Source organism: Pseudomonas sp. (assembly GCF_035497915.1).
In the GTDB taxonomy this organism is placed as follows: domain Bacteria; phylum Pseudomonadota; class Gammaproteobacteria; order Pseudomonadales; family Pseudomonadaceae; genus Serpens.
The window spans coordinates 1-113,303 of sequence record NZ_DATJCS010000025.1; the positions used below are offsets into that span (position 1 = coordinate 1).

Below are 113,303 nucleotides of genomic sequence, written 5' to 3' on the forward strand. Positions count from 1 at the left end.
CAGGTTTCCTGGCTGCACGGTGCCCGGTGGGGCCGGCTTGATGCCGGCCGGCGGTGTTGCGGACGCCGCCCGGGTTTTCGTCCCCACCTCCCTCGGCCGGGATAAACCCGGCCCTACAGGTTTCCTGGCTGCACGGTGCCCGGTGGGGCCGGCTTGATGCCGGCCGGCGGTGTTGCGGACGCCGCCCGGGTTTCGTCCCCACACCTCCCTCGGCCGGGATAGACCCGGCCCTACAGGTTCCTGGCTGCACGGCGCCCTGTGGGGCTGGCTTGATGCCGGCCGACGGCGTTGCGGTCATTGCCCGGGTTTTCGTCCCCACACCTCCCTCGGCCGGGATAAACCCGGCCCTACAGGTTTCCTGGCTGCACGGCGCCCTGTGGGGCCGGCTTGAGGCCGGCCAGCGGTGTTGCGGACGCCGCCCGGGTTGGCGCGAATGGCGGCTGCCGGCGGTCACCGAACTGTCACATCCGGCGTGACAGAATTCACAAAATCCTGCCGCGCCGTTGCGAGAAGAATGCGTCGTAAATCATCCGTCATGCCGGGGCTGATGCCGTGGGGCACCCTGGTGCTGGGCACACTGATCCTCGTGTTCATCTGGACCCTGCATCATCACCAGTACGACCGTGCCCGTGACGACGTACTGGCCACCAATGCCGCCGAACACCTCAACCTGGCCACCATCCTGGCGGAGAATTTCCGGCAGATCACCGACCGCGCCCAGGCGGTGGTCGGGCAGGCGGTCGCCGGGTTGGACGAACCGGATGGTCCCTGGAAGCTGGCCCGCTGGCTGGCCAGCGACCCGCTGTTCAGTCGTATGGGCCTCTACGATGCCGAGGGCCGCGCGCTGTTCTCCAGCCATGCACCGCTGGACGACGCACTGGCCGCCGAGACCCTGGACGCCCTGCACGCCCACGCCCAGCACTTCGGTTTCGTGCCGTATCTTGCGGCAGGCGACCCTGCGGCCGGCGATCCGGCGGCAGGCGACCCTGCGGCAGGCGATCCTGCGACCGGCGCGACCGCGCAGCCGCCCGCCTGGCGCCTGCCGCTGCTGGTGCCGCTACCGGACGAGGCGCGCCAGTCGGTCGCGCGCATCGTGCGTATCGACCTGGACATCGGCTACCTGGCGCGGCTCTACCAGCACATCGACTTCGGCTCCAGCGGCTTCGTGCAGCTGCTGGATGCCAGCGGCCGCGAGCGGCTGCGCGCCAACGGCGACGGTGTCATCCACGGTGGCACGCCGCTCACCGCCAGCCACACGCCGAGCCCGGAGTTGCGCGCCGGCCGCTACACCTCGGTGGCCGACGGGCTCGCCTACCAGAGCCTGTTCCGCCATCTGCCGGAGCTGGGCGTGAGCCTGGTGGTCAGCCAGCAGTACCGGGACATCACCGCCGCCATCAACGACCGCGAGTCCGGTCATGTGCTGCTCAACCTGATCATGAGCGGCGTGGTGGTGCTCGGCTTCCTCTCGGTGATCCACATGCTGCGCCGCCAGCAGGAGGCGCTGTTCGCCCTGCGCCAGTCCGAGCAGGAGAACCGCCAGCTGATCAGCCGCCTGGAAACCGAGCACGCGCGCAGCCGCCAGGCCGCCTCCACCGATCACCTCAGCGGTCTGTACAACCGCCGGCAGTTCATCGAGGTGGCCACCCGCACCCTGGCCGAGCAGCGCGGCCGGCGGCGCCTGGCGGCGGTGCTGTTCATCGACCTGGACCGCTTCAAGTCCATCAACGACAGCCTCGGCCACCGCATCGGCGACCTGCTGCTGCAGGCGGTGGCCGGGCGCATCCAGACCCTGCTGGAGCCCGGCGACGAGGCGGCGCGCTTTGGCGGTGACGAATTCGTGGTGCTGCTGGCCGGCAACCGCAGCGAGCAGCAGATCGACGCCTGGGCGGCGCGCCTGGCCGAGCACCTGTCCGCGCGCTACCAGCTGGACGGCACCGAGCTGAACACCAGCCCGAGCATTGGTATCGCCATCGCCCCGCGCGACGCCCAGGAAGTCGACACCCTGATCCGTTACGCCGACGGCGCCATGTACTCGGCCAAGCGCGCCGGACGTGGCCAGTACCGCTTCTTCGATCCGTCGCTCAACCGCGTCAATATCCAGGAATTCCAGTTCGAGCAGCGCTTCGGCGAGGCGCTGCGCCAGCATCAGTTCGTGCTGCACTACCAGCCGCAGATCTGCGTGGACACCCTGGAGGTGTGCGGTTACGAGGCGCTGGTGCGCTGGCAGCACCCCGAGTTCGGGCTGGTCTACCCGGACCGCTTCATCGGCGTGGCCGAGCGCAGCGGCTTCATCGTGCCGCTGGGCATGGAGGTGCTGCGCCTGGCCTGCCGGCAACTGGCCGCGTGGCGCGCCGAAGGCCTGGACACCGGCGTGGCGGTGAACGTCTCGGCGCTGCAGCTGTTCCAGCCGGACTTCAGCGCGCAGGTGCTGCGGGTCATCGCCGAGACCGGCATCGAACCGCGCCGCCTGGAGCTGGAGATCACCGAGACGGCGGTGCTCGACCGCGAGGACGTGGCCATCGCCAACCTCGAAGCGCTGCGCGACGCCGGCCTGGGCATCAGCCTGGACGACTTCGGCAAGGGCTACGCCGGTTTCGCACACCTGTATTCGTTGCCGATCACCAAGCTGAAGATCGACCGCAGCCTGATCGCCCAGCTGTCCAACCAGCACGACGACAGCCTGATCGTCGCCTCGACCATCACCCTGGCCAAGCGCCTGTCGCTGCGGGTGGTCGCCGAAGGCGTGGAGACCCGCGATCAGTTGATCTGCCTGAAGCTGGGCGGCTGCGATGTCGCCCAGGGCTACCACTTCAGTCGCCCGCTGCCCGCCGAGCAGGTGCACGACTTCCACGATTCCTTCACCACCACACCCGTTGCATGAAAACGCTCCGCCTCCTTGTCTGCCTGCTGATGCTGTTGCCGGCGCTGCCCGCCTGGTCGCAGGCGCAATGCACCCACAGCCTGCGCCTGGCCTCGATTCCCGACAAACGTCTCGATCTCCAGCAGCGCGACTTTGCGCCGCTGATCCGCCTGTTGGCCGAGGGCCTGGGCCTGCCGGTGCAGCTGGTGCCGACCAGTTCCTATGCCGGCGCCATCGACGCGGTGGTGTCCGGCGGCGTGGACCTGGCCATGCTCGGGCCGGCGTCCTACCTGCAGGCCCGCCAGCGCGACCCGGGCATCGAGGCGTTCGCCACGCCGACCCTGGCACAGGGGCACTTCACCACTGCCGGGCCGTACTACCAGGCGCTGCTGGTGGTGCGCGCCGACCGGGAGTTCCAGACGCTGGACGACCTGCGCGGTACCCGGGTGGCGCTGAGCGACCCGTCCAGCACCTCGGGCAGCGTCATTCCGCAGCGGGAGTTTCCCGCCGCCGTCGGCCGGCCGTTGGGCGAGTTCTTCGCCGGGCAGCTGTACGTCGGCAGCCATGACCGGGCGCTGGATGCCCTGCTCGACGGCAAGGTGGCAGCGGCGTTCGTCTCCAGCCAGCGCGCCGACGACTACCTGCGGCGCGGCCTGATCAACACCCGCAGCCTGCGGGTGCTGTGGCGCTCGCAGCCGATCCCCAACGACGCGCTGGTGTTCAGCAGTTCGCTGTGCCAGCCGCTGCGCCAGCGCATCCGCGCGCTGCTGCTGGAGGACTCGCCGCTGCTCGCCGCGTTTCTCCAGGCGCAGCAGGCCAGCGCGCTGGCGCCGGTGGACCCGGCCGCCTACCAGGCGCTGGAACGGGCCTTGCTGCCCTGACGCTCTGCGTGGCCGTCGCAGGGCGACGCGGGCTTTTTTTCGCCCGCACGCGCGGCAAAGTCCGCCGAAACGGTCAGCATCCGTTACACTTCCGGCGCTTTTTGGCCCGGCGGGGAGCTGCCGCGACGCCGGCGTCCGGCGCGGCGGCGGGCGATCCGCCGGAATCCCTTTGCGCCCCTTTTCAGGTTCCCGATCGTTTTCCCATGACTCATCGCATCGTTATCGTCGGCGGCGGCGCCGGCGGGCTGGAGCTCGCCACCCGTCTGGGCCGCACCCTGGGCAAGCGTGGCAAGGCCCACATCACCCTGGTTGACGCCAATCTCACCCACCTGTGGAAACCCCTGCTGCACGAAGTGGCCGCCGGCTCGCTGAACGCGGCCGAGAACGAGCTCAACTACGTGGCCCAGGCCAAGTGGAACCACTTCGAGTTCCAGATCGGCCGCCTGGAGAGCCTGGACCGCGCCGCCAAGCGCATCGGCCTGGCCGCGACCCTCGACCAGGACGGCCGCGAGCTGGTGCCGGCGCGCGGCCTGGACTACGACACCCTGGTGATCGCCATCGGCAGCCGCACCAACGACTTCGGCACCCCCGGCGTGGCCGAGCACTGCATCCTGCTCGACACCACCGCCCAGGCCAAGCGCTTCCACCGCCAGTTGCTCAGCCATTACCTGAGCGCCCACGCGCGCGGCCACGACGACGGCAAGGTCAGCGTGGCCATCGTCGGCGCCGGCGCCACCGGCGTCGAGCTGGCCGCCGAGCTGCACAACGCCGCGCTGGGGCTGTCCGCCTACGGGCTGAAGGGCATCCAGCCGCAGAACATGAAGATCACCCTGATCGAGGCCGGGCCCCGCGTGCTGCCGGCGCTGCCGGAGCGCATCAGCGTGCCGGTGCACAAGACTCTGGAAAAGCTCGGCGTGACCGTGCTGACCAGCGCGCCGGTGCAGCAGGCCGACGCCGACGGCATGACCCTGGCCACCGGTGAGGTGATCCCGGCGAGCCTCAAGGTCTGGGCCGCCGGGGTGAAGGCGCCGGAGTTCCTCAAGGGCCTCGACGGCCTGGAGAGCAACCGCATCAACCAGCTGCTGGTGCGCCCGACCCTGCAGACCACCCTGGACGACGACATCTTCGCCCTCGGCGATTGCGCCGCCTGCCCGCTGAACGACGGCAGCGAGCGCAACGTGCCGCCGCGCGCCCAGGCCGCCCATCAGCAGGCCAGTCTGCTGGCCCGCTCGCTGAAGCTGCGCCTGGCCGGCCAGCCGCTGCCGACCTTCCGCTACCGCGATTACGGCTCGCTGGTCTCGCTGTCGCGCTTCAGCGCGGTCGGCAACCTGATGGGCAACCTGATGGGCAGCGTGCAGCTCGAAGGCTGGCTGGCGCGCATGTTCTACATCTCGCTGTACCGCATGCACCAGATGGCGCTCTACGGCGTGGTGCGCACCGGGCTGATGATGCTCGGCGACCGCATCGGCCGCAGCACCGAACCGCGCCTGAAGCTGCACTGAGGCTTCGTGCGAGGCCATTGGTGGACAAGGAAAGCGTTGTCCACCCTACAGGCTGAGGCTCCAGTTGTAGGGTGGATCGCGCTTCATCGATCCACCCTGCGCGCCGTGCCGGCGCGTTGGGACCAAGAAAAGCGTTGACCACCTACGGGCGGTCGGCGCCTTTCCGGCCGCCGTCAGATGTCGTAGCTGTAATCCGACGGGATATGCGACTGCCCAAGCCAGCCGCGCTCGCGGCAGCGGCGGTCGAACTGGTCCACCGGCAGCGCCGGGGAGAACAGGAAGCCCTGGGCCTGGTCGCAGCCCATTTCCTCCAGCGTGGCCAGCTGTTCGGCGGTTTCCACGCCTTCGGCGATGGTATGCAGGTTCAGGCCGCGGGCGATGCCCAGCACGGCCTGGACGATGCGTTGCGCGCTGGCGTCGTGCAGGTCGTGGACGAAGCTGCGATCCACCTTGAGGGTGTGCACGTCCAGCTGCTTGAGGTGGGCGAGCGAGGAATAGCCGGTGCCGAAATCGTCCAGCGACAGGCGCACGCCCAGCGCGCTGAGGCGCTGCACCTCGCGCACCACGCTGTCCGGGTCGTGCATGGTCAGGCTCTCGGTCAGCTCCAGCTCCAGGCTGGCCGGGGCCAGGCGGTACTCGTCGAGCAGCTCGGCGATCCGCTCGCACAGCCCCGGCGTGCGGAACTGCGCCATGGACAGGTTGACCGCCATGCGCAGATCCGCCCCGTAGCCCTGATCCAGCCAGCGACGCAGCTGGGCGGCCGCGCTGGCCAGCACCCAGTCGCCGATGGCGAGGATCTGACCGCTGCTCTCGGCCACCGGAATGAATTCGGCCGGACTGACCATGCCCAGCTCGGGATGGTGCCAGCGCAGCAGGGCCTCGGCGCCGACCAGGCGGCGCGCGCGGATGTCCAGCAGCGGCTGGTAGTGCAGGCTCAGTTCACCGCGCTCCAGCGCGCCGCGCAGGGCCTGCTCCAGGGTGCGGGCGCGACTCAGGCGCGCCTGCAGGTCGGCGGTGAAGAAGGCGTAGCCGCCGTTGTTGTGCTGCTTGGCCTGGTACATGGCGGTGTCGGCGTTGCGCACCAGGGTTTCGCGGTCCACGCCATCGCTCGGGAACACGGCGATGCCCACCGAGGCGCTGATGTGCAGGGTGTGGTTGTAGACCTCGAAGGGCTGGCGCAGCGCTGCGCAGATGCGCTCGGCCACCCGGGCGGCCTCCTCGCCGCCGCTGCCGGGCAGCGCGCAGGTGAATTCATCGCCACCCTGGCGCGCCAGGGTGTCCTCGCTGCGCAGCAGGGTGGACAGGCGCTGGGCCACGGCGCGCAGCAGCGCGTCGCCGACCCGATGGCCAAGGCTGTCGTTGATGACCTTGAAACGATCCAGATCCATGAACAGCAGCGCCAGCGGCCGCTGCTGGCGGCCGCAGATTTCCAGCGCCAGGTCGACGCGGGCGGCGAACAGGGTGCGGTTGGGCAGGTCGGTCAGCACGTCGTAATGGGCCAGGCGCTCGATACGCCGCTGATCGCCCAGCCGCTCGGTGATGTCGCGGGCCAGCAGCACGTAGCGGGTTTCGCCCTGCTGGCGCAGCGGCGACACGGACAGTTCGAAACTGCGGGTCTGTCCATCCCACTCCAGATGCAGCTGCCGGCCGGTGCTGGTGCCCTGGCTGCGGGCTTCCTCCAGCGCCAGGCGGCAGACCTGGGCGGCGGCCTCCGGCAGCAGCGTGTCGATGCTGCGTCCGGCGACCAGGTTCGCCTGGGCCGGCAGGCCATGGACATTGGCCGCGCGCGGGTTGTACAGGCGCAGCAGGCGGGCCTGGCCGTCCAGTTCCAGCAGCAGGTCGGGGATCGCCTCGACCATCGCCTGGATCTCCCGTCGGCTGGCGCTGAGCGCCCGGTAGGGGGCGGCCACCGTCTCCACGAACATCGACCAGTAGAGCAGCAGGTAGGCCAGCACCTTGTAGGCATGCCCGGCCAGGTTGTACAGGTCGGTGACCTGGAAGTAGTGGGCGAACATCAGCTCGCTGAACACCGTCAGGCCCAGGGCAGCCATCAGCAGCGGCACGTTGAACTGCGCGCGCCGGCGCAGACGCCTGGCTAGCAGGGCCAGGGCCACCAGACTGAGCAGGATGACGCCGAACTCGGCGGCGAGCTTGATGGGTGTCAGGCCCTGGCCGGCGATGAAGGTGCGCGGCAGCCAGTCGGGGTGCGCGAGGACCACCCAGTGGGCGATGCCGACCAGCAGCAGGGTGCCCGTCAGGCACAGGGCGCGCAGGCTGATCAGCGTGCGCTGGTCGTGGGCGGCCTCGCTCAGCGGTCGCCAGGGCAGCAGGGCCACCAGCAGCAGCGCCACGGCGGCCAGGTAGCGCGCCAGCAGCCAGAAATGGATGGCCTTTTCCGGGTCGCTGGGCGTGAAGTAATCGGGCATGCCCTGAAAGGAGAGCATGTGCGAGAAATCGGCGATGGCCACGCCGAGAAACGCGCAGGACACCACCAGGATGTTGCTCTGCCGGTGCTGTCGGTAGGTGTTCCAGCCGATGGCGAAGATCAGCCCGGCGATGACGATGGACAGGGTTTCCAGCAGCAGGTGCCAGGTCAGGAAGTTCGCGACAGGCGGAATGTGGCGCGCCACGAACGGCAGGGCCAGCAGGCTGCAGAAGGCCAGGCCGAGCAGCAGCAGCGTCAGGCGCAGGGAGTGGTGGTGCTGGGGATGGATGGACTGCAGTAGGACGGCCAAACGCGGGTTCCTTTCCCCGGGCCGGCGGCCTGTACGACGTTCCGCGCGGATGAACCGGCCATGCGGCTCCCTTGCCAGGCGCACCGCTGCCGGTGCGCAGTACAGATCACCAGCGTGGAGCTGGATTCAGGTGCTGGCAATTTGACTAGGCAGTCAGGGTTCGTCAAGCCGACCATGGTGAAAATCTTTGGCGTCGCTTCAGCCGTAGCGCTTGAACGCTTCGATGGCCAGGCCGCTGCCGATGCCGCCGAAGTGGTCGCCCTCCAGGGTGCGCGCCTGGGGCAGCAGCCGGGCGACGCTGGCGCGCAGCGCCGGCACCGCGCTGGAGCCGCCGGTGAAGTACAGGGTGTCCACCTGGTCGCCGGCGATGCCGGCGCGCGTCAGCAGCTCGGCGATGCTGGCGCCGATGCGTTCCAACTGCCCGGCGATGGCCGTCTCGAACAGCTCGCGCGGCAGCTCGGCGGCCAGGCCGGCTTCGATGCGGGTCAGGTCGATGTGCCGCTCGGGCGCGTGGGTCAGTTCGATCTTGCTGTCCTCCACCTGCATCGCCAGCCAGTGTCCGGCGCGCTGCTCGATCAGGCGGAACAGGCGGTCGATGCCGGTGGGGTCGAGGATGTCGTAGCGCATGTTCTTCAGCGCCAGCTGGTGCTTCTGCGCGTACACCGCATTGATGGTGTGCCAGGTGGCCAGGTTCAGGTGCGTGCTGGTGGGCATCGGCGCGTCGCTCTTCATGCGGCTGCCGTAGCCGAACAGCGGCATCACTCCGGCCAGCGACAACTGCTTGTCGAAATCGGTGCCGCCGATATGCACGCCGCCGGTGGCCAGGATGTCGTCCTGGCGCTCGGCCAGGGCGCGGCGTTGCGGCGACAGGCGCACCAGCGAGAAGTCCGAGGTGCCGCCGCCGATATCGACGATCAGCACCAGCTGCTCGCGGTCCAGCGTGGCCTCGTAGTCGAAGGCGGCGGCGATGGGTTCGTACTGGAAGGAAATATCCGTGAAGCCCAGGCCGGCGGCGACCGCCCGCAGGGTCTCGGCGGCCTCGCGGTCGGCGGCCGGGTCGTCATCCACGAAGAACACCGGGCGACCCAGTACCACCTGCTCGAAGGAACGCCCGGCGGCGGCTTCGGCGCGCTTCTTCAGCTCGCCGAGGAACAGGCCGAGGATCTGCTTGAACGGCACCGCGCTGCCCAGCACCGTGGTGTCGCTCTTCAGCAGCGAAGAGCCCAGCAGACTTTTCAGCGAGCGCATCAGGCGGCCTTCGTAGCCGTCCAGGTATTCGGCCAGGGCCTGGCGTCCGAAGGCCGGGCGGCGTTCCTCCTGGTTGAAGAACACCACCGAGGGCAGGGTGATCCTGCCGTCTTCCAGGGGAATCAGGGGCGGCAGGCCGGGACGCAGCCAGCCGACGGTGGAATTGGAGGTGCCGAAATCGATGCCGCAGGCGCGGGCGGGTACAGCGAGGGACATGGGCGGAGCACGGTCGGTCAAAAAAGGCCGCGCAGTTTAGCAGGCCGTCAGGCAACCGCCTGCGTTGTCCATCGATTCACTCGTGCGGTTCGTGGCGGGCCGCCCACTGCCGGTACTCGAAGGTGAGCACCACCAGTAGCGACAGGGCGAAGGGCAGCAGCAGGTAGAAACCGCGGAACACGATCAGCGCGGCCAGCAGATCGGTGGTGGCGATCTCCGGCAGGGCGGCGATGAAGGTCATTTCCAGCACGCCCAGGCCGCCCGGCGCGTGGGACAGCAGCGCCAGGGAGAAGGAGGCGAGGAACACGCCGAGCACCACCAGGTAGCCGGGGTTGGTCTCGGTGGGCAGCGCGAAGTAGATGATCGCCGCGGCGCACAGCAGCTCCAGTGGGCCGGCGATCAGCTGGTCGCGCACCACCGACAGGCGCGGGTACTCGATCTTCAGCTTGCCGAACTCGCGGGGCTTGAACTGCAGCCAGGAGCCGAGCACGTAGAGCGCGACGAAGGTCAGCATGGCGCTGCCGATCAGCACCGAGACCAGCGGCGAGACATCCGCCAGGCGGTGGATCAGTTCGGGCTGGATGACCAGCACCACGCCGCCGGCGAAGATGGCGCCGAGGCTGAAGGTGAAGGAACAGAACACGATCAGCAGGCCGATTTCCTGCGGCGTCAGCCCCTTGGTGCGGTAGGCGCGGTAGCGCACCAGCGCGCCGGAGAACACCGAGGCGCCGATGTTGTGGGCCAGGGCGTAGGTGGTGAACGAGCAGAGGGTGATGAACCACAGCGAGATCTTCTTGCCCAGATGCTTCAGGGCGATGCGATCGTAGCCGGCCAGCGCCGCGTAGGCGCCGCCGGTGGCCAGCGCGGCCAGCAGCCACTGGTGATGGGAAATGGCCAGCAGGCTGCCGGTCAGGTCGTCCAGCGAAATGTCACGGATCTCGTGATAGAGCAGAAAGCAGGAAAAGATGACAGCGCCAATGCCAACGAGGCTCCAGACGACATCGCTCCTCTTCATTGGCTCGGCTCCAGGGCGTGTTGGTGTACGGACAGTCAGGCTGTCAGATGAGGGTAGGCAACGAGACGGTCTCTTTCGAAGAAAAAGAGGCGGCGCGCAGTATCACCAAGCCGGCGGCGTGGCTCAACCGCTGATGTGGGTCGGGACGTAACCATGTGTTTCGCAAGGGAATCGCTCATTGCAGCGGGCACACCATGTAGGTGGCGGGTACCTGATAGCTGTGCAGGTGCGCGGCATGCTCCGGGTCCGGCTGGTGTTCGGCGTAGCCCATGCGGTTCCAGAAGGCCTGGGAATCCTGCACGGAAACCAGCGCGGAAAAGCGCAGCTGTTGCTGGCGTGCCTGGCCGAGGGCCTCGCGCACCAGCGCCGGACCGATGCGCCGGCCGGCCGCGCGGCGTGCCACCGCCAGGTCGTGCAGGTACAGGCAATCCGGCTGGGCGGGGCTGCGGAATTCGCCATCCAGCGGGGTCACCTTGCCGAGACGCGAGTGGTAGGCGAACAGGTAGGCACACACGCCCTGGTCATCCTCGGCCACCCAGGCATGCCGGGGGGCGCTGGCGCGGCGGGCGCGAATGACCGCTTCGGACTCCAGCAAGTCGCTGGCATAGACCTGGGCCTGGATGTCGAGGACGGCGGGAATGTCCGGGTCGTGCATCAAGCGGATGGAAAACATTGAAAAGAAACTCGGCGATACGTCGGCTGGACCGGCGACTGCTTTCGGGGGCGGCATTCTATCGCCGCCGGCAGTCGTTTGTCGCATGGTGCGACAATGGGGTCGGTATATACTTAGCAAGCTAACTAACTTTGCCGTGCCTTCCCATGACGCCCAACCCCCTGATCGGCATTGCCCTGATCCTGCTGTCCGGCTTCCTGCTGGCCAGCCATGACGCCCTGTCCAAGCAGCTGGCGCTGCTCTATTCGGTCTTTCTGATCGTCTGGGCGCGCAACCTGACGCAACTGCTGGTGATGACCATCGGCTTCGCCCCGCGCATGGGCCTCGACCTGCTGCGCACCCGGCGCCCGCTGCTGCAACTCACCCGGGCGCTGAGTCAGGTGGGCATCAGCGTGTTCCTGCTGGTGGGCCTGCGCTACATCCCGCTGGGCGAGGCCACGGCGGTGATGTTCCTCTCGCCGCTGTTCGTCACCCTGCTGTCGGTGCTGCTGCTCAAGGAGCGCGTCAGCCTGGGGCAGTGGGCGTCGGTGCTGCTTGGCTTCGCCGGGGTGCTGGTGATCGTGCGGCCCGGCGGCGAGCTGTTCACCCCGGCCATCCTCTGGCCGCTGGCCGCCTCGCTGTGCCTGAGTGTCTACATGCTGCTGACCCGGCGCCTGAACGGTACCGATCACCCGGTCACCACCAACTACCTGAGCGGCCTGATCGCCACGCTGCTGTTCAGCCTGGCGGTGCCCTTTGTGTGGGAAGTGCCGGAAGGGAAGCATCTGCTGATGATGGTGGGCATGGGCGTGCTCGGCATGTCGGGGCACCTGCTGCTGACCCGTGCCTATGCCTACGGCAGCGCGGCGACGCTGGCGCCGTTCACCTATGGGCAGATCTTCTTCGCGACCCTGCTGGGCGGGGTGATCTTTGGCCACATGCCCGACGCCCTCGGCCTGCTGGGTATGGCCGTACTGATCACCAGCGGCGGCCTGTCGGTATTGCTGCAGCGCCTTGCCGCTCGGCTCTGAGCCGCTTGCATGCGGCCGACGCCGGGTGCATACCTGTACCCGGTGAATCCCCCGGAGGAGGTGCGACATGGCCGGTGGCTGGACCAGCGACGGCGCGGTACAGGAGCAGATCGACAGCAGCATCGACGATGCCATCGCGCGCGCCCGCAGCGAATTGCCCACGGGCGAAAGCCTGAGCCATTGCGAGGAGTGCGATGCGCCGATCCCCGAGGCGCGCCGCGCGGCGCTGCCCGGTGTGCGTTTGTGCGTGATCTGCCAGGCGGCGCGCGACAAGGCCGGCGGCGCCTTCAGCGGTTACAACCGGCGCGGCAGCAAGGACAGCCAGCTGCGCTGACGCGCGCCGGACTCAGTCCAGACTGCCGAGCACCTCGTCATAGATGGCCAGCGCCTGGCGGACTTCCTCGGCGCTGACGATGCACGGCGGCAGCACGTGGATGCGGTTTTCCATGATGAACGGCAGCAGCCCGCGCTCCAGCAGCGCGGCCTTGATGCGCGCCATCCGCGCCGGGGCCAGCGGTGTCCTGCGCTGGCGATCCTCGACCAGCTCCAGCGCCCAGAACAGGCCGATGCCGCGTGCCTCGCCGATCACCGGGTGCTTGTCGGCCAGCGCCTTGAGGCCCGGGCCGAGCACGTCCTCGCCGATCCGCCGGGCATTCTCCACCACCCCTTCCTCCTGCATGGCATCCAGCGTGGCGACGATGGCGGCCATGGCCAGCGGGTGTCCGGAATAGGTCAGGCCGCCCGGGAAGTAGCGGGTGTCGAAGAAGTCGCAGAGCCGGCTGGAGATCATCACCCCGCCGGCCGGCACGTAGCCGGAATTCACCCCCTTGGCGAAGGTGATCAGGTCCGGCACCACCCCGAAGCGCTCCAGCGCCAGCCAGCTGCCGCAGCGGCCGAAGCCGGCCATCACCTCGTCGAGGATGAGTAGCAGACCGAACTCGTCGGCCAGCGCCCGCACGCCCTGCAGATAGCCCGCCGGCGGCACCAGGATGCCGACGCTGCCCGGCACGGTTTCCAGCAGGACGGCGGCGATGCTCGACGGGCCTTCGCTTTCGATCACCCGACGCAGGTGGCGCAGGGCGCGTTCGCATTCCTCCGCTTCGCTGCTGGCGTGGAATTCGCTGCGATAGAGATACGGGCCGAAGAAGTGCACATGGCCGGTGGCGTATTCGTTGGACAGCCGCCGCCCTTCACCGGTGGCGACGATCGCCGCGCCGGTATTGCCGTGGTAGGAGCGATAGGCGGAAAGAATCTTCGGCCGCCCGGTGAACAGCCGCGCCATGCGCATGGCGTTCTCGTTGGCGTCCGCCCCGCCGTTGGTGAAGAACACCTTGGCGAAGCCGGCCGGTGCGCGCTCGATGATGCGTCTGGCCGCTTCGCCACGCATGAGGGTGGCGGTGGCCGGGGCGATGGTGGCCAGGCTGGCGGCCTGCGCCTGGATGGCGGCGACCACTTTCGGATGCTGGTGACCGAGATTGGTGAAAACCAGCTGGCTGCTGAAATCCAGGTATTCGCGGCCGTCGTGGTCCCACAGCCGGCAGCCCTGGCCGCCGGCGATCACCAGCGGGTCGAGGGCGCCCTGGGTGGACCAGGAGTGGAAAACGAACTGGCGGTCCAGATCGCGGACGTACTGGTTGCTGATGGGCTGCGGCATGGAAACCTCATGTGGGAAAACAGGCGCAGTTGAAGATAGGTTCACAATGCCGTTTGTGCCTGCGATCCCACAAGGACGGTCGGCCATCACCCTGTGGGGCCGGCTTTATGCCGGCCGACGGTGGTAGGAACCCCATCGCGGTGCGGTCATCCACTCCGCTGGCCGGCGTAAAGCCGGCCCCACAAGGTTGCGCCCTCAGCGCATGCCGTCGATGCGATGCCGCAGCGGCGCCCTGCGCAGCCAGCGGCGGATGGCGGTGTCGACTACCTCCTCGCGGCTCGGCGCCTGCCCGGCGTGGCTGCGGTAGGCCTCCAGCAGGCGGTCGGCATGCGGCGGGAGGCGGAAGAAACTGTCCGGCAGCGCCGGGTTCGGATCCGTCTGGATGATGAACGAGGACAGGATGCGCGCCAGCTCCCGGCACACCAGCGCGGGCGGCGGCGGGCCGGCGAACAGTTGCACGCCGTCGAGGTCCCAGACGCCGAGCCGCTCGTCCAGCCGGTACAGGTTGGTGAATTTCATGTCGCCGTGATAGACGCCGGCCGCATGCAACCTGGCGGCGAGAACACCTGCCTCGGCCAGCAGCGCCGGCGCCGGATCGGCGTCGAGCAGGCTTTCCAGGGACACCGTGCCGGTGAGCGCCTCGGTGACCAGGTAGCAGCATTTCAGGTAACGGCCTCGGCGCCGCTCCCCGGCGCCATAGACCCGGGGCGTATGGACCCCGGCCGCCAGAATGGCCTGGGCGGCGGCCGCCGCCCGGAAGGTGCGGGCCGGGCGGAACAGGTAACGCAGGCTGTACTGCAGCCCCTTGTTGTTGTTGCGCTTGATGAACAGCGGACCGCCCTCGGCGCGCACGATGCCGGCGTTGGTGTTGCGGGTGTTCTTCTTCAGGTCCGAGGCGAGCAGGGCACTGTCGATGTGCCCGAGCAGGGCGATCACCGCCTCGCGGCGCTGCGAAGGCGGCAAATAGAAATCCAGGTCGTCGCGCTGGATGCGCAGCAGGTCCGGGCTGTCGAACCAGGCGCGCAGGGCGTTGGGCATGGTGGCGTCCTGTCCGTGAAAGGCCTCGCTGTCGACCAGCGGTTGCCTGTCGGATAGGCATAGACCATCCCGTTGGCTCTGTCGTTCGTCAGATGGCCACCAGCCCGCGCACCCCTTCACGTTCCATGTCTTCTCCGCGTCCGCGCTGGACGATCTCGCCCCGGCTCATCACCAGGTACTGGTCGGCCAGCTCGGCGGCGAAGTCGTAGAACTGCTCGACCAGCAGGATGGCCATGTCGCCCCGCGCGGCGAGCTTCTTGATCACCGCGCCGATCTCCTTGATCACCGAGGGCTGAATGCCTTCGGTGGGCTCATCGAGGATCAGCAGGCGCGGGCGGCTGGCCAGGGCGCGGCCGATGGCCAGCTGTTGCTGCTGGCCGCCGGACAGGTCGCCGCCGCGACGGTGCCGCATTTCCTGCAGCACCGGGAACAGCTCGTAGATGAACGCCGGCACTTCCTTGGCCTCGCCGGCGCTGAAGCGCGACAGGCCCATCCGCAGGTTTTCCTCCACGGTCAGGCGCGGAAAGATCTCCCGGCCCTGGGGCACATAGGCGATGCCGGCCCGCACACGCTGGTGGGGCTTGAAGACGGTGATCGGCTTTTCTTCCCAGAGCACTTGCCCGTCCTTGGCGGGAATCAGGCCCATCAGGCATTTGAGCAGCGTGGTCTTGCCGACGCCGTTGCGGCCCAGCAGGCAGGTGACCTCGCCGATGCGCGCCTCGAACGACAGCCCGCGCAGGATGTGGCTGCCGCCGTAGTACTGGTGAAGCGATTGGACTTGCAACATGTCGATGGCCTTCATTCGTCATGTAGGAGCGGCTTTAGCCGCGATGCTGTTGCGCTTTAAAAGCTCGCGGCTGAAGCCGCTCCCACGGATAGGGTTAACGCCCCAGATACACCTCGATCACCCGCTCGTCGTTCTGCACCTGCTCCAACGAGCCCTCGGCCAGCACCTGGCCCTGGTGCAGCACGGTGACCTGGTCGGCGATGCTGCCGACGAAGCCCATGTCGTGCTCGACCACCATCAGCGAGTGCTTGCGGGCCAGCGACTTGAACAGTTCGGCGGTGAACTCGGTTTCCGCGTCGGTCATGCCGGCCACCGGTTCGTCGAGCAACAGCAGTTGCGGGTTCTGCACCAGCAGCATGCCGATCTCCAGGAACTGCTTCTGACCGTGGGACAGCAGGCCGGCCGGGCGCTGGCGCTCGTGGCCGAGGCGAATGGTGGTCAGCACCTCGTCGATGCGCTCGCGCTGCTCGCCGGAAAGCGTGGCGCGCAGGCTGGCCCACACCGACTTGTCGGTCTTCTGCGCCAGTTCCAGGTTCTCGAACACCGACAGCGCCTCGAACACCGTGGGCTTCTGGAACTTGCGGCCGATGCCGGCCTGGGCGATCTGCACCTCGCTCATGCGCGTCAGGTCCAGGGTTTCGCCGAACCAGGCGCTGCCGGAGTCCGGGCGGGTCTTGCCGGTGATCACGTCCATCAGGGTGGTCTTGCCGGCTCCGTTGGGGCCGATGATGCAGCGCAGCTCGCCGACGCCGATGTACAGCGTCAGGTCGGTGAGGGCCTTGAAGCCGTCGAAGCTGACGCAGAGGTCTTCCAGCGACAGGATGGTGCCGTGGCGGGTGTTCAGCCCCTGGCCGGCCACCTGGCCGAGGCCGATGGCGTCGCGGGCCAGGCCCGCGTCGATGCCGGTGCTCATTGCTCACCTCGCTTGATCAGCCCGTAGATACCCTTGGGCAGGTACAGGGTTACCAGAATGAACAGCGCGCCGAGGAAGAACAGCCAGTACTCGGGCAACGCCACGGTGAAGAAGCTCTTCATGCCGTTGACCAGACCGGCGCCGAGCAACGGCCCGATCAGGCTGCCGCGCCCGCCGAGGGCCACCCACACGGCGGCCTCGATGGAGTTGGTCGGCGACATCTCCGAGGGGTTGATGATGCCCACCTGCGGCACGTACAGCGCCCCGGCCAGGCCGCACAGCACCGCGCTGAGCACCCAGATGAACAGCTTGTAGCCGCGCGGGTCGTAGCCGCAGAACATCAGGCGGTTCTCGGCGTCGCGCACGGCGGTCAGCACCCGGCCGAACTTGCTGCGCGCCAGGCGGAAACCCAGGTACAGGCTGCCCAGCAACAGCAGCACGCTGGCCAGGAACAGCACGGCGCGGGTGCCCGGCGCGGTGATGTCGAAGCCGAGGATGCGCTTGAAGTCGGTGAAGCCGTTGTTGCCGCCGAAACCGGTTTCGTTGCGGAAGAACAGCAGCATGCCGGCGAAGGTCAGCGCCTGGGTCATGATCGAGAAATACACGCCCTTGATGCGCGAGCGGAAGGCGAAGTAGCCGAACACGAAGGCCAGCAGTCCCGGCACTAGCACCACCAGGCACAGCGCCCAGAGGAAATGCTGAGTGCCGACCCAGTACCAGGGCAGTTCGCTCCACGACAGGAACGCCATGAACGCCGGCAGGCCGTCGCCCGCGCTCTGGCGCATCAGGTACATGCCCATGGCGTAGCCGCCGAGGGCGAAGAACAGCCCGTGCCCCAGCGACAGCAGGCCGGCGTAGCCCCACACCAGGTCCAAAGCCAGGGCGACCACGGCGTAGCAGAGAATCTTGCCGACCAGCGTCAGGGTGTAGGAGGACACATGCAGGGCGTGCTCGCCCGGCAGCAGGTGCAGCAGCGGCAGGGCCAGCAGCACGGCCAGCACGATCAGGCCGATGGCCAGGCTGACGCGCAGGCCGACCTTGGCGCTGGCGCGCAGCAGCAGCGTCTGGTTCATGGTGTTCAATCGATGACCCTCCCCTTGAGGGCGAACAGGCCCTGCGGACGTTTCTGGATGAACAGGATGATCAGCGCGAGGATGAGGATCTTGCCCAGCACGGCGCCGATCTGCGGCTCGAGGATCTTGTTCAGTACGCCCAGGCCGAAGGCGGCGGAAATGCTGCCGGCCAGCTGGCCGACGCCGCCGAGCACCACCACCAGGAACGAGTCGATGATGTAGCCCTGGCCGAGGTCCGGGCCGACGTTGCCGATCTGGCTCAGCGCCACGCCGCCCAGCCCGGCAATGCCCGAGCCGAGGCCGAAGGCCAGCATGTCCACCTGGCCGGTGGGTACGCCGCAGCAGGCGGCCATGTTGCGGTTCTGGGTTACCGCGCGCACGTTCAGGCCCAGGCGCGTCCTGTTGAGCAGCAGCCAGGTCAGCGCCACCACGAACAGCGCGAAGCCGATGATGACGATGCGGTTCCAGGGCAGCACCAGGTTGGGCAGCACCTGCCAGCCGCCGGACAGCCAGGCCGGGTTGGCCACTTCCACGTTCTGCGCGCCGAAGACCACTCGCACCAGCTGGATGAGGATCAGGCTGATGCCCCAGGTGGCCAGCAGGGTTTCCAGCGGCCGGCCGTACAGGTGGCGGATCACCGTGCGCTCCAGGGCCATGCCGATCCCGGCGGTGACCAGGAAGGCCACCGGCAGCGCGGCCAGCGGGTAGAGCGCCAGGTAGTCGGGCGCCAGCTTCTGGAAGCCGATCTGCACCAGGTAGGTGGAGTAGGCGCCGAGCATCAGCATTTCGCCGTGGGCCATGTTGATCACGCCCAGCAGGCCGAAGGTGATGGCCAGGCCCAGGGCGGCGAGCAGCAGGATCGAGCCCAGCGACAGGCCGCTAAACGCCTGGCCGAGCAGTTCGCCAAAGAACAGCTTGCGCTCCACCTGCGCCAGGCTGGTCTGCGCCGCCTTGCGCACCGCCGGGTCGGCTTCGTCGCCGTCCAGCAGGCTCTGCAGACGGGTCTTGGCCAGCGGCTCGCCGGTCTCGCCGAGCAGGCGCACCGCCTTCAGGCGGGTGGCGGCCTCCGGGCTGGCCAGTTGCAGATTGGCCAGCGCCAACGCCAGGGCGTCGTGCACGGCGCCGTCGTCTTCCAGGGCGAAACGCTGTTCCAGCAGCGGCAGCAGCGCCGACGGGGCGTTGCGTTGCAGCGTGCGGGCGGCGTCCAGGCGCACGGCCGCGTCCTCGTCGCCCAGCGCATGGCTGGCCAGCGCGGTGTTCAGCAGGCCGCGCAGCCGGTTGTTCAGGCGCAGCACGCGTGGGGTGTCCTGCGCGGTACTTTCGGCTTCCAGGGGCTGCCACTGGCCGGCCTGCTGGACGTAGGGGTTCTTGTCCTTGTCGGTGCCGACCCGGCCCTGCCGCAGGGCGTCGAGAAAGGCGCGGCGTTCGGCCGTGGGGCTGGCGCTCCAGTGTTCCAGCAGGCGCACCTGCTCGCTGGCGCCGGCGCGGGTGAATTCCAGGGCATCGCCGGCCTGGGCGCCCAGCGGCAGCAGCAGGGCCAGCGACAGCAGCAATCGGTACAAGGCAGTGGGCATGGTGAAGCCCCTTATGAATAAGCGAATGGGGTAATGCGCTGAGTCTGTAGGAGCGGCTTCAGCCGCGATTGCGCCTGCGAACACCGCTGATCGCCGCTGAAGCCGCTCCTACAAGGGCAATGCGCCGTGCGGGTTGCCGCACGGCTCGCCGGGCTTAGTTACCCACCACCGCGTAATCCGGCTTCTTGTCGTTGCCGGGGATATACGGGCTCCACGGCTGGGCGCGCAGCGGGCCTTCGGTCTGCCAGACCACCGAGAACTGACCGTCTTCCTGGACTTCGCCGATCATCACCGGCTTGTGCAGGTGGTGGTTCTTTTCCATGGTCAGGGTGTAACCGCTCGGCGCGGCGAAGGTCTGGCCGTAGAGGGCCTGGCGCACCTTGTCCACGTCGGTGGTGCCGGCCTTCTCGACCGCCTGCGCCCACATGTGCAGGCCCACGTAGGTGGCTTCCATCGGGTCGTTGGTCACCGCCTTGTCGGCGTTCGGCAGGCCCTTGGCCTTGGCGTAGGCCTTCCACTTCTTCACGAAGGCGGCGTTGACCGGGTTTTCCACCGACTGGAAGTAGTTCCAGGCGGCCAGGTGGCCGACCAGCGGCTTGGTGTCGATGCCGCGCAGCTCTTCCTCGCCCACCGAGAAGGCCACCACCGGCACGTCGGTGGCTTCCAGGCCCTGGTTGGCCAGTTCCTTGTAGAAGGGCACGTTGGAGTCGCCGTTGATGGTGGAGACCACCGCGGTCTTGCCGCCGGCGGAGAACTTCTTGATGTTGGCGACGATGGTCTGGTAATCGCTGTGGCCGAACGGGGTGTAGACCTCTTCGATGTCCTTCTCGGCCACGCCCTTGGAAATCAGGAAGGCGCGCAGGATCTTGTTGGTGGTGCGCGGGTAGACGTAGTCGGTGCCCAGCAGGAAGAAGCGCTTGGCCGCGCCGCCGTCCTCGCTCAGCAGGTATTCCACCGCCGGGATGGCCTGCTGGTTCGGCGCCGCGCCGGTGTAGAACACGTTGGCCGACAGCTCCTCGCCTTCGTATTGCACCGGGTAGAACAGCAGGCCGTTGAGTTCCTCGTAGACCGGCAGCACCGACTTGCGCGACACGCTGGTCCAGCAGCCGAAGGTCACCGCCACCTTGTCCTGGGTCAGCAACTGGCGACCACGCTCGGCGAACAGCGGCCAGTTGGAGGCCGGATCGACCACCACCGGCTCGAGCTGCTTGCCGAGCACGCCACCCTTGGCGTTGATCTCATCGATGGTCATCAACGCCATGTCTTTCAGCGAGGTCTCGGAAATGGCCATGGTGCCGGACAGCGAGTGCAGGATGCCGACCTTGATGGTCTCGGCGGCCTGGATGCTCCAGCTCATGCCCATGGTGACCAGCGAGGCGGACAGGGTGAGCGCCTTGAGCATTTGACGACGTTTCATTGTGCGATCTCCATTCATGGAAGGCGTGTCGTAAACAGTGGGTTGGCAGTCTTCAGGCGGTGAATCCCGTCACCCTTGCTCCGTCGCCAGCGCCCGCTGGCGGGCGTTGTGCAGCATGTGCAGGGTGATCTTGCGCACTTCGGCCTTGCTCAGTTCGATGTGGGTCCTGAGCAGGCGCTGTGCTTCTTCTGTCCGGCGCGACAGGATCGCGCCGAGAATCCGGGCATGTTCCTCATAGGTGGCGGTGATGCGGGTGCCCTGGGTGAAATCCAGGCGGCGGATGATGCGCAGCCGTTCGCTGATGTCGCGGTGCAGGCGAGCCATTTCGCGGTTGCCGGTGGCTTCCACCAGCTGGCAGTGGAAACGCTCGTCCAGCCGCGACACCTCACGGCCGTCCGGCAGGCGTTGCTCCAGGGCCACCAGCCAGGTGGCACGCAATTGCTCCAGCTCGACCGGCAACTCGCCGGCCGGGCGCTCGCACAGCCGCCGTACGGCTTCCAGTTCGAGGACGATGCGCACGTCGTAGAGCTCCTCGAAGTAGTGGAAGTCGAACGGCGTGACCTGCCAGCCGCTGCGAAACGACACGGCGACAAAGCCCTCGCGCTCCAGCTGGTACAGCGCCTGGCGCACCGGCGTACGGCTGACCGCCATGCGCTCGGCGACTTCGCCTTCGCTGAAACGGTCGCCGGGCAGCAGGCGGAACTCGAAGATGTCGTCCTTGAGCTGCTGGTAGATGCGCTCGGCGAGGTTCTCCGGGCGTTCCTTGCCGCGCCGTTCCGGGCTGTGCAATTGCATGTCAGGCGGCCTCGTGGGGTTCGAGCAGCAGCAGGGCGTCGCCGGGCGTGACCGCCTTGCCGGGCTGGCAGCGCACCGACTTGACGATGCCGGCCACCGGGGCGATGACCGCCAGCTCCATCTTCATGGCCTCCACCACCAGCAGTGGCGTGCCGGCCTCGACGCGCTGACCGGGCTGCACCAGCACCTTCCAGACGCTGCCGCTCATCTCCGCGCTGACCAGGTGGCCGTCCAGGTCGCCGTCATCATCGCTGGCGCCGGCCAGCGGCTGGGCGGCGGCGGGATCATCGTCGCGCCACAGCTGGACTTCGGCGTCGAAGGCGGCCTTCTGGCGCTGCTGGAAGGCGGCGATGCTCTCCGCGTTGGCGGCCAGGAAGCGCTGGTATTCGGCGAAGTCGAATTCGCCCTGCTCGATGCGGATCTGCGCGCGGCCCTCGCGGAAGGCTTCGCGGAAGGCGGTCAGCTCGGCCTCGCTGACTTCGTAGAAACGCACCTGGTCGAAGAACTTCAGCAGCCAGGGTTCGCCGTGCTCGAACTGGGCGTTCTTCAGGTACTTGTTCCAGATCGGCAGGGTGCGGCCGACCAGCTGGTAGCCGCCGGGCGAGTCCATGCCGTAGATGCACATGTACATGCCGCCGATGCCCACCGTGCCTTCGGCGGTGTAGGTGCGCGCCGGGTTGTACTTGGAGCTGAGCAGGCGGTGGCGCGGGTCCAGCGGCACGGCGCAGGGCGCGTCCAGGTAGACGTCGCCCAGGCCGAGGATCAGGTAGCTGGCGTCGAACAGGATGTCCCTGACCTGCTCGCGGCGGTCCAGGCCGTTGATGCGCTGCAGGAAGTCGACGTTGTTGGGCAGCCAGGGCGCCTCGGCGCGCACGGTTTCCCGGTAGCGGGTCACCGCGCCGAGGGTGGCGCTGTCCTCGAAGGCCATCGGCAGGTGCACGATGCGGGTCGGCACCCTGAGGTCGGCGACATCGCCCAGTTGGTCTTCCAGACGCAGCAGGTGCGCGAGCAGCGTCTGCTGGTGCAGCACGCGGCTGTTGTAGCGCAGCTGCAGGGAGCGCACGCCCGGCGCCAGTTCCTCCAGCCCCTCGATCTTCGCCGCCTTCAGCGCCTCCATCAGCAGGTGCACGCGCAGGCGCAGGGCCAGGTCCAGCACGTTGTCGCCATATTCCATGAGCAGGTAGGCGTCGCCGGCCTGGCGATAGACCACCCGCGGGCGGTCGGCGCTGGCCGGCAGTTCGGCCAGCACGGTGGCGGACACGGTGTTGCCCGGCTGCAGCGACGGCGCCGGCAGGCCGACCGCGCTGATCGCGGCCAGCGCCTCGATGCTGCCCAGCTGCGCCTGCTCCAGGGCCTGGGCCTGCTGGAAACTGATGGGGTGGAAGCGCAGCCGGTCGCCGGGCTTCACCTGGCCAACCTTCCACAACTCGGCCTTGGCGATGGTCACCGGGCAGACGAAGCCGCCGAGGCTCGGGCCGTCCTGGGTGAGGATCACCGGGAAGTCGCCGGTGAAGTTGATCGAGCCGATGGCGTACTCGCAGTCGTGCACGTTGGACGGGTGCAGGCCGGCTTCGCCGCCGTCGGCGCGCGCCCAGCTCGGCTTCGGCCCGGACAGGCGCACGCCGAGGCGGTTGGAGTTGTAATGCACTTCCCACTCGGCGGCGAAGAATGCCTCGATGGCCTCCGGGGTGAAAAAGTCCGGCGCGCCGTGCGGGCCATAGAGCACGCCGATGTCCCAGGTGGTCCCATAACTGGGAACCAGGCTGGCATGGGCGGCCTGCGGCGGGGCGATGGGCGCCGGCGTGGTGCAGGCCGGCAGCGCGGGTTGCGAGACGGCCAGCATGTCGGCCGGACGCAGGGTGCGACCGGCATGGCCGCCGAACTGGCCGAGGGCGAAGGTGGAACGGCTGCCCAGGTACAGCGGCACATCCAGGCCGTTGCGCACGGCCAGGTAGGTGCGGCAGCCGCTGGCCGCGCGGCCCAGTTTCAGCACCTGGCCGGCGCGCACGGCGACCGGCTCCCAGTAGGTCACCGGCTCGCCGTCCAGGCTGGCCGGGCAGTCGGCGCCGGTCAGCGCGATCAGCGCGTCGCAATGGAACTTCAGCGTCGGGCCCTGCAGGGTGAACTCCAGGCCGGCGGCGCTGGCGTGGTTGCCGACGATGCGGTTGGCCAGGCGGAAGGCGTAGTCGTCCATCGGCCCGGACGGCGGCACGCCGATGTCCCAGTAGCCGAGGCGGCCGGGGAAATCCTGCACGCTGGAATAGGTACCCGGTTCCAGCACCTCGATGACGCTGGCCTGGTAGTCGAAGCTGTCCAGCAGGCGGGTCCACACCCGGCCTTGGGCGAAGCGCTCGTCGGCCACCACCTGGCGCAGGTAGTCCAGGTTGCCGGCGATGCCGTGCAGGCGGGTTTCGGCCAGGGCGGCGCGCAGCTTGTGCAGCGCCTCCTCGCGGCTGGCGCCGTGCACGATCAGCTTGGCGATCATCGGGTCGTAGAAGGCCGACACCTCGCTGCCGGTGCTGACCCAGCCGTCCACGCGCACGCCGTCGGGGAAATGCACGTCGGTGAGCACGCCCGGGCTGGGCTGGAAGTTCTTCAGCGGGTCTTCGGCATACAGGCGCACTTCCATGGCCACGCCCTGCGGCGCGCGGCTCAGCGCCTGCCAGTCCAGCGTGTCGCCGGCGGCCACGCGCAGCATGCATTCGATCAGGTCCAGGCCGGTGACCATCTCGGTGACCGGGTGCTCCACCTGCAGGCGGGTGTTCACTTCCAGGAAGTAGAAGTCGTCGCGGGCGGCGTCGTAGATGAACTCCACGGTGCCGGCGCTGCGATAGTTCACCGACGCGCCCAGCTGCACGGCGGCGGCGTGCAGGCGCTCACGGGTGGCCTGCGGCAGATTGGGCGCCGGGGTTTCCTCGACCACCTTCTGGTTACGGCGCTGCAGGGAACAGTCGCGTTCGCCGAGGGCGACCACGCGGCCCTGGCCGTCGCCGAAGATCTGCACCTCCACGTGGCGCGCCTGGTCGACGAAGCGTTCGAGGAACACGCCGGCGTCGCTGAAGAACTGCTCGCCCATGCGCTTGACGCTGTCGTAGGCGCTGGCCAGCGCCGCGGCGTCGGCGCAGCGGGTCAGGCCGATGCCGCCGCCGCCGGCGGTGGTCTTGAGCATCACCGGGTAGCCGATTCGTTCGGCGGCGGCCAGCGCCTCATCCAGGCTGTGCAGCAGGCCGGTGCCCGGCGCCATCGGCACCTGGGCCTCGGCGGCCAGTTCACGGGCGCGGTGCTTGAGGCCGAACGCGCGGATCTGCGCAGGCGTCGGGCCGATAAAGACGATGCCGGCGGCCGCGCAGGCCTCGGCGAACTCGGCGCTTTCCGAGAGGAAACCGTAGCCGGGGTAGATGGCCTGGGCGCCGGTTTCTTGCGCGGCGGCGAGGATCTTGTCGACGCGCAGGTAGCTGTCGGCCGGCTTGTCGCCGCCCAGGGCGATGGCCAGGTCGGCATCCCGGACGTGCTGGGCGTTGCGGTCGGCGTCGGAATACACCGCCACGCTCTTCACACCCAGGCGCTTGAGGGTGCGGATGGCGCGGACGGCGATCTCGCCACGGTTGGCGATCAGGACGGTATCAAACATGGGTGGCCTCCGTGGCGAGATCGCCGTGGCGGGCTACGCCCACCCGGCAATTGGACTTCGTCGCTGCGCCGCTTCGCGGCTGGTCACCCCGGTTGGCTATCAGTACGGTCTGGAACATGGCGCTCTCCTTAGGCCTTGGCCGGGGTGGCGTTCTGGGCGGCGATAAAGGCGCGCCAGCCACCGAAGGGGGTAATGTCGCGGGCGCCTTGCAGGGCGTAGGGCTCGCAGATGAAACCCTTCACCCAGCGGCCGTCGGCCAGTTGCACGTTGCCGATGCCCAGCGGCGGCGGGGTCTCCGCGACGAATTCACCGAAGCGCGCCTGCGGCACGTCCCACAGCTCGACGATGATCGGCGCACCTCCCTCGGCGCGGGCCAGGCCGGGCTTGGGCGGCACGGTGCCGGGCAGGGCGTACAGGCGGTAATCGGCGCTCGTGATGGTCTGCTCGACCAGCACCGCGTCGCGGCTGGTGAGCTGGAAATTCAGCGGCATGCCGGTCAGATGGGCGCCGACCACCGCCACGCGCACGCTGCCGGCTGCCTGGGGCAGTGGCGCATGCTCCGGCAGCGCTCGTCCGGTGGCGCCCAGCGGTAGTCCCAGCGCCTGTTGCCAGCGCTGGCCAAGGACGGCCAGGGCCTGGTCGCGCCAGGCCGGGGCGATGAAGGTGATGCCGGCCGGCAAGCCGTCGGCGCGCAAGCCGGCCGGCACCGCCAGGGCGCACAGGTCGGCCAGGTTGGTGAAGTTGGTGTAGGTGCCGAACTGGCTGTTGAACAGCACCGGCTCCTGCTCCATTTCGGCCAGGGTGCGCATCGTCGGCGAGGTCGGCACCACCAGCGCATCGAAGGGCGCCAGGGCCTCGTGGATGCGGCGGGCCAGTTCGGCGCGCAGGTATTCGGCCCGGTAGGCATCGCAGGCGCTGTACCGGTGACCCTTGTCGACGATGCCGCGCACCACCGGGTGGATGTGTTCCGGCTCGACCTTTTCCAGGGCTACGCTGCGCTCGGCGACCCACGGGCCGTAATACAGCTGCTCGGCCAGCGCCTGGAACGGGCTGAAGTCAATCGGGGTCAGCTCGAAGCCCAAGGCGCGCAGCTCGCCCAGCGCCTGGACGAAGACTATTTGGCTGGCTTCGTCGCCAAAGAATTGCGGGTCCGCCGGGTAGGCCAGCTTTGCGGCGGTCGGCACGCCCACCTTGGCGCTGTGCGGGTTGCCGCGGCTGTAGTCGTCGCTGGGATCGTAGCCACCGGCCAGGGTGGCCACCGCCAGCGCGTCGCCGACGGTCAGCGCGAATACCGAGATGCAGTCCAGGGTGCGGCAGGCCGGCACCAGTCCGCTGGTGGACAGCCAGCCCTTGGTCGGCTTGAGGCCGACGATGTTGTTGAAGCCGGCCGGTACGCGACCGGAGCCGGCGGTGTCGGTGCCCAGCGCAAAGGGCACCAGGCCGCGCGCCACCACGCTGGCCGAGCCGGAGCTGGAGCCGCCGCTGACATAGTCGGGATTGAAGCTGTTGGGCACCGCGCCGTAGGGCGAGCGGGTGCCGACCAGCCCGGTGGCGAACTGGTCGAGGTTGGTCTTGCCGATCAGGATGGCGCCGGCGGCGCGCAGGCGGGCGACCACGTGGGCGTCGTCGCTGGCCCGGTAGGCAAAGGCGGGGCAGGCGGCGGTGGTCGGCCAGCCGGCGGCGTCGAGGTTGTCCTTGATGGCGAAGGGCACGCCGTACAGCGGCAGGGCCTCGCGCTGGCCGCCGGCGGCGTCGAGCAGGCGATCGAGTGCGCCGAGCTGTTCATCCAACTGGCTGCGGCTGGCCAGGGTGATCCAGGCTGGATCGTCCGGGTTCAACTGATCGCGCAGGGCGTGGATCAGCTCGGCGGGGCTGATCCGGTTGCGGTAGGCCGCTTGCCAGTCGGCAAGGGTGAAGCCGAGGGGGGCGTTGGGCATGCTCTGAGGTTCCATCTTGTATCCAAGCGATGGAACGGACAGAGCAAGGCTGATGCCAGGTTCGGAAAGTCCTGAATTTTCAGGACGTTGCGCTCATTTTCGACAGCTTTTCGCGCGCGATGCGTGGCGCGAGCGCACCGGGGCGGGGCGTGGGTGCGTGGTTGTGGTGCGAATGTAGGGCGCCGCCGGCGCGGATTGCACCGATGCCCCGCCCGGTGGCCAACGCCGTGAGCAGCGGAGGCGTCGCGTTACGGAATCAGGTAGCCCTGGATGCCGGTGAAGATGATCTGTGCGGCCAGGGCGCAGACGAACAGGCCCATCAGGCGGCTGACGATCTGCAGGCCCTGCTCGCCGAGCAGTCTCTCGAACTGGTTGGACAGGTAGAGCACCGCGCCGACGGTTAGCGCCGCCAGGCCCAGGGCGGCCAGGGTCACCAGCTTCTGGTCCCACTGGGTGTCCGCCACGCCCATCACCAGCAGGGCACCGATGGTGCCGGGGCCGACGGTCAGCGGGATGGTCAGCGGCACGATGGTCACGTCCTGGTGCACGTTGTCGCTCTGCGCCACGGCCTTGCCCTGGGCCATGCCCAGCGCGGAGATGAACAGCACGCTGCCGGCGCCGATGCGGAACGCATCGATGGTGATGCCGAACAGGTCGAAGATGTAGCGACCGAACAGGTAGAGCAGCAGGCTGGCGATCAGCACGCCGGTGGCCACGCGCCAGGCCAGGTGCTTGCGTTCCCTCGGCGCGTAGCCGCGGGTCATGCTGATGAAGCAGGAGAGCACGAAGAAGGGACTGTAAAGCACCAGCATCCGCAGATAGATACTGAACAGCTCGGCGATCATGGCGGGGGTGTCTCGAAAAACGATGGGTTGAGCGGCGCGATTCTAGCCGAGCCGCGCGCCAAAAGCGCGGTTGGCGTGACCCGTCAGTCGCTCAGCGCATGGCGGTGCAGGTCCCGTTCCAGCACCCACTGACCGAGCAGTTCGCGCAGTTGCGACAGTTCCACCGGCTTGGCGATGTGGCCGTCCATGCCGCACAGTCGCGCGCGGTCCTTGTGTTCGCCGAGGATGTGCGCGGTGAGCGCCACCACCGGGGTGCGCGGGCGCTGCTCACGGGCTTCCCACTCGCGCAGTTCGCGGGTGGCGGTGAAACCGTCCATCACCGGCATCTCGCAGTCCATCAGCACCAGGTCGTAGTCCTTCTCGCGCAGCGCCAGCAGGGCCTCGACGCCGTTGCTGACGGTGTCCGGCTCCAGGTTGAGCTTGCGCAGCATGCCGCGAATCACCTTGGTGGAAATGCTGTTGTCCTCGGCCACCAGGATGCGGAAGTCGGCGGGCAGCGGCGGCGGCTCGGGCGCCGGCGCCGGGTGGCTCGCCGACTGCGGCAGGCGGCCCAGCTCCTCGGCCAGGGTGGCCTTGAGGGTGTAGCCGGCCACCGGCTTGGCGAGGATGCGGCGGATGCCGGCGTTGCGGGCGATCACCTTGCTGGGCGCGTTGTTCACCCCGGTGAGCATGATCAGCAGGATGTCGCGGTTGAGCTGCGGGTCTTCCTTGATGCGCGCGGCCAGCTGCAGGCCGGTCATGCCTGGCATGTCATGGTCGAGCAGCACCAGGTCGAAATCGCTCTGCAGGTGCGCGCGGGTGCGCAACATGGCCAGCGCCTCGCGGCCGGAGGCCACCGCGACGGCCTGCATGCCCCAGGCGGCGCACTGCTGCACCAGTACCTTGCGGCAGATCTCGTTGTCGTCGACCACCAGCACCCGCGCGTCGTGCAGCGGGTCATCCAGGTCGGCGAGCGGCTGCTTGAGCAGTTCGGCGTCCAGCGGCAGGCTCAGCGACAGGGTGTTGCCGCGCCGTTCGCCGGCCTGCACGTCGAACTGGCCCTGCATCAGCAGGGTCAGCTGACGGGCGATGATCAGGCCCAGGCGCCCCCCGTCGCGACTGGCCGACAGCAGGTCGGGGCTGTGCAGCGCCGCGTTGAGCAGCGCCTGGCGTTCGCTGTCCGGCAGCGGCGCGCCGCTGTCCTGCACGGTGATGCGCAGGCGCTCGCCGTCGAGCGCGGCGGCCAGCAGGATCTCGCCGTCCAGGGTCTGGCGGAAGGCGTTGTCCAGCAGGCTGACCAGCACCTGGCGCAGGCGGGTCGGGTCGCCACCGATCACGCGGGGCAACTGCGGCTGCACGAAACCGATCAGCTCGATCTTCTGCTGCTCGGCGCGGGCGCGGAACATCTCCAGGCAGTCCTCGATCAGCGCACCGAGGTCGAAGGCCACGTCATCCAGTTCGATCTGGCCGGATTCCAGGCGGGAAATGTCGAGGATCTCGTTGATCAGGATGAGCAGCTCGTTGCCGGCGCTGTGGATGGTCTGCACATAGTCGCGCTGCTTGCCGGACAGCTGGGTGCCGAGCAGCAGCTCGCTCATGCCCAGTACGCCGTTCATCGGGGTGCGGATCTCGTGGCTGATCTTGGCCAGGAAATCCGCCTTGGTGCGCAGTTCGGCACGGGTCACCGCGTCGGCGGTGCGCGCCTGGGCCAGCGCCGCGGCGATCTGGTGCTGGCGCTCGCGCAGCGCCAGGCACAGCAGCACGCCGGCCACCGCGGAAACCGAGTAGATGCCGACGGTAATCGGGATGTAGTGCAGCTGGAGATAGCCGAGCATGGCCGGCATGAACGTCAGGAAGGCGCAGAACTGCATCAGCATGGCCAGGCCGACCAGGCGTGCCCAGGTCCGTCCGGCGCGGAGCTGCTGCGCGGCCAGGGAACCCAGCAGCGCGAAGATGCCCAGCAGCGCCAGATAGAACAGCGGGCCGAGCCAGTGCGACCAAGGGCTCGGTATCAGCAGCAGGACCGGCAACAGGATCAGGCCATGACCGACTCGCAGCAGGCGCCGCTCCTGGGGTGAGTCGCCGTCGAACAGGTGACGGGCGAACATCAGCAGGCTGCACAGGGCCAGCAGGGCGAACAGGTCGCCGATCAGCGTCTGCGAAATCGCCAGCTGCCTCGACAGTTCGGTGAGCAGGCCCAGATTGCCCATGGAGCAGATCAGCAGGGCGGCATGCATCACGCTGAGCCAGGCGAAGCCTTGGCTGCGCGTGGCCACCGCATAGATCAGGCAATAGATCAGCAGGGCGACGAGCGCGCCAACCAGCGTGCCGAACAGATAGTTGGGTTGGCTGTGGCGGATCAGCGCCTGCTCATCGAGCAGCTGCATCCAGCCGCGCAGCGCGTGGTGGCTGCTCAGGCGCAGATAGACCTCACGGGCCTGGCCGTCGTCCGGCAGGCGGAAGTAGTAGGCCTGTCCGGCACGCTTGACCTGCGCTTCTCGGGGATGGCGGTCGCCGGAGGTAAGGTGACGGATCGGCTGGTCGCCTTCGAGCAGGTAGAAGTCCACCTCCTGCGCCTTGGGGGCGAACAGCCAGAGCCAGTGCGAGGTTGCGAAGGCAGGCAGCGACGTGTGTAGCCAGAGCGTGCCGGGCGTCGCCGGCCGCGCGAAATCGGCGGACTCCAGGGGCGTGAAATCCGCACTCCCCAGTTCGTCCAGCTGCAGACGGTTGGCGGGATCTTCCAACAGGCTCCAGGGCAGCGCGGGCTCGGCCTGTGGCGTGGCCAGTCCGGCGCCGAGTACCAGGCTGAGCATCAGGCTGACGAGTACCGCAATCACTCTCCTTGACTGCTCCACGACTACTCTCGATCCGTGAAAAAAGTGCGCCGATTATTAGACATCGGGCCCCGGGAGGAAACAAAAAAAGACGGATATAAATCCGTCTTTTTCGAGGCTTGCGGAGCTGTCGCCGTCAGCGCTTCTGCTCGCGGGCAATGGCGCGATAGCCAATGTCCTTGCGATAGAACATGCCGTTCCAGCGGATCTTCTCCGCCAGGCGGTAGGCCTGCTGCTGGGCGTCGGCCACGCTCTTGCCGATGGCGGTGGCGCACAGCACGCGGCCGCCGGCGGTGACCACCTGGCCCTCGGCGTTCAGCGCGGTGCCGGCATGGAACACCTTGCCGTCCAGCTGCGCGGCGTCGGCCAGGCCTTCGATCACGTCACCCTTGGCGTAGTCGCCCGGGTAGCCGCCGGCGGCCAGCACCACGCCCACGGTGGGACGCGGGTCCCAGGTGGCTTCGACCTTGTTCAGCGCCTTGGCCAGCGCGGCCTCGACCAGCAGCACCAGCGAGGACTCCAGGCGCACCATGATCGGCTGGGTTTCCGGGTCGCCGAAGCGGCAGTTGAACTCGATGACCTTCGGCGCGCCGCTCTGGTCGATCATCAGGCCGGCGTACAGGAAGCCGGTGTAGACGTTGCCTTCGCTGGCCATGCCACGCACGGTCGGGTAGATGACTTCGTCCATCACGCGCCGGTGCACGGCGTCGGTGACCACCGGCGCCGGGGAGTAGGCGCCCATGCCGCCGGTGTTCGGGCCGCTGTCGCCGTCGCCGACGCGCTTGTGGTCCTGGCTGGTGGCCATGGGCAGCACGTTCTCGCCGTCGACCATGACGATGAAGCTGGCTTCCTCGCCGTCGAGGAATTCCTCGATGACCACGCGCGAACCGGCGTCGCCGAAGGCGTTGCCGGAGAGCATGTCGCGCACGGCGTCCTCGGCTTCTTCGAGGGTCATGGCGACGATCACGCCCTTGCCGGCGGCCAGGCCGTCGGCCTTGATGACGATCGGCGCGCCCTTTTCGCGCAGGTAGGCCAGCGCCGGCTCGACTTCGGTGAAGTTCTGGTAATCGGCGGTGGGGATCTTGTGGCGGGCCAGGAAGTCCTTGGTGAACGCCTTGGAGCCTTCCAGCTGCGCGGCGGCGGCGGTCGGGCCGAAGATGTCCAGGCCGCGCGAGCGGAACAGGTCGACCACGCCCTTCACCAGCGGCGCCTCGGGGCCGACGATGGTCAGCTGCACGTTCTTCGCCGCGAAGTCGGCCAGGGCCTCGATGTTCAGCACGTCGATGGCGACGTTCTCGCACTTGGCTTCGGTGGCGGTGCCGGCGTTGCCGGGCGCGACGAAGACCTTCGCGACGCGCTTGTCCTGCGCGACCTTCCAGGCCAGGGCGTGCTCACGACCGCCGCTGCCGATGATCAGTACGTTCATTTCTCTCTCCCATGGGGGGCGGGCCTGCGGCCCGCTCGGTGGATTAACAAAGCGTTATCCACCCTACAAAAACAGGCGACTCGGTATGAGGTCGCAATGGGGCCGGTAGATGCTAGGCGCCCCGGGCTCCGACAAGCGCAGTTGCCTGTTGGCAATGAGCATTGGCGGAGTCCGGGGCAACGACGCAGATGCCGGTTCCAGTGCGGCCGGGTTTAGTGCCTAAAGTGGCGCATGCCGGTGAAGACCATGGCGATGCCCGCCTCATTGGCCGCATCGATCACTTCCTGGTCGCGCATCGAACCGCCCGGCTGGATCACGGCGGTGATGCCGGCCTTGGCGGCGTTGTCGATGCCGTCGCGGAACGGGAAGAAGGCGTCGGAGGCCATGACGGCGCCCTGCACCTGCAGGCCGGCGTGCTCGGCCTTGATGGCGGCGATGCGCGCGGAGTTGACGCGGCTCATCTGGCCGGCGCCGACGCCGACGGTCTGGCGGTTCTTCGCGTAGACGATGGCGTTGGACTTGACGAACTTGGCCACCTTCCAGGCAAACACCAGGTCGTGGATTTCCTGCTCGCTCGGCGCGCGCTGGGTCACCACCTTGAGGTCATCGGCGGTGATCATGCCGATGTCGCGGCTCTGCACCAGCAGCCCGCCGTTGACGCGCTTGAAGTCCCAGCCGGCGGCCCGTTCGGCCGGCCATTCGCCGCATTCCAGCAGGCGCACGTTGGCCTTGGCGGCCACCACGGCGCGGGCGTCGGCGGACACCTTCGGTGCGATGATGACTTCGACGAACTGGCGCTCGACGATGGCCTTGGCGGTTTCGCCATCCAGCTCGCGGTTGAAGGCGATGATGCCGCCGAAGGCGGATTCGCTGTCGGTGGCGTAGGCCAGGTCGTAGGCCTTGCGGATGCCGCCTTCGTTCTCCGGCACCACGGCCACGCCGCACGGGTTGGCGTGCTTGACGATCACACAGGCCGGCTTGACGAAGCTCTTCACGCATTCCAGCGCGGCGTCGGTGTCGGCCACGTTGTTGTAGGAGAGTTCCTTGCCCTGCAGCTGCACGGCGGTGGCGACGCTGGCCTCGCCCTTCTGCGGTTCGACATAGAAGGCGGCGATCTGGTGCGGGTTCTCGCCGTAGCGCATTTCCTGCGCCTTGATGAACTGGCTGTTGAAGGTACGCGGGAACTGGCCGCGGCCTTCGGTGCTCAGGGTCTCGGCGGCCTGGTCGACGGTGCCCAGGTAGTTGGCGATCATGCCGTCGTAGGAGGCGGTGTGCTCGAAGGCCTTGAGGGCCAGGTCGAAGCGCTGCGCGTAGGTCAGGCCGCCGGCCTTCAGGGACTCGACGATGCCGGCGTAATCACCGGCGTTGACCACGATGGCGACGTCCTTGTGGTTCTTGACGGCGCTGCGGACCATGGTCGGGCCGCCGATATCGATGTTCTCGATGGCGTCCGGCAGGGTGCAGCCCGGCTTGGCCACGGTGGCGGCGAACGGGTAGAGGTTGACCGCCACCAGGTCGATCGGATTGATGCCGTGCTCGGCCATCACCGCGCCGTCCAGGTCGCGACGACCGAGGATGCCGCCGTGGATCTTCGGGTGCAGGGTCTTCACCCGGCCATCCATCATTTCCGGGAAGCCGGTGTAGTCGGCCACTTCCACGGCGGCGACGCCGTTGTCCTTGAGCAGCTTGTAGGTGCCGCCGGTGGAGAGGATTTCCACGCCGAGGGCGGCGAGCCCGCGGGCGAAGTCGACGATGCCGGTCTTGTCGGAAACGCTGATCAGGGCGCGGCGGACGGGGAGGCGGGTGGTCTGGTGAGTCATTGGAAAGCCATCATGCAATTGAAAGTGGGGAGAACTCGGTAAGGCTCAGAGCAGGTCGTACTGCTTGAGCTTCTTGCGCAGGGTGCCGCGATTGAGGCCCAGCAGCTCGGAAGCCTTGGTCTGGTTGCCCTTCACATAATTCATCACGGTTTCCAGCAGGGGTGCTTCGACTTCAGCCAGCACCATGTTGTACACGTCCGTGGCAGGAGCGCCTTCCAGATGGGCGAAATAGTTGTTCAGCGCCTGTTCCACGCTGCCACGCAGGGTCTGCTGGCCGGGCGCGTTCAGGTGCTGCTTCAGATTGGCTTGCTCACTCACGGGGGATGTTCCAGTTTCAAATGTCTCGGTCATGGTCATGCGGCCACCTCTTCCTCTGCATTCCGCGCGGCGAAGAATTCACGAACATCGGCGCACTGCGCGTGCGTACTGTCCAGACGATTGAATTGGGCGCGAAACTCCCTGGCGCCCGGCAGCGTTGCCAGATACCAGCCGACATGCTTGCGGGCGATGCGAACGCCCATCTCGTCGCCGTAAAAGGCGTGCAGTGCCGACAGATGATCCAGCAGTATTCGTTCCACTTCTTGCAGTCCCGGCTCGGGCAGGTGTTCCCCGGTTTCCAGGAAATGGTTGATCTCCCGGAAGATCCAGGGGCGTCCCTGCGCCGCGCGGCCGATCAGCAGTGCGTCGGCGCCGGTGTGCGCCAGCACCTGGCGGGCCTTTTCCGGTGAGGTGATATCGCCGTTGGCGAACACCGGAATGGAAACGGCCTGCTTGATGGTGGCGATGGTGTCGTACTCCGCTTCCCCGGTGTACAGGTCGGCTCGTGTGCGGCCATGCACGGCGAGCGCGGCAATGCCTTCCTGTTCGGCAATCCGTGCCACGGTCAGCCCGTTCTTGTTGTCGTGGTCCCAGCCGGTGCGGATCTTCAGGGTGATCGGCACGTCCACCGCGCCAACCACCGCCGCAAGAATCTCCGTCACCAGCCGTTCATCCTTCATCAGCGCCGAACCGGCGGCCTTGTTGCAGACCTTCTTCGCCGGGCAGCCCATGTTGATGTCAATGATCTGTGCACCCAGTTCCACATTGGCGCGCGCCGCTTCGGCGAGCATCCGCGGATCGCCGCCGGCGATCTGCACCGAGCGCGGCTCCGCATCGTCGGCATGCAGCATGCGCAGGCGCGACTTGCGGCTGTGCCACAGGCGCACGTCGCTGGTGAGCATTTCCGCCACCACGAGCCCGGCACCGAGCCGCCGGCATAGCTGGCGGAACGGCCTGTCCGTCACGCCCGCCATGGGCGCGAGGATCAGTCGATTGGGCAATTCGTAGGGGCCGATACGTACCGCTGACATAGGACTTCCCTGCTCTGGGGCCTGCTGGCTCAGGTCGATCGGGGGCTGCAAAAAAGGGTGGGCATGATACCCGCTCTCGAAGTCCGGTTAAAGTTGGTTTTGAACAAATTCTGAACAGTCGAGGCGTTATCGCCGCATGGAATCAGGCGGCCGACGAGGCGCGCGTGCCCCACGATCCCGGCTATTCAGGAGAGTGGAAGGCGAGGCTGTAGTTCACCGCCTTGCTGCCCGGATCGAGGATTTCCAGGGAGATGTGGATGGGCGTCTGCGAGGGCATGTCCTTCTGCCCGGCCAGTTCGCCGCTCAGGTATTCGCTGGGCTTGAAGCGCCGGCTGGCGATCGGCTGGCCGCCGATGTCGGCGAAGCGCAACTCCAGCAGCGGGAAGGGCTGGGTGAAGCTGGCGCGGTTGTAGAGGATGGCGTCCACCACCAGCGCGCCCCGGTAGGACGGGTGGCTACGTACTACCAGATTGCTGCTGCGGATCTGTTCGATGTCGACCCTCGACGGCAGGCTGCAGCCGAGGGTCGGGCAGAGCCGTTCGAACCAGGCGCGGTACTGGTCCTGGCGGGCCAGGTCCTGGAAATTGTGGTGGACGTACTGGGCGGCCAGCGCGGCCAGCGCCAGCAGGATCAGGAAAGCCCAGAGCAGCCAGCGGCCCCACGGCTTCTTCGGCTTCTGCCATTCCAGCTGCAGCGGCGCCTCGGCCAGTTCGTGCAGGGCGACCCCGGGGGCTTCGTCGTTGTCATGGTCCGCGCGCAGCGGTTCGACAGGCGTTGCCGGCAGCTTGTCCGTGGCTGGCTGGGCCGGCCCGAGGGCTTCGGGCTGCGGCTCGCGGGCCTCGTCACGTTCGGCGCTGAGCGCCTCGTCGCGCAACAGTGCCTCGGCCCAGGCGTCGTCGTCGGCTTCCGGTTTGGCGGCCGGGCCGAGCAGGCGTTCGGCGGTGCCGGGCGCGCCCTTGAGGGTCTTGAACTGCGCGGAGAGCTGCTGCTGTTCGGTGCGGTCGAGGCGTTCCAGTTCCTCATCCAGGTCCAGGTCGCCCAGGTCCAGGTCGTCGTGGATGCGCAACTCGTCATCGTGCAGGGTCGGTTTGGGCTTGTCTGCCGGCGGGGATTTCGCCATTTCGGGCTTGGCGGGCGTGACCGCCGCAGGTGCAGGGGGAGCAGTGGGCGCCGGCGTCGGCTTGGCGGGCGCCGCTACAGGCGGGCTGGCCGGCTTGGCAGCGGCGGGTGCTGCGCTGCGGGCGGCGTCGGCAATCTGCCGGGCGGCATTGAACACGTGCAGGCAGGCGCCGCAGCGCACCGCGCCCTGGGCCGCGCCGAGCTGGGCGCGGCTGACCCGGAAGCGGGTGCGGCAGTTGGGGCACTGGGCGACGTAGTTCTCTGACATTGCGCGTATCCGCAGGGAATCGGGCGGGGGCCGGTTAGTCTAACGCAAGCCGTGCTCAGCGGCGTACGCCGCTGATGCGCACCCAGCCGTCCTGCTCGGCGGTGGGGTCGAGGACGAAGGCGTCGGCGTAGGCGGCGCGCACCTCGTCGGCCTGTTCGGCAAGTACACCCGACAGCGCCAGGCGGCCGCCCGGCTTCACCAGGGCGGTGATCTGCGGCGCCAGTTGCACCAGCGGGCCGGCCAGGATGTTGGCGACCACCACGTCGGCCTGCTCGGCGGGCAGATCCTGCGGCAGGTAGACCGGGAACTGCGCCGGGTCGATGCCGTTGCGGTTGGCGTTGTCGCGGGAGGCTTCCAGGGCCTGGGGGTCGATGTCGGTGCCGACCGCCCGTTCGGCGCCCAGCAGCAGGGCGGCGATGGCCAGGATGCCCGAGCCGCAACCGAAATCCAGCACCGAGCAACCCTGCAGCGGCTGGGCGTCCAGCCATTGCAGGCACAGCGCGGTGGTCGGATGGGTGCCGGTGCCGAAGGCCAGGCCCGGGTCGAGCAGCAGGTTGACCGCGTCCGGCTCGGGTGCGGCGTGCCAGCTCGGCACGATCCACAGGCGGCGGCCGAAGCGCATGGGCTGGAAGTTGTCCATCCAGCTGCGTTCCCAGTCCTGGTCCTCGATGCGCTCGACCTGGTGTTCCGGCAGCTCATCACCGGTCAGCAGGCGCAGGTGGGCGAGCACCTGCTCGGCGTCGGCGTCGCCCTCGAACAGCGCCAGCAGGTGGGTGTGCGTCCACAGCGGCGTGGTGCCCAGGTCCGGTTCGAAGATCGGCTGGTCTTCGGCGTCCATGAAGGTGACCGACACGGCACCGACGTCCAGCAGGGCGTCCTCGTAGAAGGCGGCCTGTTCGGGGGTGATGGCGAGGCGGACTTGCAACCAGGGCATGGGGCGTACCTGTAGACGAGTGGGGCGGCATGGGGCGCGCATGATAGCGCGTTGGCCAGAAACGCCAAGGGCCGCCCGCAGGCAGCCCTTGGTGTACACGTCAGCCGGAGCTTAGTGCTTGTCCATACCCAGTTTCTTTTCCAGGTAATGGATGTTCACGCCACCGTTGCAGAAACCCGCGTCGCGGGTCAGGTCGCGGTGCAGCGGCACGTTGGTCTTGATGCCGTCGACCACGATCTCGTCCAGGGCGTTGCGCATGCGCGCCATGGCTTCGTCACGGCTGTTGCCGTAGGCGATGACCTTGCCGATCAGCGAGTCGTAGTTCGGCGGTACCGCGTAGCCGCTGTACAAGTGGGAATCGACACGGATGCCGTTGCCACCCGGGGCGTGGAAGTGCTTGACGCGGCCGGGGCTGGGCATGAAGGTCGCCGGGTCTTCGGCGTTGATCCGGCATTCCAGCGCGTGGCCACGGACCACCACGTCTTCCTGCTTGATCGACAGCTTGTTGCCGGCGGCGATGCTGAGCATCTCCTTGACGATGTCCACGCCGGTGATCATTTCGGTCACCGGGTGTTCGACCTGCACGCGGGTGTTCATCTCGATGAAGTAGAAACGACCGTCTTCATAGAGGAACTCGAAGGTGCCGGCGCCGCGGTAGCCGATCTCGATGCAGGCATCCACGCAGCGCTTGAGCACTTCGGCGCGGGCCTTCTCGTCGATCAGCGGAGCGGGGGCTTCTTCCAGCACCTTCTGGTGACGGCGCTGCAGCGAGCAGTCGCGGTCGTAGAGGTGGATGGCGTTGCCCTGGCCGTCGGCCAGCACCTGGACTTCGACGTGGCGCGGATTGCCGAGGAACTTCTCCAGGTAGACCATCGAGTTGCCGAAGGCGGCACCGGCTTCGGTGCGGGTCAGCTTGGCCGACTTGATCAGGTCTTCTTCCTTGTGCACCACACGCATGCCGCGACCACCACCGCCACCGGCGGCCTTGATGATCACCGGGTAGCCGACTTCGCGGGCGATGCGCAGGGCTTCCTGCTCATCTTCCGGCAGCGGACCCTGGGAGCCCGGAACCACGGGCACGCCAGACTTGATCATGGCTTCCTTGGCGGACACCTTGTCGCCCATCAGGCGAATGGTGTCGGCTTTCGGGCCGACAAAGGCAAAGCCGGAGCGCTCGACCTGCTCGGCGAAGTCGGCGTTCTCGGCCAGGAAGCCGTAGCCCGGGTGGATCGCGGTGGCGCCGGTGACTTCGGCGGCGGCGATGATCGCCGGGATGGACAGATAGGACTGCGCGGCGTTGGCCGGGCCGATGCAAACCGACTCGTCAGCCAGCGACAGGTGCATCAGCTCGCGGTCGGCGGTGGAGTGCACCGCGACGGTCTTGATGCCCATTTCCTTGCAGGCGCGCAGCACGCGCAGGGCAATCTCGCCACGGTTGGCAATGAGGACTTTTTCCAGCTGCATCGCAGGTTCCCCGCGCATCAGACGATGGTGAACAGCGGCTGGTCGAATTCCACCGGCTGACCGTTTTCCACCAGGATGGATTCGATGACCCCACTGGCCTCGGCCTCGATGTGGTTCATCATCTTCATCGCTTCAACGATGCACAGGATGTCGCCCTTCTTCACGCTCTGGCCCACTTCCACGAACGAGGCGGAGGTCGGGGAGGCGGCGCGGTAGAAGGTGCCGACCATCGGCGAGCGGACCACGTGACCGTTCAGCTTGGCGGCGGCCGGAGCGGCCTCGGCGACCGGAGCGGCGACTGCGGCGACGGGGGCCGGGGCGGCGACCGGAGCCGGCGCGGCGTAGACGTGCTGGGCGACCTTGCCGCTGTTGCGGCTGATGCGCACGGATTCTTCGCCTTCGCGAATTTCCAGTTCGTCGATACCGGACTCTTCCAGCAGCTCGATCAGTTTCTTGACTTTACGGATATCCATTAAGCAATCACTCCCAGGTAGGGTCAGGGGCGTTCAAGGTGTTCCAGTGCCGCCTCCAGGGCCAGGCGGTAGCCGCTGGCGCCGAGACCGCAGATCACTCCCACCGCCACGTCGGAGAAGTAGGAGTGATGTCGGAAAGGTTCACGTTTATGCACGTTGGACAGGTGAACTTCGATGAATGGGATGCTCACTCCCAGCAGCGCGTCACGTATCGCAACGCTGGTGTGCGTAAAAGCCGCCGGATTGATGAGGATGAAGTCCACGCCCTGTTCGCGGGCGGCGTGGATACGCTCGATCAGCAGGTGTTCGGCGTTGCTTTGCAGGTAGTGCAGCTCATGGCCGGCGGCGCGGGCGCGCTGTTGCAGATCGGTGTTGATCTGCTCCAGGGTGGTGGCGCCATAGATGCCGGGCTCGCGAGTGCCCAGCAGATTGAGATTGGGACCGTGCAGCACCAGCAGGGTGGCCATGAGCAAACCTTGTGCGGGAAGAGGAGGCGGCGACTATGCCGGGAACCGGCACGGCTGTCCATAAGCCAACAGTAGTCGGCCCATTGCCGGGCGATGGGCGAAATTGGCCGAAAGATGGGCGGGTTCGCGGCTGGCGAGGCGGAATCCGACCGGCCGGTCGTCCCGCTGGCGGGCGACTGGCCGTTGGGGCTTACAGGCGGGAGGCGGCCTGGCGCAGGCGCTCGCCGAATTGCGCGGCGGTGGTCTCGCCGACCACGCGCAAATCCAGCCATTCGTCGCCGGCGGGAGCGAACAGTTGCAGGGCTGGCGGGCCGAACAGCTGGTAGCGGTCCAGCAGCGTGCGCTGGGCGGCGTCGCTGCGCGTGATGTCGAAGCGCAGCAGCCGATAGCCGCTCAGTTGTTCACGGATCTGCGGCGCTTCGAGCACTTCGCGTTCGATCACTTTGCAGCTCACACACCAGTCGGCGTACCAGTCCAGCAGCACCGGCTGGCCGGCGGCGCGGGCGGCGGCCAGGGCGGCGTCCAGTGCGGCGGGCTGGTCGAGGGTCAGCCAGGTGTCACTCTGCGCGCGGGCCGATGGCGCCGCGCTGCTGGCTTCCAGCCGGCCCAGCGGGCGCAGCGGATCGGATTCGCCCTGCAGGGCGCCGACCCAGGCGCTCAGGCCGTAGACCAGCAGGGCCAGTCCGGCCAGTTGACCGAGCTTCTGGCGGCCCGGCTTGGGGATGAATTCCAGGGCGCCGAGCCACAGCGCGGTGCCGACCGCCAGCAGGCCCCACAGCGCCAGGGACAGCGGGCCCGGCAGTACGCGCTCCAGCAGCCAGATCGAGACCGCCAGCAGCATGACGCCGAAGGCGTTGCGCACGCCGACCATCCAGGGGCCGGACTTGGGCAGCAGCGCGCCACCACCGGCGCCGAACAGCACCAGCGGCGTGCCCATGCCCAGGCCCAGGGCCAGCAGCTTCAGGCCGCCGCCGAGCGCATCGCCGCTGCTGCTGATGTACAGCAGTGCGGCGGCCAGCGGCGCGGAGACGCACGGCGAGACCAGCAGGCTGGACAGCACGCCGAGGGCCGCCGCGCCGAGCAGCGAGCCGCCGCGCGCCTGGCCGGCCAGGCGGTCCAGCGGCGTGCGCAGGAAGGCGGGCAGGCGCAATTCGAAGGTGCCGAACATGGCCAGGGCGAACAGCGCGAAGAAGGCGGCGAACGGCGCCAGCACCCAGGGCGACTGCAGGCGCGCCTGCAGGTTGAGGCCGGCGCCGAACAGGCCCATCAGCGCGCCAAGCACGGCGAAGCAGATCGCCATCGGCAGCACGTAGGCCAGCGACAGGCTCAGGCCGCGCAGGCCGCCCACCTGACCGCGCAGCACCACGCCGGAGAGGATCGGCAGCATAGGCAGCACGCAGGGGGTGAAGGTCAGGCCCAGGCCGGCCAGGAAGAACAGCGCCAGGCTGCTCCAGTCCAGTGGCGCGCCGCCGGGGTCGCCGATCGTCAGTTCGCGGGTTTCCGGCGGATAGCACAGGCCCAGGTCGGCGCAGCCCTGATAGCCGACCCGCAGGGTGAAGCCGCGGCCTTGCGGGTTGTCCACGGCCAGGCTGATCTCGGTGATGCCGTAGTGGGCCTCGATCTCGCCGAAGTACTCGTCGACCTTCTTCTCGCCGGGGGGAATCCGCGGCTCGCCCAGCGTCACGCCAGGGGTGTCGGTGGCGAAGCGGAACTGGTGGCGGTACAGGTAGTAGCCGTCGGCGTTGCTGAAGCGCAGGCGCACCTGCTGCGGGGTGGAGTCCAGCAGTTCCAGGCGGAAGGCCTTGTCCACGGGCAGGAAATCGCTGCTGTTGTTCAGGGCGCCGCTTAGCAGCGGCTGGGCGCGCGGGGCCTCGGGCAGGGCGGCCAGCGTGGGCAGGCTGAACAGCAGAAAGAGGATAAACAGCAGGCGGCGCATGGGCGTCTCGTCACAACGCAGGGAGCCGGCATGATACCCGACTCGCCGGCACGGGGGCGCGACGTGGCGTCGCAAGAGATTACGGGCTGCGGCGGCCCGCGCCGTGCTGGGCTTTGCCTGGGCGCCCCGGCTATAATCGCCGCCTTTTCCCGACTTGCAGACCCGAATCATGACCGAGTCCGTGCTCGACTACATGAACCGCCTGGGCCGCGCCGCGCGCGAGGCCTCGCGGATCACCGCGCGCGCCACCACCGCGCAGAAGAACAGCGCCCTGCTGGCCGCCGCCCGCGCCCTGGATGCGGCACGCGATGCGCTGCTGGCCGCCAATGCCCAGGACCTGGCCGCCGGCCGCGAAAACGGCCTGGACGACGCGATGCTTGACCGCCTGGCGCTGACCCCGGCGCGCATCGACGAGATGATCGAAGGCCTGCGCCAGGTGGCGACCCTGCCGGATCCGATCGGCACCATCCGCGACATGCGCTACCTGCCTTCCGGCATCCAGGTCGGCAAGATGCGCGTGCCGCTCGGTGTGATCGGCATCATCTACGAGTCGCGGCCCAACGTGACCATCGACGCCGCCAGCCTGTGCCTGAAGTCCGGCAACGCCACCATCCTGCGTGGCGGTTCCGAGGCGATTCATTCCAACCGCGCCATCGCCGAATGCATCCAGCAGGGCCTGGCCGAGGCCGGCCTGCCGGCCGCCTGCGTGCAGGTGGTGGAAACCACTGACCGCGCCGCCGTGGGCGCGCTGATCAGCATGCCGGACTACGTGGACGTGATCGTCCCGCGCGGCGGCAAGGGGCTGATCGAGCGCATCAGTCGCGACGCCCGGGTGCCGGTGATCAAGCATCTGGACGGCGTCTGCCACGTTTACATCGACGTCGCCGCCGACCTCGACAAGGCCATCCGCGTGGCCGACAACGCCAAGACCCAGCGCTACGCGCCGTGCAACGCCATGGAAACCCTGCTGGTGCACGCCGGCATCGCCGAGCGCGTGCTGCCGCCGCTGGCTGCCATCTACCGCGCCAAGGGCGTGGAACTGCGTGGCTGCCCGGCGACCCGCGCGCTGCTCGGCGCCGATGTGCGCGAAGCGAGCGAGGACGACTGGTTCGCCGAATACAACGCGCCGATCCTGGCGATCCGCATCGTGGACTCGCTGGATGCCGCCATCGAGCACATCAACCACTACGGCTCGCAGCACACCGACGCGATCATCACCGAGAACTTCAGCGATGCGCGGCGCTTCCTCACCGAGGTGGATTCCAGCTCGGTGATGGTCAATGCCTCCACGCGCTTTGCCGACGGCTTCGAGTACGGGCTGGGCGCCGAGATCGGCATCTCCACCGACAAGCTGCACGCCCGCGGCCCGGTTGGCCTGGAAGGCCTGACCAGCGAGAAGTACGTGGTGTACGGCGACGGGCACGTGCGCGGCTGATGGTGCGGCGCGTCGGCATTCTGGGCGGCACCTTCGATCCGGTGCACATCGGCCACCTGCGCGGCGCGCTGGAGGTCGCGGAGTTGTTCGCCCTCGATGAAGTGCGCCTGATCCCCAGCGCCCGGCCGCCGCACCGGGATGCTCCGCAGGTGTCCGCCGAGGACCGCCTGGCCATGGTGCGCCGTGCGGTGGAAGGCGTGCCGGGCCTGACCGTCGATGATCGCGAGCTGCGCCGCGAACGTCCCTCCTATACCATCGACACCCTGGAATCCCTGCGCAGCGAGCTGGCCGCCGACGACCAGCTGTTTCTGGTGCTGGGCTGGGACGCCTTCTGCGGCCTGCCGAGCTGGCACCGCTGGGAAGAACTGCTGCTGCATTGCCACCTGCTGGTGCTGCAGCGACCGGACGCCGACGTGGAAGCGCCGGATGCGTTGCGCAACCTGCTGGCCGCGCGCAGCGTGAGCGATCCGCAGGCACTCTGCGGGCCGGGCGGGCAGATTGCCTTCGTCTGGCAGACGCCGCTGGAAATTTCCGCGACCCAGTTGCGCGAACGGCTGGCGCAGGGTCGCTCGATCCGTTTTCTGGTGCCGGACGCGGTGCTGGCCTACATCCAGGCGCACGGGCTGTACCCGGCGTCCCCGTGAACCCTTTTTCATACGAGTATTGATATGCAGAACGAACAACTGGTCCAGATCGCGGTCGACGCGCTGGAAGACATGAAGGCCCAGAACATCACCGTCATCGATGTGCGCGGCAAGACCAGCGTCACCGATTTCATGGTGATCGCCAGCGGTACCTCCAACCGGCAGGTCAAGTCGATGGCCGACAACGTCATCGAGAAGGTCAAGGCGCAGGGCAAGCGCCCGCTGGGCTGCGAAGGCATGGAAGGCGGCGAGTGGGTGCTGATCGACCTGGGTGACGTGGTGGTGCACACCATGCAGACCGCCACCCGCGAGTTCTATGACCTGGAGCGCCTGTGGCGTGGCGCCGAGCAGAGCCGCGCCAGCCATGGCGGCGAGCAAGAGCAAGAGTAAGCCGTGAAGCTGCGCCTGATCGCCGTCGGCTCGCGCATGCCGCGCTGGGTCGAGGAGGGCTGGCAGGAGTACGTCAAGCGCCTGCCCGCCGAGCTGAGCCTGGAACTGGTGGAGGTTCCCCTGCACACGCGCGGCAAGAACGCCGACGTGGCGCGGCTGATCCGCCAGGAAGGCGAGGCCATGCTGGCCAAGGTGCAGCCGGGCGAGCGCATCCTCACCCTGGAGGTGCAGGGCAAGGCCTGGAGCACCGAGCAACTGGCCAGTGAACTGGATCGCTGGCGTCTGGAGGCGCGGACTGTCAATCTGATGGTCGGCGGTCCGGAAGGCCTGGCGCCCGAGGTCTGCGCCCGCAGCGAGCAGCGCTGGTCCCTGTCGCCGCTGACCTTGCCGCACCCGCTGGTGCGCATCCTGGTCGGCGAACAGATCTATCGCGCCTGGACCCTGCTCAGCGGACACCCCTATCACAAGTAGCGTGTAGTACCGATGCCGGATTCGCTCTTCATGCAGGACCACGAACGCGACGCCCGCCTGGTGCGGCGGCGCATGCTCGTGGGCGCGCTGGCGGTCGGGTTGCTCACGCTGATGCTGATCGGGCGCATGTACTACCTGCAGGTGGTCCAGTACGAACACCATTCCACGCTGTCGGAAAGCAACCGCGTGCACGTGCAGCCGATCCCGCCCAACCGGGGGCTGATCTATGACCGCAACGGCGTGATCCTCGCCGAGAACCGACCGAGCTTCAGTCTGACCGTGACCCGCGAGCGGGCCAAGGACTGGCAGGCCGAGCTGGATCGAGTGGTGGAGATTCTCGGCCTGGGCGAGAGCGAGCGGGCACTCTTCGAGAAACGCGTGCGTCAGGGGCGGCGGCCGTTCGAGCCGGTGCCGATCATGTTCGAGCTGTCCGAAGAGCAGATCGCGCGCATCGCGGTGAACCAGTTCCAGCTGCCGGGCGTGGAGGTGACCGCCCAACTGGTGCGCCACTACCCGCAACAGGAACACTTTGTCCACTCGGTGGGCTACGTCGGGCGCATCAACGAGCAGGAGCTCAAGCGCCTGGACCCGATCAACTACAGTGGCACCCACCACACGGGCAAGACCGGCCTGGAGCGCTTCTACGAGGATGAGCTGCACGGCACGGTCGGCTACGAGGAAGTCGAGACCAATGCCCGGGGGCGGGTGCTGCGGGTACTCAAACGCACGCCGCCGGTGCCCGGCAAGGATCTGGTGCTGACCCTCGACAGCCGCCTGCAGGCCGCCGCCGAGGCCGCCCTGGGCGGCCGGCGCGGCGCGGTGGTGGCCATCGAACCGGCCAGTGGCGAGGTGCTGGCGGTGGTCAGCCAACCGAGCTTCGACCCCAACCTGTTCGTCACCGGCATCAGTTTCCGCAAGTACGCCGAGCTCAGCGAGTCCATCGACCGGCCGCTGTACAACCGGGTGATGCGCGGCCTCTATCCGCCGGGTTCGACCATCAAGCCGATGGTGATCGTGGCCGGCCTGGACACCAATGCCATCACTCCGCAGACCAAGGTATTCGACCCCGGTTACTACCAGTTGCCCAACGTGTCGCACAAATACCGCAACTGGAACCGCTACGGCGACGGCTGGGTGGATCTGGAGCTGGCCATCGCCCGCTCCAACGACACCTATTTCTACGACCTGGCCCACAAGCTGGGCATCGATCAGCTGCACGATTACATGACCCGTTTCGGTTTCGGCACCCGGGTCGCCCTGGACATCTTCGAGGAAACCGCCGGCCTGATGCCGTCGCGTGATTGGAAACAGCGTCGCTACCGGCAGGTATGGTATCCGGGCGAAACGCTGATTCTCGGCATCGGCCAGGGCTACATGCAGGCCACGCCGCTGCAGCTGGCCCAGGCCACTGCGCTGATGGCCACGCGCGGCAAGTGGATCCGCCCGCGCCTGGCCAAGACCGTCGGTGGCGTGCCGCCGGTGGATGGCAATCCGGTGCCCGACATCGAGTTGCGCGATCCGCGCTACTGGGATTACGCCCGCCAGGGCATGGAGTCGGTGGTGCATGGCGCGCGCGGAACGGCGCGGCGCATCGGCCTGGACTCCCCGTATCGCATTGCCGGCAAGAGTGGCACCGCCCAGGTGGTGGCCATCAAGCAGGGCGAGAAGTACGACAGCGAGAAGCTGGAGGAGCGGCATCGCGACCACGCGCTGTTCATCGCCTACGCGCCGGCGGACGACCCGAGGATCGCCGTGGCGGTGATGGTGGAGAATGGTGAATCGGGCAGCGGCGTGGCCGGTCCGGTGGCCCGTCAGGTGATGGATGCCTGGCTGCTGGATGATCAGGGCCAGCTCAAGCCTTCGTTCGCTCCGCCGCAAGCCCCGAAGGTGGTGAACAACCGTGGCAACTGAATTCAATCGCTCCCTCTCCGATTACGATCCGCTGAGCCGCCGCGCCAGCCTGCTGCAGCGCCTGCACATCGACGGCCTGCTGCTGCTGCTGTTGCTGACGCTGGCGGCGGCGAGCCTGTTCATCCTCTATTCGGCCAGCGGCAAGAACGTCGACATGGTGATGAAGCAGGCCACCTCGTTCGGTATCGGCTTGCTGGCCATGCTGCTGATCGCCCAGCTCGATCCGCGCTTCATGGCCCGCTGGATTCCCTTCGGCTACGGGTTCGGGCTGCTGCTGCTGCTCTGGGTGGAACTGTTCGGCTACACCGCCATGGGCGCCACGCGCTGGATCAACATTCCGGGGGTGATTCGCTTCCAGCCGGCGGAGCTGATGAAGATTCTCATGCCGGCGACCGTCGCCTGGTACCTGGCCCGCTACAACCTGCCGCCGAGCCTGAAACATACCGCCTGGGCACTGGTGCTGATCGGTATGCCCTTCATACTTATCCTCAAGCAGCCGGACCTGGGCACCTCGCTGCTGATCCTCGCCTCCGGCGCCTTCGTGATGTTCGTCGCCGGTCTGCGCTGGCGCTGGGTGCTCGGTGCCAGCGCCGCCGCGGTGCCGGTGGCGGTGTTCATGTGGCTGTTCGTGATGCACCAGTATCAGAAGCAGCGCGTGCTGACCTTCCTCGATCCGGAAAGCGATCCGCTGGGAACCGGCTGGAACATCATCCAGTCCAAGGCGGCGATCGGCTCGGGCGGCGTGTTCGGCAAGGGTTGGTTGCAGGGCACCCAGTCGCACCTCGACTTTTTGCCGGAAAGCCATACCGACTTTATCATTGCCGTGCTTGGCGAAGAGTTCGGTCTGGTCGGCATCTGCCTGCTGCTGCTGCTCTATCTGCTGGTGCTGGCTCGTGGCATGGTCATCACCGTGCAGGCGCAGAGCCTGTTCGGCAAGCTGTGGGCCGGCGGTCTGACGCTGACCTTCTTCGTCTACGTGTTCGTCAACATCGGCATGGTCAGCGGTCTGTTGCCGGTGGTGGGGGTGCCGCTGCCTTTCATCAGCTACGGTGGTACGTCACTGGTCACCCTGCTGTCCGGATTTGGGGTTCTCATGGCGATCCACACCCATCGCAAGTGGATTGCGTAATGTTCAGGGCCGCTATGCGCAAAACTGTCCAACGAATCATCCATGGCCTGCTGGGCCTGTGCGCCACGGGCTGTGTGTCCGTGAGCGGTGCCGCCGGCGGCGATTACCAGGATGCGCCGCAGGTGCGCCAGCTGATCGAGGAGATGACCCTCAGTCATGGCTTCGCCGCCGAGCAGCTGGAAGCGCTGTTCACCGAGGCCGAGCGCAAGCCGGTGATTCTCGAAGCCATCTCCCGGCCCGCCGAACGGGTCAAGCCGTGGAGCGAGTACCGGCCGATCTTCCTCACCGAGGCGCGCATCGCCCGTGGCGTGGACTTCTGGCGCGAGCACGAGGCGGCGCTGAGCCGCGCCGAGCGCGACTATGGCGTGCCGGCCGAAGTGATCGTCGCCATCATCGGCGTGGAAACCTTCTACGGTCGCAACACCGGCAGCTATCGGGTGCTGGATGCGCTGTCCACCCTGTGCTTCGACTACCCGCCGCGCGCGCCATTCTTCTGCCAGCAACTGCGCGAATTCCTGCTGCTGTCCCGCGAGGAACAGGTCGATCCGCTGCGCCTGAAGGGCTCCTACGCCGGGGCCATGGGGCTGCCGCAGTTCATGCCGGGCAGTTTCCGCGCCTATGCCGTGGATTTCGACGGCGATGGCCGCATCGACATCTGGAACAACCCGGTGGACGCGATCGGCAGCGTGGCCAGTTATTTCAAGCGCCACGGCTGGGTCAGCGGGGCCGGCGTGGTCAGCCGCGCCCGGGTCGAGGGCGAGCGGGTCGAGGAGGGCATCAGTCCCGGCCTCGAAGCGCAGCTGAGCGTGGCCGAACTGCGTGCGCTGGGTTGGCATGCCGAGCCGGCGGTCGACGACGCGCTGCCGGCGACCGCCATCCGCTTCGACGGCGAGGCAGGCGCGGAATACTGGCTGGGCCTGCCGAACTTCTATGTGATCACCCGCTACAACCGCAGCGCCATGTATGCGATGGCCGTGCATCAGCTGGGTGAGGCGCTGGCGCAGGCGCGGGGGGTACGTTGATGCGATTGCTGCACCTGACGCTGTTGGCCGGCCTGCTGCTGGCGGGTTGTTCGGGTCCGCCGAGCGGGACGCCGTCCGGTGGCGCCACGGACTATACGCGTCCGCACAAGGACGGCGCGCCCTGGTGGGACGTGGATGTTTCCAAGGTTCCCGACGCCGTGCCGATGCCCCATTACGGGCGCGTCAAGGCGAATCCCTACACGGTGCTGGGCAAAAGCTATTACCCGATGAGCGACGCCCGCACCTACCGCGAGACCGGCACGGCGTCCTGGTATGGCACCAAGTTCCACGATCAGCTCACCGCCAACGGCGAGCGCTACGATCTGTACGGCATGACCGCCGCCCACAAGACCCTGCCGCTGCCCAGCTATGTGCGCGTCACCAACCTGGACAACGGCCGAAAGGTGGTGCTGCGCGTCAATGACCGTGGCCCCTTCTATTCCGACCGCATCATCGACCTGTCCTTCGCGGCGGCCAAAAAGCTCGGCTTCGCCGAGAGCGGCACGGCGCGGGTACATGTGGAAGGCATCGACCCCTACCAGTGGTGGGCCGAGCGCGGCCAGCCGGTTCCTCGTGCGGCGGCCCAGCCGGCGGCGGGATCGTACGCTTCGGGCGCGCCGGGTCAGGTCGAACAGTACGTGCCGCCGCCCGCCCAGCATGCCGCCGCAGTTCTGCCGGTGCAGGTGGGCACGCCCGCCTCGGCCGTTCCCGACAGGGGCTTCTACCTGCAGGTCGGTGCCTTCGCCAATCCCGACGCCGCCGAACTGCTGCGGGCGCAGCTGAGCGAAACGGTAGCGGTTCCGGTTTTCATCAGTTCCGTGGTCCATAATCGCCAAGTGCTGCATCGCGTGCGGTTGGGACCCATCGGCAGCTCCGGCGAGGCGCAGCGCCTGCAGCAGAGCGTGCGCCTGGCCAATCTGGGCGCTCCCCAGCTGGTGCGCCCCGACTGAGCGGGGCGTTGCCGGTTCTGTGACGAAACACGTGGTTACTTCCACGTCGTGAACTAACGTTCTTTTCACCGGTCTGATGGGGCTTTGGCCTCATGGCTTCGTTTTGACTTTTTTTGCAGGGAGAAGGATGAACATCTTCAGTTTTGCCCCCCGTGTACTGGCGTCCTTCCTGGCGTTCGGTGTTTCCATGAGCTGGGCCGCCGAGCCGATCATTCCCGCCGCGCCGCAACTGGCGGCCAAGTCCTACGTGCTGATGGACGCCGCCAGCGGCCAGATCCTGGTCGAGCAAAACGCCGACGAGCGCCTGCCGCCGGCCAGCCTCACCAAGCTGATGACCGCCTACATCGCCACCTTGGAAATCAATCGCGGGCAGATCCGCGAGGAGGATCTGGTCCGGGTCAGCGAAAAGGCCTGGCGCACCGGCGGTTCGCGCATGTTCATCCAGGTCGGCAGTGAGGTGTCGGTCAACGACCTGCTGCACGGGGTGATCATCCAGTCCGGCAATGACGCCAGCGTGGCGCTGGCCGAACACATCGCCGGTAGCGAGGAGGCCTTCGCCGACCTGATGAACCAGCAGGCCGATCGCCTCGGGCTGGACAACACCCAGTTCCGCAACGCCACCGGGCTGCCGCACCCGGAGCATTACTCCTCTGCGCATGACATGGCCAAGCTGGCGCGCGCGATCATCTACGACGATCCCCAGCATTACGCCCTCTACAAGCAGAAGGAATTCTTCTGGAACAACATCCGCCAGCCCAACCGCAACCTTCTGCTGTGGCGCGATTCGACGGTGGATGGGCTGAAGACCGGGCACACCGACGAGGCGGGTTACTGCCTGGTGGCATCCGCCGAGCGCGATGGCCAGCGGCTGATCACCGCGGTATTCGGCACCAGCGGCGAGGAGGCGCGCTCGGCCGAGACGCAGAAGCTGCTCACCTACGGGTTCCGCTTCTTCGAAACCCGCACCTTCTACGAGAAGGGCCAGGCCCTCACCCGGGCCCGGGTCTGGAAGGGCGCGGAGGACGAGATCCAGGCCGGCCTGCGCGAGAACCTTACCCTGACCGTGCCGCGCGGCCGCAGCCAGCAGCTGCAGGCAACGCTGCAGCTGGACCGCCAACTGATGGCTCCGATCGAGCAGGGCGCAGTGATCGGCAAGGTAGAGGTGCGCGATGGCGACCAGCTGATCCACAGCGCGGACCTGATCGCCCTGGAAGGGGTGGAGCAGGGTGGCTTTTTCGCCCGCCTCTGGGATAGTATCCGACTGTTTTTCTACGGCTTGTTCAACTGACCGGTCGTAGCGACGACAGCCCGCCCACCGGCGGGCTGTCGTGCTTGTGGATCACGAGTCCATTCTTGGGGAAGTTGTAGTTATGACCCATTCCGACGTTCAGGCTCCCAGGATCGAATTTCCCTGCGAGCATTATCCCATCAAGGTGATCGGCGATGCCGGCGAAGGCTTCGCCGCACTGGTCATCGACATCATGCGCCGGCATGTCGCCGACTTCGATGAAGGCAGCCTGGTGCTGCGGGACAGCAGCAAGGGGCGCTTCATGTCCGTGCAGGTGCTGATCACCGCTTCCAGTACCGACCAGCTGCAGGCCATCCACATGGATCTGCGCGCCACCGGGCGCGTGCACATGGTGCTCTGATGGAGCCCAGGCTGCTGGGGGTGCGCGAGCTCGGTCTGGTGGATTACCTGCCGACCTGGCAGGCCATGCAGCGCTTCACCCAGGAACGTGACGAACGAACCGGCGATGAGATCTGGCTGCTCCAGCATCCGTCGGTATTCACCCAGGGCCAGGCCGGCAAGGCCGAACACGTGCTGTTTCCGGGCGACATTCCGGTGGTGCAGGTGGACCGTGGCGGCCAGGTGACCTATCACGGCCCCGGCCAACTGGTGATCTATCTGCTGATCGATGTGCGCCGCCACGACCTGGGCGTGCGCGACCTGGTCAGCCGCATCGAGCAGAGCCTGGTCGACCTGCTGGCCAGCTACGGCGTGACGGCGGCGGCGCGCCCCGACGCGCCCGGCGTCTACGTCGACGGCGCCAAGATCGCCTCGCTGGGGCTGCGCATTCGCCGTGGCTGCTCCTTCCATGGCCTGGCGCTGAACCTGGACATGGACATGGAGCCCTTCCGGCGCATCAACCCCTGTGGCTATGCCGGCCTGGCCATGACCCAGCTGCGTGAGCTGTTGGGGCGACCCATCGATTTTCCCGAGGTGAGTGCCCGCCTGCGCGATCAGCTCGTCACACACCTCGACTATGCAGGTTTCAAGGCCCTCGAGGGCGGGATCGAATCGCTATGAGCAGTCAGGAAAACGCCGGCAAGCCGGCCAAGCTGGAAACGGGCACCAAGCTGCGTGGCGCCGAGAAGGTGGCGCGCATTCCGGTCAAGGTCATCCCCACCGAGGAACTGCCGAAGAAACCGGACTGGATCCGGGTTCGCGTACCGGTGTCGCCCGAGGTGGACCGGATCAAACAACTGCTGCGCAAGCATCGCCTGCACAGCGTCTGTGAAGAGGCCTCCTGCCCGAACCTGGGCGAGTGTTTCTCCGGTGGCACCGCCACCTTCATGATCATGGGCGACATCTGTACCCGTCGCTGCCCGTTCTGCGACGTCGGCCACGGCCGGCCCAAGCCGCTGGATGCCGACGAGCCGATGAACCTGGCGCAGGCCATCGCCGACCTGCGCCTGCGCTACGTGGTGATCACCTCGGTGGACCGCGACGACCTGCGCGACGGCGGCGCCCAGCATTTCGCCGACTGCCTGCGCGAGATCCGCAAGCTGTCGCCCAACGTGCAGCTGGAAACCCTGGTGCCGGACTATCGCGGCCGCATGGACATCGCCCTGGATATCACCGCCACCGAGCCGCCGGACGTGTTCAACCACAATCTGGAAACCGTGCCGCGCCTGTACAAGGCGTCGCGCCCGGGTTCGGACTTCGAGTGGTCGCTGGACCTGCTGGAAAACTTCAAGAAGCGCGTGCCGGGCGTGCCGACCAAGTCCGGCCTGATGCTCGGCCTGGGCGAGACCGACGAGGAAGTGATCGAGGTGATGCACCGTCTGCGCGAGCACGACGTGGACATGCTGACCCTCGGCCAGTACCTGCAGCCGTCGCGCGAGCACCTCGCCGTGCAGCGCTTCGTGCATCCGGACACCTTCGCCTGGTTCGCCGAGGAAGGCGCGAAGATGGGCTTCAAGAACGTCGCCTCCGGCCCGCTGGTGCGCTCCTCCTACCACGCCGACCAGCAGGCGCATGGCGGGAAGATCAACTGATCCGCTGCGGAAACGAAAAGGCGATCCTCGGATCGCCTTTTCGTTCTGCATGGGCTGTGGGAGCGGACTTGTCCGCGAGCTCTTCGTGCAGGCCGCACCCCGAAGCTCGCGAGTGAATTCGCTCCCACAGTCCTTGCCGGCTACCGCCTGCCGGTCTCCCGGCGCAGCCGCTTGAGCAGCGAGGAACTGGCAAAGCCGTCGGCGGCCAGGCCGTGGTCCATCTGGAAAGCGCGGATCGCCTGTCGACTGTTGGCGCCGATGATGCCGTCCGGCTCGCCCAGCGTATAACCCAGACGGGTGAGGCGCTCCTGCAGTTCGATGCGCTCGGCCCGGGACAGCGGCCGCTCGTGGTAGGGCCAGCGGGCGGAGATTTCGCCGTTGCCGCTCAGCCGATCGCCGAACAGGCCGATGGCCATGCCGTAGGCGCTGGAGTTGTTGTACTTGAGGATGGCGCGGAAGTTCGCCAGGGTCAGGAAGGCCGGCCCCAGGTGTCCGGCCGGCAGCAGCAGGCTGGCTTCCTGGTCCCCGTACTGCGGCGGCAGGTCGGGAATGGAAACGCCCAGTTGCTGCCATTCCAGCAGGGTCTTGCGTGCCTGGGGATCGGCATGGGAATAGTCGAAATTGGCCGGCAGGCCGACCTCGAATCCCCAGGGCTGGCCCAGTCGCCAGCCGGAACGCTGCAGGTAGTGGGCGGTGGAGGCGAGCGCATCGGCGGTCGAGTTCCAGATGTCGCGCCGCCCGTCGCCGTCGAAGTCCACCGCGTAACGCTGGTAGGTGGTGGGAATGAACTGGGTCTGGCCCATGGCGCCGGCCCAGGAACCGCGCATGCGGCGCGGGGTGATGTCGCCCTGCTGAAGGATCTGCAGGGCGGCGATGAGCTGCTGATGGGCGAATTCCGGGCGACGCCCCTCATGGGCCAGGGTGGCCAGTGAACGGATCACCGACTTGCTGCCCTGGGTCTGGCCGAAGTTGCTCTCCAGGCCCCAGATGGCCACCAGCGTCTGGCGGTCCACGCCATAGTGCTGCTCGATGCGGTGTAGCAGGGCGGCGTGTTCTTCCAGCAGTTGCTCGGCGCGCGCCAGGCGGCGCAGCGACAGGGCGCCGTCCAGGTATTCCCAGATCGGTCGGGTGAATTCCGGTTGGCTGCGGTCGGCCTTGATCACCTCGGCGTCGGGGCGCAGGCCGCGCAGGGCGGCGTCGAGAATGTCCGGGGCGATGCCGGCGTGCAGCGCCTCGCGGCGAAACTCGGCGAGCCAGGCGGCAAAACTGATGTGTTCCTCGCGCATTTCGGCGAGGCTCCGGCGGGGCTCGGCGCTGGAGGAAAGCGGCAGGCTGACGGCGAAGAGCAGGAGAGCGACGGAGGCGATCAGCAGGGGAGGCCGTAGGGCGGCCGGAAAGAACGGCATGCGAAGCGGTCTCGAAATCGACTTATGGAACAAGACCTTATCATGGCTGAAAAAATTCAGGCGGCCAGAACGACGGAAGCCTCCCAGTTGTGCTGGGAGGCTTCGCGACGGTAGCTGCCCTTGCCCTTTTTCGGCTGTTCCTGGCGGCTGCGGAACAGGGGCTGGGCGACGAGGGACTTGGCCTTGTTTGGCCGCTTGGGTTGTTTGGCCATGCAGGTTCTCCAGTGGGTCGGTGACTGGCGCGCATCATAGGGGTTGTGCAGAAATTGTCCAGCGTGATCTGGTTTGTTGCCGTAGGCGGTCGGCGCTGTCCGGCCGCCAGGGTGTGTCCGCCGCGGCGGCCGAGAAAGACGTTGTCCGCCCTATAGGTTCGGCAGCGGCAAACGCAGCCCGGCGATCTGCAGGGTCAGGCTGGCCAGCCCCGCCCAGGGGTCGCCGGCGGCCTGGCCCTTGATCTGCGCGTCGATGCGCTGGGCGTCGCGCAGCAGCTGGCCCCAGCGGCTGGCGCTGTGGCGTTGCAGCGCGCGGGAAAGCAGCGGGCGGCGCTTGTCCCACACCGGCGGCCGGCACTGGGCGAAGGCGCGCTCCAGCGGCAGGCCCTGCTCATGCTGGAATGCCAGGTTGGCCAACTGGCGTACCTCGCGGGCCAGCGCCCAGAGAATCACCGGCGCCTCCAGTCCCTCGCCGCGCAGGCCTTCCAGCATGCGCAGCGCGTGCGGCGCCTGTCCGGCCAGGGCGGCGTCGATCAGGCCGAAGACGTCGAAGCGCGCGCTGTCGGCCACGGCGGCCTGCACGGTGTCCGCATCGATCTTCTGCCCCTCGGCCAACAACTTGAGCTTTTCGATTTCCTGCACGGCGGCCAGCAGATTGCCTTCCACCCGCGCGGCGATCAGCTCCACCGCCTCCGGAGTGGCGGCGAGACCCGCCTGGCCCAGGCGCTGGTTGATCCATTGCGGCAACTGCTGGGCATCCACTGGCCAGATCTGCACGAACTGGCTGGCCTGACCCTCGATCAGCGCCTTGGCCCATTTGGTCTTCTGGCTGCTGCCATCCAGCTTGGGCAGCTGCAGCAGCAGCACGGTGTCCTCGGCAGGGCGCGCCAGGTAATCGAGCAGGGCGCTGGCGCCCTTGTCGCCGGGCTTGCCGGACGGCAGGCGCAGTTCGATCAGGCGCTTTTCGGCGAACAGCGACAGGCTGGCGCCCGCCTCGTAGAGCTGGCCCCAGTCGAAGTTGGCTTCCGCATGGAATACCTGGCGTTCGCCGAAGCCCTGACTGCGGGCGGCGGCGCGAATGGCATCGCAGGCCTCCTGGCAGAGCAGCGGCTCGTCGCCGCTGACCGCGTACACGGGCGCCAGCGACCCTTGCAGATGCTTGCCGAGCTGGGCCGGAGACAGCTTCATGGAGCGGCGCGCTGTTCGGCCTGCGCCTTGGCCGTGGCCTGGGCGTCGAGGCGTTCGAGCTCGGCGGGGGAGAGCACCTGCAGGCGGCGCACCAGTTGCTGTAGCAGATCGCGGCGCATTTCCTCCAGCTGTTGCTGGCGTTCCTGCTCCGAGCCGATCAGGTTGTTCTGGTCGTGGGCCACCACCTTCTGGGTTTCCAGGCGGTTTTCCAGCAGGGGGTGCTGGCGGCTGCGGATCTGGTAATCCAGTGCGGCGGTCAGCTCGTATTCGGCGCTGCGTGCGCCGCTGGTGAAGCTGGCGGTGCGCTGGTCGACTTCTTCTTCCAGCAGCACCAGTTGGTAGGGCGCGCCCGGATGGACACGCACGCCACGGGTCTCCAGCAGCGTGCGCAACTGGCGGGCGGCGTCGCCGTAGCGGTCCTCGGCGCGCAGGTCCAGCTCGCGCAGGGCGAACGCCTCGCCGCCGCCGGTGCCGCGCAGCTGGAAACCGCAGGCGCCGAGCAGCAGCGTGGCGGCGAGGATCAGCAGGAAGCGATGCGGCATCGGGCGGTCTCCTGAGCGATCGCCCCGGCGGCGCCGGGGCGGATGGCGCGGTTAGTTGGCGACGATGTTGACCAGCTTGCCGGGTACCACGATCACCTTGCGAATCGTCAGGCCTTCAGTAAAGCGCAGGACGTTCTCGTTGGCGCGGGCGGCGGCTTCCACGGCTTCGCGGCTGGCGCTGGCCGGCACGTCGATCTGGCCGCGCAGCTTGCCGTTGACCTGCACCACCAGGGTCAGGGTGTCCTGCACCAGGGCGCTTTCGTCGACGCTCGGCCAGGCGGCGTCGATGATGTCGCCAGCCTTGCCCAGTTGCTGCCACAGCGCGTGGCAGATGTGCGGGGTGATCGGCGCGAGCAGCAGGGCCACGGTTTCCAGGCCCTCCTGCAGCAGGGCGCGGTCCTGTGCGCTGGCGGTCGGGGCCTTCTCCAGCACGTTCATCAGCGTCATCACCTGGGCGATGGCGGTGTTGAACTTGTGGTTCTGGCCGACATCGGTGCTGGCCTGCTTGATGGCGAGGTGAATGGCGCGGCGCACGGCCTTCTGCTCGTCGGCCAGGCTGGCGAGATCCAGCGCACCCGGCAGGCCGGCGCTGACATGGTTGTGGGCCAGACGCCAGACGCGGCGCAGGAAGCGGTTGGCGCCCTCGACGCCGGCGTCCGACCACTCGCAGCTCATGTCCGGCGGCGAAGCGAACATCATGAACAGGCGGCAGGTGTCGGCGCCGTAGGCGTCGATCATCGCCTGCGGGTCCACGCCGTTGTTCTTGGACTTGGACATCTTCTCCACGCCGCCGATTTCCACCGGCAGGCCGTCGCTCTTCAGCTTGGCGGCCACGATCTTGGCCTTGCTGTCGCGCTCGATTTCCACATCCGCCGGGTTGAACCAGTCCTTGCCGCCGTTGGGCAGGCTGCGGTAGTAGGTTTCGGCGACCACCATGCCCTGGGTCAGCAGGTTGGTGAACGGCTCATCGGAGCTGACCAGGCCTTCGTCGCGCATCAGCTTGTGGAAGAAGCGCGCATACAGCAGGTGCAGGATGGCGTGCTCGATGCCGCCGATGTACTGGTCGACCGGCAGCCAGTGGTTGGCGGCAGCCGGGTCGACCATGCCCTGGTCATACTGCGGCGAGGCGTAGCGGGCGAAGTACCAGGACGATTCCACGAAGGTGTCCATGGTGTCGGTTTCGCGCTTGGCCGCAGTGCCGCACTTCGGGCAGGTGCAGGTGTAGAACTCCGGCATCTTGGCCAGCGGCGAGCCGGTGCCGTCCGGCACCACGTCCTCGGGCAGCACGACCGGCAGCTGGTCTTCCGGCACCGGCACGTCGCCACAGCTCGGGCAGTGGATGATCGGGATCGGGCAGCCCCAGTAGCGCTGGCGGCTGATGCCCCAGTCGCGCAGGCGGAACTGGGTCTTGCGGGCGCCGTGCTCGGCGGCTTCCAGGTCGGCGACGATGGCGTCGAAGGCGGCCTGGAACTCCAGGTTGTCGTACTGGGCGGAATTGACGGTGGTCAGACCGCTCTTGTCGGCGTACCAGTCCTGCCACTCGCTGGCGCTGAAGTCCTTGCCGTCGGCGCGGTACACCTGAACGATCGGCAGGCGGTACTTGTTGGCGAATTCGAAGTCGCGCTCGTCATGGGCCGGCACGGCCATCACGGCGCCTTCGCCATAGCCCCACAGCACGTAGTTGGCCACGAACACCGGCAGCTTTTGGCCGTTGAGCGGGTGGATGACGAACTGCCCGGTGGGCATGCCCTTCTTTTCCATGGTGGCCATGTCGGCCTCGGCCACGGAGCCGGCCTTGCATTCGGCGATGAACGCGGCCAGTTCGGCATTGTTCTCGGCGGCGCGGATCGCCAGCGGGTGCTCGGCGGCCACAGCCACGTAGGTGGCGCCCATCAGGGTGTCCGGGCGGGTCGAGTAGACCTTCAGCTGGCCGTCGGTGCCGATGCTGTCGACGTCATAGTCGAAGACGATGTCGGCACCGAAGCTCTTGCCGATCCAGTTGCGCTGCATGGTCTTGACCTGCTCGGGCCAGCCATCGAGCTTGTCCAGGTCGGCGAGCAGCTCTTCCGCGTAGGCGGTGATGCGGAAGTAGTACATGGGGATCTCGCGCTTCTCGACCAGCGCGCCGGAGCGCCAGCCGCGCCCGTCGATCACCTGCTCGTTGGCCAGCACGGTCTGGTCCACCGGGTCCCAGTTCACGGTGCCGTTCTTGCGGTAGATCACGCCCTTCTCGAACAGGCGGGTGAACAGCCACTGTTCCCAGCGGTAGTAGTCCGGCTTGCAGGTGGTGACTTCGCGCGACCAGTCGATCGCCAGGCCCAGGCTCTTCAGCTGGGATTTCATGTAGGCGATGTTCTCGTAGGTCCACTTGGCCGGCGCCACCTGGTTCTTCATGGCGGCGTTTTCGGCCGGCATGCCGAAGGCGTCCCAGCCCATCGGTTGCAGCACGTTCTTGCCCAGCATGCGCTGGTAGCGGGCAATCACGTCGCCGATGGTGTAGTTGCGCACGTGCCCCATGTGCAGCTTGCCGCTCGGGTAGGGGAACATCGACAGGCAGTAGTAGGTGTCCTTGCCGGGCTGTTCGCCGACCTTGAAGGAGTCCTTGGCGTCCCAGTGGGACTGCGCGGCGGGTTCGATTTCGCTGGGCTGATACTGTTCGTGCATGGCTACTGGCGCTGGGAAGGGGAGGGAATTCGAAAGCCCGCTAGCATACATGACCCCCCTTCGACTAGGGAAACTGAGTATGCCGGCGAGCGGTGATTGGCATCAGGCGCGCGGTTGCCGAACGCGCCGATACAGCGCCCAGCCCAGCATGGCTGCCAGCAGCAGTGCCATGGGCCAGCCGCGCCAGCGCAGATAGGGCGTCAGGCCCTGCATCGGCACCACGTCACCACGCAGGGTGGCCTGTTCGAACTGCGGCAACTGCTGGCTGATGCGTCCGTGCGGATCGATCAGCGCGGTGACGCCGTTGTTGGTGGCGCGGATCATCCAGCGTCCGGCTTCCAGGGCGCGCATCTGCGCCATCTGCAGGTGCTGCAGCGGGCCGATGGAGGAGCCGAACCAGGTGTCGTTGCTGACGGTGAGCAGGATGTCGCTCTGCGCCGCCAGGCCGGCGGCGAATTCCGGGTAGACCACTTCGTAGCAGATGAACGGTGCCAACTGGTAACCGCGCGCCTGCAGCAGCGGCTGATCGGCCGTGCCCCGCGCGAAATCGGACATCGGCAGGTTGAAGAACTCGATCAGGCCGCGCAGCACATCCTGCAGCGGTACGTACTCGCCGAACGGCACCAGTTTCTGCTTCAGGTAGGTGCCGGAGCCCTCGCCCAGGCTGGTCAGACCGTTGTAGTAGCGCAGCTCGCCCTCGGCGTTCGGCTGGCGCACGGGCAGGCCGGTGATCAGTGCGGCATTGCGTTCGCGGGCATGCTCGCCCAAGGCCGCCAGATAGGGCTCCACATGGTGGCGCAGCACCGGCACGGCGGTTTCCGGCCAGACGATCAGGTCCGCCCGGGGCGCGGCCAGGGTCAGGTCGCGGTACAGCGCCAATTGGGCATTGAGCTGCTGCGGCTCCCACTTGAGCAGTTGCGGCACATTGCCCTGGATGGCGACGACGCTGAGCGGCTCGCCCTTGGGCGTGGTCCAGCTGTAGCCGCCCAGCAGCAGACCGAGCAGCCAGGGGGCGAACAGCAGCAGCCGCGCGGTGCCCAGCAGCAGTTTGCTGTCGCGTACGCGGGCCAGCTCGACGATCAGCGTGGCGGACAGCACCAGCAGGAAAGACAGCAGCCACACCCCGCCCAGCGGCGCCAGGCTGGCCAGCGGGCCGTACAGCTGGCTGTAGCCGGCATACAGCCAGGGGAAGCCGGTGAGAAACCAGCCGCGGAAGGCTTCCAGCGCCACCCAGAGCGCGGCGAAGGCCAGGGCGTCGATCAGCGGCGTGCCGCTGCGCAGCCAGCGCGCCCATAGCCAGGCCAGCAGCGCGAACAGCAGGCCGAGTCCGGCGACAAAGGCCACGGTGAGCAGCAATGCCAGCGGCACCGAGGCGGCGCCGTAGTCATGGATGCTGACGTAGACCCAACTGGTGCCGGCAGCAAACACCCCGAAGCCGTAGAACCAGCCGCGCGCCACGGCGGCGCGGCCGCTGACGTGGCGCAGGCCCAGGTAGAACAGGGCGATGGACAGCAGCAGCAGCGGCCACAGATCGAAGGGCGAGAAGGCCAGCGGCGTCAGGGCGCCGGCGGCCAGGGCGATGACATGGCCGATCCAGCCGGGCTGGGTGATCCAGCGCATGGGCAATCCTTGTGCGAATACGGAGGAGCCGGGAGGCTAGCGGCAATGCGCGCTGGGAGGCAAGGGTGGGCGGGGTGCGAAGCAATCGCGGCTGAAGCCGCTCCTACAAAAAAACGGTGCTGATCCGTAGGAGCGACTTCAGTCGCGAGTTCTTGGTCCTGTTAGGACTCCATCGGCGTCATGCGCAGCAGGTGCACGTTCTGGCTGTCGGCGGTGAGGATGCGGAAGCGGTAGCCGCCGATCTCGGTCACTTCGTTGCGCTTGGGCAGATGGCCGAAGGCGTTGACCACCAGGCCGCCGACGTTTTCGAAGGTTTCCTCGGGGAATTCGCTCTCGAAAAACTCGTTGAAGCTGTCCAGCGGGGTCTGCGCCTTGACGATGAAGTCGCCGCTGGGCAGTGGCTTGATATAGCTGTCTTCCTCGACATCGTGCTCGTCCTCGATGTCGCCGACGATCTGCTCCAGCACGTCCTCGATGGTCACCAGGCCGGCGACACCGCCGTACTCGTCGATCACCAGGGCCATGTGGTTGCGGGTGCTGCGAAATTCCCTGAGCAGTACGTTGAGGCGCTTGGACTCCGGCACGAAGGTGACCGGGCGCAGCACCGAGCGCAGATCGAAGGGCTGGTCGGGCTGCTGCAGCATCATCGGCACCAGGTCCTTGGCCAGCAGGATGCCGAGTACGTCGGCGGGGCCTTCGCCAATCACCGGATAGCGGGAGTGCGCGGCCTCGATGATCATCGGCAGGAACTCGCGGGGCGACTGGTCGGCACGGATGCTGACCATCTGCGAGCGCGGCACCATGATGTCGCGTGCCTGCAGGTCGGCGACCTGGATGGCGCCCTCGACGATGGAGAGGGCCTGCCGGTCGAGCAGGTGGTTTTCGTGGGCATCCTGGAGAACCTCCAGGAGTTCCTCGCGGTTGCGAGGCTCATGGACAAAGGCCTGGGTGATCCGTTCCAGCCAGGACCTGTGTTCACTAGATCGATCTACGCTCATGGTTCCTTTGCTCAGTAGTCATCGCCGGCGTAGGGGTCGGGATACCCCAGTTCGGCCAGCAGATCGCGTTCCAGGCTTTCCATTTCCTCGGCTTCGGCATCGTCGATGTGATCGTAGCCGAGCAGATGGAGGCAGCCATGGATGACCAGGTGGGCCCAGTGGGCCTCCGGGGCCTTGCCCTGTTCCGTTGCTTCGCGTTCGACCACCGGCACGCAGATGACCAGATCGCCGAGCAGCGGGATATCCAGGAATTCGTCGGGTACGTCCGCCGGGAAGGACAGCACGTTGGTGGCGTAGTCCTTGTGCCGCCAGGTGCGGTTCAGTTCGCGGCCTTCGTCTTCGTCGACCAGGCGGATGGTCAGTTCCGAATCGCCGCTGCGCTGGCGCAGGGCTAGTTCGCACCAGCGGCGGAAATCGGCCTCGGCCGGGTGCTGACCGTTGCTGGCCAGCTGCAAATCCAGCTCAAGCATGGTCGTCGGTCCGTGCGCCCGGGTCGTTGTCGGCGGGGGTGTGACGGTTCGAGCGGCTGGTGGCCTGCTCGTCCTCGAAGCGCTCGTAGGCTTCGACGATTCGCTGCACCAGCGGATGGCGTACCACGTCCTTGGGCTGGAAGTGGGTGAAGCTGATGCCCGGCACGTCCTTGAGCACCTTGATCACATGAGCCAGGCCGCTCTTGGTGCCGCGTGGCAGGTCGACCTGGGTGATGTCGCCGGTGATCACCGCCGTGGAGCCGAAACCGATGCGCGTGAGGAACATCTTCATCTGTTCCAGCGTGGTGTTCTGGCTCTCGTCGAGGATGATGAAGCTGTTGTTCAGCGTGCGGCCACGCATGTAGGCCAGCGGCGCAATCTCGATCACCTGCTTCTCGATCAGGCGCGCCACGTGCTCGAAGCCGAGCATCTCGTACAGCGCGTCGTAGAGCGGGCGCAGATAGGGGTCGATCTTCTGTGCCAGGTCGCCGGGCAGGAAGCCGAGCTTCTCGCCGGCCTCGACCGCCGGGCGCACCAGCAGGATGCGGCGCACCTGTTCGCGCTCCAGCGCGTCGACTGCGGCGGCCACCGCCAGGTAGGTCTTGCCGGTGCCGGCCGGGCCGATGCCGAAGTTGATGTCGTTGTCGAGGATCGCCTTGACGTAGCGCTGCTGGTTGGCGCCGCGCGGGCGGATCATGCCCTTCTTGGTGCGCAGCGCGACCCCGGCGTCGGCCTTGCCGGCTTCCAGCTCGACCATGGCCGATTCCTGCAGGAACAGGTGGACCAGTTCGGGCGAGAGTTCGACGCTCTTGGTTTCGCGATACAGGCGGCGCAGGAGATTCTCGACGTTCTGCGTATGGCGCTTGTCGCCGACCAGCTCGAACTGATTGCCCCGGTTGCGGATTTCCACCGCCAGGCGCTGTTCGATCAGGCGCAGGTGTTCGTCGAATTGTCCGCAGAGATTGGCGAAGCGACGGGCTTCGAAGGGTTCGAGGGTGAAATGGTGATGCTCGGTGGAGGTGTTCAAGGGGCTTAAGGATGCCTTGGGCAGTAACGATGAGGGCAAGGATAGCGCCGGGGAGGTCGGGCGGGAAGGAGGGGAGTGTCAGCGGGCGGTTATTCGTCGTGTCGGAGAGCAGCCGGAGCGGCTACTGTGGGAGCGGACTTGTCCGCGAGTCTCCAGGCGGGGCCTGCAAAAAAGCTCGCGAATGAATTCGCTCCCACAGGTTTTCCGGGTTCAATCCAGCAGCGTGCCGCGCAGCGAGTGGGGCAGGGCGTCGTCGATGTGTACTGTGGCGAACTGGCCGATCAGCTGCGGGTTGTCGCAGCGGAAATTGACGATGCGGTTGTTCTCGGTGCGGCCCTGCAGCATGCCCGGGTCCTTCTTCGAGTAGTCGGTCACCAGGATGCGCTGGGTGCTACCCACCATGCGCCGGCTGATCTCGAAGCCCTGCTGGTTGATGCGCTGCTGGAGGATCTGCAGACGCTGCTTCTTCACCTCTTCCGACGTGTCGTCGGCCAGGTCGGCGGCCGGCGTGCCGGGGCGGGCGCTGTAGACGAAGGAGAACGAGAAGTCGAAACCGACCTCCTCGATCAGCTTCATGGTCTGCTCGAAATCCCGGTCGGTCTCGCCGGGGAAGCCGACGATGAAGTCCGAGCTGATGCACATCTCCGGTACCGCCGCCCTAAGCTTGCGGATGCGCGACTTGTATTCCAGCGCGGTGTGGTTGCGCTTCATGGCCGCCAGCACCCGGTCAGAGCCGGACTGCACCGGCAGATGCACGAACTTCACCAGTTCCGGGATCTCGGCGTGGGCCTGGATCAGCGCGTCGGAGAACTCCAGCGGGTGGCTGGTGGTGTAGCGGATGCGCTCGATGCCGTCGATTGCGGCAACGAGATAGAGCAGCTCGGCAAAGTCGGTAATGCCGCCATCACCGTTCTCGCCGCGGTAACCGTTGACGTTCTGGCCCAGCAGGGTGACTTCCTTTACGCCGTTCTCGGCCAGGTGGATGATCTCGCCCAGCACGTCATCCAGCGGGCGGCTGACTTCCTCGCCGCGGGTATAGGGCACCACGCAGAAGGTGCAGTACTTGCTGCAGCCTTCCATGATCGACACGTAGGCGCTGGGGCCATCCACGCGCGGCTCGGGCAGGCGGTCAAACTTCTCGATTTCCGGGAAGGAGATGTCCACCTGCGGCGTCTGGGTGGTGCGCGCCGCATCGATCATCTCCGGCAGACGGTGCAGGGTCTGCGGACCGAACACCACGTCTACATAGGGTGCACGGTCACGGATCGCCGCGCCTTCCTGGCTGGCCACGCAGCCACCGACACCGATCACCAGTTGCGGATTGTCCTGCTTCAGCTCGCGCCAGCGGCCGAGCTGGGAGAACACCTTCTCCTGGGCCTTTTCGCGGATCGAGCAGGTGTTGAGCAGGATCACGTCGGCCTCTTCGGCCTTGTCGGTGAGTTCCAGGGCCTGATGTTCGCCCAGCAGGTCGACCATGCGCGAGCTGTCGTACTCGTTCATCTGGCAGCCGTGGGTTTCGATGTAGAGCTTCTTGGCCATGTGTACGGGAATGGGTCGGGCGGAAGGAGCGCGGATTATAGGGGGCTGGCTACGCAGCGGCCATAGGCGGCGGGATGTGTGGTCGTGGGTTGTCACTGGCGATGTGCTATGCTGCGCCGCTTTTTTTTGGCTCCAGTTACCTCGTTCGGGCTTGGTGTAAGCCCCAGGGTTGAAGTATGAAGCTTTCCCTAATCGTTTCTACGTACAACCGGCCGGATGCACTCGATGCTGTGCTGCATGGGTTGCAGCAACAGCAGGGAGTTCAAGAAACCGACTGGGAAATCTTGATTGCCGATGATGGCTCCGGCGCAGAAACGTCCCGTGTAGTCCGGCACTGGCAGGCGCTTCTTGGCAAACGTCTGAAACATGTGTGGCATGAAGATCGTGGGTTCCGGTTGGCCGCCATCAGGAATCGGGCTGCCATCAAAGCCGAGGGCGATTATCTGGTCTTTATCGACGGCGACTGTGTGCCGTTTCCGGATTTTGTCGCGATGCACCTGAAGCTTGCCGAACCGGGCAAGAGCGTGGCGGGGAGCAGGATCCTGCTTGCCGAAGGCTTTACCCGGGAACTGCTGACCTCGTCCTGTCCCCATGCGCCAGCGCTTTGGTCCAAATGGCAGTGGTTCAAGGGATGGCTCGGGAAGGATGTGAACAAGGCGTTTGGCTGGCTTCGCCTGAATCTTGGGGCCTGGCGTGATCGCAAGGCTGGCGATTGGCGTGTGTATCGGGGCTGCAACTTCGGCGTCTGGGCGCATGATTTCCATACCGTCGATGGCATGGACGAAGCCTTCTCCGGCTGGGGCTATGAGGATTCCGACTTTGCCGTGCGCCTGTTGCGCGCCGGCGTGCGCATCAAGGATGGGCGTTTCGCCGTACCGGTCCTGCACCTCTGGCACCGGGAAAATGACCGTTCCAAACAGCTGGAAAACTGGCGACGCTTCGAAGCATCGCTGAACGGCACCCATGTCCGGGCGACCCGGGGCTTATCATCCCTTGACCAACCTGTTGCTGCCGAAAGTATCCAATGAGTAAACGCGAAGCCCCCATTTTCAAGGTCATCTTCCTCAACCAGGGCCAGGTGTACGAGATGTACGCCAAGCAGATCTTCCAGAGCGATCTGTGGGGATTTCTGGAAATCGAGGAGTTCGTGTTCGGCGAGCGCACGCAGATGGTTGTCGACCCCAGCGAGGAAAAGCTCAAGGCCCAGTTCGAGGGCGTGCTGCGCAGCTTCGTGCCGATGCACGCGATCATCCGCATCGATGAGGTGGAACGGCTGGGCACGCCTAAAATCAGCGAGGCGAAGGGCGGCAGCAATGTCATGCCGTTTCCGATGCCCATGCCGGACAAGTAAGGGCTGATTCAACCCAGGACCACGGCCTGCGAGGGTCGTACAAGGAGTGATTGCGTGAAACCCACAATTCTCGTTACCGGCGGCGCTGGCTATATAGGCTCCCATGTGGTGTTGGCACTGCTCGAAGCGGGCCAGAATGTGCTGGTGTTGGATAACCTCAGCAACAGCTCGCTCGAATCCCTGGCGCGCGTCGAACGCCTCTGCGGGCGCGCGCCGCGTTTCGTCGAGGGTGACATCCGTGACCGCGCGCTGCTCGACCGGCTGTTCGCCGAGCATCCCATTGAAGCCGTGATGCACTTCGCCGGCCTCAAGGCGGTCGGTGAAAGCGTGCAGCAGCCGCTGCGCTACTACGAAAACAACGTCGCTGGCAGCATCACCCTGTGTCAGGCGATGACCGCTGCCGGCGTGTTCCGTCTGGTGTTCAGCTCCTCGGCCACCGTGTATGGCGAGCCACCGCAGATGCCGATTCGCGAGGACTTTCCCACCGGTACGCCGACCAATCCCTACGGTCGCTCGAAGCTGATGGTCGAGGAAATTCTCCGTGACCTGTCGCTCTCCGAACCTCGCTGGAGTATTGCGCTGCTGCGCTACTTCAACCCGGTTGGCGCCCACCCTAGCGGGCTGATTGGCGAGGATCCTCAGGGCATTCCCAATAACCTGCTGCCTTATATCAGCCAGGTGGCTGTCGGTAAGCTCAAGGAACTCGGCGTATTCGGCAACGATTACCCGACCGTCGATGGCACCGGCGTGCGTGATTACATTCATGTCATGGACCTGGCCGACGGTCACCTCAAGGCACTCGATGCACTGGCGGACCGTGGCGGGGTGAATGTCTGGAACCTCGGTACCGGCACCGGCTACAGCGTGCTGCAGATGATCCACGCCTTCGAGCAGGCCAGCGGGCGTGCCGTCGCCTATCGCGTCGCCCCCCGACGAGCGGGTGACATCGCCGAATGCTGGGCCGACCCGTCGCGGGCCGAGCGCGAGCTGGGCTGGAAGGCCCGGCGCGGGCTGGAAGAAATGATGGCGGATACCTGGCGGTGGCAGTCGAACAATCCACAGGGCTATGGACAGTAGAGAAGGAGGTCGCGGTTCGGGAATTTTTGCTCTCGAAATGGTCGGATGCTTCTGGCTAGCCGGGCAGAACACGCCAGACTCCAGTCCGCATCTTCGAGGCCCTAAAGGATGAACCCATTTTGAAACTGGCTTTTACACTGTTCCGCTACTTCCCTTATGGCGGCCTTGAAAGGGACATGCTCGCCCTTGCACAGCTGATGCACGAGCGTGGCCACGAGGTGACCATCTATAGCCGTAGTTGGGAAGGCGCGCGACCAGACCTTCCAGTGGTCCTGCTGCCCGTGCGGGCCATGACCAACCACGGTGCCAATGCCGCCTTCGCCCGACGTTTCCTGGCGGAACTGCCCGCCGATGTGGATGCCGTGGTGGGCTTCAACAAGATGCCGGGCCTGGACTTCTACTACGCGGCCGACGTGTGCTTCGCCGAGAAGGCCTACGCTGAGCGCAGCTGGCTGTACCGCTTGACGTCACGCGCCCGCAGCTCGCTGGCCATGGAGGCGGCGGTGTTCGGCCGTGACGCTCGCACCCAGATCCTGATGATTTCCCGAACGGAATCGCTGATCTACCAGAAGTACTACCAGACACCGCAGGATCGCATCCATTTCGTGCCGCCAGGCATCAACCGCTCCCGCGGTGTGCCGGCGGATTACGCGAAGATTCGTCCCGAACTGCGACAGCAATACGGGCTGGCCCCGGATGACATTTTGCTGATGATGGTTGGCTCGGATTTCAGGCGCAAAGGATTCGATCGGGCGCTGCGGGGAATTGCTGCCCTGCCCCAGGAGCTGCGCTACCGGGTCCGTGTCTGGGTGGCCGGGCAGGACAAGCCGCAATCTCTGGAAGGATTGGCTGAGCAGTTGGGCATTGCCGATCGCCTGAAGGTTTTGGGCGGTCGCGACGATGTTGCCCAATTGCTGTGGTCCGCCGACCTGCTCCTGCATCCGGCTCGCAGTGAAATGGCCGGGCTGGCCTTGCTGGAAGCGATGATCGCGGGGGTGCCGGTGATTGCCACCGAGGTGTGCGGCTACGCCCACTACATCACGGATCACGCGATGGGTGAGGTGATCGATGCCGAAGCCGCGGACGCCACGATTGCCGCCGCCATCCAGCGCACCCTGCAGACCCCGCGCGAAGAGTGGATCGGCCGCGCCCGCCACATGATCGAGCACGCCGACATCTTTTCCATGACCCAGCGCGCCGCCGAGCTGATCGAGCGCGGCGCTTCCCGCCGGTAACGATCGACGCTGACTAGGGCAACGGAGCCAGCGGTGAGCTGGCGTCGATGGTCCGCAGCTCCTGCAAGTAGCTGCGGAAGATGTGGCCGAGTATCTGCGTGGCCACCGCCAGCTCCTCCCGGGACATCTGCTCGGCGACCAGGTCGGCACCGTCCAGCGCCTCTTCCGAGCCGTTCACCGCCGCCATCTTCAGCACGATGAAGGCCTGGATATTGCTGGCCGGAACCCCTTCACCCTTGAAGAACATGGTGCCGAGCCGGCGCTGGGCTTCGGCGTGGCCCTGCAGGGACGCCATTTCGTACCAGCGCAGCGCCTGTTGCAGGTCCTGCTGGGTATGGCGGCCGGTGTAGAAGAATTCGCCCAATTCGAACTGCGCCTGGGTGTCGCCTTCCAGGGCGATCACCTGGCAACTGTTCAGTGCTTCGCTCAGCAGTTCGGGCGCCAGGTCGAGCGCGCAACGCCCGGTGGCAGGTACCAGCAGGTCGTTGTCACTGGCCAGCGACACGGGAACGAACAACAGACAGCACAGGCTCAGAATGTGGCTGGTGCGAATCATGGGAATCCAGGGCGCCCATACAGGCAGGCGGGTTCAGGCGACCGGCACATTATGGGATAACCCGTGCGCGGGTTACAAAGCCTTTCGGCCCGGAGGGATTTGCCATTCTGCTGCGACGGTGGCGGGGGCGCCTGCCATTGTGGGAGCGGACTCGTCCGCGAGGCTTTTGTGGGGTCATGCCAAAAGCTCGCGAACAAGTTCGCTCCCACCGTTCCGTGCAGTCCTGGCGGTGTTACTTCAGCTGCGCGAAGGCGCGCTCGGCCGCGTCCAGGGTGATCTTCAGCTCGGTCTCGCCATGGGCGATGGAGGTGAAGCCGGCCTCGAAGGCGCTCGGTGCCAGGTACACGCCGCCTTGCAGCATCAGGTGGAAGAAGCGGTTGAAACGCTGCGCATCGCTGGCCATCACGTCGGCGAAGGTCTGAATGCTGTCGGCGCCGCTGAAATACAGGCCGAACATGGCGCCCACCTGGGTGGTGACGAACGGGATGCCGGCGGCATCGGCGCGGTCCTGCAGGCCCTGCAGCATGCGGCTGGTGTAGTCGGCCAGCTCGGCATGGAAGCCGGGACGGCTGATCAGCTTCAGGGTGGTCAGGCCGGCGGCCATGGCCAGCGGGTTACCGGACAGGGTGCCGGCCTGGTAGACCGGGCCCAGCGGCGAGACGCAGGACATGATCTCGCGCTTGCCACCGAAGGCGCCGACCGGCATGCCGCCGCCGACGATCTTGCCGAAGGTGGAGAGGTCCGGGGTCACGCCGAAGTGCGCCTGGGCGCCACCAAGGGCGACGCGGAAACCGGTCATTACCTCGTCGAAGATCAGCACCACGCCGTGCTCGTCGCACAGCGCGCGCAGGCCTTCCAGGAAGCCCGGCACCGGCGGCACGCAGTTCATGTTGCCGGCCACCGGTTCGACGATGATGCAGGCGATCTCCTGGCCACGCTGGCTCAGGGTTTCGCGCACGGTGTCGAGGTCGTTGTAGGGCAGGGTCAGGGTGTGCTGGGCGAAGGCCGCCGGTACACCGGGCGAGCTGGGTACGCCGAAGGTCAGCGCGCCGGAGCCGGCCTTGACCAGCAGGCTGTCGGAGTGGCCGTGGTAGCAGCCTTCGAACTTGATGATGGTGTCGCGGCCGGTGAAGCCGCGGGCCAGGCGGATGGCGCTCATGGTGGCTTCGGTGCCGGAGCTGACCATGCGCACCATTTCCATCGACGGCACCAGCGAGCAGACCAGCTCGGCCATCTCGGTTTCCAGCGCGGTCGGCGCGCCGTAGGACAGGCCGTGTTCCAGCTGGCGGCGTACCGCGTCGAGTACGTCCGGATGGGCGTGGCCGAGGATCATCGGGCCCCAGGAGCCGACGTAGTCGACGTAGCGCTTGTCGTCCTCATCGACGATGTAGGCGCCTTCGGCGTGCTTGATGAACAGCGGCGTGCCGCCGACGCCCTTGAAGGCGCGCACCGGCGAGTTCACGCCACCGGGAATGTGCTGCTGGGCCTGGTTGAAGAGGATTTCGGAACGGGACATGCGGGCCTCGCGAATCAGGGGCGGACCGCAGCCCGCCGGCTCGGGATCAAAGGGTTGGGAACAGGGAACAGAACGCGCGGGCGCGGCGCTCGACATCGGCGGCCGAATCCGCGGCAAACAGGGCATTGATCACGGCCAGCCAGTCGGCGCCGTGCTCCACCAGCGGGCGGGCGTTTTCCAGGGTGATGCCACCGATCACCACCAGCGGCGCGGCGAAGCGCGCGCGCGCCTCGCTCAGCAGCGCAGGCGTGGCCTTGGCCTCACCGGGTTTGGTCAGCGACGGATAGAAGCGTCCGAACGCCGGATGGCTCGCGCCGGCCGCCAGGGCGGCCTCGGCAAACGCCAGGCTGGCATAGCAGCTGGCGCCCAGGTGTACGCCTGCGCCGAGACGCGCGCGAGCCTCGGCCAGCGAGCCGTCCTCCTGGCCCAGGTGCAGGCCGACGCCCAGTTGCGCGGCCAGCTCCAGATCGTCGTTGATGATCAGCTCGGCGTCGTAGCGCTGGCACAGCTCGCGCAGGGCGCTGGCTTCATCGAAGCGGCGCGCCTGATCGCGGGATTTCTCGCGGTATTGCAGCAGGCGCGCGCCGCCTTCCAGCGCGGCTTCCACATAGGGCAGCAGGCGCCCGTCGGCGAGCAGGGCGCTGTCGGTGATGGCATACAGACCGCGCTTCATCACAGGGAGTCCAACGGCAGGCGGCGCGGGATGTACTGGCCGTGACCCGGGGCCTCGGCGTCGCGCAGGCAGCGCCAGGTGTAATCGAGTGCCGACTGCACGGCGCTCGGCAGGGCTTCGCCCAGGGCCAGGCGACCGGCCAGTGCGCTGGCCAGGGTGCAACCGGACCCGTGGTAGCTGCCCGGCAGGCGCTGGCAACTGGACGTCCACACCTGGCCATCACGGCTGTACAGGCGGTTGACCACCTCGCTTTCTTCGCCGTGGCCGCCGGTGATCAGCAGGTGACGGATGTGCGACAGCAGCTTCTCGGCGCACTCGTCCGGCGTGCCGTCGGGCAGCTCGGCGAGGATGCGCGCCTCCGGCAGGTTCGGCGTGGCGATGGCCGCCACCGGGAACAGTCGTTCGCGGATCGCGTAGCCGACATCGTCCGGCCCCAGCGAGCCGCCGCCACCGGCGCGCAGCACCGGGTCGCAGACCAGCGGCACGCCGGGCAGCTGCTGCATCAGCTCCAGCACGGTGTCGACCATCTCCACCGAGCCGAGCATGCCGAGCTTGACGGCCGCGATGGGCAGGTCGGCGATCACCGCGTTGGCCTGGGCCAGCACCCAGGCGCGATCGAGCACGCGGAAGTCGGTGACGTCGACGGTGTCCTGCACGGTCAGCGCGGTGACGGTCGGTGCGGCGTGGCAACCCTGGGCAAGCAGGGCTTCGATGTCCGCCTGCAGGCCGGCACCACCCGAAGGATCGTGGCCGGACAGACAGAGGACGACGGGGCGGGAAGTGTGTCTGTTCATGGCGCGCGAGCTTAACACTTTCCACCCGCCATTGGCCCGCCCCCGGATGCGCTCCGGGCGGGCCTATCTGCCCTCGCGTTTGTCCAGTTTCCCACTCACGGCGCGGCAAGCGGCCATGCTTCACTCTGTCGCATCTGCCAGTCACCGGAGCCCGCGATGAGCCTGCACCAGTTCGCCGAAACCCACGAGGTCTTCAACCAGGTGCCGCCGCTGGATGGCGCCAACCTCTACCGCCTGGACCTGCCGCTGCGGGAGTGGGTGCGCCGCTTCCACGGCGGCTGGGGCGACGCGCGCTTGGACGCCTACGGCGCGCTGGCCGGCGGCCCGCTGATGGCCGCCGGCTTTCTGGCCAACGAGAACAAGCCGGTGCTGCGCACCCACGATCGCTACGGCCAGCGTATCGATCAGGTGGACTTCCATCCCGCCTACCACGAGCTGATGCGCACCGCCGTCGAACATGGCCTGCCGTCGCTGCCCTGGGTGAACCCGCAGGCCGGCGCCCATGTGGTGCGCGCCGGTCTCACCTACCTGCACAGCCAGGCTGAGGCCGCCAGCGGCTGCCCGCTGACCATGACCTTCGCCGCCGTGCCGGCGCTCAAGTTGCAGCCGGATATTGCCGACGCCTGGCTGCCGAAGATCCTCGCCACCGAATACGACCCGCGCAACCTGCCCATGGAACAGAAGGCCGGCGTGACCATCGGCATGGCGATGACCGAGAAGCAGGGCGGCACCGACGTACGCGCCAACACCACCCGTGCCTTCCCGGTCGGCGCCGGCGGCCCTGGACAGGCCTACGAACTGCTCGGCCACAAGTGGTTCTGCTCGGCGCCGATGTGCGACGCCTTCCTGACCCTGGCGCAGGCCGACAAGGGCCTGTCCTGCTTCCTGCTGCCGCGCCACCGCCCGGACGGCACGCGCAACCAGCTCTACATCCAGCGCCTGAAGAACAAGCTGGGCAACTGGGCCAACGCCTCCAGCGAAATCGAATACCGTGGCGCGCTGGCCTGGATGATCGGCGAGGAAGGGCGCGGCGTGCCGACCATCATCGAGATGGTGGCGATGACCCGCTTCGATTGCATGGTCGGCTCCAGCTCCCTGATGCGCCAGGCGCTGACCCAGGCGCTGCACCACTGCGCGCACCGCCAGGTGGGCGGCAAACTGCTGATCGAGCAGCCGCTGATGCGCAACGTGCTGGCCGACCTGGCGCTGGAAAGCGAAGCCGCGCTGGCGCTGACGATGCGCATGGGCCGCGCGCTGGACAATCCGAACGATCCGCAGGAAGCGCGCTTCGCCCGCCTGGTCACCGCCATCGGCAAGTACTGGATCTGCAAGCGCGCCCCGGAAATGATCGCCGAGGCCAGCGAATGCCTGGGCGGCGCCGGCTACGTTGAGGAAACCATCCTGCCGCGCTTGTATCGCGAAGCGCCGGTCAACTCCATCTGGGAAGGCTCCGGCAACGTGCAGTGCCTGGACGTGCTGCGCGCGCTGTCCAAGGAGCCCGGTGTGTTGGATGCGCTGTTCAGCGAGCTGGGCGACGGCCACGGCGATGCCCGCCTGGCGGCGCATATCCAGCGCCTCAAGCAGGACTTTTCCGACACCGGCGACATCCACTACCGCGCCCGCCAGCTCACCGAGGACGTAGCTGTGGCCCTGCAGGCCAAGCTGCTGCTGGAAGCCGGCAATGCGGCGGTCAGCGATGCGTTCATCGCCAGCCGCCTGGAAGGGCGCGGCCGCGTCTACGGCACCCTGCCGCGCGGACTGGAGATCGATGCGCTGCTGGCGCGCAGCGCGCCGCGGCGGGAGTAGGCGTGGGCCCGGGTCCGCCCATCAACTTCACCGCCGGATGGCCGATAACGGTTGGACACCGCAAGGAGTGCAACCATGGCCATCCGTTTCGACTCTCCCTCCCCCATATTGAAGGCGCCCGTCGCGCGCCGCGGCGATGAAGCCGCTTCGCGCAACACGCAGACGGCCGACCCGAAAAGCGCCGCACAGCTGACCCTCGGCGCAGCCTTGAAGAAGGCCGGCGAGACGGCCCGCGCCTTTGGTGACTCCCTCACCACGCGCTTCGATGAAGCCCGCAAGAGCAGCGCTCGCGAACAGGTCGCGCAGATCCGCGAGCGCATCCAGATGCTGAAACGGTTGATCCTGCTGTTCGGCGGCTCCAAGGCGCTGCTGCGCGAACTCAAGCAACTGGCCGGCGCCCTGGCCGCCGCGGCCGATGTGCTCAAGGGCGGCGGAGGCGGTGGTTCGGCCTTGGCGGGGCTGGAACAGGGCGCTCTCTACACCGAGGCAGGGGTGCCCGCATCGGGAGCGCCGCCTGCCGCTCAGACCGACGACGGTTCGCCCGGCAGCGAAGCAGCCGAGTCGTCGGACGAACAGCGCGAGGCCGAAGCGCTGACCGTACAGGCCGAAAGCGAACTCGCCGCGCTGGGCGCCAAGGCCGCCCCGCAGGACCCGCCTGCCACCGACGATGCCCCGACCCTGGCTTCCGCCCCGGCCGACAGCCAGCAGGCCCAGCGCCGCGCCGATGCCGACCTGCTGGAAAAAGCCCTGCGCGAACTCAAGGCCCTGCTGGCATTAGCCAAGTCGGCGCAACGCAAGGCCGACCGCGACGACCAGAAGCGCATCAAGGACATCGAGGAACAGGTGGAACAGGTCGAGCAGGCGGTGGGGGAGTTGAACGGTCCCGCTTCGCTTCTGTCGGGGTTCGCTGGGATATCGGTGCGGGCGTGACGAGCAGATCAGTTATTTGCTTTGTCGCTTGAGGGCAGGCCCGCGGGCTGGCATTGGGTGGGGCGCTGGTGAACCTGGCGTTTGCGCTTTGAGGGAACGCTGCCGCCCTGTCATCTCCACCACATACACTTGCGGCATACTCCGTGCTCACCGGTAAACCAGGATGCCCGCCTTGATCCCTTCCGACACCTTTACCCTCGCCACCACCCCGGAACAGGCCGTGGACCGTCTGGCCGAGTTGTACCAGCAGGCCGCCTCGGCGCTCAGCCTGGCGCTCAAGCGCTACGTGAAGGAGCGCATCGTGCCGGACGAGGCGCAGCGGGCGCTGTTCCGCTATCCCGAGCTGCGCATCACCTACCTGAGAGGCGGGGAGACCTCGTCCAGCACCCGCGCCTACGCCAAGGTGCAGGTGCCGGGGGTGTACAGCGTGACCATCACCCAGCCGCAGGCGTTTCGTGGCTATCTGCTCAGCCAGCTGCGCCCGCTGATGAGCGATTTCACCCTGCGGGTGGAAGTCGGGGTCAGCGAGCGGAGCATTCCCTATCCCTACGTGGTGGCGCAGGGCGACGAGCTGGCGGGCACCGGGGTGACGGCGGCGGAGCTGGCGCGGGTCTTTCCCAGCACCGACCTGTCGGCGGCCAGCGACGAGGTGGCCGACGGCCTGTACGACTGGCAGCACGCCGAACAGATGCCGCTGGCGCTGTTCGACGCGGCGCGGGTGGACTTCTCGCTCAAGCGCCTGCAGCACTACACCGGCAGCGGCTGGCAGCACGTGCAGCCGTGGATCCTGCTCACCAACTACCACCGCTACGTGGACCAGTTCATCCGCTACGGCCTCGACCAGCTGCGCGACAACCCGCGCTACGTGCGCATGGTGCTGCCCGGCAACGTGGTGGTCGCCAAGGGCATGGAAGAAGGCGAGATGCAGGCAATGATCGACAGCGTGCTCTGGCACCGCTACCAGATGCCGGCCTATCACCTGATCGCCGATGACGGCCACGGCGTGACGCTGGTGAACATCGGCGTCGGCCCGTCCAACGCCAAGAACATCACCGACCACCTGGCCGTGCTGCGCCCGCACTGCTGGCTGATGATCGGCCACTGCGGCGGGCTGCGGCAGTCGCAGACCATCGGCGACTACGTGCTGGCCCACGCCTACATGCGCCGCGACGGCATCCTCGACCGCGTGCTGCCGCCGAACATCCCGCTGCCGGCGCTGGCCGAGGTGCAGCAGGCGCTGCAGGAAGCGGCGGCCACCGTTACCGGCGAACAGGGCGACGCATTGAAGAAGCGCCTGCGCACCGGCACGGTGCTGACCTACGACGACCGCAACTGGGAGTTGCGCTGGGCGCAGGAGCGGCCGCTGATCAACCTGGCCCGCGCCGTGGCGGTGGACATGGAAAGCGGCACCATCGCCGCCCAGGGCTATCGCCTGCGCGTGCCCTACGGCACCTTGCTATGTGTCTCCGACAAGCCGCTGCACAGCGAGATCAAGCTGCCCGGTGCCGCCAACGCCTTCTACGAGCGCGCGGTGAACCAGCACCTGCGCATCGGCATCGCCGCGCTGGACCTGTTGCGCGGTCAGCTGGATTCGCTGCACTCGCGCAAGCTGCGCAGTTTCGACGAGCCGCCGTTCCGCTAATGGCCGCCCCTGTACAGGGGCGGTCCGAGCGCCCACTATGGCGCTCAAGGAGCTTTAACTCTTTGTTTAAAAAGAGGTTTCTCAGGGAAGAGCCGTATCGCGCAGCCGGTCTGCGCCTATTGCCCGTGAAGGATGATCATGCAACGCGTTTCTCCCCATAGCCTGCGCGAGGCCTTTCGCGCGCTGCTGGCGTCCGATGCCTGCTATCACTGCGCATCGGTGTTCGATCCCATGTCCGCCCGCATGGCCGGCGACCTCGGCTTCGAGGTCGGCATCCTCGGCGGTTCGGTCGCCTCGCTGGAGGTGCTGGCCGCGCCGGACATCGCGCTGATCACCCTCAGCGAGTTCGTCGAGCAGGCGGCGCGCATCGGCCGCGTCGCCACCCTGCCGGTGCTCGCCGACGCCGACCACGGCTACGGCAACGCCCTCAACGTGATGCGCACCGTCACCGAGTTGGAACGCAACGGTATCGCCGCGCTGACCATCGAGGACACCGTGCTGCCGGCGCGCTTCGGCGGCAAGGCGGTGGACCTGATCGGCATCGACGAGGCGGTCGGCAAGCTCAAGGCGGCCCTGGAAGCGCGCATCGACCCGGCGCTGAGCATTCTCGCCCGCACCAACGCCGGCAGCGGCCTAGAGGAAACCATCACCCGCGCCCGCGCCTACCAGGCCGCCGGCGTCGACGGCATCTGCCTGGTCGGCATCGAGGACTTCGAGCACCTGGAGCGGATCGTGCCGCACATCGACATCCCCAAGATGCTGATCACCTACGGCAATCCCAAGCTGCGCGACCACGCTCGCCTGGCCAGCCTCGGTGTGCGCATCGTGGTCACCGGCCATGCCGCCTATTACGCCGCGCTGAAGGCCACCTACGATTGCCTGCGCGAGCAGCGCCGCATCGATACCGGCGAGCTGGATGCCAAGCAACTGGTGGCGCGCTATTCGGAAGTCGAAGTTTATGGCGCCTGGGCGGAGGAGTACCTTAAGGTCAAACCGTGACGGGTGGGTCTGGAGCGGTTTTTTTCTGACGTCAATTAACCGCTTGCGGTAGTGATGGCTCTGCGACATCATGCCGCCCCCCTTCTGCCCAAATGGAGTTGGCGCCATGGGACGTTCTTCCCTCGTCACGGACCGCGAATGTGTTTTCCCCGCCGAGCAGCGCCTGATCTCGGCCACCGATCCGCGTGGCGTCATCACCTACTGCAACGATGAATTCGTCAGGGTCAGCGGCTATTCCCGCGAGGAGCTGCTGGGCAGCCCGCACAACATCGTGCGCCATCCGGATATGCCGCAAGCGGTGTTCGGCCACATGTGGCGGCACCTCAAGGCCGGCCAGCCCTGGATGGGCATCGTCAAGAACCGCTGCAAGAACGGCGATTTCTATTGGGTCTGCGCCTATGTGACGCCGATCCACCAGGAGGGTGTGCTGGTCGGCTACGAGTCGGTTCGTATCCGCCCGGAGCCCGATCAGGTGCGCCGCGCCAGCGCCCTCTACGCTGAGGTGACGACCCAGGGTTTCAAGCGTCGCTCGCGAGGCGTGGCCCTGCGCCGGGCGGTGCCGTTCCTGGCCGGTCTGCCCGCGCTGCTGGCGGCGTTCTGGTCGCCGGTGCTGGGGCTGGGAGTGGCGCTGGCGACCCTGCCGTTGCTGTACTTCAGGCAGCATGCCGCGCAGCAGCGGCTGCTGGATCGGCTGCAGCGCAACATGCAGGGCGCCTTCGACAGCGAGCTGGTGGCGCGCAGCTTCAGCGACCTGCGTGGTCGGCCGGCACGCATGCACATGGCGCTGGTCAGCGAACAGGCGCGCCTGCGCACGCTGCTTAGCCGTCTGGAGGACTATGCCGACCAGGCCGCAGGGTTGGCCGGGCGCAGCGGTGAGCTGACCCGCGATACCGAGGCGTCGCTGCAGGCCCAGCGGCATGAGGCGCGCCAGGCGGCGGTTGCCGTGCGGCAAATGGCAGCCTCGATCGGCGAGGTATCGGGCATGGTGCAACGCTCGGCCGAGGAGGCGTGCCGGGTCGACAGCCTGGCCGGCCAGGGCGCCGGCGAGGCGGAAAAGGCGCGTACGCAGATCGACGGCCTGGCCCGGCGCGTGGCGGACATCAGCGACACGGTGGAGGGGCTGGCCCGGGAAACCCGCAGCATCGAGCAGGCCGCCGGCATGATCCGGGCGATTTCCGAGCAGACCAACCTGCTGGCGCTCAACGCGGCCATCGAGGCGGCCCGGGCCGGCGACCAGGGCCGCGGTTTCGCTGTGGTGGCCGGCGAGGTGCGCGAGCTGTCGCAGCGCACCCGCGAAGCGACCGAGGCGATCCAGACCGTCCTGCAGACCCTGCATGAGGGAGCCGAGGGCGCCGTGCGGATAGCCCACGCGGGGCGTGACGAGGCGAATGCCGGTCTGGCCCAGGTGGTCGCCAGTCAGCAGGCGCTGCTGGACATCCGCCAGGCCGTCGGCGAAATCCGCGACATGGGCCTGCAGATGGCTGCCGCCACCGAGGAGCAGACCCAGGTCGCCGAGGAGGTGGCCCGGCAGATCGCGGCCATTGCCCAGGTCGCCGAGCACAACGCCGGGCTGGCCGAACAATCGGCCGAGGTCGGCCGCGAGCTCAGCGAAACCTCGAGTGCCATGCACGCCCTGGTGGAACGCTTCCAGCGCTGAGGCGGCTGTGGCGGGTTCGTAGGAGCGGCTTCAGCCGCGATGGGGGCCCGCAGCGCTTCGCGGCGGAAGCCGCTCCTACAGACTCGGGTTACACTGCGCGCCCCGTTGTGCTGTCGCAGGTTCCCGCGCATGTCGCGTCCTTCCCGTCCCCCCGTTTCCCGCCGTGCCGCGCCGCGCCGGGTGGCCAAGGCGCCGCCGGCCGAGCCGCGACTGCTCCTGCTCAATAAGCCCTTCGACGTGCTCACCCAGTTCAACGACGAGCAGGGCCGCGCGACGCTCAAGGACTTCGTGCCGGTGCCCGGCGTCTACCCGGCCGGGCGACTGGATCGTGACAGCGAGGGTCTGCTGCTGCTGACCAACGACGGGCGCCTGCAAGCGCGTATCGCCGACCCGAAGCACAAGCTGGCCAAGACCTACTGGGTGCAGGTGGAAGGCGAACCGAATGAAGAACAGCTGCGGCGGCTGCGCGACGGCGTGGAGCTGAACGACGGCCCGACCCTGCCGGCCGAAGCCCGCCTGCTCGATGCGCCGACGCTGTGGGAGCGCAACCCGCCGGTGCGCTTTCGCAAGAGCGTGCCGACCGCCTGGCTGGAGCTGGTGATTCGCGAGGGCCGCAACCGTCAGGTGCGGCGCATGACCGCCGCCGTCGGCCTGCCCACCCTGCGCCTGGTGCGCGTGCGCATCGGCCCCTGGAGCCTGGGCGGTCTGCAGCCCGGCGAATGGCGCGAGCTGCCGGCGCGACTGGACTGAGCGTGTGCCCAGCGCATCGGCGCCCGGCGCTTCGGCGCTTGCGCTGATCCGCACCGGGGCGCCGTGGCGCGGGTGCCTCAGGATTCCAGCATCAGTTCCAGCACGTAGGTGATCAGCGGCTTGGCCAGGAAGGCCACCAGGCACAGGCCCAGCCCGAGGAACAGGATGGCGGTGCCCAGGCGACCGGCCTTGGACTTCTTGGCCAGGTCCCAGATGATGAAGAACATGAACAGGATCAGTCCGCCTACCAGCACGTACATCATCAGTGCTTCGAACTGTTCGGTTTCCATGGGGGCCTCGTGTCAGGGGAGCGATGGGCTGCGGAGTATACGCCGGTTGGTCTCAGCCCCGCAGGTGGTGCAACGGCAGCTCGGTGCTGGCGATCACCTGGTTGAGCACGAAGCTCGAGCGCACGCTGCTCACCCCCTCGATGCGCGTCAGGTTGCCGAGCAGGAAGGCCTGGTAGTGGTCCATGTCCTCGACCACCACCTTGAGCAGGATGTCCGCCTCCATGCCAGTGATCACGCAGCATTCCACCACTTCCGGGTGCTGGCGGATCTTCTCCTGGAAATGCTCGAAGCGCTCCGGGGTGTGGCGGTCCATGCCGATCAGCACGTAGGCGGTCAGCGTCAGGCCGAGCTTCTTGCGATCCAGCAGCGCCACCTGGCGCACGATGTAGCCCTCGTCCTCCAGTTGTTTGACCCGCCGCGAGCAGGGCGAGGGCGACAGGCCGATGCGTTCGGCCAGCTCCTGGTTGGAAATGCGCGCGTTGCGTTGCAGTTCGGCGAGGATGTTCAGGTCGTAGCGGTCGAGCGTGCTCATGGACGGGCCTTCCTGGGGAAAGATTGCGCAGAATCATGCAGCTGATCTTCTTCGTTGCGCAAGCGGCCGTTGGTCGCGCAATTTTCGCAATCCTGCGTCGCGCCCGGCGGCGTACACTGGCTCCAACTTCGAAGGCCCGGAACCTCCAGCGGTCGCCTCCAATCAGAGGCACCGTCGCCGGCGACTTACCACGTCGCACGGCACCCGGGTCCGCCCGCCCAACCAGGCTGGCGACAGGCAACGGCGATACCCACGCCGGGAGCGGAGCGATGAAGAATTGACTGGGGAAGCCGACTGGCTTCCCCTTTTTTATGGGCTATCGACAGGGTCGGGATCGCACCCTGTAGGGCCGGCTTTACGCCGGCCAGCGGAGCCGAATTTCCTAGCTGGACTCAGTCCACTCTCGAAGTCCGGCCCCAGAAGGTTGTGCCAGGCGCGCGCTGGGGCTCAGGCCTGCTGGGGAGCGGGCACCAGGCACGGATCGGCATGCACCAGCACATCGCTCTGCGGGTATTCGGCGCGGATCGCCTCGCTCACCGCCTCGCAGCGCGCATGGGCCTCCTCCAGCGTCAGCTCGGCGGGCAGCTCCACGTGCATCTGCACGAACCACAGGGTGCCGGAGCGTCGGCTGCGCAGATCATGGGCGCCGAGCACGTCGGGTACGCCGCAGGCCAGTGCGTGCATGCGCTCGGTATGTTCCGGCGCCAGTTCCTCATCCATCAGCACCGCCGCCGCCTCGCGCACGATGCCCAGCGCGCTCCACAGGATGATGCCGGCAATGCCGATGCCGAAGGCCGCGTCCAGCCAGAGCAGGCCGGAGCCGGCCAGCAACAGCGCGACCAGGATGCTGGCGTTGAGCAGCAGGTCGGAGCGGTAATGCAGCGAGTCGGCATGGATCGCCGTGGAGCCGGTGGTGCGCACCACATGGCGCTGGAACAGCAGCAGCACGGCGGTGAGCACAATCGACAACAGCATCACCGCAATACCGGCGCCCGTGTCGCCCAGCGGTTGTGGGTCGAGCAGGCGCTGCACACCATGAATCGCCACCAGCACCGCGCTCACGCCGATGAACAGCGCCTGGCCGAGGCCGGCCAGGGCTTCCGCCTTGCCGTGGCCGTAACGGTGGTCGTCATCGGCCGGACGCAGCGAGTAGTGCACGGCGATCAGGTTGAGCAGCGAGGCGGCGCCGTCCAGCAGGGAGTCGGTGAGCCCCGCCAGCAGGCTCACCGAACCGCTCAGCCACCAGGCCAGCGCCTTGGTCAGTGCCAGGGTGAGGGCGGTGGCCAGCGCGGCGCCGGTGGCCAGGCGCAGCAGGCGGGCGTGATGGGCGGGTACCGGCATGCGGCGGGGCTCCTTGCATAAGGGTCAGGCGGAAGGGCGCAGGCCGAGGGCGGAAAGATGCGCCTCGCTGCCGCGCTGTTCGATCAGTTGCGGATGGTCGAGGGGCAGGTCCTGACCGCTGGCCTCGCGGATGATGCCACGCAGGCGCTGGCGATTCACCTGACCCCGGTCATCCACCGCCTCGCGCAACCGTTCCGGGGCCACCGAATACGTCTCGCCGCCGGGCAGGTAGATGGCCCCGGTGGCGAAGTCGATGCCCAGGGCGATCAGTCCCGGAACGATGTACAGCAGCAACCCGACAGCATCCAGGGCGAACACCACCGGGTCGAGCTTGCCGTCGATCTGGCCCCGCCGTTCCGGATAGAACAGCGTGCCGCAGGCGGCCAGCTGGGTGAGCAGGGCGCCGCCGAGGGCGATGCAGAGCAGGCGGGACGGGATGCGCATGGCGGTTCTCCTTGCGGGTGGGTGTGCCGCAGTAGACCGGCAGAAGGCGCAGTTGTCCGCGAAGCCCCGCGCACAATCCCTAGGGCAGTCGGTGCTTTTCTGGCCGCCGGAGGTTGCCGGGATTGTGGGAGCGGACTTGTCCGCGAGCTTTTCGGCGGCCGGCCAGGCTGCAGGCCGAAACCAGAAGCTCGCGAATGAATTCGCTCCCACAGTCCGGGCACTGCGTCGCCACCGAGAAGCGCCCGTATACTGGCGCCCCTTCGCGTTGCCCCGGAAAACACCCCATGCAATCCCTGCCCATCGACGCCGTATTGCCCGCGCTGCGCGCCGCGTTGTCCAGCCGCGACGAGGCGGTGCTGGAAGCGCCGCCCGGCGCCGGCAAGACCACCCGCGTGCCGCTGGCGCTGCTCGACGAGCCCTGGCTGGCCGGGCAGAGCATCCTCATGCTGGAGCCGCGCCGGCTGGCCGCCCGCGCCGCCGCCGAACGGCTGGCCAGCGAACGGGGCGAGGCGGTCGGCGAAACCGTCGGCTACCGCATCCGCCTGGACAGCAAGGTCGGTCCGCGCACGCGCATCGAGGTGGTCACCGAGGGCATCCTCACCCGGCGCCTGCAGAGCGATCCGGCGCTGGAGGGCGTCGGCCTGGTGATCTTCGACGAATTCCACGAGCGCAGCCTGGACGCCGACCTGGCCCTGGCGCTGTGCCTGAACGGCCGCGCGTTACTGCGCGACACGCCGCTCAAGCTGCTGGTGATGTCCGCCACCCTGGAAGGCGAGCGCCTGAGCGCGCTGCTCGACGACGCCCCGGTGGTGCGCAGCGAAGGGCGCATGTTCCCGGTGGACGTGCGCTGGGGCCGGCCCAGCCAGCCCGGCGAGTTCATCGAGCCGCGCGTGGTGTCGACCGTGTTGCAGGCGCTGGACGAGGAAGCCGGCAGCCTGCTGGTGTTCCTGCCCGGCCAGGCGGAGATCCGTCGCGTACACGAACAGCTGGCCGAGCAGCTGGGGCGGTGCGACGACATCCTGCTCTGCCCGCTGCACGGCGAACTGGACCTGTCCGCCCAGCGCGCGGCCATCGAGCCGGCGCCGGCCGGCACGCGCAAGGTGGTGCTGGCCACCAACATCGCCGAGACCAGCCTGACCATCGATGGCGTGCGCGTGGTGATCGACGCCGGCCTGGCGCGGGTGCCGCGTTTCGACCCCGGCAGCGGCATGACGCGCCTGGCCACCCAGCGTATCTCGCGGGCCAGCGCCACCCAGCGCGCCGGCCGCGCCGGACGCCTGGAGCCGGGCGTGTGCTACCGGTTGTGGAGCGAGACTCAGCACGACCAGCTCAACGCCTACGACAGCGCGGAGATCGTCCAGGCCGACCTGTCCGGCCTGGCCCTGCAACTGGCGCGCTGGGGCGTGACGCCGGATGAGCTGGGCTGGCTGGATGCGCCGCCGTCCGCCGCCTACGCCCAGGCGGGCGAGCTGCTGCGTCGTCTCGGCGCGCTGGACGCGCGCGGCGTGCTGACGCCCCACGGCCAGGCGATGGCCGAGTTGCCCGCGCATCCACGCATCGCCCACCTGCTGCTCAAGGGGCAGGCGCTGGGGCTGACCGCGCTGGCCTGCGAGCTGGCGGCGCTGCTCGGTGAGCGCGACATCCTGCGCGGCGCCGGCGCCGACCTGCACAGCCGCCTGGCGCTGCTCTCCGGCGAGGCGCGCGGCGGGTCGCGCGGCGCGTTGCAGCGCATCCGTCAGCTGGCGCGCCAGTACCGCCAGCAGCTACGCGGCGCGGCCAGCGAGGCGGTGGCCGATCCCGAGCATCCGCGCTGGCTCGGCGCGCTGCTGGCCTTCGCCTACCCGGACCGCGTCGCCCGCCAGCGTCGCGCCGAAGGCGGCGATTACCGGCTGGCCAACGGTCGCGCCGCGCAGTTCGGCGAGCCGGACGCGCTGATGAAGCACGAATGGCTGGTGATCGCCGACCTGGGCAGCCGCCAGGGCCAGCGCGAGGAGCGCATCTACCTGGCCGCCGATCTGGATCCGGCGCTGTTCGATTCGGTGCTTGCCGAACAGGTCGGCGTTCAGGAGGTGCTGGACTGGGACGAGCGCGAAGGCGTGCTGCGCGCCGAACGCCAGCGCCGGGTCGGCGAGCTGGTGCTGAGTCGCGAGCCGCTGGCCGCGCTGGACGAGACGGTGCGCAGCCGCGCGCTGGTGGAGCTGGTGCGCCGCAAGGGCCTGGAGCTGCTGCCCTGGACCCCGGAGCTGCGCCAGTGGCAGGCGCGCGTGCTGTTGCTGCGCGGCCTGGACCTGGCGCAGGGCGGCGCCAGCGACTGGCCGGAGGTGTCCGACGCGGCGCTGCTGGCCAGCCTGGAGGAGTGGCTGGCGCCGTACCTGGGCAAGGTCAGCCGCCTCAGCCATTTCGCCAATCTGGATCTGTCGTCGATCCTGCACAACCGGCTGCCCTGGCCGCTGCCGCAGCGCCTCGACGAGCTGGCGCCGAAGAGCCTGACCGTGCCGTCCGGCTCGCAGATCCGCATCGATTACAGCGAGTCGCCGCCGGTGCTGGCGGTGCGCCTGCAGGAGCTGTTCGGCCTGGCCGCCACGCCGCGCATCGCCGGCGGCCGGCTGGGCCTCAAGCTGCACCTGCTGTCGCCGGCGCACCGCCCGGTGCAGGTGACCCAGGACTTGGCCAGCTTCTGGGCCAATACCTACGCCGAGGTAAAGAAGGACCTCAAGGGCCGCTATCCCAAGCACTACTGGCCGGACGACCCGCTGGTCGCCGAGCCGACCGCCCGCGCCAAGCCACGGCGCTAGGCCTCCTACCCAAGCGGCGTGCGACCTCCGAACCCTGTAGGGCCGGCTTTACGCCGGCCAGCGGTGTGTCGGTTCCCGTCTCGGGCTTCGTTCCCACCCCCGTCGGCCGGCATAAAGCCGGCCCCACAAGGGGGGCAGCCCGGCCGACCGCGCTGTTGCCTCCCTTGTCTATGCTGCTGGCAAGCCAACAGCAGAGGTGGCGTGCCATGTACCGCAAGGTCTTCGCCAGCAAGGTATTCGAGCGCAAGGTGGTGCTGGTCACCGGCGGCTGTTCGGGCATCGGCCGGGCGCTGGTGCTGCGTTTCGCCCAGGCCGGGGCGCGGCCGGTGATCCTCGACCTGCATCGCGAGGAGCTGGACAGCCTGGTGCTGCACCTGCGCGAACACCTGAACAGCGACGCCGTCGGCCGGGTCTGCGACGTGTCCGATCCGCAGGCCGTGGACCGCGTGATACAGGAAGTGATCGAGCAGTGCGGCGGCATCGACCTGCTCATCAACAACGCCGGCATCTCTCGGCGCAGTCGCTTCGTCGATACCCCGCGCGCGGTGTTCGAGCGGATCATGGCGGTCAACTACTTCGGCGCGCTGTACTGCACCCAGGCAGCGCTGCCCAGCCTGCTGGCGCGCCGGGGGCAGATCATCGTGCTCAGCTCGCTGTCCGGCTTCGTGCCGCTGCACCTGCGCAGCGCCTACAACGCCAGCAAGCACGCGCTGCACGGGCTGTTCGACACCCTGCGCCAGGAAGTGCGCGAGGCCGGCGTCAATGTGCTGCTGGTGTGCCCCGGCTTCACCGCCACCGACATGCATCGCAACGCCCTGGCCGGTGACGGCTCGGTGAACGCTCCGGCGCTCCTGGCGGTGGGCCGGGTGGCGTCGGCGCAGGACGTGGCCGAGGCGATCTTCCAGGGCGCGTTGCGTCGGCGCACGCAGCTGGTGATTTCCAATGTCGGCTGGCGCGGCCAGTTGTTGTCGCGCTGGTTTCCGCGCCTGTTCCAGCGCCTGGTGCTGTCGCGCACGGCGGGCAGCTGAAGCGGCTCAGGGCGTGTCGGTGATCGGCCCGCTGACGGTGAGCATGAAGCCGCGATACAGCGCCACGACGACGAACAGCTGGGCGAAGCCGATCAGGCTTTCCAGTAGCACCTGCGGCAGCAGGGCACCTTCGGCCAGCAGGCCGGACACGGAGGCTTCCAGTCCCCATAGCGGCAGCATCACCGCCATCATCACCACGAAGAGGCGCCAGAACTGGCCGCGGGTCAGCGCCATGCTGTCGCCGAGCGCCGCCAGCGGCGTGAAGCCCTGCAGCACCACCAGGAAATCGGCGAAGGCCAGGCGCACCATCAGCCACAGGCCGGGCAGGATGAACAGCGAGGCGCCCAGCAGGATCAGCAGGCTGCTCAGCGCGGTGAGCAGCGCCAGCGACGGCCACAGGCGCAACGCCATGGCCAGCAGCGCCGCCGTGCCGGGTGTCAGGCCACGGCTGCGGGTGTCCAGGTAGAGAATCAGCGCGGCGCCGTAAATGGGGTAGAACAGCAGCCCGGCGAGCAGATCGGCCGAGCCCTGCCAGTCGCCCAGATGGGGCCCCAGCAGGTTGGCGGCCAGGCTTTCCAGCAGCAGCAGGGGCAGGCACAGCAGTGCGAGATGCGCGGCGTGGCGATGGAAGAAATACCAGGCGTCGCGCAGGAGGGTCAGCGCAGTCATCGGTCCGTACCGCAAACAACGGGGGCGACACTGTAGCTCACGCGGGTTCCGGCACAAAATCCCGCGGAGCATAGGGTGGTTGGCGCTTTTTCCGGCCGCCGATTGGGGACACAACCGTGGTTCCGGTGTAACGGCGGCCAAGAAATAGGTTGTCCGCCCTACAGGGCGCATAATCGCCGCATCAATCGGGAGATGCCTGTGAAGAAACTTGCCGTATTCGTCGATGTGCAGAACCTGTATTACACGGTGCGCCAGGCCTATGGCCGGCACTTCGATTACGGCGTGTTCCTGCGCCAGCTGCAGGCGCACGGCGAAGTGGTCGAGGCCTATGCCTATGCCATCGAACGCGGCGACGCCAAGCAGCAGCAGTTCCAGCAGATCCTGCGCAATCTGGGCTTCACCGTGAAGCTCAAACCATTCATCCAGCGCAGCGACGGTTCGGCCAAGGGCGACTGGGACGTGGGCATCACCATCGATGTGCTGGACGCCGCCAGCCGCGTGGACGAGGTGGTGCTGGCCTCCGGCGACGGCGATTTCGACCTGCTGCTCGACCGCCTGCGCGCCCTCGGCGTGGACAGCTGCGTGTACGGCGTGCCGGCGCTCACCGCGCAGTCGCTGATCCGTGCCGCCGGCCGTTTCGTGCCAGTGGAAGGCGAGCTGTTGCTGTAGAATCCGCGCGCCTTTTCCACCGCGCCACGAGCCCGTCATGACCTTCGCATCCCTCGGCCTGATCGATCCGCTGCTGCGGACCCTGGACGCCCTCGACTACCGCACGCCGACGCCGGTGCAGAAGGAAGCGATTCCCGCCGTGCTCAAGGGCCGCGACCTGCTCGCCGCCGCGCAGACCGGCACCGGCAAGACCGCTGGTTTCGCCCTGCCGCTGCTGCAGAAGCTGACCCTGCAAGGCCCGAAGGTGGCGAGCAATTCGGTGCGCGCCCTGGTGCTGACGCCGACCCGCGAGCTGGCCGAGCAGGTGCAGCAGAGCGTGCAGCGCTACGGCGAGAACCTGCCGCTGCGCAGCTACGCGGTGTACGGCGGGGTGAGCATCAACCCGCAGATGATGGCGCTGCGCAAGGGCATCGACCTGCTGGTCGCCACGCCCGGCCGGCTGCTCGACCTGTACCGCCAGAACGCCGTGCGCTTCGAGCAGTTGCAGGTGCTGGTGCTCGACGAGGCCGACCGCATGCTCGACCTGGGCTTTGCCCGCGAGCTGGACGAACTGTTCGCCGCGCTGCCGAAGAAACGCCAGACCCTGCTGTTCTCCGCCACCTTCTCCGACGCCATTCGCCAGTTGGCTGGCGAGCTGCTGCGCGACCCGCTGAACATCGAGGTGGCGCCGCGCAACACCGCGGCGAAGAGCGTCAAGCAGTGGCTGATCCCGGTGGACAAGAAGCGCAAGAGCGAGCTGTTCCTGCATCTGCTGGCCGAGAAGCGCTGGAGCCAGGTGCTGGTGTTCGCCAAGACCCGCAAGGGCGTCGATCAACTGGTCGAGGAGCTGCAGGCGGCCGGCTGTGCCGCCGATTCGATCCACGGCGACAAGCCGCAACCGTCGCGCCTGCGCGCCCTGGAGCGCTTCAAGGCTGGCGAGGTGCGGATTCTGGTCGCCACCGACGTGGCGGCGCGTGGCCTGGACATCCACGACCTGCCGCAGGTAGTCAACCTGGACCTGCCGATCGTCGCCGAGGATTACGTGCACCGCATCGGCCGCACCGGTCGCGCCGGCGCCACCGGCGAGGCGATCTCGCTGGTGTGCGCCGACGAGGTCGATCAGCTGGCCGCCATCGAGAACCTGATCGGCCAGGTGCTGCCGCGTCACGACGAGCCGGACTTCATTCCCGACCACCGTGTACCGCAGACCGCCCTCGGCGGGCTGGTGCTGAAGAAACCCAAGAAGCCCAAGCAACCCAAGGCCGCGCCGGCCGGCAAGGGCAAGATCCACCTGGGCAACTGGTTCGACGCCAGCGAAAAGCCCGACGCCCGGCCGATCCGCAAGGCGCCGAGCTTCGGCGGCAAGCCGACGCGCAAGAAGCCGTAAGGCGACAAAAGCCGAATCGGTCGTAGGGCGGTCTGGCCGCCGGGACACCGCAAAGATGGCCGGCAGGTGTTGTAGGAGCGGCTTCAGCCGCGATAGCCGTGGCCCCCAATCGCGACTGAAGTCGCTCCTACAAGTGCCACGGCGCCGAACCGTCCCGGTACGTAGGGCGCTCGGCGCCTTATCTGACCGCCAATGGGCGTTGCAATGCGGTCGGATGGCGGCCAAGAAAAGTGTTATTCGCCCTGCACGGCGGCTGACCCGCCCAACCACCCGATCACCCCCCGCGCCGCCGCGCGGCCCGTGGCGAAGCAGGCAGTGAGCAGGTAGCCGCCGGTGGGCGCCTCCCAGTCGAGCATTTCCCCGGCGCAGAACACCCCGGGCAGCTTGCGCAGCATCAGCCGCTCATCCAGTTCGGCAAACGGCACGCCACCGGCGCTGCTGATCGCCTCGTCCAGCGGGCGGGTGCGCAGCAGGCGGATCGGCAGGGCCTTGATCGCTTGCGCCAGTTGCTGCGGCGCCTGGAAGGTGGCGGCCTCGGTCAGCTCGCGCAAGAGCGCGGCCTTCACGCCGTCGAGCTTCAACTGGCGATGCAGGTGCTTGGCCATCGACTGCGCGCCGCGCGGTTTGGCCAGCGCCATGGCGATCTGTTCCAGCGTGCGGTCGGGCAGCAAGTCCAGATGGACTGTCGCGGAGCCCTCCCGCTCGATCACGCCGCGAATTTCGGCGGACAGCGCATACACCAGGCTGCCCTCGATGCCGGTGGCGGTGAGGATGAACTCGCCGCGCCGGGCCGGCTGGCCGGGTAGCGCCAGGGTGACGTTCTTCAGCGGCGCGCCGGCATGCTTGTCGCGCAGCAGCGTGCTCCAGCCGTCCACCTCGAAGCCGCAGTTGCTGGCGCGCAGCGGCGCGATGGCGATCCCGCGCTGTTGCAGCAGCGGCACCCAGGCGCCGTCCGAGCCGAGCCGCGCCCAGCTGCCGCCACCCAGCGCCAGGATGACCGCGGCGGCGTCGCGGGTCTGTTCACCGTCCGGCGTGGCGGTGCGCAACTGTCCGATCTCGTTCCAGCCCAGCCAGCGGCTGCGGGTGTGGATGCGCACGCCGGCGTCTTTCAGGCGTTTGAGCCAGGCACGCAGCAGCGGCGCGGCCTTCATGTCGGTGGGAAACACCCGGCCCGAGCTGCCGACGAAGGTGTCGATGCCCAGGCCGTGGATCCAGCCGCGCAACGCCTCGGCGTCAAAGGCTTCGATGTGCGGCTGCAACGCCGGGCGTGCTTCGCGGTAGCGGGACAGGAAGGCCTCGCGCGCCTCCGAGTGGGTGATGTTCATGCCGCCGACCCCGGCGAGCAGGAACTTGCGGCCGACCGAGGGCATGGCGTCGTACAGGTCCACGGGCAGCCCGGCCAGGGCCAGGACTTCGGCGGCCATCAGGCCGGCGGGGCCGCCGCCAATGACGACGATGGGGGAGGAGGGCTGAGGCATGAAACGGCGACTGGGTTGGGGGAAGGCGGCGATTCTACCGCTGTCGACGGATCAACGCCGCAGGGCGGTCAAAACCTAGTTTTGGCCGCCGCGGTGTTTAGTCAGGCGCGCAGCGCCTTGGCGTAGCTGAACAGGAACAGGGTGCGCACCAGTTCCTTGAGTTCGCCGGGCCTGTCGGTGGTGAGCACGGCGGGGTCCAGCTCACCCTGTTCGCGCAGTTCGTTCAGTTCTTCCCCTTCGAGGCGAACACAAACCGAGCCGGTCGCTCGATCCAGCACGCGAAGGTAGGGTTTTGGGTGATCCAGCCAGGCGTCGATCAGATAGGTCATGACTCATCTCTCCGGTGAAGGGTTAGATGAGAATAATTCGTATTAATAAAAACGCAAGAGGCGAGCGCCTCTTGCGGTGCAATTCATTGGCAGGGGTACATCCAGAAGTTCGGGTGTTCCTGGCAGGCGCGCATGTTCGGGTTCGGTTGCGCGGGGGTCAGCAGGCGGGCGATCAGGTGCATGGTGTTCCTCCTCGGGGGAATCGGTGTGCGTTGGCGCGTACTGTGCCCGCGCACCCGTCCGAGCGGAACTTGGCAATCTCTATGGCGGCGATTGATGCCTCAGTCGGCGAAGTGGCCGCGCCGGCGTTCGGCGCGAAACACCAGCGACTCGGGGCTGTAGCCGGGGCGCAGGGCCGGCAGCGGCAGGCAGTCCTGCCACTGCGCATCGGGGGCCAGCGGTGCGGCGCCGTGGTAGCGCGCCACGGCATCCGCGCGGGTCAGGTTGAGGTCGTCCTCCAGCGGGTAGGCGGCGATGCGCCAGGTCAGCTCGCGCAGCGGCAGGCTGCTGGTGTTGCGCAGGGTCACGCGCAGCGGGCGATGGGCCGGACACTGATCGGGCGCGTAGTCGAGGCTCAGTTCCAGGCGGGTCAGGCGTTCTTCGTCGCGGGCCTCCTGCCAGAGCACCCAGCCGGCCAGCAGGCCGATGCCGAGCAGCGCGACCAGCGACACCGGCAGGGCCTTGTGCGGGTAGCGAATCAGCAGGATCAGCCAGGTGACAACCAACAGGACGCCGAACAGCATGGGGCAGACTTCCAGGCCAGGAGAATGGCCATTCTAGTGGCCTGGACGGCCACGTCGACCACTCAGTGCACCACCGCCGGCGAGCGCGCTTCGCGCAGGCGCTCGGTCAGGCGCAGGCGCTCGCCCGGGTCCTCGCAGAGCAGCAGGGCGTGCTGCAGATCGAAGCGCTCGCCGGGCGGGCATTCCAGGCGCTGGTAAAGGTCCGCGCGGGCCAGGTGGTCGGCCACCGTCGGCACGCCGAGCTGCAGCACCCGGTCGGCGTCCTTGAGCGCGGCGAGCAACTGCCCGGCCTTCTGGTGCTGATGCCGCAGGCTGCGCGAGATGCGCTGCAGCAGTTCGGCGGGAGGGCAGGGCTGCAGGTGGCTGGAATTGAGCTTCAGCTGGCCGTGGTAGCGGCGCTCCAGCAGTTCGCGGCAGTCCTTCAGGTACAGACGCCGGCCGCCGGCCGGGTCGAGCAGATGGTCGGCGCCCGGCACACGCAGCAGGAAGCGACCGGGAAAGTTGATGCCGCGCAGCGGGATGTCCAGCCGTCGGGCCAGTTCCAGGGCCAGCAGGCCGAGCATCAGCGGTTGGCCACGTCGGCGCTGCAGCACCCGGTGGGCCAGGATGCTGTCCGGGCCGCTGGCGTCCTCGTGGAAGTCCAGGGCGTTGAGCAGGCGCAGCAGCGGTTGCGCCTGTTCGCTGGCCGGGAGCGCGGGCAGGCTGCTCGCGATGCGCTGACGCAGGTGGTCGAGGGTGGTGAGCTGCTGGGCAGGCTGCAGCGTGGGATCGTGTTCGGCGGCAATCCACAGTGCGGCCTCGAACAGGGCGTCCGTGCCCTGGCGCAGGCAGGAAAGGCAGGCTTGGCGGGCATCCATGCGGGGTCTCCGGTTGACCCCTTTTCTTGTAGACGCGCCCCGCCGGCCCGTCCAGTCGCCCGCCGGTCGCGACCTATACTGCCTGCACACGATCACATTCAGGCCCGGCGGAGGGATGCCATGTTTGCCCAGATGGAAGCCGTTCGGCTGGAGGCCCTGCACCTTGCACACGACCCGCGCACCGGCCTGCGGGCGGTCATCGCCATCCACAACACCCGGCTCGGTCCCGCCCTCGGCGGTTGCCGTTTCCTGACCTACGCGGACGAGGACGCCGCGATCCGCGACGCCATGCGCCTGGCCCAGGGCATGAGCTACAAGGCCGCGCTGGCCGGCCTGGCCCAGGGCGGTGGCAAGGCGGTGATCATGCGGCCGCCGTACCTGAGCGACCGCGCCGCGCTGTTCGAGGCCTTCGGGCGCATGGTGGAGTCGCTGGGCGGGCGCTACATCACGGCGGTGGACAGCGGCACCTCCAGCGCCGACATGGACTGCGTCGCCCGGCAGACCACCCACGTGACCAGCACCAGTCGGGGCGGCGACCCGTCGGCGCACACCGCCCTCGGCGTGTTCAGCGGCATCCGCGCCACCGCGCTGGCGCGCCTGGGCAGCGATGACCTGGAAGACCTGCGCATCGCCGTGCAGGGGCTCGGGCATGTCGGCTATGCGCTGGTCGAACTGCTGGCCGCGGCTGGCGCCGAGTTGCTGGTCAGCGATCACAACCCCGGCCTGGTGCAGCTGGCGGTCGAACAGTTCGGCGCCCATCCGGTGCTCAGCGAGGCGCTGCTGGCCACGCCCTGCGACATCCTCGCGCCCTGCGGACTGGGCGGCGTGTTCAATAGCCTCACCGTCGGCCAGCTGCGCTGCGCGGCGGTGGCCGGCGCGGCCAACAACCAACTGATCCACCCCGACATCGCCGACGAACTGGAAGCGCGCGGCATCCTCTACGCGCCGGATTACGTGATCAATTCCGGCGGGCTGATCTATGTTTCCCTGCAGCACGAAGGCGCGCCGCCGGAGCGCATCACCGCGCAGATGGTGGAGATTCCCCGGCGCCTCACCGACATCTATGCCCATGCCCAGGCGGAAAAACGCTCGCCGGCGCGGGTGGCCGACCAGCAGGCGGAGAAGCTGCTGTACGGCTGATGGCAGGCGGTTGAACACACAGGTTTCGCTCACGGACCGATGGGCCACAAGCCCCGGTCCGCCCACCGCGCCCACAAGGCGCCGAGGAGACTGGCATGCACGACCCCGCAATTCCCTTCACGCGTTTTCTGGATCCCGATGGCCGGCCCTGCGCCGCGCTGCCGCCCTGCGCCGACGATGCTGAACTGCTGGAACGCCTGTACCGGCAGATGGTGCTGACCCGTCTGTTCGACCAGAAGGCCGTGGCGCTGCAGCGCACCGGCCGGATCGGCACCTTCGCCCAGGGCCTCGGTCAGGAGGCCATCGGCGTGGCGCTGGGCGCCGCGCTGCGCCCGGACGACGTGCTGGTGCCCTATTACCGCGACACCGGCGTGCAGCTGATGCGCGGCGCGCGCATGGAGGAGGTGCTGCTCTACTGGGGCGGCGACGAGCGCGGCAGCGCCTTCGCCGACCCGCTGGCGCGCGAGGATTTCCCGATCTGCGTGCCGATCGCCACCCAGGCGCTGCATGCCTGTGGCGTGGCGGCGGCGATGCGCATCCGCGACCAGCACCGCGCGGTGGCCACCACCTGCGGCGACGGCGCCACCAGCAAGGGCGATTTCCTCGAAGCCCTCAACGTGGCGGGTGCCTGGCAGTTGCCGGTGGTGTTCATCATCAACAACAACCAGTGGGCCATCTCGGTGCCGCGCAGCCTGCAGTGCGGCGCGCCGACCCTGGCGCAGAAGGCCATCGGCGCGGGCATCCCCGGCGAGCAGGTGGACGGCAACGACGTGCTGGCGGTGTACACGCGCATCCAGGCGGCGCTGGAGCGTGCCCGCCAGGGCAAGGGGCCGACGCTGATCGAATGCCTGAGCTACCGCCTCAGCGACCACACCACCGCCGACGACGCCAGCCGCTACCGGCCCAACGAGGAAGTCTCCGCCGCCTGGCAGCGCGAACCGATCAAGCGCCTGCAGGCGTTCCTGGCCAGCCGCGGCAACTGGAACGAACAGCGCGAGCAGGACCTGATCGAGCACTGCCAGGCGCAGTTGCGCCAGGCCATGGAGCGCTTCGAACGCATCGATGAGCCCGATCCGGACCAGTTGTTCGAACACCTCTACGCACGTTGGCCGGCACAACTGGCCGACCAGCGCGAACAGATGCGCGAGCGCGTCGCCCGGCGCGGAGGGCAGGCCCATGAGTGACAAGACCTACAGCCTGGTGGAAGCGGTGAACCTGGCGCTGGCCCGCGCCATGGCCGATGACGAGAACGTGGTGGTGCTCGGCGAGGACGTGGGCGTGAACGGCGGCGTGTTCCGCGCCACCCAGGGCCTGCGCGAGCGCTTCGGCCGCAAGCGGGTGATCGACACGCCGCTGGCGGAAACCATGCTCGGGGGGCTGGCGATCGGCATGGCCGCCCAGGGCCTCAAACCGGTGGTGGAAATCCAGTTCATGGGCTTCATCTACGCGGCCATGGAGCACCTGGTGTCCCACGCCAGTCGGTTGCGCAACCGCACGCGCGGGCGGCTGGCCTGCCCGATGGTGCTGCGCACGCCGATGGGCGCCGGCATCCGCGCCCCGGAGCACCACAGCGAAAGCACCGAGGCGCTGTTCGCGCACATTCCCGGCCTGCGCGTGCTGGTCCCGTCCTCGCCGGCGCGCGCCTACGGCTTGCTGCTGGCGGCCATCGACGACCCCGACCCGGTGCTCTTCCTTGAGCCCACCCGCCTGTACCGCATGAACCCGCAGCCGCTCGAAGATGATGGCCAGCGCCTGCCGCTGGACAGCTGCTTCACCCTGCGCGAGGGCCAGGACCTGACCCTGGTCAGCTGGGGCGCCAGCATTCACGAGACGTTGCAGGCCGCCACGGCGCTGGCCGAGCAGGGCATCGAGGCCGAGGTGATCGACGTCGCCTGCCTCAAGCCGCTGGATCTGGACACCCTGGAAGCCTCGCTGCGCAAGACCGGCCGCTGCGTGATCGTCCACGAGGCGCCGAGGAGCGGCGGGCTGGCCGGCGAAATCGCCGCCAGCCTGTACGAGCGCGCCTGGCTCGACCTGCGCGCGCCGATCCAGCGGGTCACCGCGCCGGACATTCCGCCGCCGCTGTACCGGCTGGAACAGCTCTACCTGCCGGGCGTCGAGGACATCCTCGCCGCCTGCGAGACGGTACTGGACTACGCCTGAGGGAGAACAACCATGAAGCATTTCAAGTTGCCCGACCTGGGCGAGGGCCTGCAGGAAGCGGAGATCGTCGAATGGCACGTGCAGGCCGGCGATACCGTGAAGGCCGACCAACTGCTGGTTTCGGTGGAAACCGCCAAGGCCATCGTCGACATTCCCGCGCCCTACGATGGCGTGGTGGTGAAGACCTTCGGCGCGCCGGGAGACATCCTGCACGTCGGCGAGCCACTGCTGGCCTACGAGGGCGAGGCGGAGGACAGCGGCACGGTGGTCGGCCGTCTGGAAGGCGGCGGCGAAGCGGCGCAGGCCGACCGCTTCTTCATCGGTGCGGCGCCCTCCACCCGCGAGCACCTGGCGCCGCGGGCGACGCCGGCGGTGCGCCAGCTGGCCGGCCGGCTCAAGGTGCGCCTGGAGGATCTGCAGGGCAGCGGCCCGGACGGGCTGATTACCCGCGCCGATGTGGAAACCGCCGCCCAGGGCGGTGCGGCGCCTTTCGACGGCGAGAAGCTACGCGGCGTGCGGCGCAGCATGGCGCTGAACATGGCTCGCGCACATGCCGAGGTGGTGCCGGTGACGCTGTTCGGTGACGCCGATCTGCAGCGCTGGGCCGAGCCGCGTGATCCGCTGGTGCGCCTGGCGCTGGCCATCGCCGCCGCCGTGCGCGCCGAACCGGGTGTGAACAGCTGGTTCGATGGTCAGCGCCTGCTGCTCAAGCGCCATGAGACGCTCGATCTGGGCATTGCCGTGGACACGCCGGACGGGCTGTTCGTGCCGGTGCTGCGCGACGTGGGCAATCGTTCGGCGGAAGACCTCAAGGCCGGCATGGCGCGCCTGCGCGCCGACGTGCAGGCCCGTTCGATTCCGCCGCAGGAGATGATGGGCGCGACCTTCACCCTGTCCAACTACGGCACGCTGTTCGGGCGCTACGCCAGTCCGGTGGTGGTGCCGCCGCAGGTGGCGATCCTCGGCGCGGGCGGCATTCGCCGCGAGCCGGTGGCCGGCGGCAACGAGGTGGAAGTGCACCCGATCCTGCCGCTGTCGCTGACCTTCGACCACCGGGTGATCACCGGCGGCGAGGCAGCGCGCTTTCTCAAGGCGCTGGTGACGGAGCTGGAGAAGGCGTGAGGCACGCACGAACGCCGTTGTAGGAGCGGCTTCAGCCGCGAAGCTTTTTATGCAGGCTGCCTGAAAAGCTCGCGGCTGAAGCCGCTCCTACCGTCAGCTGTGGGCATCAAGCCCATCAATAAAATTGCAGAAGGAAAACATGGCCGCGACAGAGAGGGGGTGTCGCGGGCGGTGCCATGCTCCTTCTGCAGAACCGGTCAGGCCTTGTCGAAGTTCAGGTCGGAAAGATCGACCGGGCCCTTGAAAGCCTTGGCGAGCACCTCGCGGTTGCGGGCCAGGAAGATGCCCACTTCCTCGCGCTGCTCGTCGCTCAGCGAAGGCACGCCCTTTTCCAGCGCTTCGGCCACGGCCTCGGCCAGTTCGAGCATCTTGTCGTAACGATCGGCTTCGGCCTTATCCATGAACAGACGCTCCGGATCGCGCGAGCTGCGGTACACCACTTCGACGGCCATTCATCACTCCTGCCTTCTTCCAAGGGTTGGTTGGATACTGTTTGTTTATCCAGTATAGGGATTTGCCATCACGCTGCAAACCCCCAAGATGCTGGTTGCTGCGCATAAAGACATGGCATGCTGCCTGCATTCGACTTTCGTCTAGCCGTCCCGCCAAGGAGCCACGCCGTGAAACCCAACTGGGCCGATACCCTGCGCAACAACCTGCATGAACTGGCCGAGTCGCTCGGCAACCTGCTGGCCGAGGCCTTCCACTACCTGGCGCTGTTCGCCATCGGCGCGATCACCGCCTGGGCGGCGGTGGTGGCCTTCCTCGACATGGTGGGCAAGGGCTCGGCGAGCATCGACGACATCCTGCTGCTGTTCATCTACCTGGAGCTGGGTGCCATGGTCGGCATCTACTTCAAGACCAACCACATGCCGGTGCGCTTCCTGATCTACGTGGCGATCACCGCGCTGACCCGCCTGATGATTTCCGACATTTCCCACCACCATCGCCCGGACCTCGGTGTGATCTACGTGTCGGGTGCCATCCTGCTGCTGGCCGTGGCGATCCTGGTGGTGCGCTACGCCTCGGCGCGCTTCCCCTCGGTGCCGTCCTATCCGCCGCGCCGGACGCTGCGCCAGCCGGGCGAGCGCGACGGTCTCGGCGAAGACTAGCCGCACGCTGTCGGATGGGCTGGCAAATGGGCCGTGGCGCACTTTGCTTAAGGCAAACGCCTTCCGGGAGTGCGCCATGCTCAGCCAGCACACCAAAGACCTCATCAAAGCCACCGCGCCGGTGCTGGCCGAGCAAGGCTCGACCATCATCCGGCGCTTCTACCAGCGCCTGTTCGAGGCGCACCCCGAGCTGCGCAACCTGTTCAACATGACCCACCAGCAGCGCGGCCAGCAGCAGGAAGCCCTGGCGCGGGCGGTGTACGCCTACGCGGCGAACATCGAGCAGCCGGAAACCCTCGCCGCGGTGCTGGAGAACATCGCCAACAAGCACGCCAGTCTCGGCGTGCGTCCCGACCAGTACCCCATCGTCGGCGAGCACCTGCTCGGCGCCATCAAGGACGTGCTGCAGGAAGCCGCCAGCCAGGACATCCTCGATGCCTGGGCGCAGGCCTACGGCGAGCTGGCCGACATGCTGGTCGGCATGGAGCGCCGCTTGCGCGAGGACAGTGCCAGCCACGCGGGCGGCTGGAACGACTGGCGCACTTTCGTGGTGCAGGAGAAGAACCCGGAGAGCGAGGTGATCACCTCGTTCGTGCTGGCGCCGAGCGACGGTGGCCCGCTGCCGGACTTCCAGCCCGGCCAGTACATCAGCCTGGCCGTGCAGGTGCCGGCGCTGGGGCTGCAGCAGATTCGCCAGTACAGCCTGTCGGACATGCCCAACGGCCGCACCTACCGCATCTCGGTGAAGCGCGAGGCCGAACCGGGGTTGCCAGCCGGGCAGGTGTCCTGCCTGCTGCACGATCACATCGAAGCCGGTGACGAACTGAAGATTTCACCGCCCTACGGCAACTTCCACATCGATGTGCAGGCGCACACGCCGATCGTGCTGATCAGTGGCGGGGTGGGGCTGACGCCGATGGTCAGCATGCTCAAGACGGCGTTGCAGAATCCTGCGCGGCAAGTGGTGTTCGTGCACGGCGCGCGCAACAGTCGGGTGCATGCCATGCGCGACCGGCTGCGCCAGGCCGAGCGCGAGCATGAGAATTTCAAGGTGATCGTCTTCTACAACGAGCCGCTGGCCGAGGACGAGGAAGGCCGTGACTACGACTACCCGGGGCTGGTGGACGTGAAGGCAATCCGCGACGAGATTCTGCTGCCGGATGCCGACTACTACATCTGCGGGCCGATTCCCTTCATGCGCCTGCAGCACGATGCGCTGGAGAACCTCGGCATCCCCGAGGCGCGCATTCATTACGAGGTGTTCGGGCCGGATCTGTTTGCGGAGTAGGGCGGTTTCGGTCGCGAGCGGACGTAGGCCGGTCGGCGCTGTTCCGGCCGTCAAGGGTGGCTGGGTCTTGCCGTTCTGTAGGAGCGGCTTCAGCCGCGATGCTTTTGTGCGGGCCGCATCGCGACTGAAGTCGCTCCTGCAAGTCTTACACCTTCTTCACGAACTCCGACTTCAGCTTCATGGCGCCGATGCCGTCGATCTTGCAATCGATGTCGTGGTCGCCGTCGCACAGGCGGATGTTCTTCACCTTGGTGCCGACCTTGACCACCGAGGACGAGCCCTTGACCTTCAGGTCCTTGATGACGGTGACGGTGTCGCCGTCCTGTAGGACATTGCCCACCGAATCCTTGATGACGCGCTCGCCATCGCCGCCCGCGGCGTCGCCCCCGCCGGCGCTCCACTCATGGGCGCATTCGGGACAGACCAGCTGGGTGCCGTCTTCGTAGGTGTATTCGGAACCGCATTTCGGGCAGGGGGGCAGGGCGCTCATGGGCGTCTCCTTGGGGTCGGGTCGTGATAAAGCCGTGGATTGTATAGGGTTTCTCCCAAACGTGCGGCAAGCGGTCCCGCGGTGATGCCAATCCAATGGCACTGGCGATGTGATACATATCGCGCACAGTCTTCGACCCGGGCCTCCCGAGGCGTTTCATTGATTTGAGTCGGGTCGTCGGTCGGGTCTGTTCCTATAGTCTCGCCGCCGTCAGGTTGCGCCCTCATCCACCAGCCGAGGTCTTCATGCGAAAACCCTTGCTTGCCCTGCTGCTCTGCTTCGCCCCGCTCGCTTCCGCCAACGAGGCGGCACTGGCCCGTTTCCAGAAGTTGATGAACGATCCGGTACTGCGCCAGCAGGCCTATGACTCGGGGTTCGAGCGGGTGCGGTTCTGTGGCTATTGCCACGGCGAGGACGGCAACAGCAAGCGCAACTACATTCCCAACCTGGCCGGGCAGAACCCCATCTACCTGTTCCATGCCTTCGACGGCTTCGCCACCGGGGTGCGCACGGATTTCGTGATGAGCAAGCTGGCCAAGCAACTGACGGTCGACGAGCAGGTGGATATCGCCGTCTATTTCAGCCAGCAGCAGGTCAAACCGTCCGCCAACGCTGTCGACGCGCAACTGCGCGTGCAGGGCGAGCGGGTGTTCCAGGGCACCTGCATCGCCTGCCACGGCATGCGCGCCGAAGGCAAGCAGGACGCCCCGCGCCTGGCCGGCCAGCCCGGCGAATACGTGCGCCGCGCGCTGACCAGCTTCCACGACGGCGACCCGCGTCGCGCCAGCTCGGTGATGATGCCGATCGCCAAGCAGCTGACCCCGGCGGATATCGAGGCCCTGGCCGCCTACCTGGAGAAGCTGGTGCTGTAACGCCGTCAGCGCACCCCCGCCGGTTCCGGCCAGCGCAACTGCCCCTGGGTATTGAAGCGCGTGGTGCCTACCAGCCCGCTGGCCAGTTTGCCGCGAATCACATAGGGCAGTCCCTGCCCCGGCTGGTAGCCCGCCAGGCCCCAGGTCTGGCGCAGGGCCGAGAACGCCGAGATGGTCACCGGCACCTCGATGATCACCTCACCGAAGCGTGGTACCTGGCCGCGCTGGGCGCTCACTCCGCTGGCCAGCGGCTGGCCGTTGACCTCCAGTTCCAGCGCCACCCCCTGGTAATCCACCGCGCGCTCGTTGGGGTTTTGCACCCGCAACTTCAGGTTGAAGCGTGCCTCCAGCCCCTGGCTGGGCAACGGCTCCAGGCCGGCCAGGTCGATGTGCAGGGGATCGCGAGGCGCCATCGACGCGCAGGCAGTCAGCAGGCCCAGCAGCGCAAGGCTGGCGAGCAGTCGGGTGAACACGGCCATGGAACGGCTCCGCTTGAAGGAAAGTGCCGATTGGACCATGGGTCGGGGCGGGAAGTGTCGCGGCGCCATCCATTTCGTTCGCGGTCCCAGCGGCTGCCAGAAAAACGCTGACCGTCCTACGGTCGCAACGGAGATAACGCGGCGCTGGGCATTACCGTAGGTGGTCAACGCACAGCGTTGGCTACCGAGGCGAATGCACATACGCCCTAGTCATACTCCGCTGGCTCATGCTCGCCGAGCAGCCGCCGCTGGCGCGGCGTGGCGGCGGCCAGCACCGCCGGGTTGAAGCGGAACCGCAGGTACGGCGAAAACTTCTGCGCCACCATGCGCCGCCCGTAATGCACCTGCAGCAGGTAGCGGCTGCGGTCCGCCGTGCGGTTGCGGCTGCCGGCGTGCCACAGCTCGCTGCGCAGCATCAGCACATCGCCGGCCCGGCAGAGCACCGGCTCGGCGGTGCGGCCATGCCAGCTTTCCTCGCCGGGACGCGGCTTGCGTCCGGCCTTGTGGCTGCCGGGAATCACCCGGGTCGGGCACAGGTCGCGGTCGATGTCATCCAGGTAAATCATCGCCGTGCAGATCTGCATCGGCAGCGTGAAGGCCGGGTCGGCCAGCAGCGCTTCCGGCAGCTCCATGACCAGATGATCCACATGCAGCTCGGCGCCGACGAAGCCCGGATGGCTGCGCCAGGCGGTCTGGCCGATGATGTGGCAGTCCTCGCCCAGCGCCGCTTCGGCCAGCTCGATCACCCCGGGCAGGTCCAGGTACGCCAGCCAGAAGGGATCGCGATTGAACACGCACTTGTAGTGGTCGTCGACCAGGCCCTGGTAGTCCCAGTGGATGGGTTGCAGGCCGTCGATGGCGGCGCGCGCCGAGCTGACCTGTTCGGCGTCCAGCACCGCCGGCAGCAGGGCGAAGCCCTGGTGGTGCAGGGCGGCGAGGTAAGCGGCGGTTGAGGTGTCGGGCATGACGAACTCGCTCCGCGAGGTAACGGGCCCGAACCCTGTAGGGCCGGCTTTACGCCGGCCGACGGAGGTGCGGCCTATGCCGCGGTGTCGGCCGGGATAAACCCGGCCCCACAGGTATCCGATGCGGCCGGGGCCGAGAAGAATCTCGGGCGCAGGGTGGTCAAGACGCTGTCTTGGCCACCGCTTCGGCGGCCGGAAAAGCGCCGGCCGCCCCCGAGCAGGCCTAGAAGAACCCCAGCGGCTTGATGTCGTAGCTCACCAGCAGGTTCTTGGTCTGCTGGTAATGGTCGAGGATCATCTTGTGGGTCTCGCGGCCGACGCCGGACTTCTTGTAGCCGCCGAACGCCGCGTGCGCCGGGTACAGGTGGTAGCAGTTGGTCCATACCCGGCCGGCCTTGATGCCGCGACCCATGCGCCAGGCGCGGTTGATGTCGCGGGTCCACACCCCGGCGCCCAGGCCGTACTCGGTGTCGTTGGCGATGGCCAGCGCCTCGGCCTCGTCCTTGAAGGTGGTCACGCCGATCACCGGACCGAAGATCTCCTCCTGGAACACGCGCATGCGGTTGTCGCCCTTGAGCAGCGTCGGCTGGATGTAATAGCCGCCGGCCAGGTCGCCGCTCAGCGTCTCGACGCCGCCCCCGGTGAGCACCTGGGCGCCTTCCTCGCGGGCGATCTGCAGGTAGGACAGGATCTTGTCGAACTGCTGCTGGCTGGCCTGGGCGCCGACCATGGTGTCGGTGTCCAGCGGGTCGCCGCGCTTGATCTGCGCGACCTTCTTCATCACCGCCTCCATGAACGGCGCGTAGATGGATTCCTGCACCAGCGCCCGCGACGGGCAGGTGCACACCTCGCCCTGGTTGAAGAAGCCCAGCACCAGCCCCTCGGCGGCCTTCTCGATGAAGGCCGGCTCGGCCTGCATGATGTCCTCGAAGTAGATGTTCGGACTCTTGCCGCCCAGCTCCACGGTGCTGGGAATGATGTTCTCGGCGGCGCGTTTCATGATGTGCGAGCCCACCGGGGTGGAACCGGTGAAGGCGATCTTGGCGATGCGCTTGCTGCTCGCCAGCGCCTCGCCCGCCTCGCGACCGAAGCCGTGCACCACGTTGAGCACGCCCGGCGGCAGCAGGTCGCCGATGATCTCCATCAGCACGTTGATGCCCAGCGGCGTCTGTTCGGCCGGCTTGAGCACCACGCAGTTGCCGGCGGCCAGCGCCGGGGCCAGCTTCCAGGCGGCCATCAGGATCGGGAAGTTCCAGGGAATGATCTGCCCGACCACGCCCAGCGGTTCGCGGAAATGGTAGGCGGCGGTGTGTTCGTCGATCTCGGCGGCGCTGCCTTCCTGGGCGCGGATGCAGCCGGCGAAGTAGCGGAAGTGGTCGGCGGCCAGCGGAATATCGGCGTTCAGCGTCTCGCGCACCGCCTTGCCGTTGTCCCAGGTCTCGGTGACCGCCAGCAGTTCCAGGTTCTGCTCGATGCGCTCGGCGATCTTCAGCAGCAGGTTGGAACGCGCCTGCGCGCTGGTCTTGCCCCAGGCGTCGGCGGCGGCATGGGCGGCGTCCAGCGCCTTGTCGATGTCGGCGGCGTCGGAGCGCGGGAACTCGGCGATCGGCCCGCCGGTGACCGGTGAGGTGTTGGTGAAGTACTGGCCGTTCACCGGGGGCACGAACTCGCCGCCGATGTAGTTGCCGTAACGGGACTTGAAGGTGACGATGGCGCCTTCGCTGCCGGGGTGTGCGTAACGCATGGCGGGCCTCCTGGCTCGTTGCTGTGAGCGATCCAGCAAGCCTAGTCCAGTACCCTGGCGGCGCCCTGAGACCTTGGTCGGGGCGGCGTGCTACCCTCGCCGGCATTTCTTCGCGCCTGCTTCGTTGAGGACTTCCATGCACATCCACATTCTCGGCATCTGCGGCACCTTCATGGGTTCGCTGGCGGTGCTGGCCAAGGAACTCGGCCACCGTGTCACCGGCTCGGACGCCAACGTCTACCCGCCGATGAGCACCCAGCTGGAAGCCCAGGGCATCCAGCTGATGCAGGGCTACCTGCCCGAGCACCTGCAGCCGGCGCCGGACCTGGTGGTGATCGGCAACGCCCTGTCGCGCGGCAACCCGGCGGTGGAATACGTGCTGAACCAGGGGCTGCCCTATACCAGCGGCCCGCAGTGGCTGGCCGACCACGTGCTGCAGGGCCGCTGGGTGATGGCGGTGGCCGGCACCCACGGCAAGACCACCACCAGCAGCATGCTGGCGTGGATCCTCGAACACGCCGGCATGGCGCCGGGCTTCCTGATCGGCGGCGTGCCGCAGAACTTCGCCGTGTCGGCGCGTCTGGGCGGCACGCCGTTCTTCGTGGTCGAGGCCGACGAGTACGACAGCGCCTTCTTCGACAAGCGCTCCAAGTTCGTCCACTACCGGCCGCGCACCGCGATCCTCAACAACCTGGAATTCGACCACGCGGACATCTTCCCGGACCTGGCGGCCATCGAGCGGCAGTTCCATCACCTGGTGCGCACCATTCCCGGCGAGGGGCTGATCATTCATCCCACCACCGAGCAGGCCATCGAGCGCGTGCTGGGCATGGGCTGCTGGACCCCGGTGCAGACCACCGGCGAGGGCGGCGACTGGCGGGCGCGCCTGCTGGCCGAGGACGGCTCGCACTTCGAGGTGCTGTTCCAGGGCGAGTCGCAGGGCGAGGTGAACTGGACGCTGACCGGCCGCCACAACGTCGACAACGCCCTGGCCGCGCTGGCGGCGGCGCGGCATGTCGGGGTGGTGGGCGCGCTGGGTGCCGAGGCGCTGAGCCAGTTCCAGAGCGTCAAGCGGCGCATGGAGAAGGTCGCCGAGGTGAACGGCGTGACCATCTACGACGACTTCGCCCACCACCCGACCGCCATCGCCACCACTCTCGACGGCCTGCGCAAGAGCGTCGGCGATGCGTCGATCGTGGCCATCATCGAGCCGCGCTCCAATTCCATGAAGCTCGGCGCGCACCGCGACGGCCTGCCGGAATCCGTGGCCCAGGCCGATCAGGTGATCTGGTACGCGCCGGCGAACCTCGGCTGGGACCTGGGCGCCACGGCGGCCGCCTGCCCGGTGCCGGCAGTGGTCTGCGATTCGCTGGAAGCGATCATCGCCCGGGTCAAATCCCAGGTGGCGCCCGGCACCCAGGTGGTGATCATGAGCAACGGCGGCTTCGGCGGCCTGCACGGCAAGCTGGCCAAGGCGCTGGCGGAGTGAAGCGTCGCACGGACGTTCCCTCTCCCCTCGCGGGAGAGGGTTAGGGAGAGGGGGCGATGCACCGAGAATTCACCCTCTCCCCCGGCCCCTCTCCCGTCAAGGGAGAGGGGAGAAGCCTCCGCAACCAACCCACGAGGAAGGCAACATGACCGGCCCGCAACGCATCACCCTGGCGATGACCGGCGCTTCCGGCGCCCAGTACGGCCTGCGCCTGCTCGACTGCCTGGTGCAGGAGGAGCGCGAGGTGCATTTCCTGATCTCCAAGGCCGCGCAACTGGTGCTGGCCACCGAGACCGACGTGGTGCTGCCGGCCAAGCCGCAGGCCATGCAGGCGTTTCTCACTGAATACACCGGCGCCGCGCCGGGGCAGATCCGCGTGTACGGCAAGGAAGACTGGATGGCCCCGGTGGCCTCCGGCTCCGGCGCGCCGGGCGCCATGGTGGTGGTGCCCTGTTCCACCGGCACCCTGTCGGCGATCGCCAGCGGCGCCTGCAACAACCTGATCGAGCGCGCCGCCGACGTGGCCCTCAAGGAGCGCCGTCAGCTGATCCTGGTGCCGCGCGAGGCGCCGTACTCCAGCATCCACCTGGAGAACATGCTCAGGCTGTCGAACATGGGCGTGACCATCCTGCCGGCCTCGCCGGGCTTCTATAACCAGCCGCAGACCGTCGAGGACCTGGTGGACTTCGTGGTGGCGCGCGTCCTCAATTGCCTGGGCGTGCCCCAGGACCTGCTGCCGCGCTGGGGCGAGCACCATCTGGTCAGCGACGATTGACCTGGATCGGCGCCGCTCGCCGAGGCAGCGCCGATAATCCGGACACGAGCCATACAGGGAGTCGAGTGTGAAAGAACAAGCGCAGTTCCACATGGGCTACTGGCTGCTGGCCATTTTGGCGTTCATGGGCATCCAGTACCTGCTGGCGATGCAGCAGCAGGTGGCGACCATTCCCTACAGCGAGTTCGAGGAACACCTGAAGGCCGGGCGCATCGAGGCCATCGCCGTCACCGACAGCCGCATCGAGGGCACCCTCAAGTCGCCGCTGGCCGGCGGCCAGCGCCAGTTCGTTACCAACCGCGTTGAGCCGCGGCTGGCCGAGCACCTGGCGCAGTACCCGGTGCATTTCGCCGGCAAGGTGGAAAGCACCTTCCTGCGCGACCTGGCCGGCTGGGTGATTCCGGCGGCGCTGTTCTTCGGCATCTGGCTGTTCCTGCTCAAGCGCATCGGCGGCGGCATGGGCGGCGGCATGATGCAGATCGGCAAGAGCAAGGCCAAGGTCTACGTGGAGACCGACATCAAGGTCAGCTTCGCCGACGTCGCCGGGGTGGACGAGGCCAAGGACGAGCTGCAGGAAATCATCGACTTCCTGCGCGATCCCGAGACCTACGGTCGGCTCGGCGGCCGGCTGCCCAAGGGCGTGCTGCTGGTCGGGCCGCCCGGCACCGGCAAGACCCTGCTGGCGCGCGCGGTGGCCGGTGAGGCCGGGGTGCCGTTCTTCTCCATCTCCGGTTCGGAGTTCGTCGAGCTGTTCGTCGGCGTTGGTGCCGCGCGGGTGCGCGACCTGTTCGAGCAGGCGCGCGCCAAGGCCCCGGCGATCATCTTCATCGACGAGCTGGACGCCCTCGGTCGTGCCCGTGGCGCCGGGCCGCTGGGCGGCGGTCACGACGAGAAGGAGCAGACCCTCAACCAGTTGCTGGTCGAGCTGGACGGCTTCGACACCTCCAGCGGCCTGGTGCTGCTGGCCGCCACCAACCGCCCGGAAATCCTCGACCCGGCGCTACTGCGCGCCGGGCGTTTCGACCGCCAGGTGCTGGTCGACCGTCCCGACAAGGTCGGCCGTGTGCAGATCCTCGGCGTGCACCTGAAGAAGTCGCGACTGGCGCCGGACGTCGATCCGCAGCTGATCGCCGAACTGACCCCCGGTTTCACCGGCGCCGACCTGGCCAACCTGGTCAACGAGGCCACCCTGCTGGCCACCCGGCGCAAGGCCGCCGCGGTGGAAATGCAGGATTTCAACTCGGCCATCGAGCGCATCATCGCCGGGCTGGAAAAGCGCAACCGCCTGCTCAACCCCAAGGAGCGCGAGGTAGTGGCCTTCCACGAGATGGGCCACGCGCTGGTGGCCATGGCGCTGCCGGGCATGGACCCGGTGCACAAGGTGTCGATCATCCCGCGCGGCATGGGCGCGCTGGGCTACACCATCCAGCGGCCGATCGAGGACCGCTTCCTGATGACCCGCGAGGAGCTAGAACACAAGATGTCCGTGCTGCTCGGCGGGCGCGCCGCCGAATGGCTGGTGTTCGCCCAACTGTCCACCGGCGCGGCGGACGACCTGGTCAAGGCCACCGACATCGCCCGCGCCATGGTCACCCGCTACGGCATGTCCGAGCGTCTCGGTCACCTGGCGCTGGAAAGCGAGCCCAGCCCGTACCTCGGCAACGAGCTGTACGGCCTGCGCCCGCGCCGCGAGTACGCGGAAAGCACTGCCACGGCCATCGACGAGGAAGTGCAGGCGCTGGTGCAGGCGGCGTTCGAGCGCAGCCTGGAGCTGCTCAAGGCCCGCCGCGAACAGCTGGAACGCAGCGCACGGCGCCTGCTCGAACAGGAAACCCTGAGCGGCGAGCAATTGCAGCTGTTGGTGGGGTAGGGCGGACAGCCCGAAAAGCTCGCGGACGAGTCCGCTCCCACGGCCCAGTACAGACCCTGTGGGAGCGAATTCATTCGCGAGCTTCTGGTATCCGTCGGCAGGCAGGGCCTGTAGGGCCGGCTTTACGCCATCCCTCGATCGGCACCGGCCGAAGCGCGGTACCCCTGCAGGGCCGGCTTTACGCCGGCCAGCAGAGTTGAAGACCGCGCCTTGATGTCGTCCCCACCGCCGTCGGCCGGGCTAAACCCGGCCCCACAACGACCGGCTGTGTGGTCCCGTCGCGGCTAAAGCCCCTCCCGCAAAGGCAGGGCGGGGCGGTCAGGCGCTCACGCCCACCACTTCACCCGTGGCGTCCGCCAGGCCGTACTTGCCCTTGCCGTCGCGCACCACGCGGCCGATGGCGATCTTGGGGTCGTGGGTGAACACCAGGCGGCCGTTGTTGAGCAGCATGCGCTCGAGGAGCATTTCCTTTTCCTCGATCAGGCCTTCCGGGAAGCGGTCGTAGCCCATGGTGATCGGCAGGTGCACCCAGGGCGAGCCGGGGATCAGGTCGCCGGGGTAGAGCACCGGGCCGTTGGGCATGGCGATCTCCGGCAGCATCTGCCCGGGGGTGTGGCCATCGCTCCAGTGCAGGCGCCAGCCTTCGCCGAGCTGCGCGCAGTCGGGGGCTTCGTCGATCAGTTCCAGACGACCGCTGTCTTCCAGCAGCGTCAGCAGGGAGGGGATATACGAGGCGCGGTCCCGCGAGTGCGGGTTCTGCGCACGTTTCCACTGGCGCTTGCCGACCAGGAAGCGCGCGTTGGGGAACAGCAGGCGCGGCGGCTGGCCTTCTTCCCAGGCGGCGAGCAGGCCGCCGGCGTGGTCGAAGTGCAGATGGGTGAGCACCACCAGGTCGATGTCCTCGTGGCTCAGGCCAACGGCGGCCAGGTTGTCGAGCAGCACGTGACGGTCTTCCTGCACGCCGAAGCGCTGCTTGAGCTCCGGGGCGAAGAAGGCGCCGATGCCGGACTCGACCAGGATGTTGCGTCCGGGCTCCTGCACCAGCAGCGCGCGGCAGCCCAGATCGATGCGGTTCTGCTCGTCCGGTTGCATCCAGCGCTCCCAGAGCGCCTTGGGGGCGTTGCCGAACATGGCGCCGCCATCGAGTTTCTGGCTGTTGCCCAGCAGAGTGGTCAGGGTTCGCATGTTGTTATTCTCCTGGCCTGCCGCCGCCCGCAGGGCGGCAGCGAAATAAAAAAGCGCGACACCAAAAGCGAGGGGTTGCGTCGCGCAAGTGACTGAATGGTGGTGCTTTGTCGGCGATCCAACCATCAGCCTTTGGTCGCGAACCCGCTGTCTTCGAGTCCGAACAGAGGATCGCTGCCGGCGCGGATGCTTGCCTCCAGCGTCAGGGTGCGCGGCAGCAGGCGGCGGAAGTAGAACTCGGCGGTGGCCAGCTTGCCGGCGTAGAAGGCCTCGTCGCTGGCGCGGCGCTCGGCGGCCAGTTGCGCCATGCGCGCCCACAGCCAGGCATAGGCGGTGTAGCCGAGCAGGTGCAGGTACTCCACGGCGGCGGCGCCGACGGCGCGCGGGTCATGGCCGGCCTGTTCCAGCAGCCAGTCGCTGACCGCCTCCAGACGCTGCACGGCCTCACGCAGCTCGGCGGCGTACGGCGCCCCGGGCTGCTCGGCGAAGGTGCGGATCTGCGCGGTGAACTGGCGCAGCGCGGCGCCGCCATCGGCCACCACCTTGCGGCCGAGCAGGTCCAGCGCCTGGATGCCGTTGGTGCCCTCGTAGATCTGCGCGATGCGCACGTCGCGCACCAGTTGCTCCTGGCCCCATTCGCGGATGTAGCCGTGGCCGCCGAACACCTGCTGGCCGTGGATGCAGCTGTCCAGCCCGCTGTCGGTGAAGAACGCCTTGGCCACCGGGGTGAGCAGCGCCACCTGGGCGGCGGCGCGCGCGCGTTCCTCGGCGTCGTCGCTGAACTTGCTGAGGTCGAGTTGCTCGCCGACGTGGCCGGCAAAGGCGCGGCCGCCCTCGGTCATCGCCTTCATGCTCAGCAGCATGCGGCGCACGTCCGGGTGGACGATGATCGGATCGGCCACGGCGCCGCTCGCCGTGGCGGCATCCCGACCCTGCCGGCGCTCGAGGGCGTAGTTCGCCGCGCTCTGGTAGGACGCCTCGGCGCAGCCGATGCCCTGGATGCCGATGGACAGGCGCTCGTAATTCATCATGGTGAACATCGCCGCCAGGCCCTTGTGGGGCTCGCCGACCAGCCAGCCGGTGGCGCCGTCGAAGTTCATCACGCAGGTGGCCGAGGCCTTGATGCCCATCTTGTGTTCGATGGAACCGCAGTGCACCGGGTTGCGCGCGCCCAGCGAACCGTCGGCGTTCACCAGCACCTTGGGCACCAGGAACAGCGAGATGCCCTTCGGCCCGGCCGGGGCGTCCGGCAGGCGCGCCAGCACCAGGTGGATGATGTTCTCGGTGAGGTCCTGCTCGCCGCCGGTGATGAAGATCTTGCTGCCGCTGACCGCATAGCTGCCGTCGGTCTGCGGCTCGGCGCGGGTGCGGATCAGCCCCAGGTCGCTGCCGGCGTGCGCTTCGGTCAGGCACATGGAGCCGGCCCAGCGGCCTTCGTAGAGCGGCGGCAGGTAGCGAGCTTTCAGTGCTTCACTGGCGTGGGCGTCGATGGCCAGGCAGGCGCCGGAGGTCAGCGTGGAATACAGCGCGAAGCTGGAGTTGGCGCCATAGAGCATTTCCTCCACCTGCACGGCGAGTGTCTTGGGCATGCCCATGCCGCCCCAGGCGGGGTTGCCGGACAGGCCGACCCAGCCGCCCTCGATATAGGTGGCATAGGCATCGCGGAAGCCGCCCGGCGTGGACACCTGGCCGTCGCGCCACTGCGCGCCTTCCTCGTCGCCGCTGCGGTTGAGCGGCGCGAGCAACTGGCCACAGACCTTGGCGGCCTCTTCCAGAATGGCGTCGGCGGTGTCGGCATCCACGGTTTCCGCGAGGGCGGGCAGGCGGGCCCACAGGGCGGGCGCCTCCAGCAGTTCGTGCAGGACAAAGCGCATGTCGCGCAGCGGGGCGGCGTAATCGGTCATCAGGGAATCCTCGATGGACGCCGCAGGCGCAAGCCTGCGGCGTCAGGGAATAAAACGGGGCCGGCGCGGTGAGGCGCCGACCCAAGGGTCAGTCGGCCTTGGGGGCGGGGGCGCCCTGATCAGGGGAGCCGCTGACAGAATCCTTGCTGCTGGCGAATTTCAGCAGGTGGGTGCGCTCCACCAGGATGTACAGCACCGCGCCGGCGGCCAGGCCCCAGCCCGCGCCGTAGACGGCGAGCACCACGCCCATGGTGCCGGCGATGCCGCGCTCGGTGTTGTTGTTGAGCTGCTCGAAGCCGACCATCAGGCAGATGTAGCCGGTGAGGATCAGCGTCAGCGACAGGGCGATCGGCAGCACCGGCTGGAAGAAGCTCACCAGCGGCAGGATGAACAGCGCGATGAAGCCGGTGATCCAGAAGGTGCCGGCGCCGCTGTAGATGGAATCCATCGCCTTGCGGCCGTACTTGTAGCGCTCGGCCATGGTGGCGGCCACCGCGGTCCACAGCGGGCCGGCCAGGCCCGGGTAGGGCGCGAAGAAGGCGTGCAGGGCGTTGCGGATGGCGGTCACCAGGTGGATGCGGTCGACGTTGTTGTCGATCTTCTCGTCGGTGCGCAGCTCATCGGCGCGCTGCATCAGCGACTGGCCGACGATGATGTCGCCGAAGGCGATCACGTAGGCGATGATTGCGGTGGGCACGGCGAGCAGGAACACCTGGGCGTCCGGGAAGCCGACGCTGAACGGCAGGTAGTTCCACATTTCGCCGAAGGCCGGCGCGGTGATGCCCCACTTGACGTCCGGCATGTCGTATTCGCCGACGGCGATGCCGATGAAGATGGCCACCAGCATGCCCGGCACCATGCCGTAGTTGACGATCTTGCGGGCGAACGGCACGCGCTCGGTGAGGCCCTTGAAGGACACCGAGAACATCAGGTACAGGCAGATCAGGCTGCCCAGCACCAGCGAGATCGGCGTGTTGGCCAGACGGCCGCCGGCGTCGATTTCGCCGATCAGCGCGGCGATGCCGGCGCCGATGATGATGCCGCCCTTCATCGAGTTGGGGATCAGTCGCACCAGCACGCTGCCCAGCCGGGTGATGCCGAGGAACAGGAAGATCACGAACACCAGGAACTGCAGGGCGAACAGCGCCTGGATGGCCTGCGGGCCCGGCTCGAAGTTGCCGAGGAACAGCAGCACCACCGGAATGCCGGGCGTGATCCAGCCCGGCACCAGCGGCACGCCGAGCAGCGCCGGCAGCATGAAGCCGATGCCGCACACCACCACGTAGGCCAGCGCCACGTCGTAGGGCAGGCCGAGGAATTTCATCAGCAGCGGAATCATGCCCAGGCTGACCACGAACATGATCAGCGCCTGGAGCATCTCCGCGGTTTCCCAGCGGTAGTGAACGAACGGCAGGCGGATTTTGAACGGGCCGAAGGCCCAGAACGGCTGCTCGGCGCCGTCCTTGCGATGAATCATTTGCATGCGGAATCTCCGTCGGCCGGGCGCGAGGCGCGGCCGTTTTGTTGTTGTTGTGAAACGGGCGGAAGCGGGGCGACCGGTGTGGTCGCCCGGAGTGACGCGCTACAGGGCCTTGGCCATGTCACGCAGCACGTATTTCTGGATCTTCCCGGTGCTGGTCTTGGGCAGCGTGGTGAAGACCACGGTTTTCGGTACCTTGAACGCCGCCAGGTGTTCGCGGCAGAAGGCGACGATGTCCTGCTGGCTGGCCTGGTGGCCGGCCTTGAGGGTGATGAAGGCACAGGGCGTCTCGCCCCACTTCTCGTCGGGGCGGGCCACCACGGCGGCTTCCAGCACGTCAGGATGGCGGTACAGCACGCCTTCGACCTCGATGGTGGAAATGTTCTCGCCGCCGGAAATGATGATGTCCTTCAGGCGGTCCTTGATCTCCACGTAACCGTCCGGGTGGCACACGGCCAGGTCGCCGGTGTGGAACCAGCCGCCGTGGAAGGCTTCCTCGGTGGCGGTGGGGTTCTTCAGGTAACCCTTCATCACGGTGTTGCCGCGCATGAAGATCTCGCCGATGGTCTCGCCGTCGCGCGGCACCGGTTCGAGGGTCTTCGGGTCGCCGACCATCACGCCTTCCAGGGTCGGGTAGCGCACGCCCTGGCGGGCCTTGATGCGCGCGCGCTCGTCCAGGCTCAGTTCATCCCACTCGCCATGCCAGGCGCACACGGTGACCGGGCCATACACCTCGGTGAGGCCGTACACGTGGGTGACCTTGATGCCCATTTCCTCCACGGCGCCGATCACCTTGGCCGGCGGCGCGGCGCCGGCGACCATGGCGTGCACCGGGTGGTCGATGGCCGCCTTGGCTTCCGGCGGCATGTTGACCAGCGCGTTGAGCACGATGGGTGCGCCGCACATATGGGTGACCTGCTCGTCGCGG

The 113,303-nt window shown here is 67.7% G+C and carries 100 protein-coding genes and 1 pseudogene (1 of these 101 running past the window's edge); 42 read left to right on the plus strand and 59 right to left on the minus strand.

The window, feature by feature from the left end:
* Window positions 1-514: 514 nt before the first annotated feature.
* The 3 genes from VL129_RS07920 (at window position 515) to VL129_RS07930 (ending at window position 5,243) form a co-directional block, all read left to right on the plus strand.
* The gene (locus VL129_RS07920) at window positions 515-2,881 is read left to right on the plus strand and encodes a putative bifunctional diguanylate cyclase/phosphodiesterase (RefSeq protein ID WP_414705165.1); all 2,367 of its coding nucleotides are present in this window, start codon (window positions 515-517) and stop codon (window positions 2,879-2,881) included.
* Window positions 2,878-3,741: a phosphate/phosphite/phosphonate ABC transporter substrate-binding protein gene (locus tag VL129_RS07925; protein ID WP_325411816.1), complete on the plus strand. Its 864-nt coding sequence runs from the start codon at window positions 2,878-2,880 to the stop codon at window positions 3,739-3,741. The genes VL129_RS07920 and VL129_RS07925 overlap by 4 nt, the downstream gene beginning before the upstream one ends.
* A 203-nt stretch (window positions 3,742-3,944) precedes the next feature.
* Window positions 3,945-5,243, plus strand: coding sequence for an NAD(P)/FAD-dependent oxidoreductase (locus VL129_RS07930; RefSeq protein ID WP_325411818.1), 1,299 nt, complete (start codon window positions 3,945-3,947; stop codon window positions 5,241-5,243).
* 173 nt (window positions 5,244-5,416) lie between these two features.
* Here the strand turns inward: VL129_RS07930 and VL129_RS07935 are convergent, their stop codons facing one another.
* The 4 genes from VL129_RS07935 to VL129_RS07950 all read right to left on the minus strand — a co-directional run bounded on the left by VL129_RS07935 (window position 5,417) and on the right by VL129_RS07950 (window position 11,112).
* Window positions 5,417-7,978 (minus strand): bifunctional diguanylate cyclase/phosphodiesterase, encoded by a 2,562-nt coding sequence (locus tag VL129_RS07935; RefSeq protein ID WP_325411820.1) that lies wholly within the window; start codon window positions 7,976-7,978, stop codon window positions 5,417-5,419.
* 198 nt (window positions 7,979-8,176) lie between these two features.
* Complete coding sequence (locus tag VL129_RS07940) at window positions 8,177-9,442, minus strand: Hsp70 family protein (protein WP_325411822.1); 1,266 nt, start codon at window positions 9,440-9,442, stop codon at window positions 8,177-8,179.
* 76 nt (window positions 9,443-9,518) lie between these two features.
* Window positions 9,519-10,457: a lysylphosphatidylglycerol synthase transmembrane domain-containing protein gene (locus VL129_RS07945; RefSeq protein ID WP_325411824.1), complete on the minus strand. Its 939-nt coding sequence runs from the start codon at window positions 10,455-10,457 to the stop codon at window positions 9,519-9,521.
* A 175-nt stretch (window positions 10,458-10,632) separates the two neighbouring features.
* On the minus strand, window positions 10,633-11,112 hold the full coding sequence (locus VL129_RS07950; RefSeq protein WP_325412092.1) for a GNAT family N-acetyltransferase: 480 nt from the start codon (window positions 11,110-11,112) through the stop codon (window positions 10,633-10,635).
* Window positions 11,113-11,276: 164 nt separating this feature from the next.
* Between VL129_RS07950 and VL129_RS07955 the strand changes: the two genes are divergently transcribed.
* Window positions 11,277-12,140 carry a DMT family transporter gene (locus tag VL129_RS07955; protein WP_325411826.1) on the plus strand — a complete coding sequence of 288 codons (864 nt, stop codon included), beginning with the start codon at window positions 11,277-11,279 and terminating at the stop codon, window positions 12,138-12,140.
* A gap of 67 nt (window positions 12,141-12,207) precedes the next feature.
* The gene (locus VL129_RS07960) at window positions 12,208-12,474 is read left to right on the plus strand and encodes a DksA/TraR family C4-type zinc finger protein (RefSeq protein ID WP_325411828.1); all 267 of its coding nucleotides are present in this window, start codon (window positions 12,208-12,210) and stop codon (window positions 12,472-12,474) included.
* Between the two features lie 12 nt (window positions 12,475-12,486).
* On the opposite strand, the gene VL129_RS07965 is transcribed toward VL129_RS07960, so the two are convergent.
* The 23 genes from VL129_RS07965 to dsbD all read right to left on the minus strand — a co-directional run bounded on the left by VL129_RS07965 (window position 12,487) and on the right by dsbD (window position 41,873).
* Window positions 12,487-13,794 (minus strand): aspartate aminotransferase family protein, encoded by a 1,308-nt coding sequence (locus tag VL129_RS07965; RefSeq protein WP_325411830.1) that lies wholly within the window; start codon window positions 13,792-13,794, stop codon window positions 12,487-12,489.
* Window positions 13,795-13,989: 195 nt separating this feature from the next.
* Complete coding sequence (locus VL129_RS07970) at window positions 13,990-14,832, minus strand: lipopolysaccharide kinase InaA family protein (RefSeq protein ID WP_325411832.1); 843 nt, start codon at window positions 14,830-14,832, stop codon at window positions 13,990-13,992.
* An 88-nt stretch (window positions 14,833-14,920) separates the two neighbouring features.
* Window positions 14,921-15,619 (minus strand): urea ABC transporter ATP-binding subunit UrtE, encoded by a 699-nt coding sequence (gene urtE, locus VL129_RS07975; protein ID WP_325411834.1) that lies wholly within the window; start codon window positions 15,617-15,619, stop codon window positions 14,921-14,923.
* A gap of 94 nt (window positions 15,620-15,713) precedes the next feature.
* Window positions 15,714-16,532 carry an urea ABC transporter ATP-binding protein UrtD gene (gene urtD, locus VL129_RS07980; RefSeq protein WP_325411836.1) on the minus strand — a complete coding sequence of 273 codons (819 nt, stop codon included), beginning with the start codon at window positions 16,530-16,532 and terminating at the stop codon, window positions 15,714-15,716.
* On the minus strand, window positions 16,529-17,605 hold the full coding sequence (urtC, locus tag VL129_RS07985; protein ID WP_325411838.1) for an urea ABC transporter permease subunit UrtC: 1,077 nt from the start codon (window positions 17,603-17,605) through the stop codon (window positions 16,529-16,531). Before urtC ends, urtD begins: the two co-directional genes overlap by 4 nt.
* 5 nt (window positions 17,606-17,610) lie before the next feature.
* The gene (gene urtB, locus VL129_RS07990; RefSeq protein WP_325411840.1) at window positions 17,611-19,179 is read right to left on the minus strand and encodes an urea ABC transporter permease subunit UrtB; all 1,569 of its coding nucleotides are present in this window, start codon (window positions 19,177-19,179) and stop codon (window positions 17,611-17,613) included.
* A gap of 154 nt (window positions 19,180-19,333) precedes the next feature.
* Window positions 19,334-20,596, minus strand: a complete 1,263-nt coding sequence (gene urtA, locus VL129_RS07995; protein WP_325411842.1) for an urea ABC transporter substrate-binding protein — start codon at window positions 20,594-20,596, stop codon at window positions 19,334-19,336.
* A 69-nt stretch (window positions 20,597-20,665) separates the two neighbouring features.
* On the minus strand, window positions 20,666-21,391 hold the full coding sequence (locus VL129_RS08000) for a GntR family transcriptional regulator (protein ID WP_325411844.1): 726 nt from the start codon (window positions 21,389-21,391) through the stop codon (window positions 20,666-20,668).
* 1 nt (window position 21,392) lies between these two features.
* A complete protein-coding gene (uca, locus tag VL129_RS08005) occupies window positions 21,393-25,022 on the minus strand; it encodes an urea carboxylase (protein WP_325411846.1) in 3,630 nt (1,209 codons plus the stop codon).
* Window positions 25,015-25,140, minus strand: coding sequence for a hypothetical protein (locus VL129_RS08010; protein WP_325411848.1), 126 nt, complete (start codon window positions 25,138-25,140; stop codon window positions 25,015-25,017). Before VL129_RS08010 ends, uca begins: the two co-directional genes overlap by 8 nt.
* Window positions 25,141-25,150: 10 nt before the next feature.
* Window positions 25,151-26,959, minus strand: a complete 1,809-nt coding sequence (gene atzF, locus VL129_RS08015) for an allophanate hydrolase (protein WP_325411850.1) — start codon at window positions 26,957-26,959, stop codon at window positions 25,151-25,153.
* Window positions 26,960-27,207: 248 nt separating this feature from the next.
* Entirely contained in the window at window positions 27,208-27,804 is a 597-nt protein-coding gene (locus VL129_RS08020) for a MarC family protein (protein ID WP_414705166.1), read from the minus strand.
* 83 nt (window positions 27,805-27,887) lie between these two features.
* Window positions 27,888-30,638, minus strand: a complete 2,751-nt coding sequence (locus VL129_RS08025; RefSeq protein ID WP_414705167.1) for a response regulator — start codon at window positions 30,636-30,638, stop codon at window positions 27,888-27,890.
* A gap of 115 nt (window positions 30,639-30,753) precedes the next feature.
* Entirely contained in the window at window positions 30,754-32,043 is a 1,290-nt protein-coding gene (gene purD, locus VL129_RS08030) for a phosphoribosylamine--glycine ligase (protein ID WP_325411854.1), read from the minus strand.
* 212 nt (window positions 32,044-32,255) lie between these two features.
* Window positions 32,256-33,863, minus strand: coding sequence for a bifunctional phosphoribosylaminoimidazolecarboxamide formyltransferase/IMP cyclohydrolase (gene purH / locus VL129_RS08035; RefSeq protein WP_325411856.1), 1,608 nt, complete (start codon window positions 33,861-33,863; stop codon window positions 32,256-32,258).
* A gap of 45 nt (window positions 33,864-33,908) precedes the next feature.
* Window positions 33,909-34,220 carry a DNA-binding transcriptional regulator Fis gene (fis, locus tag VL129_RS08040; protein ID WP_325411858.1) on the minus strand — a complete coding sequence of 104 codons (312 nt, stop codon included), beginning with the start codon at window positions 34,218-34,220 and terminating at the stop codon, window positions 33,909-33,911.
* Window positions 34,217-35,212: a tRNA dihydrouridine synthase DusB gene (gene dusB / locus VL129_RS08045; RefSeq protein ID WP_325412096.1), complete on the minus strand. Its 996-nt coding sequence runs from the start codon at window positions 35,210-35,212 to the stop codon at window positions 34,217-34,219. Before dusB ends, fis begins: the two co-directional genes overlap by 4 nt.
* Before the next feature lie 181 nt (window positions 35,213-35,393).
* Window positions 35,394-36,599: a DUF3426 domain-containing protein gene (locus VL129_RS08050; protein WP_325411860.1), complete on the minus strand. Its 1,206-nt coding sequence runs from the start codon at window positions 36,597-36,599 to the stop codon at window positions 35,394-35,396.
* A 55-nt stretch (window positions 36,600-36,654) separates the two neighbouring features.
* Window positions 36,655-37,533: a 50S ribosomal protein L11 methyltransferase gene (gene prmA / locus VL129_RS08055; protein WP_325411862.1), complete on the minus strand. Its 879-nt coding sequence runs from the start codon at window positions 37,531-37,533 to the stop codon at window positions 36,655-36,657.
* 111 nt (window positions 37,534-37,644) lie between these two features.
* A complete protein-coding gene (accC, locus tag VL129_RS08060) occupies window positions 37,645-38,997 on the minus strand; it encodes an acetyl-CoA carboxylase biotin carboxylase subunit (RefSeq protein ID WP_325411864.1) in 1,353 nt (450 codons plus the stop codon).
* 17 nt (window positions 38,998-39,014) lie between these two features.
* Entirely contained in the window at window positions 39,015-39,470 is a 456-nt protein-coding gene (gene accB, locus VL129_RS08065; protein WP_325411866.1) for an acetyl-CoA carboxylase biotin carboxyl carrier protein, read from the minus strand.
* Window positions 39,471-39,493: 23 nt separating this feature from the next.
* On the minus strand, window positions 39,494-39,937 hold the full coding sequence (aroQ, locus tag VL129_RS08070; RefSeq protein WP_325411868.1) for a type II 3-dehydroquinate dehydratase: 444 nt from the start codon (window positions 39,935-39,937) through the stop codon (window positions 39,494-39,496).
* A 190-nt stretch (window positions 39,938-40,127) separates the two neighbouring features.
* Complete coding sequence (gene dsbD, locus VL129_RS08075) at window positions 40,128-41,873, minus strand: protein-disulfide reductase DsbD (RefSeq protein WP_325411870.1); 1,746 nt, start codon at window positions 41,871-41,873, stop codon at window positions 40,128-40,130.
* Between the two features lie 169 nt (window positions 41,874-42,042).
* Here dsbD and VL129_RS08080 point away from each other — a divergent pair, with 169 nt between their 5' ends.
* The 12 genes from VL129_RS08080 to lipA all read left to right on the plus strand — a co-directional run bounded on the left by VL129_RS08080 (window position 42,043) and on the right by lipA (window position 53,104).
* The gene (locus VL129_RS08080; protein WP_325411872.1) at window positions 42,043-43,308 is read left to right on the plus strand and encodes a glutamate-5-semialdehyde dehydrogenase; all 1,266 of its coding nucleotides are present in this window, start codon (window positions 42,043-42,045) and stop codon (window positions 43,306-43,308) included.
* Entirely contained in the window at window positions 43,308-43,952 is a 645-nt protein-coding gene (gene nadD, locus VL129_RS08085; RefSeq protein ID WP_325411874.1) for a nicotinate-nucleotide adenylyltransferase, read from the plus strand. The genes VL129_RS08080 and nadD overlap by 1 nt, the downstream gene beginning before the upstream one ends.
* Before the next feature lie 24 nt (window positions 43,953-43,976).
* Window positions 43,977-44,342, plus strand: coding sequence for a ribosome silencing factor (rsfS, locus tag VL129_RS08090; RefSeq protein ID WP_325411876.1), 366 nt, complete (start codon window positions 43,977-43,979; stop codon window positions 44,340-44,342).
* Between the two features lie 3 nt (window positions 44,343-44,345).
* Complete coding sequence (gene rlmH, locus VL129_RS08095) at window positions 44,346-44,813, plus strand: 23S rRNA (pseudouridine(1915)-N(3))-methyltransferase RlmH (protein WP_325411879.1); 468 nt, start codon at window positions 44,346-44,348, stop codon at window positions 44,811-44,813.
* Between the two features lie 12 nt (window positions 44,814-44,825).
* Complete coding sequence (gene mrdA, locus VL129_RS08100; RefSeq protein ID WP_325411880.1) at window positions 44,826-46,724, plus strand: penicillin-binding protein 2; 1,899 nt, start codon at window positions 44,826-44,828, stop codon at window positions 46,722-46,724.
* Between the two features lie 31 nt (window positions 46,725-46,755).
* The gene (gene rodA / locus VL129_RS08105) at window positions 46,756-47,853 is read left to right on the plus strand and encodes a rod shape-determining protein RodA (protein ID WP_325412098.1); all 1,098 of its coding nucleotides are present in this window, start codon (window positions 46,756-46,758) and stop codon (window positions 47,851-47,853) included.
* Window positions 47,854-47,867: 14 nt separating this feature from the next.
* Window positions 47,868-48,875 (plus strand): lytic murein transglycosylase B, encoded by a 1,008-nt coding sequence (gene mltB / locus VL129_RS08110; protein WP_325411882.1) that lies wholly within the window; start codon window positions 47,868-47,870, stop codon window positions 48,873-48,875.
* On the plus strand, window positions 48,875-49,825 hold the full coding sequence (locus VL129_RS08115) for a septal ring lytic transglycosylase RlpA family protein (protein ID WP_325411883.1): 951 nt from the start codon (window positions 48,875-48,877) through the stop codon (window positions 49,823-49,825). Before mltB ends, VL129_RS08115 begins: the two co-directional genes overlap by 1 nt.
* Before the next feature lie 127 nt (window positions 49,826-49,952).
* Window positions 49,953-51,113 (plus strand): D-alanyl-D-alanine carboxypeptidase family protein, encoded by a 1,161-nt coding sequence (locus VL129_RS08120; RefSeq protein ID WP_414705168.1) that lies wholly within the window; start codon window positions 49,953-49,955, stop codon window positions 51,111-51,113.
* A gap of 82 nt (window positions 51,114-51,195) precedes the next feature.
* Complete coding sequence (locus tag VL129_RS08125) at window positions 51,196-51,474, plus strand: DUF493 domain-containing protein (RefSeq protein WP_325411885.1); 279 nt, start codon at window positions 51,196-51,198, stop codon at window positions 51,472-51,474.
* Window positions 51,474-52,133 carry a lipoyl(octanoyl) transferase LipB gene (lipB, locus tag VL129_RS08130; RefSeq protein WP_325411887.1) on the plus strand — a complete coding sequence of 220 codons (660 nt, stop codon included), beginning with the start codon at window positions 51,474-51,476 and terminating at the stop codon, window positions 52,131-52,133. The genes VL129_RS08125 and lipB overlap by 1 nt, the downstream gene beginning before the upstream one ends.
* The gene (gene lipA / locus VL129_RS08135; protein ID WP_325411889.1) at window positions 52,130-53,104 is read left to right on the plus strand and encodes a lipoyl synthase; all 975 of its coding nucleotides are present in this window, start codon (window positions 52,130-52,132) and stop codon (window positions 53,102-53,104) included. The genes lipB and lipA overlap by 4 nt, the downstream gene beginning before the upstream one ends.
* 140 nt (window positions 53,105-53,244) lie before the next feature.
* On the opposite strand, the gene VL129_RS08140 is transcribed toward lipA, so the two are convergent.
* The 10 genes from VL129_RS08140 to miaB form a co-directional block, all read right to left on the minus strand.
* Window positions 53,245-54,510: a lytic murein transglycosylase gene (locus tag VL129_RS08140; protein WP_325411891.1), complete on the minus strand. Its 1,266-nt coding sequence runs from the start codon at window positions 54,508-54,510 to the stop codon at window positions 53,245-53,247.
* 56 nt (window positions 54,511-54,566) lie between these two features.
* A complete protein-coding gene (gene arfA, locus VL129_RS08145) occupies window positions 54,567-54,722 on the minus strand; it encodes an alternative ribosome rescue factor ArfA (protein ID WP_325411893.1) in 156 nt (51 codons plus the stop codon).
* A 150-nt stretch (window positions 54,723-54,872) separates the two neighbouring features.
* Complete coding sequence (gene holA, locus VL129_RS08150; protein ID WP_325411895.1) at window positions 54,873-55,910, minus strand: DNA polymerase III subunit delta; 1,038 nt, start codon at window positions 55,908-55,910, stop codon at window positions 54,873-54,875.
* The gene (locus tag VL129_RS08155; protein ID WP_325411897.1) at window positions 55,907-56,452 is read right to left on the minus strand and encodes an LPS-assembly lipoprotein LptE; all 546 of its coding nucleotides are present in this window, start codon (window positions 56,450-56,452) and stop codon (window positions 55,907-55,909) included. Before VL129_RS08155 ends, holA begins: the two co-directional genes overlap by 4 nt.
* Window positions 56,453-56,503: 51 nt before the next feature.
* Window positions 56,504-59,116 (minus strand): leucine--tRNA ligase, encoded by a 2,613-nt coding sequence (gene leuS / locus VL129_RS08160; protein WP_325411899.1) that lies wholly within the window; start codon window positions 59,114-59,116, stop codon window positions 56,504-56,506.
* A 102-nt stretch (window positions 59,117-59,218) separates the two neighbouring features.
* Window positions 59,219-60,736, minus strand: a complete 1,518-nt coding sequence (lnt, locus tag VL129_RS08165) for an apolipoprotein N-acyltransferase (RefSeq protein ID WP_325411901.1) — start codon at window positions 60,734-60,736, stop codon at window positions 59,219-59,221.
* Between the two features lie 161 nt (window positions 60,737-60,897).
* Window positions 60,898-61,734 carry an HlyC/CorC family transporter gene (locus VL129_RS08170; RefSeq protein ID WP_325411903.1) on the minus strand — a complete coding sequence of 279 codons (837 nt, stop codon included), beginning with the start codon at window positions 61,732-61,734 and terminating at the stop codon, window positions 60,898-60,900.
* Window positions 61,735-61,745: 11 nt separating this feature from the next.
* Window positions 61,746-62,204: an rRNA maturation RNase YbeY gene (gene ybeY / locus VL129_RS08175; protein ID WP_325411905.1), complete on the minus strand. Its 459-nt coding sequence runs from the start codon at window positions 62,202-62,204 to the stop codon at window positions 61,746-61,748.
* Complete coding sequence (locus tag VL129_RS08180; RefSeq protein WP_325411907.1) at window positions 62,197-63,231, minus strand: PhoH family protein; 1,035 nt, start codon at window positions 63,229-63,231, stop codon at window positions 62,197-62,199. The genes ybeY and VL129_RS08180 overlap by 8 nt, the downstream gene beginning before the upstream one ends.
* Window positions 63,232-63,441: 210 nt before the next feature.
* A complete protein-coding gene (gene miaB, locus VL129_RS08185) occupies window positions 63,442-64,770 on the minus strand; it encodes a tRNA (N6-isopentenyl adenosine(37)-C2)-methylthiotransferase MiaB (protein WP_325411910.1) in 1,329 nt (442 codons plus the stop codon).
* A 176-nt stretch (window positions 64,771-64,946) separates the two neighbouring features.
* Here miaB and VL129_RS08190 point away from each other — a divergent pair, with 176 nt between their 5' ends.
* From VL129_RS08190 to VL129_RS08205, 4 genes are all read left to right on the plus strand, one after another.
* Window positions 64,947-65,798, plus strand: coding sequence for a glycosyltransferase family 2 protein (locus VL129_RS08190; RefSeq protein WP_325411912.1), 852 nt, complete (start codon window positions 64,947-64,949; stop codon window positions 65,796-65,798).
* Window positions 65,795-66,121, plus strand: coding sequence for a DUF1820 family protein (locus VL129_RS08195; RefSeq protein WP_325411914.1), 327 nt, complete (start codon window positions 65,795-65,797; stop codon window positions 66,119-66,121). Before VL129_RS08190 ends, VL129_RS08195 begins: the two co-directional genes overlap by 4 nt.
* Window positions 66,122-66,175: 54 nt before the next feature.
* Window positions 66,176-67,198 (plus strand): UDP-glucose 4-epimerase GalE, encoded by a 1,023-nt coding sequence (gene galE, locus VL129_RS08200; protein WP_325411916.1) that lies wholly within the window; start codon window positions 66,176-66,178, stop codon window positions 67,196-67,198.
* Between the two features lie 119 nt (window positions 67,199-67,317).
* Window positions 67,318-68,433 carry a glycosyltransferase family 4 protein gene (locus VL129_RS08205; RefSeq protein WP_325411918.1) on the plus strand — a complete coding sequence of 372 codons (1,116 nt, stop codon included), beginning with the start codon at window positions 67,318-67,320 and terminating at the stop codon, window positions 68,431-68,433.
* Window positions 68,434-68,446: 13 nt separating this feature from the next.
* Here VL129_RS08205 and VL129_RS08210 read toward each other — a convergent pair whose 3' ends face one another.
* The 4 genes from VL129_RS08210 to VL129_RS08225 form a co-directional block, all read right to left on the minus strand.
* Window positions 68,447-68,989, minus strand: a complete 543-nt coding sequence (locus tag VL129_RS08210) for a tetratricopeptide repeat protein (protein WP_325411920.1) — start codon at window positions 68,987-68,989, stop codon at window positions 68,447-68,449.
* 232 nt (window positions 68,990-69,221) lie between these two features.
* Window positions 69,222-70,505 (minus strand): glutamate-1-semialdehyde 2,1-aminomutase, encoded by a 1,284-nt coding sequence (gene hemL, locus VL129_RS08215; protein WP_325411922.1) that lies wholly within the window; start codon window positions 70,503-70,505, stop codon window positions 69,222-69,224.
* Window positions 70,506-70,551: 46 nt separating this feature from the next.
* Window positions 70,552-71,178: a thiamine phosphate synthase gene (gene thiE, locus VL129_RS08220; protein WP_325411924.1), complete on the minus strand. Its 627-nt coding sequence runs from the start codon at window positions 71,176-71,178 to the stop codon at window positions 70,552-70,554.
* The gene (locus VL129_RS08225; protein WP_325411926.1) at window positions 71,178-71,972 is read right to left on the minus strand and encodes a hydroxymethylpyrimidine/phosphomethylpyrimidine kinase; all 795 of its coding nucleotides are present in this window, start codon (window positions 71,970-71,972) and stop codon (window positions 71,178-71,180) included. The genes thiE and VL129_RS08225 overlap by 1 nt, the downstream gene beginning before the upstream one ends.
* Window positions 71,973-72,128: 156 nt before the next feature.
* Between VL129_RS08225 and VL129_RS08230 the strand changes: the two genes are divergently transcribed.
* The 7 genes and pseudogenes from VL129_RS08230 (at window position 72,129) to VL129_RS08255 (ending at window position 79,756) form a co-directional block, all read left to right on the plus strand.
* Window positions 72,129-73,778 carry an acyl-CoA dehydrogenase family protein gene (locus VL129_RS08230; protein ID WP_325411929.1) on the plus strand — a complete coding sequence of 550 codons (1,650 nt, stop codon included), beginning with the start codon at window positions 72,129-72,131 and terminating at the stop codon, window positions 73,776-73,778.
* Between the two features lie 75 nt (window positions 73,779-73,853).
* The gene (locus tag VL129_RS08235; protein ID WP_325411931.1) at window positions 73,854-74,708 is read left to right on the plus strand and encodes a hypothetical protein; all 855 of its coding nucleotides are present in this window, start codon (window positions 73,854-73,856) and stop codon (window positions 74,706-74,708) included.
* A gap of 172 nt (window positions 74,709-74,880) precedes the next feature.
* On the plus strand, window positions 74,881-76,350 hold the full coding sequence (gene amn, locus VL129_RS08240; RefSeq protein ID WP_414705169.1) for an AMP nucleosidase: 1,470 nt from the start codon (window positions 74,881-74,883) through the stop codon (window positions 76,348-76,350).
* 138 nt (window positions 76,351-76,488) lie between these two features.
* On the plus strand, window positions 76,489-77,349 hold the full coding sequence (locus VL129_RS08245; RefSeq protein WP_325411935.1) for an isocitrate lyase/PEP mutase family protein: 861 nt from the start codon (window positions 76,489-76,491) through the stop codon (window positions 77,347-77,349).
* Between the two features lie 106 nt (window positions 77,350-77,455).
* Window positions 77,456-77,776: pseudogene (locus VL129_RS17275) on the plus strand (PAS domain-containing protein); the annotation flags it as partial.
* 180 nt (window positions 77,777-77,956) lie between these two features.
* Entirely contained in the window at window positions 77,957-79,006 is a 1,050-nt protein-coding gene (locus VL129_RS08250) for a methyl-accepting chemotaxis protein (RefSeq protein WP_475491202.1), read from the plus strand.
* Between the two features lie 180 nt (window positions 79,007-79,186).
* A complete protein-coding gene (locus tag VL129_RS08255; RefSeq protein WP_325412102.1) occupies window positions 79,187-79,756 on the plus strand; it encodes a pseudouridine synthase in 570 nt (189 codons plus the stop codon).
* Window positions 79,757-79,833: 77 nt separating this feature from the next.
* On the opposite strand, the gene VL129_RS08260 is transcribed toward VL129_RS08255, so the two are convergent.
* The 4 genes from VL129_RS08260 to VL129_RS08275 all read right to left on the minus strand — a co-directional run bounded on the left by VL129_RS08260 (window position 79,834) and on the right by VL129_RS08275 (window position 82,363).
* Entirely contained in the window at window positions 79,834-80,046 is a 213-nt protein-coding gene (locus VL129_RS08260) for a DUF2788 domain-containing protein (protein WP_325411939.1), read from the minus strand.
* A 52-nt stretch (window positions 80,047-80,098) separates the two neighbouring features.
* Window positions 80,099-80,578 carry an Lrp/AsnC family transcriptional regulator gene (locus VL129_RS08265; protein WP_325411941.1) on the minus strand — a complete coding sequence of 160 codons (480 nt, stop codon included), beginning with the start codon at window positions 80,576-80,578 and terminating at the stop codon, window positions 80,099-80,101.
* A gap of 447 nt (window positions 80,579-81,025) precedes the next feature.
* A complete protein-coding gene (locus tag VL129_RS08270) occupies window positions 81,026-81,919 on the minus strand; it encodes a cation diffusion facilitator family transporter (RefSeq protein WP_325411943.1) in 894 nt (297 codons plus the stop codon).
* 24 nt (window positions 81,920-81,943) lie between these two features.
* Window positions 81,944-82,363, minus strand: coding sequence for a polyribonucleotide nucleotidyltransferase (locus tag VL129_RS08275; RefSeq protein WP_325411945.1), 420 nt, complete (start codon window positions 82,361-82,363; stop codon window positions 81,944-81,946).
* 284 nt (window positions 82,364-82,647) lie between these two features.
* Between VL129_RS08275 and hrpB the strand changes: the two genes are divergently transcribed.
* Window positions 82,648-85,158, plus strand: a complete 2,511-nt coding sequence (hrpB, locus tag VL129_RS08280) for an ATP-dependent helicase HrpB (protein ID WP_325411947.1) — start codon at window positions 82,648-82,650, stop codon at window positions 85,156-85,158.
* 206 nt (window positions 85,159-85,364) lie between these two features.
* Complete coding sequence (locus tag VL129_RS08285) at window positions 85,365-86,186, plus strand: SDR family oxidoreductase (protein ID WP_027591512.1); 822 nt, start codon at window positions 85,365-85,367, stop codon at window positions 86,184-86,186.
* Window positions 86,187-86,192: 6 nt separating this feature from the next.
* On the opposite strand, the gene VL129_RS08290 is transcribed toward VL129_RS08285, so the two are convergent.
* Window positions 86,193-86,855 (minus strand): hypothetical protein, encoded by a 663-nt coding sequence (locus tag VL129_RS08290; protein WP_325411951.1) that lies wholly within the window; start codon window positions 86,853-86,855, stop codon window positions 86,193-86,195.
* Between the two features lie 198 nt (window positions 86,856-87,053).
* Here VL129_RS08290 and VL129_RS08295 point away from each other — a divergent pair, with 198 nt between their 5' ends.
* Window positions 87,054-87,524, plus strand: a complete 471-nt coding sequence (locus VL129_RS08295) for a LabA-like NYN domain-containing protein (protein WP_325411953.1) — start codon at window positions 87,054-87,056, stop codon at window positions 87,522-87,524.
* A 37-nt stretch (window positions 87,525-87,561) separates the two neighbouring features.
* Window positions 87,562-88,890, plus strand: a complete 1,329-nt coding sequence (locus VL129_RS08300) for an RNA helicase RhlE1 (RefSeq protein WP_325411955.1) — start codon at window positions 87,562-87,564, stop codon at window positions 88,888-88,890.
* A gap of 233 nt (window positions 88,891-89,123) precedes the next feature.
* On the opposite strand, the gene VL129_RS08305 is transcribed toward VL129_RS08300, so the two are convergent.
* The 4 genes from VL129_RS08305 to VL129_RS08320 all read right to left on the minus strand — a co-directional run bounded on the left by VL129_RS08305 (window position 89,124) and on the right by VL129_RS08320 (window position 92,297).
* Window positions 89,124-90,368 carry a TIGR03862 family flavoprotein gene (locus VL129_RS08305; RefSeq protein WP_325411957.1) on the minus strand — a complete coding sequence of 415 codons (1,245 nt, stop codon included), beginning with the start codon at window positions 90,366-90,368 and terminating at the stop codon, window positions 89,124-89,126.
* 101 nt (window positions 90,369-90,469) lie between these two features.
* Window positions 90,470-90,697, minus strand: coding sequence for a PA4570 family protein (locus VL129_RS08310; protein ID WP_325411959.1), 228 nt, complete (start codon window positions 90,695-90,697; stop codon window positions 90,470-90,472).
* A 281-nt stretch (window positions 90,698-90,978) separates the two neighbouring features.
* A complete protein-coding gene (locus VL129_RS08315) occupies window positions 90,979-91,440 on the minus strand; it encodes a multidrug transporter (protein ID WP_325411960.1) in 462 nt (153 codons plus the stop codon).
* A gap of 62 nt (window positions 91,441-91,502) precedes the next feature.
* On the minus strand, window positions 91,503-92,297 hold the full coding sequence (locus VL129_RS08320) for a transglutaminase family protein (RefSeq protein ID WP_325411962.1): 795 nt from the start codon (window positions 92,295-92,297) through the stop codon (window positions 91,503-91,505).
* Window positions 92,298-92,417: 120 nt separating this feature from the next.
* On the opposite strand from VL129_RS08320, the gene VL129_RS08325 reads away from it, so the two are divergent.
* From VL129_RS08325 to VL129_RS08340, 4 genes are all read left to right on the plus strand, one after another.
* Window positions 92,418-93,437 (plus strand): Leu/Phe/Val dehydrogenase, encoded by a 1,020-nt coding sequence (locus tag VL129_RS08325; RefSeq protein WP_325411964.1) that lies wholly within the window; start codon window positions 92,418-92,420, stop codon window positions 93,435-93,437.
* Window positions 93,438-93,532: 95 nt separating this feature from the next.
* Window positions 93,533-94,621: a pyruvate dehydrogenase (acetyl-transferring) E1 component subunit alpha gene (gene pdhA / locus VL129_RS08330; RefSeq protein WP_325411966.1), complete on the plus strand. Its 1,089-nt coding sequence runs from the start codon at window positions 93,533-93,535 to the stop codon at window positions 94,619-94,621.
* Window positions 94,614-95,600 (plus strand): alpha-ketoacid dehydrogenase subunit beta, encoded by a 987-nt coding sequence (locus VL129_RS08335; protein WP_325411968.1) that lies wholly within the window; start codon window positions 94,614-94,616, stop codon window positions 95,598-95,600. Before pdhA ends, VL129_RS08335 begins: the two co-directional genes overlap by 8 nt.
* 12 nt (window positions 95,601-95,612) lie before the next feature.
* Window positions 95,613-96,722 (plus strand): dihydrolipoamide acetyltransferase family protein, encoded by a 1,110-nt coding sequence (locus tag VL129_RS08340; RefSeq protein WP_325411970.1) that lies wholly within the window; start codon window positions 95,613-95,615, stop codon window positions 96,720-96,722.
* 197 nt (window positions 96,723-96,919) lie between these two features.
* Here VL129_RS08340 and VL129_RS08345 read toward each other — a convergent pair whose 3' ends face one another.
* Entirely contained in the window at window positions 96,920-97,174 is a 255-nt protein-coding gene (locus tag VL129_RS08345; protein ID WP_325411972.1) for a YebG family protein, read from the minus strand.
* Between the two features lie 168 nt (window positions 97,175-97,342).
* Between VL129_RS08345 and VL129_RS08350 the strand changes: the two genes are divergently transcribed.
* Together VL129_RS08350 and hmpA are read left to right on the plus strand one after the other, a co-directional pair.
* Window positions 97,343-97,834, plus strand: coding sequence for a phosphate-starvation-inducible protein PsiE (locus tag VL129_RS08350; RefSeq protein ID WP_325411974.1), 492 nt, complete (start codon window positions 97,343-97,345; stop codon window positions 97,832-97,834).
* Between the two features lie 76 nt (window positions 97,835-97,910).
* Entirely contained in the window at window positions 97,911-99,122 is a 1,212-nt protein-coding gene (hmpA, locus tag VL129_RS08355) for an NO-inducible flavohemoprotein (RefSeq protein WP_325411976.1), read from the plus strand.
* A 145-nt stretch (window positions 99,123-99,267) separates the two neighbouring features.
* Here hmpA and VL129_RS08360 read toward each other — a convergent pair whose 3' ends face one another.
* The gene (locus VL129_RS08360) at window positions 99,268-99,612 is read right to left on the minus strand and encodes a zinc ribbon domain-containing protein YjdM (RefSeq protein WP_325411978.1); all 345 of its coding nucleotides are present in this window, start codon (window positions 99,610-99,612) and stop codon (window positions 99,268-99,270) included.
* Between the two features lie 245 nt (window positions 99,613-99,857).
* On the opposite strand from VL129_RS08360, the gene VL129_RS08365 reads away from it, so the two are divergent.
* The gene (locus VL129_RS08365) at window positions 99,858-100,484 is read left to right on the plus strand and encodes a c-type cytochrome (RefSeq protein ID WP_325411980.1); all 627 of its coding nucleotides are present in this window, start codon (window positions 99,858-99,860) and stop codon (window positions 100,482-100,484) included.
* Between the two features lie 5 nt (window positions 100,485-100,489).
* Here the strand turns inward: VL129_RS08365 and VL129_RS08370 are convergent, their stop codons facing one another.
* From VL129_RS08370 to exaC, 3 genes are all read right to left on the minus strand, one after another.
* Complete coding sequence (locus VL129_RS08370; protein WP_325411982.1) at window positions 100,490-100,963, minus strand: LEA/WHy family protein; 474 nt, start codon at window positions 100,961-100,963, stop codon at window positions 100,490-100,492.
* A 206-nt stretch (window positions 100,964-101,169) separates the two neighbouring features.
* Window positions 101,170-101,928 (minus strand): phytanoyl-CoA dioxygenase family protein, encoded by a 759-nt coding sequence (locus VL129_RS08375; RefSeq protein WP_325411986.1) that lies wholly within the window; start codon window positions 101,926-101,928, stop codon window positions 101,170-101,172.
* 223 nt (window positions 101,929-102,151) lie between these two features.
* Window positions 102,152-103,672, minus strand: coding sequence for an acetaldehyde dehydrogenase ExaC (gene exaC / locus VL129_RS08380; protein WP_325411988.1), 1,521 nt, complete (start codon window positions 103,670-103,672; stop codon window positions 102,152-102,154).
* 136 nt (window positions 103,673-103,808) lie between these two features.
* Here exaC and mpl point away from each other — a divergent pair, with 136 nt between their 5' ends.
* The 3 genes from mpl to ftsH all read left to right on the plus strand — a co-directional run bounded on the left by mpl (window position 103,809) and on the right by ftsH (window position 107,806).
* Complete coding sequence (mpl, locus tag VL129_RS08385; RefSeq protein WP_325411990.1) at window positions 103,809-105,161, plus strand: UDP-N-acetylmuramate:L-alanyl-gamma-D-glutamyl-meso-diaminopimelate ligase; 1,353 nt, start codon at window positions 103,809-103,811, stop codon at window positions 105,159-105,161.
* 145 nt (window positions 105,162-105,306) lie between these two features.
* Window positions 105,307-105,936 (plus strand): flavin prenyltransferase UbiX, encoded by a 630-nt coding sequence (ubiX, locus tag VL129_RS08390; protein WP_325411992.1) that lies wholly within the window; start codon window positions 105,307-105,309, stop codon window positions 105,934-105,936.
* Between the two features lie 67 nt (window positions 105,937-106,003).
* The gene (gene ftsH / locus VL129_RS08395) at window positions 106,004-107,806 is read left to right on the plus strand and encodes an ATP-dependent zinc metalloprotease FtsH (protein ID WP_325411994.1); all 1,803 of its coding nucleotides are present in this window, start codon (window positions 106,004-106,006) and stop codon (window positions 107,804-107,806) included.
* A 318-nt stretch (window positions 107,807-108,124) separates the two neighbouring features.
* Here ftsH and VL129_RS08400 read toward each other — a convergent pair whose 3' ends face one another.
* The 4 genes from VL129_RS08400 to VL129_RS08415 all read right to left on the minus strand — a co-directional run.
* On the minus strand, window positions 108,125-108,991 hold the full coding sequence (locus tag VL129_RS08400; protein ID WP_325411996.1) for an MBL fold metallo-hydrolase: 867 nt from the start codon (window positions 108,989-108,991) through the stop codon (window positions 108,125-108,127).
* A gap of 125 nt (window positions 108,992-109,116) precedes the next feature.
* Window positions 109,117-110,895 carry an acyl-CoA dehydrogenase C-terminal domain-containing protein gene (locus VL129_RS08405; protein WP_325411998.1) on the minus strand — a complete coding sequence of 593 codons (1,779 nt, stop codon included), beginning with the start codon at window positions 110,893-110,895 and terminating at the stop codon, window positions 109,117-109,119.
* An 88-nt stretch (window positions 110,896-110,983) separates the two neighbouring features.
* On the minus strand, window positions 110,984-112,378 hold the full coding sequence (locus tag VL129_RS08410) for a solute carrier family 23 protein (RefSeq protein WP_325412000.1): 1,395 nt from the start codon (window positions 112,376-112,378) through the stop codon (window positions 110,984-110,986).
* A 99-nt stretch (window positions 112,379-112,477) separates the two neighbouring features.
* Window positions 112,478-113,303: the 3' portion of an acyl-CoA synthetase gene (locus VL129_RS08415; protein WP_325412002.1), read on the minus strand. Its footprint extends 794 nt past the window's final position; 826 of the gene's 1,620 nt are visible here — the last part of the coding sequence; its start codon lies off the right edge, out of view; its stop codon occupies window positions 112,478-112,480.

Bases quoted from the DNA above. Each gene is read 5' to 3' on its own strand.
- VL129_RS07920 (WP_414705165.1), top strand. From the start codon at position 515: ATGCGTCGTAAATCATCCGTCATGCCGGGGCTGATGCCGTGGGGCACC.
- VL129_RS07925 (WP_325411816.1), top strand. From the start codon at position 2,878: ATGAAAACGCTCCGCCTCCTTGTCTGCCTGCTGATGCTGTTGCCGGCG.
- VL129_RS07930 (WP_325411818.1), top strand. From the start codon at position 3,945: ATGACTCATCGCATCGTTATCGTCGGCGGCGGCGCCGGCGGGCTGGAG.
- VL129_RS07940 (WP_325411822.1), bottom strand. From the start codon at position 9,442: ATGTCCCTCGCTGTACCCGCCCGCGCCTGCGGCATCGATTTCGGCACC.
- VL129_RS07945 (WP_325411824.1), bottom strand. From the start codon at position 10,457: ATGAAGAGGAGCGATGTCGTCTGGAGCCTCGTTGGCATTGGCGCTGTC.
- VL129_RS07950 (WP_325412092.1), bottom strand. From the start codon at position 11,112: ATGCACGACCCGGACATTCCCGCCGTCCTCGACATCCAGGCCCAGGTC.
- VL129_RS07955 (WP_325411826.1), top strand. From the start codon at position 11,277: ATGACGCCCAACCCCCTGATCGGCATTGCCCTGATCCTGCTGTCCGGC.
- VL129_RS07960 (WP_325411828.1), top strand. From the start codon at position 12,208: ATGGCCGGTGGCTGGACCAGCGACGGCGCGGTACAGGAGCAGATCGAC.
- VL129_RS07965 (WP_325411830.1), bottom strand. From the start codon at position 13,794: ATGCCGCAGCCCATCAGCAACCAGTACGTCCGCGATCTGGACCGCCAG.
- VL129_RS07970 (WP_325411832.1), bottom strand. From the start codon at position 14,832: ATGCCCAACGCCCTGCGCGCCTGGTTCGACAGCCCGGACCTGCTGCGC.
- urtE (WP_325411834.1), bottom strand. From the start codon at position 15,619: ATGTTGCAAGTCCAATCGCTTCACCAGTACTACGGCGGCAGCCACATC.
- urtD (WP_325411836.1), bottom strand. From the start codon at position 16,532: ATGAGCACCGGCATCGACGCGGGCCTGGCCCGCGACGCCATCGGCCTC.
- urtC (WP_325411838.1), bottom strand. From the start codon at position 17,605: ATGAACCAGACGCTGCTGCTGCGCGCCAGCGCCAAGGTCGGCCTGCGC.
- urtB (WP_325411840.1), bottom strand. From the start codon at position 19,179: ATGCCCACTGCCTTGTACCGATTGCTGCTGTCGCTGGCCCTGCTGCTG.
- urtA (WP_325411842.1), bottom strand. From the start codon at position 20,596: ATGAAACGTCGTCAAATGCTCAAGGCGCTCACCCTGTCCGCCTCGCTG.
- VL129_RS08000 (WP_325411844.1), bottom strand. From the start codon at position 21,391: ATGCAATTGCACAGCCCGGAACGGCGCGGCAAGGAACGCCCGGAGAAC.
- uca (WP_325411846.1), bottom strand. From the start codon at position 25,022: ATGTTTGATACCGTCCTGATCGCCAACCGTGGCGAGATCGCCGTCCGC.
- VL129_RS08010 (WP_325411848.1), bottom strand. From the start codon at position 25,140: ATGTTCCAGACCGTACTGATAGCCAACCGGGGTGACCAGCCGCGAAGC.
- atzF (WP_325411850.1), bottom strand. From the start codon at position 26,959: ATGCCCAACGCCCCCCTCGGCTTCACCCTTGCCGACTGGCAAGCGGCC.
- VL129_RS08020 (WP_414705166.1), bottom strand. From the start codon at position 27,804: ATGATCGCCGAGCTGTTCAGTATCTATCTGCGGATGCTGGTGCTTTAC.
- purD (WP_325411854.1), bottom strand. From the start codon at position 32,043: ATGAACGTACTGATCATCGGCAGCGGCGGTCGTGAGCACGCCCTGGCC.
- purH (WP_325411856.1), bottom strand. From the start codon at position 33,863: ATGACTCACCAGACCACCCGCCTCCCCGTCCGCCGCGCCCTGATCAGC.
- fis (WP_325411858.1), bottom strand. From the start codon at position 34,220: ATGACCATGACCGAGACATTTGAAACTGGAACATCCCCCGTGAGTGAG.
- dusB (WP_325412096.1), bottom strand. From the start codon at position 35,212: ATGTCAGCGGTACGTATCGGCCCCTACGAATTGCCCAATCGACTGATC.
- VL129_RS08050 (WP_325411860.1), bottom strand. From the start codon at position 36,599: ATGTCAGAGAACTACGTCGCCCAGTGCCCCAACTGCCGCACCCGCTTC.
- prmA (WP_325411862.1), bottom strand. From the start codon at position 37,533: ATGCCCTGGTTGCAAGTCCGCCTCGCCATCACCCCCGAACAGGCCGCC.
- accC (WP_325411864.1), bottom strand. From the start codon at position 38,997: ATGCAGCTGGAAAAAGTCCTCATTGCCAACCGTGGCGAGATTGCCCTG.
- accB (WP_325411866.1), bottom strand. From the start codon at position 39,470: ATGGATATCCGTAAAGTCAAGAAACTGATCGAGCTGCTGGAAGAGTCC.
- aroQ (WP_325411868.1), bottom strand. From the start codon at position 39,937: ATGGCCACCCTGCTGGTGCTGCACGGTCCCAATCTCAATCTGCTGGGC.
- dsbD (WP_325411870.1), bottom strand. From the start codon at position 41,873: ATGCGCCGCCTGCTGTTTATCCTCTTTCTGCTGTTCAGCCTGCCCACG.
- VL129_RS08080 (WP_325411872.1), top strand. From the start codon at position 42,043: ATGACCGAGTCCGTGCTCGACTACATGAACCGCCTGGGCCGCGCCGCG.
- nadD (WP_325411874.1), top strand. From the start codon at position 43,308: ATGGTGCGGCGCGTCGGCATTCTGGGCGGCACCTTCGATCCGGTGCAC.
- rsfS (WP_325411876.1), top strand. From the start codon at position 43,977: ATGCAGAACGAACAACTGGTCCAGATCGCGGTCGACGCGCTGGAAGAC.
- mrdA (WP_325411880.1), top strand. From the start codon at position 44,826: ATGCCGGATTCGCTCTTCATGCAGGACCACGAACGCGACGCCCGCCTG.
- mltB (WP_325411882.1), top strand. From the start codon at position 47,868: ATGCGCAAAACTGTCCAACGAATCATCCATGGCCTGCTGGGCCTGTGC.
- VL129_RS08115 (WP_325411883.1), top strand. From the start codon at position 48,875: ATGCGATTGCTGCACCTGACGCTGTTGGCCGGCCTGCTGCTGGCGGGT.
- VL129_RS08120 (WP_414705168.1), top strand. From the start codon at position 49,953: ATGAACATCTTCAGTTTTGCCCCCCGTGTACTGGCGTCCTTCCTGGCG.
- VL129_RS08125 (WP_325411885.1), top strand. From the start codon at position 51,196: ATGACCCATTCCGACGTTCAGGCTCCCAGGATCGAATTTCCCTGCGAG.
- lipB (WP_325411887.1), top strand. From the start codon at position 51,474: ATGGAGCCCAGGCTGCTGGGGGTGCGCGAGCTCGGTCTGGTGGATTAC.
- lipA (WP_325411889.1), top strand. From the start codon at position 52,130: ATGAGCAGTCAGGAAAACGCCGGCAAGCCGGCCAAGCTGGAAACGGGC.
- VL129_RS08140 (WP_325411891.1), bottom strand. From the start codon at position 54,510: ATGCCGTTCTTTCCGGCCGCCCTACGGCCTCCCCTGCTGATCGCCTCC.
- arfA (WP_325411893.1), bottom strand. From the start codon at position 54,722: ATGGCCAAACAACCCAAGCGGCCAAACAAGGCCAAGTCCCTCGTCGCC.
- holA (WP_325411895.1), bottom strand. From the start codon at position 55,910: ATGAAGCTGTCTCCGGCCCAGCTCGGCAAGCATCTGCAAGGGTCGCTG.
- VL129_RS08155 (WP_325411897.1), bottom strand. From the start codon at position 56,452: ATGCCGCATCGCTTCCTGCTGATCCTCGCCGCCACGCTGCTGCTCGGC.
- leuS (WP_325411899.1), bottom strand. From the start codon at position 59,116: ATGCACGAACAGTATCAGCCCAGCGAAATCGAACCCGCCGCGCAGTCC.
- lnt (WP_325411901.1), bottom strand. From the start codon at position 60,736: ATGCGCTGGATCACCCAGCCCGGCTGGATCGGCCATGTCATCGCCCTG.
- VL129_RS08170 (WP_325411903.1), bottom strand. From the start codon at position 61,734: ATGAGCGTAGATCGATCTAGTGAACACAGGTCCTGGCTGGAACGGATC.
- ybeY (WP_325411905.1), bottom strand. From the start codon at position 62,204: ATGCTTGAGCTGGATTTGCAGCTGGCCAGCAACGGTCAGCACCCGGCC.
- miaB (WP_325411910.1), bottom strand. From the start codon at position 64,770: ATGGCCAAGAAGCTCTACATCGAAACCCACGGCTGCCAGATGAACGAG.
- VL129_RS08190 (WP_325411912.1), top strand. From the start codon at position 64,947: ATGAAGCTTTCCCTAATCGTTTCTACGTACAACCGGCCGGATGCACTC.
- VL129_RS08195 (WP_325411914.1), top strand. From the start codon at position 65,795: ATGAGTAAACGCGAAGCCCCCATTTTCAAGGTCATCTTCCTCAACCAG.
- VL129_RS08210 (WP_325411920.1), bottom strand. From the start codon at position 68,989: ATGATTCGCACCAGCCACATTCTGAGCCTGTGCTGTCTGTTGTTCGTT.
- hemL (WP_325411922.1), bottom strand. From the start codon at position 70,505: ATGTCCCGTTCCGAAATCCTCTTCAACCAGGCCCAGCAGCACATTCCC.
- thiE (WP_325411924.1), bottom strand. From the start codon at position 71,178: ATGAAGCGCGGTCTGTATGCCATCACCGACAGCGCCCTGCTCGCCGAC.
- VL129_RS08225 (WP_325411926.1), bottom strand. From the start codon at position 71,972: ATGAACAGACACACTTCCCGCCCCGTCGTCCTCTGTCTGTCCGGCCAC.
- VL129_RS08230 (WP_325411929.1), top strand. From the start codon at position 72,129: ATGAGCCTGCACCAGTTCGCCGAAACCCACGAGGTCTTCAACCAGGTG.
- VL129_RS08235 (WP_325411931.1), top strand. From the start codon at position 73,854: ATGGCCATCCGTTTCGACTCTCCCTCCCCCATATTGAAGGCGCCCGTC.
- VL129_RS08245 (WP_325411935.1), top strand. From the start codon at position 76,489: ATGCAACGCGTTTCTCCCCATAGCCTGCGCGAGGCCTTTCGCGCGCTG.
- VL129_RS08260 (WP_325411939.1), bottom strand. From the start codon at position 80,046: ATGGAAACCGAACAGTTCGAAGCACTGATGATGTACGTGCTGGTAGGC.
- VL129_RS08265 (WP_325411941.1), bottom strand. From the start codon at position 80,578: ATGAGCACGCTCGACCGCTACGACCTGAACATCCTCGCCGAACTGCAA.
- VL129_RS08270 (WP_325411943.1), bottom strand. From the start codon at position 81,919: ATGCCGGTACCCGCCCATCACGCCCGCCTGCTGCGCCTGGCCACCGGC.
- VL129_RS08275 (WP_325411945.1), bottom strand. From the start codon at position 82,363: ATGCGCATCCCGTCCCGCCTGCTCTGCATCGCCCTCGGCGGCGCCCTG.
- hrpB (WP_325411947.1), top strand. From the start codon at position 82,648: ATGCAATCCCTGCCCATCGACGCCGTATTGCCCGCGCTGCGCGCCGCG.
- VL129_RS08285 (WP_027591512.1), top strand. From the start codon at position 85,365: ATGTACCGCAAGGTCTTCGCCAGCAAGGTATTCGAGCGCAAGGTGGTG.
- VL129_RS08290 (WP_325411951.1), bottom strand. From the start codon at position 86,855: ATGACTGCGCTGACCCTCCTGCGCGACGCCTGGTATTTCTTCCATCGC.
- VL129_RS08300 (WP_325411955.1), top strand. From the start codon at position 87,562: ATGACCTTCGCATCCCTCGGCCTGATCGATCCGCTGCTGCGGACCCTG.
- VL129_RS08305 (WP_325411957.1), bottom strand. From the start codon at position 90,368: ATGCCTCAGCCCTCCTCCCCCATCGTCGTCATTGGCGGCGGCCCCGCC.
- VL129_RS08310 (WP_325411959.1), bottom strand. From the start codon at position 90,697: ATGACCTATCTGATCGACGCCTGGCTGGATCACCCAAAACCCTACCTT.
- VL129_RS08315 (WP_325411960.1), bottom strand. From the start codon at position 91,440: ATGCTGTTCGGCGTCCTGTTGGTTGTCACCTGGCTGATCCTGCTGATT.
- VL129_RS08320 (WP_325411962.1), bottom strand. From the start codon at position 92,297: ATGGATGCCCGCCAAGCCTGCCTTTCCTGCCTGCGCCAGGGCACGGAC.
- VL129_RS08325 (WP_325411964.1), top strand. From the start codon at position 92,418: ATGTTTGCCCAGATGGAAGCCGTTCGGCTGGAGGCCCTGCACCTTGCA.
- pdhA (WP_325411966.1), top strand. From the start codon at position 93,533: ATGCACGACCCCGCAATTCCCTTCACGCGTTTTCTGGATCCCGATGGC.
- VL129_RS08335 (WP_325411968.1), top strand. From the start codon at position 94,614: ATGAGTGACAAGACCTACAGCCTGGTGGAAGCGGTGAACCTGGCGCTG.
- VL129_RS08340 (WP_325411970.1), top strand. From the start codon at position 95,613: ATGAAGCATTTCAAGTTGCCCGACCTGGGCGAGGGCCTGCAGGAAGCG.
- VL129_RS08345 (WP_325411972.1), bottom strand. From the start codon at position 97,174: ATGGCCGTCGAAGTGGTGTACCGCAGCTCGCGCGATCCGGAGCGTCTG.
- hmpA (WP_325411976.1), top strand. From the start codon at position 97,911: ATGCTCAGCCAGCACACCAAAGACCTCATCAAAGCCACCGCGCCGGTG.
- VL129_RS08360 (WP_325411978.1), bottom strand. From the start codon at position 99,612: ATGAGCGCCCTGCCCCCCTGCCCGAAATGCGGTTCCGAATACACCTAC.
- VL129_RS08365 (WP_325411980.1), top strand. From the start codon at position 99,858: ATGCGAAAACCCTTGCTTGCCCTGCTGCTCTGCTTCGCCCCGCTCGCT.
- VL129_RS08370 (WP_325411982.1), bottom strand. From the start codon at position 100,963: ATGGCCGTGTTCACCCGACTGCTCGCCAGCCTTGCGCTGCTGGGCCTG.
- VL129_RS08375 (WP_325411986.1), bottom strand. From the start codon at position 101,928: ATGCCCGACACCTCAACCGCCGCTTACCTCGCCGCCCTGCACCACCAG.
- exaC (WP_325411988.1), bottom strand. From the start codon at position 103,672: ATGCGTTACGCACACCCCGGCAGCGAAGGCGCCATCGTCACCTTCAAG.
- mpl (WP_325411990.1), top strand. From the start codon at position 103,809: ATGCACATCCACATTCTCGGCATCTGCGGCACCTTCATGGGTTCGCTG.
- ubiX (WP_325411992.1), top strand. From the start codon at position 105,307: ATGACCGGCCCGCAACGCATCACCCTGGCGATGACCGGCGCTTCCGGC.
- VL129_RS08400 (WP_325411996.1), bottom strand. From the start codon at position 108,991: ATGCGAACCCTGACCACTCTGCTGGGCAACAGCCAGAAACTCGATGGC.
- VL129_RS08405 (WP_325411998.1), bottom strand. From the start codon at position 110,895: ATGACCGATTACGCCGCCCCGCTGCGCGACATGCGCTTTGTCCTGCAC.
- VL129_RS08410 (WP_325412000.1), bottom strand. From the start codon at position 112,378: ATGCAAATGATTCATCGCAAGGACGGCGCCGAGCAGCCGTTCTGGGCC.